The sequence below is a fragment of the Paracoccus sp. Arc7-R13 genome (assembly GCF_004010775.1).
GTDB classification, from domain to species: domain Bacteria; phylum Pseudomonadota; class Alphaproteobacteria; order Rhodobacterales; family Rhodobacteraceae; genus Paracoccus; species Paracoccus marcusii.
This window is the reverse complement of the sequence record NZ_CP034810.1, coordinates 2,293,024-2,403,862: the sequence shown is the minus strand read 5'-3', so window position 1 is coordinate 2,403,862 and position 110,839 is coordinate 2,293,024. Positions and strand designations below refer to the sequence as shown.

111 protein-coding genes, 1 tRNA gene and 1 riboswitch (2 of these 113 running past the window's edge) are annotated in these 110,839 nt (G+C 67.6%); of the genes, 56 read left to right on the top strand and 56 right to left on the bottom strand.

Translation table 11 applies throughout. From position 1 onward, the window contains the following. Together EOJ32_RS11980 and EOJ32_RS11975 are read right to left on the bottom strand one after the other, a co-directional pair. A protein-coding gene (locus tag EOJ32_RS11980; protein WP_240542426.1) for a sulfatase crosses the window boundary here: on the bottom strand, positions 1-616 show its 5' portion. The gene continues 962 nt to the left of window position 1, outside the view; only the first 616 of its 1,578 coding nucleotides appear in the window; it begins with the start codon at positions 614-616; its stop codon lies off the left edge, out of view. Beyond that, positions 613-1,356 (bottom strand): CDP-alcohol phosphatidyltransferase family protein, encoded by a 744-nt coding sequence (locus EOJ32_RS11975; RefSeq protein ID WP_240542425.1) that lies wholly within the window; start codon positions 1,354-1,356, stop codon positions 613-615. The genes EOJ32_RS11980 and EOJ32_RS11975 overlap by 4 nt, the downstream gene beginning before the upstream one ends. A 102-nt stretch (positions 1,357-1,458) precedes the next feature. On the opposite strand from EOJ32_RS11975, the gene EOJ32_RS11970 reads away from it, so the two are divergent. The 7 genes from EOJ32_RS11970 (at position 1,459) to EOJ32_RS11940 (ending at position 10,619) form a co-directional block, all read left to right on the top strand. Beyond that, positions 1,459-2,007 carry a cytochrome b gene (locus EOJ32_RS11970; RefSeq protein ID WP_127898700.1) on the top strand — a complete coding sequence of 183 codons (549 nt, stop codon included), beginning with the start codon at positions 1,459-1,461 and terminating at the stop codon, positions 2,005-2,007. Between the two features lie 163 nt (positions 2,008-2,170). After that, the gene (locus tag EOJ32_RS11965) at positions 2,171-5,236 is read left to right on the top strand and encodes a response regulator (RefSeq protein WP_240542424.1); all 3,066 of its coding nucleotides are present in this window, start codon (positions 2,171-2,173) and stop codon (positions 5,234-5,236) included. Further along, positions 5,233-6,096, top strand: coding sequence for a protein-glutamate O-methyltransferase CheR (locus tag EOJ32_RS11960; protein ID WP_127898699.1), 864 nt, complete (start codon positions 5,233-5,235; stop codon positions 6,094-6,096). Before EOJ32_RS11965 ends, EOJ32_RS11960 begins: the two co-directional genes overlap by 4 nt. Next, on the top strand, positions 6,086-7,915 hold the full coding sequence (locus EOJ32_RS11955; RefSeq protein WP_127898698.1) for a response regulator: 1,830 nt from the start codon (positions 6,086-6,088) through the stop codon (positions 7,913-7,915). Before EOJ32_RS11960 ends, EOJ32_RS11955 begins: the two co-directional genes overlap by 11 nt. A gap of 201 nt (positions 7,916-8,116) precedes the next feature. Further along, on the top strand, positions 8,117-9,151 hold the full coding sequence (locus tag EOJ32_RS11950; RefSeq protein WP_164871438.1) for an ATP-binding cassette domain-containing protein: 1,035 nt from the start codon (positions 8,117-8,119) through the stop codon (positions 9,149-9,151). Next, positions 9,141-9,815, top strand: coding sequence for a methionine ABC transporter permease (locus EOJ32_RS11945; protein ID WP_045981317.1), 675 nt, complete (start codon positions 9,141-9,143; stop codon positions 9,813-9,815). The genes EOJ32_RS11950 and EOJ32_RS11945 overlap by 11 nt, the downstream gene beginning before the upstream one ends. Positions 9,816-9,845: 30 nt before the next feature. Next, positions 9,846-10,619 (top strand): MetQ/NlpA family ABC transporter substrate-binding protein, encoded by a 774-nt coding sequence (locus EOJ32_RS11940; protein WP_127898696.1) that lies wholly within the window; start codon positions 9,846-9,848, stop codon positions 10,617-10,619. On the opposite strand, the gene EOJ32_RS11935 is transcribed toward EOJ32_RS11940, so the two are convergent. Genes EOJ32_RS11935 through thiD form a run of 10 tightly spaced genes read right to left on the bottom strand, consistent with a single transcriptional unit; the run spans position 10,606 to position 17,936 of the window. Continuing rightward, positions 10,606-11,373: an ABC transporter permease gene (locus EOJ32_RS11935; RefSeq protein WP_045981315.1), complete on the bottom strand. Its 768-nt coding sequence runs from the start codon at positions 11,371-11,373 to the stop codon at positions 10,606-10,608. The two genes, EOJ32_RS11940 and EOJ32_RS11935, sit on opposite strands and share 14 nt — an antisense overlap. Next, the gene (locus EOJ32_RS11930; RefSeq protein ID WP_052714602.1) at positions 11,361-12,056 is read right to left on the bottom strand and encodes an ATP-binding cassette domain-containing protein; all 696 of its coding nucleotides are present in this window, start codon (positions 12,054-12,056) and stop codon (positions 11,361-11,363) included. Before EOJ32_RS11930 ends, EOJ32_RS11935 begins: the two co-directional genes overlap by 13 nt. After that, positions 12,053-12,730, bottom strand: a complete 678-nt coding sequence (locus EOJ32_RS11925) for a TenA family protein (protein ID WP_127898695.1) — start codon at positions 12,728-12,730, stop codon at positions 12,053-12,055. Before EOJ32_RS11925 ends, EOJ32_RS11930 begins: the two co-directional genes overlap by 4 nt. Continuing rightward, positions 12,727-13,659 carry an ABC transporter substrate-binding protein gene (locus EOJ32_RS11920; protein ID WP_127898694.1) on the bottom strand — a complete coding sequence of 311 codons (933 nt, stop codon included), beginning with the start codon at positions 13,657-13,659 and terminating at the stop codon, positions 12,727-12,729. The genes EOJ32_RS11925 and EOJ32_RS11920 overlap by 4 nt, the downstream gene beginning before the upstream one ends. After that, the gene (locus EOJ32_RS11915; RefSeq protein WP_127898693.1) at positions 13,656-14,627 is read right to left on the bottom strand and encodes a HesA/MoeB/ThiF family protein; all 972 of its coding nucleotides are present in this window, start codon (positions 14,625-14,627) and stop codon (positions 13,656-13,658) included. Before EOJ32_RS11915 ends, EOJ32_RS11920 begins: the two co-directional genes overlap by 4 nt. Next, positions 14,624-15,220: a thiamine phosphate synthase gene (locus EOJ32_RS11910; protein ID WP_127898692.1), complete on the bottom strand. Its 597-nt coding sequence runs from the start codon at positions 15,218-15,220 to the stop codon at positions 14,624-14,626. Before EOJ32_RS11910 ends, EOJ32_RS11915 begins: the two co-directional genes overlap by 4 nt. Further along, positions 15,217-15,978, bottom strand: coding sequence for a thiazole synthase (locus EOJ32_RS11905; protein WP_127898691.1), 762 nt, complete (start codon positions 15,976-15,978; stop codon positions 15,217-15,219). Before EOJ32_RS11905 ends, EOJ32_RS11910 begins: the two co-directional genes overlap by 4 nt. A gap of 3 nt (positions 15,979-15,981) precedes the next feature. After that, complete coding sequence (thiS, locus tag EOJ32_RS11900; protein ID WP_045999002.1) at positions 15,982-16,179, bottom strand: sulfur carrier protein ThiS; 198 nt, start codon at positions 16,177-16,179, stop codon at positions 15,982-15,984. Next, positions 16,169-17,128: an FAD-dependent oxidoreductase gene (locus tag EOJ32_RS11895; RefSeq protein WP_127898690.1), complete on the bottom strand. Its 960-nt coding sequence runs from the start codon at positions 17,126-17,128 to the stop codon at positions 16,169-16,171. Before EOJ32_RS11895 ends, thiS begins: the two co-directional genes overlap by 11 nt. Next, the gene (thiD, locus tag EOJ32_RS11890; RefSeq protein WP_127899383.1) at positions 17,121-17,936 is read right to left on the bottom strand and encodes a bifunctional hydroxymethylpyrimidine kinase/phosphomethylpyrimidine kinase; all 816 of its coding nucleotides are present in this window, start codon (positions 17,934-17,936) and stop codon (positions 17,121-17,123) included. The genes EOJ32_RS11895 and thiD overlap by 8 nt, the downstream gene beginning before the upstream one ends. 58 nt (positions 17,937-17,994) lie before the next feature. Next, positions 17,995-18,095: riboswitch (TPP riboswitch) on the bottom strand. A gap of 94 nt (positions 18,096-18,189) precedes the next feature. Here thiD and EOJ32_RS11885 point away from each other — a divergent pair. The 8 genes from EOJ32_RS11885 to EOJ32_RS11850 all read left to right on the top strand — a co-directional run bounded on the left by EOJ32_RS11885 (position 18,190) and on the right by EOJ32_RS11850 (position 27,198). Next, positions 18,190-18,666: an acyl-CoA thioesterase gene (locus tag EOJ32_RS11885; RefSeq protein WP_127898689.1), complete on the top strand. Its 477-nt coding sequence runs from the start codon at positions 18,190-18,192 to the stop codon at positions 18,664-18,666. Between the two features lie 147 nt (positions 18,667-18,813). Further along, positions 18,814-20,721 carry a DEAD/DEAH box helicase gene (locus EOJ32_RS11880; protein ID WP_127898688.1) on the top strand — a complete coding sequence of 636 codons (1,908 nt, stop codon included), beginning with the start codon at positions 18,814-18,816 and terminating at the stop codon, positions 20,719-20,721. Between the two features lie 222 nt (positions 20,722-20,943). After that, positions 20,944-22,047, top strand: a complete 1,104-nt coding sequence (locus EOJ32_RS11875; RefSeq protein ID WP_045981305.1) for an ABC transporter ATP-binding protein — start codon at positions 20,944-20,946, stop codon at positions 22,045-22,047. 25 nt (positions 22,048-22,072) lie between these two features. After that, positions 22,073-23,143 carry an ABC transporter substrate-binding protein gene (locus EOJ32_RS11870; RefSeq protein ID WP_045981304.1) on the top strand — a complete coding sequence of 357 codons (1,071 nt, stop codon included), beginning with the start codon at positions 22,073-22,075 and terminating at the stop codon, positions 23,141-23,143. 105 nt (positions 23,144-23,248) lie between these two features. Further along, a complete protein-coding gene (locus EOJ32_RS11865) occupies positions 23,249-24,325 on the top strand; it encodes an ABC transporter substrate-binding protein (protein WP_127898687.1) in 1,077 nt (358 codons plus the stop codon). Between the two features lie 59 nt (positions 24,326-24,384). Then, complete coding sequence (locus tag EOJ32_RS11860) at positions 24,385-25,686, top strand: ABC transporter permease (protein WP_127898686.1); 1,302 nt, start codon at positions 24,385-24,387, stop codon at positions 25,684-25,686. Between the two features lie 4 nt (positions 25,687-25,690). Continuing rightward, positions 25,691-26,641 carry an ABC transporter permease gene (locus EOJ32_RS11855; RefSeq protein WP_045981301.1) on the top strand — a complete coding sequence of 317 codons (951 nt, stop codon included), beginning with the start codon at positions 25,691-25,693 and terminating at the stop codon, positions 26,639-26,641. Then, positions 26,638-27,198, top strand: coding sequence for a hemerythrin domain-containing protein (locus tag EOJ32_RS11850; protein WP_127898685.1), 561 nt, complete (start codon positions 26,638-26,640; stop codon positions 27,196-27,198). The genes EOJ32_RS11855 and EOJ32_RS11850 overlap by 4 nt, the downstream gene beginning before the upstream one ends. Before the next feature lie 86 nt (positions 27,199-27,284). Here the strand turns inward: EOJ32_RS11850 and EOJ32_RS11845 are convergent, their stop codons facing one another. From EOJ32_RS11845 to EOJ32_RS11800, 10 genes are all read right to left on the bottom strand, one after another. Then, positions 27,285-28,229, bottom strand: a complete 945-nt coding sequence (locus EOJ32_RS11845) for an AEC family transporter (RefSeq protein WP_127898684.1) — start codon at positions 28,227-28,229, stop codon at positions 27,285-27,287. Further along, positions 28,226-29,032, bottom strand: a complete 807-nt coding sequence (locus EOJ32_RS11840; RefSeq protein ID WP_127898683.1) for an MBL fold metallo-hydrolase — start codon at positions 29,030-29,032, stop codon at positions 28,226-28,228. Before EOJ32_RS11840 ends, EOJ32_RS11845 begins: the two co-directional genes overlap by 4 nt. Then, a complete protein-coding gene (locus tag EOJ32_RS11835) occupies positions 29,029-29,823 on the bottom strand; it encodes a TatD family hydrolase (RefSeq protein WP_127898682.1) in 795 nt (264 codons plus the stop codon). Before EOJ32_RS11835 ends, EOJ32_RS11840 begins: the two co-directional genes overlap by 4 nt. A 3-nt stretch (positions 29,824-29,826) precedes the next feature. Next, on the bottom strand, positions 29,827-30,936 hold the full coding sequence (locus tag EOJ32_RS11830) for a DNA polymerase III subunit delta' (RefSeq protein ID WP_127898681.1): 1,110 nt from the start codon (positions 30,934-30,936) through the stop codon (positions 29,827-29,829). Next, positions 30,933-31,529, bottom strand: coding sequence for a dTMP kinase (gene tmk, locus EOJ32_RS11825; RefSeq protein ID WP_127898680.1), 597 nt, complete (start codon positions 31,527-31,529; stop codon positions 30,933-30,935). Before tmk ends, EOJ32_RS11830 begins: the two co-directional genes overlap by 4 nt. Further along, positions 31,529-32,683: a D-alanyl-D-alanine carboxypeptidase family protein gene (locus EOJ32_RS11820; protein ID WP_127898679.1), complete on the bottom strand. Its 1,155-nt coding sequence runs from the start codon at positions 32,681-32,683 to the stop codon at positions 31,529-31,531. The genes tmk and EOJ32_RS11820 overlap by 1 nt, the downstream gene beginning before the upstream one ends. An 88-nt stretch (positions 32,684-32,771) precedes the next feature. Next, positions 32,772-33,344, bottom strand: coding sequence for a thymidine kinase (locus tag EOJ32_RS11815; RefSeq protein WP_127898678.1), 573 nt, complete (start codon positions 33,342-33,344; stop codon positions 32,772-32,774). 111 nt (positions 33,345-33,455) lie between these two features. Beyond that, positions 33,456-34,697: a DEAD/DEAH box helicase gene (locus tag EOJ32_RS11810; RefSeq protein WP_045981350.1), complete on the bottom strand. Its 1,242-nt coding sequence runs from the start codon at positions 34,695-34,697 to the stop codon at positions 33,456-33,458. 386 nt (positions 34,698-35,083) lie between these two features. Beyond that, entirely contained in the window at positions 35,084-35,533 is a 450-nt protein-coding gene (dtd, locus tag EOJ32_RS11805; RefSeq protein WP_127898677.1) for a D-aminoacyl-tRNA deacylase, read from the bottom strand. A 7-nt stretch (positions 35,534-35,540) separates the two neighbouring features. Next, a complete protein-coding gene (locus EOJ32_RS11800) occupies positions 35,541-35,768 on the bottom strand; it encodes a hypothetical protein (RefSeq protein ID WP_045981291.1) in 228 nt (75 codons plus the stop codon). Between the two features lie 111 nt (positions 35,769-35,879). Between EOJ32_RS11800 and EOJ32_RS11795 the strand changes: the two genes are divergently transcribed. Then, complete coding sequence (locus tag EOJ32_RS11795; protein WP_042248738.1) at positions 35,880-36,131, top strand: DUF2312 domain-containing protein; 252 nt, start codon at positions 35,880-35,882, stop codon at positions 36,129-36,131. A 30-nt stretch (positions 36,132-36,161) separates the two neighbouring features. On the opposite strand, the gene EOJ32_RS11790 is transcribed toward EOJ32_RS11795, so the two are convergent. Further along, positions 36,162-37,037, bottom strand: a complete 876-nt coding sequence (locus EOJ32_RS11790) for a hypothetical protein (protein ID WP_045981290.1) — start codon at positions 37,035-37,037, stop codon at positions 36,162-36,164. A 229-nt stretch (positions 37,038-37,266) separates the two neighbouring features. Between EOJ32_RS11790 and EOJ32_RS11785 the strand changes: the two genes are divergently transcribed. From EOJ32_RS11785 to EOJ32_RS11750, 8 genes are all read left to right on the top strand, one after another. Next, positions 37,267-38,859 (top strand): iron ABC transporter permease, encoded by a 1,593-nt coding sequence (locus EOJ32_RS11785; protein ID WP_240542547.1) that lies wholly within the window; start codon positions 37,267-37,269, stop codon positions 38,857-38,859. A gap of 30 nt (positions 38,860-38,889) precedes the next feature. Next, positions 38,890-38,964 (top strand) — tRNA-Thr (locus EOJ32_RS11780). A gap of 155 nt (positions 38,965-39,119) precedes the next feature. Next, positions 39,120-39,326: a cold-shock protein gene (locus tag EOJ32_RS11775; protein WP_042248736.1), complete on the top strand. Its 207-nt coding sequence runs from the start codon at positions 39,120-39,122 to the stop codon at positions 39,324-39,326. A 100-nt stretch (positions 39,327-39,426) separates the two neighbouring features. Continuing rightward, on the top strand, positions 39,427-40,242 hold the full coding sequence (locus EOJ32_RS11770; RefSeq protein WP_127898675.1) for a TIGR00282 family metallophosphoesterase: 816 nt from the start codon (positions 39,427-39,429) through the stop codon (positions 40,240-40,242). 102 nt (positions 40,243-40,344) lie between these two features. Then, positions 40,345-42,129: an SLC13 family permease gene (locus tag EOJ32_RS11765; protein ID WP_045999020.1), complete on the top strand. Its 1,785-nt coding sequence runs from the start codon at positions 40,345-40,347 to the stop codon at positions 42,127-42,129. A 122-nt stretch (positions 42,130-42,251) separates the two neighbouring features. Beyond that, complete coding sequence (locus EOJ32_RS11760; protein WP_045981287.1) at positions 42,252-42,479, top strand: hypothetical protein; 228 nt, start codon at positions 42,252-42,254, stop codon at positions 42,477-42,479. Between the two features lie 124 nt (positions 42,480-42,603). After that, positions 42,604-43,347: a YebC/PmpR family DNA-binding transcriptional regulator gene (locus tag EOJ32_RS11755; RefSeq protein WP_045981286.1), complete on the top strand. Its 744-nt coding sequence runs from the start codon at positions 42,604-42,606 to the stop codon at positions 43,345-43,347. 97 nt (positions 43,348-43,444) lie between these two features. Beyond that, complete coding sequence (locus EOJ32_RS11750) at positions 43,445-44,353, top strand: DMT family transporter (protein WP_240542546.1); 909 nt, start codon at positions 43,445-43,447, stop codon at positions 44,351-44,353. Position 44,354: 1 nt separating this feature from the next. On the opposite strand, the gene EOJ32_RS11745 is transcribed toward EOJ32_RS11750, so the two are convergent. After that, positions 44,355-45,551 (bottom strand): heparan-alpha-glucosaminide N-acetyltransferase domain-containing protein, encoded by a 1,197-nt coding sequence (locus EOJ32_RS11745; RefSeq protein WP_127898674.1) that lies wholly within the window; start codon positions 45,549-45,551, stop codon positions 44,355-44,357. A gap of 116 nt (positions 45,552-45,667) precedes the next feature. Between EOJ32_RS11745 and EOJ32_RS11740 the strand changes: the two genes are divergently transcribed. Next, on the top strand, positions 45,668-45,997 hold the full coding sequence (locus EOJ32_RS11740) for a DUF3140 domain-containing protein (RefSeq protein WP_045981284.1): 330 nt from the start codon (positions 45,668-45,670) through the stop codon (positions 45,995-45,997). Between the two features lie 16 nt (positions 45,998-46,013). On the opposite strand, the gene EOJ32_RS11735 is transcribed toward EOJ32_RS11740, so the two are convergent. Together EOJ32_RS11735 and puuE are read right to left on the bottom strand one after the other, a co-directional pair. Beyond that, positions 46,014-46,790: a bifunctional allantoicase/(S)-ureidoglycine aminohydrolase gene (locus EOJ32_RS11735; protein ID WP_045981347.1), complete on the bottom strand. Its 777-nt coding sequence runs from the start codon at positions 46,788-46,790 to the stop codon at positions 46,014-46,016. 119 nt (positions 46,791-46,909) lie between these two features. Beyond that, positions 46,910-48,316, bottom strand: a complete 1,407-nt coding sequence (puuE, locus tag EOJ32_RS11730) for an allantoinase PuuE (RefSeq protein WP_127898673.1) — start codon at positions 48,314-48,316, stop codon at positions 46,910-46,912. Between the two features lie 218 nt (positions 48,317-48,534). On the opposite strand from puuE, the gene EOJ32_RS11725 reads away from it, so the two are divergent. Then, a complete protein-coding gene (locus tag EOJ32_RS11725; protein WP_127898672.1) occupies positions 48,535-49,836 on the top strand; it encodes an NCS2 family permease in 1,302 nt (433 codons plus the stop codon). Between the two features lie 7 nt (positions 49,837-49,843). Here EOJ32_RS11725 and bhcR read toward each other — a convergent pair whose 3' ends face one another. Next, on the bottom strand, positions 49,844-50,644 hold the full coding sequence (gene bhcR, locus EOJ32_RS11720; RefSeq protein WP_127898671.1) for an HTH-type transcriptional regulator BhcR: 801 nt from the start codon (positions 50,642-50,644) through the stop codon (positions 49,844-49,846). Positions 50,645-50,912: 268 nt separating this feature from the next. On the opposite strand from bhcR, the gene EOJ32_RS11715 reads away from it, so the two are divergent. The 12 genes from EOJ32_RS11715 (at position 50,913) to EOJ32_RS11660 (ending at position 65,765) form a co-directional block, all read left to right on the top strand. Then, positions 50,913-52,391 (top strand): nucleobase:cation symporter-2 family protein, encoded by a 1,479-nt coding sequence (locus EOJ32_RS11715; protein ID WP_045999026.1) that lies wholly within the window; start codon positions 50,913-50,915, stop codon positions 52,389-52,391. A 107-nt stretch (positions 52,392-52,498) separates the two neighbouring features. Further along, the gene (gene uraH, locus EOJ32_RS11710) at positions 52,499-52,849 is read left to right on the top strand and encodes a hydroxyisourate hydrolase (RefSeq protein WP_045981279.1); all 351 of its coding nucleotides are present in this window, start codon (positions 52,499-52,501) and stop codon (positions 52,847-52,849) included. 1 nt (position 52,850) lies between these two features. Then, on the top strand, positions 52,851-54,104 hold the full coding sequence (locus EOJ32_RS11705; RefSeq protein ID WP_371705489.1) for a urate hydroxylase PuuD: 1,254 nt from the start codon (positions 52,851-52,853) through the stop codon (positions 54,102-54,104). 296 nt (positions 54,105-54,400) lie between these two features. Then, positions 54,401-55,849, top strand: coding sequence for a xanthine dehydrogenase small subunit (gene xdhA / locus EOJ32_RS11700; RefSeq protein WP_127898670.1), 1,449 nt, complete (start codon positions 54,401-54,403; stop codon positions 55,847-55,849). 3 nt (positions 55,850-55,852) lie between these two features. Next, positions 55,853-58,162: a xanthine dehydrogenase molybdopterin binding subunit gene (gene xdhB / locus EOJ32_RS11695; protein ID WP_127898669.1), complete on the top strand. Its 2,310-nt coding sequence runs from the start codon at positions 55,853-55,855 to the stop codon at positions 58,160-58,162. Further along, the gene (gene xdhC, locus EOJ32_RS11690) at positions 58,159-58,890 is read left to right on the top strand and encodes a xanthine dehydrogenase accessory protein XdhC (RefSeq protein WP_127898668.1); all 732 of its coding nucleotides are present in this window, start codon (positions 58,159-58,161) and stop codon (positions 58,888-58,890) included. The genes xdhB and xdhC overlap by 4 nt, the downstream gene beginning before the upstream one ends. Continuing rightward, complete coding sequence (gene guaD / locus EOJ32_RS11685; RefSeq protein ID WP_127898667.1) at positions 58,878-60,158, top strand: guanine deaminase; 1,281 nt, start codon at positions 58,878-58,880, stop codon at positions 60,156-60,158. The genes xdhC and guaD overlap by 13 nt, the downstream gene beginning before the upstream one ends. 481 nt (positions 60,159-60,639) lie before the next feature. Further along, positions 60,640-62,415 (top strand): potassium transporter Kup, encoded by a 1,776-nt coding sequence (locus tag EOJ32_RS11680; protein ID WP_240542423.1) that lies wholly within the window; start codon positions 60,640-60,642, stop codon positions 62,413-62,415. Positions 62,416-62,513: 98 nt separating this feature from the next. Then, on the top strand, positions 62,514-63,725 hold the full coding sequence (locus EOJ32_RS11675; RefSeq protein WP_240542422.1) for an acyl-CoA dehydrogenase family protein: 1,212 nt from the start codon (positions 62,514-62,516) through the stop codon (positions 63,723-63,725). After that, the gene (locus tag EOJ32_RS11670) at positions 63,722-64,729 is read left to right on the top strand and encodes a phosphotransferase family protein (RefSeq protein WP_127898666.1); all 1,008 of its coding nucleotides are present in this window, start codon (positions 63,722-63,724) and stop codon (positions 64,727-64,729) included. Before EOJ32_RS11675 ends, EOJ32_RS11670 begins: the two co-directional genes overlap by 4 nt. Next, positions 64,726-65,007 (top strand): hypothetical protein, encoded by a 282-nt coding sequence (locus EOJ32_RS11665; RefSeq protein WP_127898665.1) that lies wholly within the window; start codon positions 64,726-64,728, stop codon positions 65,005-65,007. The genes EOJ32_RS11670 and EOJ32_RS11665 overlap by 4 nt, the downstream gene beginning before the upstream one ends. Then, positions 65,004-65,765, top strand: coding sequence for an SDR family NAD(P)-dependent oxidoreductase (locus EOJ32_RS11660; RefSeq protein WP_240542421.1), 762 nt, complete (start codon positions 65,004-65,006; stop codon positions 65,763-65,765). Before EOJ32_RS11665 ends, EOJ32_RS11660 begins: the two co-directional genes overlap by 4 nt. 42 nt (positions 65,766-65,807) lie before the next feature. Here EOJ32_RS11660 and EOJ32_RS11655 read toward each other — a convergent pair whose 3' ends face one another. Continuing rightward, positions 65,808-66,515 carry a gamma-glutamylcyclotransferase gene (locus tag EOJ32_RS11655; RefSeq protein WP_052714600.1) on the bottom strand — a complete coding sequence of 236 codons (708 nt, stop codon included), beginning with the start codon at positions 66,513-66,515 and terminating at the stop codon, positions 65,808-65,810. Between the two features lie 212 nt (positions 66,516-66,727). Between EOJ32_RS11655 and trpB the strand changes: the two genes are divergently transcribed. Beyond that, on the top strand, positions 66,728-67,954 hold the full coding sequence (trpB, locus tag EOJ32_RS11650) for a tryptophan synthase subunit beta (protein ID WP_127898664.1): 1,227 nt from the start codon (positions 66,728-66,730) through the stop codon (positions 67,952-67,954). On the opposite strand, the gene EOJ32_RS11645 is transcribed toward trpB, so the two are convergent. Genes EOJ32_RS11645 through pth form a run of 4 tightly spaced genes read right to left on the bottom strand, consistent with a single transcriptional unit; the run spans position 67,955 to position 70,657 of the window. Then, positions 67,955-68,554 (bottom strand): DUF4893 domain-containing protein, encoded by a 600-nt coding sequence (locus EOJ32_RS11645; protein ID WP_164871436.1) that lies wholly within the window; start codon positions 68,552-68,554, stop codon positions 67,955-67,957. Further along, positions 68,544-68,918 (bottom strand): DUF2237 family protein, encoded by a 375-nt coding sequence (locus EOJ32_RS11640; protein ID WP_045999036.1) that lies wholly within the window; start codon positions 68,916-68,918, stop codon positions 68,544-68,546. Before EOJ32_RS11640 ends, EOJ32_RS11645 begins: the two co-directional genes overlap by 11 nt. Positions 68,919-68,966: 48 nt before the next feature. Further along, entirely contained in the window at positions 68,967-69,965 is a 999-nt protein-coding gene (locus EOJ32_RS11635) for a DUF2332 domain-containing protein (RefSeq protein WP_127898662.1), read from the bottom strand. Next, a complete protein-coding gene (gene pth, locus EOJ32_RS11630; RefSeq protein ID WP_127899377.1) occupies positions 69,962-70,657 on the bottom strand; it encodes an aminoacyl-tRNA hydrolase in 696 nt (231 codons plus the stop codon). The genes EOJ32_RS11635 and pth overlap by 4 nt, the downstream gene beginning before the upstream one ends. A 155-nt stretch (positions 70,658-70,812) precedes the next feature. Here pth and EOJ32_RS11625 point away from each other — a divergent pair, with 155 nt between their 5' ends. The 5 genes from EOJ32_RS11625 (at position 70,813) to EOJ32_RS11605 (ending at position 74,155) form a co-directional block, all read left to right on the top strand. Then, positions 70,813-71,445, top strand: a complete 633-nt coding sequence (locus tag EOJ32_RS11625; RefSeq protein WP_045981267.1) for an ATP-dependent Clp protease proteolytic subunit — start codon at positions 70,813-70,815, stop codon at positions 71,443-71,445. Positions 71,446-71,606: 161 nt separating this feature from the next. Further along, positions 71,607-72,872 carry an ATP-dependent Clp protease ATP-binding subunit ClpX gene (clpX, locus tag EOJ32_RS11620; protein ID WP_045981266.1) on the top strand — a complete coding sequence of 422 codons (1,266 nt, stop codon included), beginning with the start codon at positions 71,607-71,609 and terminating at the stop codon, positions 72,870-72,872. A gap of 83 nt (positions 72,873-72,955) precedes the next feature. After that, on the top strand, positions 72,956-73,330 hold the full coding sequence (locus EOJ32_RS11615) for an NADH:ubiquinone oxidoreductase subunit NDUFA12 (RefSeq protein ID WP_045981265.1): 375 nt from the start codon (positions 72,956-72,958) through the stop codon (positions 73,328-73,330). 1 nt (position 73,331) lies between these two features. Next, the gene (locus tag EOJ32_RS11610; RefSeq protein ID WP_127898661.1) at positions 73,332-73,808 is read left to right on the top strand and encodes an outer membrane lipid asymmetry maintenance protein MlaD; all 477 of its coding nucleotides are present in this window, start codon (positions 73,332-73,334) and stop codon (positions 73,806-73,808) included. A gap of 26 nt (positions 73,809-73,834) precedes the next feature. After that, positions 73,835-74,155, top strand: a complete 321-nt coding sequence (locus EOJ32_RS11605; protein ID WP_240542420.1) for a DUF2155 domain-containing protein — start codon at positions 73,835-73,837, stop codon at positions 74,153-74,155. Here EOJ32_RS11605 and aat read toward each other — a convergent pair. The 6 genes from aat to hisA all read right to left on the bottom strand — a co-directional run bounded on the left by aat (position 74,146) and on the right by hisA (position 78,624). Next, positions 74,146-74,763, bottom strand: coding sequence for a leucyl/phenylalanyl-tRNA--protein transferase (aat, locus tag EOJ32_RS11600; protein ID WP_127898660.1), 618 nt, complete (start codon positions 74,761-74,763; stop codon positions 74,146-74,148). The genes EOJ32_RS11605 and aat overlap by 10 nt on opposite strands. Before the next feature lie 7 nt (positions 74,764-74,770). Then, on the bottom strand, positions 74,771-76,117 hold the full coding sequence (gene accC / locus EOJ32_RS11595; protein ID WP_045981261.1) for an acetyl-CoA carboxylase biotin carboxylase subunit: 1,347 nt from the start codon (positions 76,115-76,117) through the stop codon (positions 74,771-74,773). 4 nt (positions 76,118-76,121) lie between these two features. Then, positions 76,122-76,640, bottom strand: coding sequence for an acetyl-CoA carboxylase biotin carboxyl carrier protein (gene accB, locus EOJ32_RS11590; RefSeq protein ID WP_045981260.1), 519 nt, complete (start codon positions 76,638-76,640; stop codon positions 76,122-76,124). 107 nt (positions 76,641-76,747) lie between these two features. Continuing rightward, positions 76,748-77,065, bottom strand: coding sequence for a phosphoribosyl-ATP diphosphatase (locus EOJ32_RS11585; RefSeq protein ID WP_045981259.1), 318 nt, complete (start codon positions 77,063-77,065; stop codon positions 76,748-76,750). Beyond that, positions 77,062-77,823 (bottom strand): imidazole glycerol phosphate synthase subunit HisF, encoded by a 762-nt coding sequence (gene hisF / locus EOJ32_RS11580; RefSeq protein WP_127898659.1) that lies wholly within the window; start codon positions 77,821-77,823, stop codon positions 77,062-77,064. The genes EOJ32_RS11585 and hisF overlap by 4 nt, the downstream gene beginning before the upstream one ends. A gap of 84 nt (positions 77,824-77,907) precedes the next feature. Then, a complete protein-coding gene (gene hisA, locus EOJ32_RS11575; protein ID WP_127898658.1) occupies positions 77,908-78,624 on the bottom strand; it encodes a 1-(5-phosphoribosyl)-5-[(5-phosphoribosylamino)methylideneamino]imidazole-4-carboxamide isomerase in 717 nt (238 codons plus the stop codon). Positions 78,625-78,759: 135 nt separating this feature from the next. Here hisA and EOJ32_RS11570 point away from each other — a divergent pair, with 135 nt between their 5' ends. Both EOJ32_RS11570 and EOJ32_RS11565 read left to right on the top strand, forming a co-directional pair. Beyond that, on the top strand, positions 78,760-79,143 hold the full coding sequence (locus EOJ32_RS11570; RefSeq protein WP_127898657.1) for a DUF2147 domain-containing protein: 384 nt from the start codon (positions 78,760-78,762) through the stop codon (positions 79,141-79,143). An 86-nt stretch (positions 79,144-79,229) separates the two neighbouring features. Further along, positions 79,230-80,045, top strand: a complete 816-nt coding sequence (locus tag EOJ32_RS11565) for an alpha/beta fold hydrolase (protein WP_127898656.1) — start codon at positions 79,230-79,232, stop codon at positions 80,043-80,045. 36 nt (positions 80,046-80,081) lie between these two features. Here EOJ32_RS11565 and EOJ32_RS11560 read toward each other — a convergent pair whose 3' ends face one another. The 3 genes from EOJ32_RS11560 to EOJ32_RS11550 all read right to left on the bottom strand — a co-directional run bounded on the left by EOJ32_RS11560 (position 80,082) and on the right by EOJ32_RS11550 (position 83,259). After that, complete coding sequence (locus EOJ32_RS11560; RefSeq protein ID WP_127898655.1) at positions 80,082-81,257, bottom strand: NAD-dependent epimerase/dehydratase family protein; 1,176 nt, start codon at positions 81,255-81,257, stop codon at positions 80,082-80,084. Between the two features lie 113 nt (positions 81,258-81,370). Beyond that, on the bottom strand, positions 81,371-82,039 hold the full coding sequence (locus EOJ32_RS11555; RefSeq protein ID WP_045981253.1) for an ABC transporter ATP-binding protein: 669 nt from the start codon (positions 82,037-82,039) through the stop codon (positions 81,371-81,373). Then, complete coding sequence (locus EOJ32_RS11550; protein ID WP_240542419.1) at positions 82,036-83,259, bottom strand: sugar transporter; 1,224 nt, start codon at positions 83,257-83,259, stop codon at positions 82,036-82,038. Before EOJ32_RS11550 ends, EOJ32_RS11555 begins: the two co-directional genes overlap by 4 nt. Positions 83,260-83,573: 314 nt before the next feature. Here EOJ32_RS11550 and EOJ32_RS20430 point away from each other — a divergent pair, with 314 nt between their 5' ends. Both EOJ32_RS20430 and EOJ32_RS11545 read left to right on the top strand, forming a co-directional pair. Then, a complete protein-coding gene (locus EOJ32_RS20430; protein ID WP_240542418.1) occupies positions 83,574-83,813 on the top strand; it encodes a hypothetical protein in 240 nt (79 codons plus the stop codon). Further along, the gene (locus EOJ32_RS11545) at positions 83,804-84,451 is read left to right on the top strand and encodes an ABC transporter permease (RefSeq protein WP_240542417.1); all 648 of its coding nucleotides are present in this window, start codon (positions 83,804-83,806) and stop codon (positions 84,449-84,451) included. The genes EOJ32_RS20430 and EOJ32_RS11545 overlap by 10 nt, the downstream gene beginning before the upstream one ends. Here the strand turns inward: EOJ32_RS11545 and choV are convergent. Genes choV through choX form a run of 3 tightly spaced genes read right to left on the bottom strand, consistent with a single transcriptional unit; the run spans position 84,448 to position 87,294 of the window. Next, a complete protein-coding gene (gene choV, locus EOJ32_RS11540; RefSeq protein ID WP_127898653.1) occupies positions 84,448-85,452 on the bottom strand; it encodes a choline ABC transporter ATP-binding protein in 1,005 nt (334 codons plus the stop codon). The two genes, EOJ32_RS11545 and choV, sit on opposite strands and share 4 nt — an antisense overlap. Beyond that, positions 85,449-86,297 (bottom strand): choline ABC transporter permease subunit, encoded by an 849-nt coding sequence (choW, locus tag EOJ32_RS11535; protein WP_045981250.1) that lies wholly within the window; start codon positions 86,295-86,297, stop codon positions 85,449-85,451. The genes choV and choW overlap by 4 nt, the downstream gene beginning before the upstream one ends. Before the next feature lie 55 nt (positions 86,298-86,352). Beyond that, positions 86,353-87,294: a choline ABC transporter substrate-binding protein gene (choX, locus tag EOJ32_RS11530; protein WP_127898652.1), complete on the bottom strand. Its 942-nt coding sequence runs from the start codon at positions 87,292-87,294 to the stop codon at positions 86,353-86,355. Positions 87,295-87,381: 87 nt separating this feature from the next. On the opposite strand from choX, the gene betI reads away from it, so the two are divergent. The 3 genes from betI to betA are packed head-to-tail and all read left to right on the top strand — an operon-like array spanning position 87,382 to position 91,005. Continuing rightward, on the top strand, positions 87,382-87,948 hold the full coding sequence (gene betI, locus EOJ32_RS11525; protein ID WP_045981248.1) for a transcriptional regulator BetI: 567 nt from the start codon (positions 87,382-87,384) through the stop codon (positions 87,946-87,948). Next, positions 87,945-89,390 (top strand): betaine-aldehyde dehydrogenase, encoded by a 1,446-nt coding sequence (betB, locus tag EOJ32_RS11520; RefSeq protein ID WP_127898651.1) that lies wholly within the window; start codon positions 87,945-87,947, stop codon positions 89,388-89,390. Before betI ends, betB begins: the two co-directional genes overlap by 4 nt. Further along, positions 89,377-91,005 carry a choline dehydrogenase gene (betA, locus tag EOJ32_RS11515; protein WP_127898650.1) on the top strand — a complete coding sequence of 543 codons (1,629 nt, stop codon included), beginning with the start codon at positions 89,377-89,379 and terminating at the stop codon, positions 91,003-91,005. The genes betB and betA overlap by 14 nt, the downstream gene beginning before the upstream one ends. Before the next feature lie 33 nt (positions 91,006-91,038). Here betA and metH read toward each other — a convergent pair whose 3' ends face one another. The 4 genes from metH to EOJ32_RS20150 all read right to left on the bottom strand — a co-directional run bounded on the left by metH (position 91,039) and on the right by EOJ32_RS20150 (position 95,465). Further along, positions 91,039-93,756 (bottom strand): methionine synthase, encoded by a 2,718-nt coding sequence (metH, locus tag EOJ32_RS11510; RefSeq protein WP_127898649.1) that lies wholly within the window; start codon positions 93,754-93,756, stop codon positions 91,039-91,041. Beyond that, entirely contained in the window at positions 93,749-94,786 is a 1,038-nt protein-coding gene (locus EOJ32_RS11505) for a homocysteine S-methyltransferase family protein (protein WP_164871435.1), read from the bottom strand. The genes metH and EOJ32_RS11505 overlap by 8 nt, the downstream gene beginning before the upstream one ends. A 96-nt stretch (positions 94,787-94,882) precedes the next feature. Beyond that, on the bottom strand, positions 94,883-95,335 hold the full coding sequence (locus EOJ32_RS11500; RefSeq protein WP_127898647.1) for an Lrp/AsnC family transcriptional regulator: 453 nt from the start codon (positions 95,333-95,335) through the stop codon (positions 94,883-94,885). Continuing rightward, a complete protein-coding gene (locus EOJ32_RS20150) occupies positions 95,322-95,465 on the bottom strand; it encodes a hypothetical protein (protein WP_164871434.1) in 144 nt (47 codons plus the stop codon). The genes EOJ32_RS11500 and EOJ32_RS20150 overlap by 14 nt, the downstream gene beginning before the upstream one ends. Here EOJ32_RS20150 and hppD point away from each other — a divergent pair. Together hppD and EOJ32_RS11490 are read left to right on the top strand one after the other, a co-directional pair. Beyond that, a complete protein-coding gene (gene hppD / locus EOJ32_RS11495; RefSeq protein ID WP_127898646.1) occupies positions 95,464-96,576 on the top strand; it encodes a 4-hydroxyphenylpyruvate dioxygenase in 1,113 nt (370 codons plus the stop codon). The genes EOJ32_RS20150 and hppD overlap by 2 nt on opposite strands. A 37-nt stretch (positions 96,577-96,613) precedes the next feature. Further along, a complete protein-coding gene (locus tag EOJ32_RS11490; RefSeq protein WP_240542416.1) occupies positions 96,614-96,973 on the top strand; it encodes a Rieske 2Fe-2S domain-containing protein in 360 nt (119 codons plus the stop codon). 29 nt (positions 96,974-97,002) lie between these two features. On the opposite strand, the gene EOJ32_RS11485 is transcribed toward EOJ32_RS11490, so the two are convergent. The 6 genes from EOJ32_RS11485 to EOJ32_RS11460 form a co-directional block, all read right to left on the bottom strand. Next, positions 97,003-98,040, bottom strand: coding sequence for an ABC transporter substrate-binding protein (locus EOJ32_RS11485; protein ID WP_045981241.1), 1,038 nt, complete (start codon positions 98,038-98,040; stop codon positions 97,003-97,005). A 95-nt stretch (positions 98,041-98,135) separates the two neighbouring features. Continuing rightward, positions 98,136-98,879 (bottom strand): SDR family NAD(P)-dependent oxidoreductase, encoded by a 744-nt coding sequence (locus tag EOJ32_RS11480; protein WP_127898645.1) that lies wholly within the window; start codon positions 98,877-98,879, stop codon positions 98,136-98,138. A gap of 58 nt (positions 98,880-98,937) precedes the next feature. After that, positions 98,938-99,822, bottom strand: a complete 885-nt coding sequence (ppk2, locus tag EOJ32_RS11475; protein ID WP_127898644.1) for a polyphosphate kinase 2 — start codon at positions 99,820-99,822, stop codon at positions 98,938-98,940. A gap of 4 nt (positions 99,823-99,826) precedes the next feature. Next, positions 99,827-100,753, bottom strand: coding sequence for a homoserine O-succinyltransferase (metA, locus tag EOJ32_RS11470; RefSeq protein ID WP_045981238.1), 927 nt, complete (start codon positions 100,751-100,753; stop codon positions 99,827-99,829). A gap of 1 nt (position 100,754) precedes the next feature. Then, positions 100,755-101,618, bottom strand: a complete 864-nt coding sequence (locus tag EOJ32_RS11465) for an ATPase (protein ID WP_127898643.1) — start codon at positions 101,616-101,618, stop codon at positions 100,755-100,757. A 307-nt stretch (positions 101,619-101,925) separates the two neighbouring features. Next, entirely contained in the window at positions 101,926-103,083 is a 1,158-nt protein-coding gene (locus tag EOJ32_RS11460; protein WP_045981236.1) for an outer membrane protein transport protein, read from the bottom strand. A gap of 211 nt (positions 103,084-103,294) precedes the next feature. Here EOJ32_RS11460 and guaB point away from each other — a divergent pair, with 211 nt between their 5' ends. After that, positions 103,295-104,743 (top strand): IMP dehydrogenase, encoded by a 1,449-nt coding sequence (gene guaB, locus EOJ32_RS11455; RefSeq protein ID WP_045981235.1) that lies wholly within the window; start codon positions 103,295-103,297, stop codon positions 104,741-104,743. An 88-nt stretch (positions 104,744-104,831) separates the two neighbouring features. Here guaB and katG read toward each other — a convergent pair whose 3' ends face one another. Next, entirely contained in the window at positions 104,832-107,018 is a 2,187-nt protein-coding gene (katG, locus tag EOJ32_RS11450) for a catalase/peroxidase HPI (protein WP_127899374.1), read from the bottom strand. A 250-nt stretch (positions 107,019-107,268) separates the two neighbouring features. Here katG and EOJ32_RS11445 point away from each other — a divergent pair, with 250 nt between their 5' ends. Together EOJ32_RS11445 and EOJ32_RS11440 are read left to right on the top strand one after the other, a co-directional pair. Further along, positions 107,269-108,417, top strand: coding sequence for an RsmB/NOP family class I SAM-dependent RNA methyltransferase (locus tag EOJ32_RS11445; protein WP_127898642.1), 1,149 nt, complete (start codon positions 107,269-107,271; stop codon positions 108,415-108,417). A 63-nt stretch (positions 108,418-108,480) separates the two neighbouring features. Beyond that, positions 108,481-110,595: an ATP-binding protein gene (locus EOJ32_RS11440; protein WP_127898641.1), complete on the top strand. Its 2,115-nt coding sequence runs from the start codon at positions 108,481-108,483 to the stop codon at positions 110,593-110,595. Between the two features lie 8 nt (positions 110,596-110,603). On the opposite strand, the gene EOJ32_RS11435 is transcribed toward EOJ32_RS11440, so the two are convergent. Continuing rightward, positions 110,604-110,839, bottom strand: the 3' end of a protein-coding gene (locus tag EOJ32_RS11435; RefSeq protein WP_127898640.1) for a sulfotransferase family 2 domain-containing protein. The gene runs 352 nt beyond the window's last position; only the last 236 of its 588 coding nucleotides appear in the window; its start codon lies beyond the right edge, outside the window; it ends in the stop codon at positions 110,604-110,606.

The following is a 110,839-nucleotide window of genomic DNA, read 5'->3' as shown; positions in this document are numbered from 1 at the left end:
GATCCTGCAGCCCGGCCAGCGTATCCTGGCGCGCCTGTTCGTTGAACTGGCGCAATTCTGTCACGGTGCGTGCCGACAGCTGCGCGCGGTCGATGGCATAGGCGGCCGTCGGGGGCGGCATTACCGCCAGCAGTGCGATCCCCGCGACAGAGGCTGCCAGACCGGCGATCCGCAACCAGGCGGCACGCGGGGCCCGGCGCATCAGCACGCCCATCGCCCACCATGTGCCTGCAACGATAAGCAACGTGGCCAGAAGCGCGGCCAGAACTGCACCCGCCGCCTGCCAGGGGCCCAAGCTGCCGGCGATCAGCCGGACGGATGCATCGATCAGAGGCAGGTCCGCGACCGGATTGAACCTGCGGCCCAGGCTTTCCAGCATCGCCAAGTCCGCGACCTTCAGCACGGTGACCAGCGTCAGCGCCAGGGTCGCCGCCACGCGCAGCAGCCGCCCCGCGACCGTCCGGCCCGCGGCCAGCGCCAGCAGGATCACCACTGCCAGCTCCGGCGCCGGGCGTGCCAGCGCGGCCCAGGCCAGCTGCTCGGGATGCGCGGGCAGCGCCAGCAGGACGTGCAGCAGCAGGATGGCGGCAAGGACCGACAAGGGCCGGGGGGTCACCGATGGCCCCGCAACCACAGCACGTCGCGGCCAAAGGACCAGATCAGCGCCGCTGCCGCGATCCGCGCCAGGGTGATTGCCAAATCGTCCGACAGGACCGGCACCTGAAGCGCGATCAGCGTCGCAAGCTGCAGCACGCAGACGGCCTTGCGGGCATAGCTGACCGGCAGCGGCGCCATGATCCACGGCCAGACCAGCCCCGCCCCGATGAACAGATAGCGCATGACGCCAAGGGCCAGGATCTCTGGTCCGACGGGGCTGCCGGCCAGGGCGTGCAGCGCAAGGATCAGGGCCAGCGCGGCGTCGACCTCCATGTCAAAACGGGCGCCGAAATCGGAACATAGGCCGCTGCGCCGCGCCAGCCAGCCATCCACCCCGTCCAACGTCAGTGATATGGTTGCGATCGCCGCCACTGCCCAGCCCGCCGCGACCCCGCCGACCAGGGGCGCGATCAACGCCGTCGTCAGCGCCATGCGCATCAGCGTCACCGCGTTGCACGACCCCAGCCTGGCATGCGGATAATGCCTGCGCATCGCAACGCAGACCAGCGCGGCCCCCGCCAGATAGACGACGCCCGCGACCAGGGCACCCGTGCCCTGGCCCAGGACTATCACGCCGATGCCCAGGTTCAGGGCCAGCCCCGCGGGAATGGCCAGGATCAACCCCTCGGGCAGGCGGCGGCCTGCGGCGGGGGCCGGTCTGACGGTGGGATCGGCAAGGTCGGGGCGGGAAATCTGCATCGGGTGAACATATGACAGGGGCATGACGCGTCAAGCTGACTTCTGAACAGGCTTGCCTCAGCACGATCCCGGGCTATCCTGTCGCGACAGGAGGGCTGCGTCATGGATCATCGACCCGCAGGCTATGGCACCACGGCGCGGATGCTGCACTGGCTGGTCGCGGCGCTGATCCTGGCGATGATCCCGGTGGGTCTGCTGATGGTGCAGGACGGGCTGGACCGCGGCCTGGGCGACGCGCTGTACCTGTTTCACAAGAACGTGGGCAGCCTGCTGATCGTCATCATCGCGCTGCGGCTGGTCTGGCGGCTGACGCATCCGCCCGCGCCGCTGCCCGCGACCATGCCAGACTGGCAGCAGCGGGTGGCGGGGTTGTCTCATCTGGCGCTGTACGGGCTGATGATCGTGATGCCGCTGTCGGGTTACGTCCGCGTGCGCGCGGGCGGCTTTCCGATCGAGGGGCTGGATGCGCTTGGCCTGCCGACGCTGGTCCCCCGGTCAAAGCCCCTGGCCGACGCCGCCAGCAGCCTGCACGAACTGGCGGCGTGGGCGCTGATGGCGGTGTTGGCCCTGCATGTCGGCGCGGCGCTGCACCATGCGCTGATCCGGCGCGACGGGGTCTGGGCGCGGATGTGGCCGCCGCGGGCGCGCTGAGCCCTCGACAGGACCGTCCGGTTTGGATATGGCCATGCGGCGCGAATGACGGGGACCGTCGGGTCGCACCGGATTATCAAATATTGATCACAGGCGGTTGAACGAAAGGTCCTGTCGCGGCGTTCGACGGTGACGTCGAAAATGCCGCCGACCAGGAGAGATCGTGACCAAGACCCAAGACCTGACGATTCTGGTCGTCATCGCAGCGGCACTTGCCGGCGTGTTCACCCTTGATCTGATGGTGCCGTTGGGGACGGCGGTCTGGCTAATCTATATCCTGCCGTTGAGCCTTGCGGTCTTCGCGCGCTGGCCCGCGTTGCCAGTGGCCACGGCTGTGCTGGTCTGCGTGGCGATGGCGCTGGCGTTCCAGAAGGACAACACCGGCATCGATCCGACCGTGGCGGCCGTGAACCGCGGCTTGGCCGGGATCGTGTATCTGTGCCTGGGATTTCTGGGGCGAAGGCTGATCGTCACCCGCGGCAAGCTGCTGGACACCGACTGGATCACCGGCACCCAGGTCGCGGTGTCCCGTGCCGTCCAAGGCGACCTGACCGCAGAAAAGCTGGCCCGCCAGGTCCTGCAGGTGCTGGCCGACCGGATCGGCGCGCGGGCCGCCGTCGCCTATGCCCGCAATGGACATGGCCACCTGCGGCTGGCGCAATGGGGCACCGACGGCGACGCCCTGGCGGAACGTGTGGCGGATGACGAAGGCCATCTGGGCCGCGCCGTCACCGAAGGTCGCATCCTGCAGATGTCCCTGGCGCCGGACCAGGCGCTGGGCTGGGCGACGGGACTGGCGCGGGGGCGCACGGCGCATGCGCTGATCGTGCCGATGCGGGACGGGCAGCTGATCAACGGCGTGCTGGAGTTCGGGCTGGATGCCGCCCCGCCGCCTCGCGTGATCGACCTGTTCGAGCGTATCGGAGACAAGCTGGGCATCGCGCTGCGATCCGCCCAGTATCGCCAACAGCTGCAGGAGTTGCTGGAGGAGACCCGCCGTCAGGCCGAGGAGTTGCGCGCCCATACCGAGGAGCTTGCGGCGTCCAACGAGGAGCTGGAGGAGCAGACCCGCGCCCTGCAGGACAGCCAGCGCCGGTTGGAGGCACAGCAATCAGAGCTGGAAGAACAGAACGCCCAGCTTGAAAGCCAGACCCAGGAGCTGGAGGAGCAGCGCGATGCTCTGGCCCGGTCGCGCCGGATGCTGGAGGATCAGGCGCAGGAGCTGGCACAGGAGAGCCGCTACAAGTCCGAATTCGTCGCCAACATGTCGCACGAGCTGCGCACGCCGCTGAACGCGCTGCTGATCATGTCGCGGCTGCTGTCAGACAACCGCGGCCGCAACCTGTCCGAGGAGCAGGTCCGTTGGGCCGAGACGATCGAGGCATCGGGCAAGGATCTACTGGCGCTGATTAACGACATCCTGGACCTGTCCAAGATCGAATCCGGCAAGATGGACGTGTCGCGCGACACGGTCGAGCCGCAGGTGCTGGCCGACAAGCTGGTGCGCGCCTTCGAGGCGCAGGCCCGCGACAAGGGGCTGACCCTGTCGGCGCAGGTCGATCCCAAGGTCGCGGCGTTCTCCTCCGACCGGCAGCGTCTGGAACAGGTGCTGCGGAACTTCATCTCGAACGCGCTGAAATTCACCGAACGGGGGCAGGTGGTGCTGCATATTTCCCCGGCGGCGCAGGGGATCGCGCTGTCGGTGCAGGACAGCGGCATCGGCATCGACGCCAGCCAGCAGGAGACCGTGTTCGAGGCGTTCCGGCAGGCGGACGGCACCATCTCCCGCCGCTTCGGCGGAACGGGGCTGGGCCTGTCGATCTGCCGTGAACTGGCCGATCTGCTGGGCGGGCGCATCACGCTGACCAGCGCGCCCGGCAAGGGCAGCACCTTCACGCTGATCCTGCCCGCCGCCCCGGCGCTGCAATCGCCGGCACCTGCGCGGCGGTCCTTGCCCGCGCCCACGATGCCCGAACCCGCGCCGATGATGCTGGACGCCCTGCCGGGGGTCGAGGACGATCGCGCGGAGATCGGCGCCGGCGACCGGGTGATGCTGGTGGTTGAGGACGATCCGGCATTCGCCCGCATCCTCTACAGTCTGGCGCAGGAGCTGGGCTTCCGCTGCGTCTGCGTGGGCCGAGCGGATGACGCGGTGCGTGCGGCGCGCCATTTCCTGCCGCAGGCGATCGTGATGGATGTGGGCCTGCCCGACCATTCGGGCCTGTCCGCGCTGGACCGGCTGAAGCGCGACACGACCACGCGCCATATCCCGGTGCACATGGTCTCGGCCGACGATTACACCAAGGAGGCGCTGGCACAGGGCGCCATCAGCTATATGATGAAGCCGGTGCGGCGCGACGACTTGGCCACGGCGATCCGCAATCTGGAGACCCGCCTGGAACAGTGCCTGCGCCGCGTGCTGATCGTCGAGGATGATCCCGCGCAGATGCTGGGGCTCAAGGCGCTGCTGACCAGCGACGGGGTCGAGACGGTCGGCGCCGGTACCGCCGCCGAGGCACTGCAGATCTGCCGCAGCCAGACGGTCGACTGCATCGTGCTGGACATGACGCTGCCGGATGCATCGGGGTTCGAGGTGCTGGAGCAGCTGGACGGGGACGGCACGGCGTCCTTCCCGCCGGTCATCGTCTATACTGCGCGCGCCTTGTCCGAGGCCGAGGAGCAGCGCCTGCGCCGCTATTCGAAATCGATCATCATCAAGGGTGCAAAATCGCCTGAACGCCTGATCAACGAGGTCACGCTGTTCCTGCATCAGGTCGTGTCCGATTTGCCGCAGAAACAGCGCGACATGCTGGCCGCGTCGCTGAACCGCGATGCGCAGCTGGAGGGGCGCCGCATCCTGGTGGTCGAGGACGACATCCGCAACGTCTATGCCCTGACCGGCGTGTTCGAGCCGCATGGCGCGACCGTGCAGATCGCCCGGAACGGCCGCGAGGCGCTGGAGGCCCTGGGCCGCATCAACGACGGTGCCGCGCCCAAGATCGACCTGGTGCTGATGGACGTGATGATGCCCGAGATGGACGGCCTGACCGCCACGCGCGAGATTCGCAAGATCGACCGCTGGAAGGGCCTGCCCATCATCATGCTGACCGCCAAGGCGATGGCCGAGGATCAGAACCAGTGCCTGGCGGCGGGGGCGAACGATTATCTGCCCAAGCCCCTGGATGTCGACAAGCTACTGTCGCTGACCCGGGTCTGGATGCCGCGATGAGCGTCGATCCCGTCCCCCTGCGCGCGGCCGACGCGATCGAGCTGGACCTGTTCCTGGAGGCGCTGAACCGGCGCCACCATTACGACTTCAGGTCCTATTCGCGCGCATCGCTGGCCCGTCGCGCCGAACTGGCGCGCGAAAGGCTTGGATGCGCGACCCTGTCCGAGGTGCAGGGCCGCCTGCTGCACGATCCCGCGGTTCTGCCCGACATCATCGACGCGATGACCGTGCAGGTCAGCGAGCTGTTTCGCGATCCGGCCTATTACCTTGCACTGCGCCGCGAGGTGATCCCGCATCTGCGGACCTTCCCCTCGCTCAAGGTCTGGGTGGCGGGCTGTGCCGATGGCGAGGAGCTGTATTCGCTGGCCATCCTGTTCCGCGAGGAGGGGCTGTTCGACCGCACGATGTTCTATGCGACCGAGATCAACCGCCGCGCCCTGGCCCGGGCCGAGGCCGGCATCTATGACATCGATCGCCTGCCGGTCTTCTCGCAGAACTATCAGCGGGCGGGGGGGCTGGGGTCGCTGTCGGATTACTATACCGCCGCCTATGGGCGCGCGGCCTTTGACCGGGACCTGCGATCGCGTACGGTGTTCACCGAGCACAACCTGGCCACCGACCAGGTCTTTTCCGAGGTCCAGCTGGTGTCGTGCCGGAACGTGCTGATCTATTTCGACGGGACGCTGCAGGACCGCGCCGTGGGCCTGTTCGCCGAGGCGCTGGCGCGGGGCGGCTTTCTTGGCCTCGGCTCTCACGAGACGTTGCGCTTTTCCACCCATGCCGCGTCCTTCGCGGCCTTTGCCGAACCGGACCGGATCTGGCGCCGGAATGCCGACCAGGAGACTATTCATGCCCGATAGACCCATCCGTTTCCTGATCGTCGACGACATCGCGGAAAACATCATGGCGCTGGAGGCGCTGCTGCGGCGCGACGGGCTGGTTGTCGACACCGCGCGGTCCGCGACCGAAGCGCTGGAACTGATGCTGCAGCATGATTACGCGCTGGCCTTCCTTGACGTGCAGATGCCCGGCACCGACGGCTATGAGCTGGCGGAACTGATGCGGTCCACCGAACGCACCCGCGGCGTGCCCATCATCTTCGTCACCGCCGCCGAGATGGACGAGGCCCGCCGGTTCCGCGGGTACGAGGCGGGGGCGGTCGACTATATCTTCAAGCCCATCGATCCGGTGGTGCTGAAATCCAAGGCCGAGGTGTTCTTCCGCATCGGCCGCCAGGCCAAGGACCTGCAGCGCCAGCGCGACGAGATGCAGGACATCGCGCTGCACCGCGACCGCGCGATGGCGCAGCTGAAGGCCCATGCCGACAATTCGCCGCTGGCCTTCGTCACGCTGGACCGGAACCTGTGCGTGCGCAGCTGGTCCAAGGGGGCCGAACGCATGTTCGGGCGGCCCGCGGGCGACATGCTGGGCATGACCGCCACCGCGGCGGGCTGGCTGGACGAACAGGGGGCCGCGCTGCTGACCGGCTGGCTGGACAGCCAGCAGGATGGCGTGCCGCGCTTCTCGGCCGAGATCAGCCTGGATCACGCCGATATCGGCCCGATCTGCTGCGAGGTCTATGGATCGGTCCTGTCCGAGGGCCTGAACCGCCAGTCGCTGTCGCTGCAGGTCCAAGACATCACCGAACGAAAGCAGTCCGAGGAGGTCCGCGCCCTGCTGATCGGAGAGCTGAACCACCGCATCAAGAACACCCTGGCCAACGTCCAGGCCATCGCCCGCCAAAGCCTGCGTCAATCCGGCAGCCTGCCCGAGTTCGAGACCAGCTTTGGCGGACGCCTGCAGGCGCTGGCCCGCGCCCATTCGATCCTGTCGGATGCGACTTGGGCCAGCGCGCCGCTGGATCAGCTGATCGACGACCAGATCAGTTCGGGTACGCTGGACGGCGACCGGCTGCGCCGCGACGGCCCACCGGTGGAACTGGCCCCCGACACCATGCTGCGCCTTGCGCTGACGCTGCACGAACTGGGCACGAATGCGGCGAAATACGGTGCGTTGTCGGTTCCGGGCGGGATCGTGCACATCGCCTGGCGCCTTGAGGGGCAGCGCCTGGTCCTGACCTGGCGCGAGACGGGCGGCCCGGCCGTCACCGCGCCGTCGCGCATGGGCTTCGGTATGACGCTGATCGGGGCGGCCGGCGGCGGCGATGCGGCCGCGGTCAGCGCCGACTGGAACCCCGACGGGGTCGTCTGGACCATCCGCCTGACAGACGGCGTGACCCGGCTGGCAGGCCAGGCAGCCACCGCCGAGGCGCTGGTCGGCCAACCCGTCATCCGCGCATCGACGCTGGAGGGCGCGCGCGTCCTGCTGGTCGAGGACGAGCCGCTGGTCGCGCTGGACCTGCGCTATGAGCTGGAGGATGCCGGAGCCACCGTCACCGGCGTCGCCCGCAGCGTCCCCGAGGCGATGGCCGCTGCCCGAAACGGGCCCATCGACCTGGCCCTGCTGGACGGCAACCTGAAGGGAGAGCCGGTGGACGAGGTCGCGGCCCTTTTCGACAGCCTGTCGGTGCCGTTCTGCTTCGTGTCGGGCTATGGCCGCGAGAACCTGCCGCAGGGGTTCGACCATGCGCCGCTGATCGAAAAGCCGTTCCGCCCCGACACTCTGCGCACGATCCTGACCGCGCTTCTGGCGCGCGGGGTGCCAGACGCCGCTGAATAAGGACGCCGTCCTGCCCGATGCGCGTCCCGACCGCTGCGGTCCGTGCGCATCGGCTGGGGCAGGGCCTGCGTTCCGGCAGGCTGTGCGGCGCGCGAACGACCGTTCCGTGCATGATCACGGTGCGGCTGCGGCACGGCTTGCGCCCGGCGGCCGTTTCGGGCAGGACCGCGCCCTGACTTTTGGCAAGCATGCAGGATGCGGATGACCGGCGCGGCGATAACCTTCGAAGGGCTGGGCAAGTCCTTTCCCAAGGCGGGCGGCCAGGTGACGGCGCTGGCCGACATCACCCTATCGGTCCCTGAGGGCGGCATCACCGGCATCATCGGCCGTTCCGGCGCGGGCAAATCCACGTTGCTGCGCATGGTGAACGGGCTGGAGCGGCCGACAACGGGCCGCGTCACCGTCTCTGGTCGCGACGTGGGCACCGCCACCGGGTCAGCGCTGCGCGCAATCCGGCGCGATGTCGGCATGATCTTCCAGCACTTCAACCTGCTGGCCTCGCGCACGGTGCGGGGCAACATTGCCTTGCCGCTGGAGGTCGCGGGCACGCCGCGCGGCCAGATCCGCGCCCGCGTCGACCAGCTGATCGAGCAGGTGGGCCTTGGCGCGCTGGCCGACCGCTATCCGGCGGAACTGTCGGGCGGGCAGAAGCAGCGCGTGGGCATCGCGCGCGCCCTGGCCACCGGCCCCAAGGTCCTCCTGTCGGACGAGGCGACCAGTGCGCTGGACCCCGAGACCACGCAGACCGTCCTGGACCTGCTGGCGCAGATCAACCGCGACCTGGGCGTCAGCGTCCTGCTGATCACGCATGAGATGGCCGTGCTGCGCGACATCGCCAGCCACATGGCGGTGATCGAGGCGGGCCGCATCGTCGAGGCCGGTCCGACCTACGACATCTTCGCGCGCCCCCAGCACCCGACGACCCGGCGCTTCCTGTCCGGTGTCACGGGCGCCACGCTGCCGGCCTTCGTCGCGGCGCGGCTGCAGACCGATCCGCCGGGCGATCAGGTGATCCGCGTGACCTTTGCGGGTTTGCATGCGACCGACCCGATGCTGGCGCGTCTGGCGACCGATCTGGGCATCAGCGCCAACATCCTGGGCGGCACCATCGAGGAGATCGGCACGCGCCCCTTCGGCAACCTGCTGATCTCGGTCCCCCAGGACCGCGGCGATCAGGCCCGCGCCTTCCTTGAGCAACACGGTCTGACCACGGAGGTGCTGGGCCATGTCCGCTAACCTGATCCCGATCCTCTGGGACGCGACGCTGCAGACGCTCTACATGGTCGCCATCTCGGCGATCCTGGGTACGTTGGGCGGGCTGCCTCTGGGCGTGTTCCTGGCCTGCTCTCAGCGGGGCGAACTGCTGAGCGCGCCGTGGATCAACAAGGTGCTGGGGCTGGTGGTGAACGCAACGCGTTCGGTCCCGTTCATCATCCTGGTCGTGGCGATCATCCCCTTCACCCGCGCCGTGGTCGGCACGTCGATCGGCACGGACGCGGCCATCGTGCCGCTGACGCTGGCCGCAATCCCCTTCATCGCGCGGCTGGTCGAGAACGCCATCCGCGAGGTCGATGCCGGCCTGATCGAGGCCGCGCGCGCCATGGGTGCGACGCCGTTCCAGATCATCCGCAAGGTGCTGATCCCTGAGGCGCTGCCCGGCATCACCCTGGGCCTGACCCTGGCCGTGGTCAGCCTGATCGGCTATTCCGCGATGGTCGGCGCGGTCGGCGGGCAGGGCCTGGGCGATCTGGGCATCCGCTATGGATACCAGCGCTTCATGCCCGAGGTCATGGCCGCCGTCGTCGTCATCCTGATCGTGCTGGTGCAGCTGGTCCAGTCGCTTGGCGAATGGATCGCGGCCCGCGTCGACCGCCGCGCGCCCCGCAACCGCGGCGCCTGAATTTCCCGCAGACAAGAAAGGACGAATCCCATGCTGCGTCTGACAACCTTCGTATCCGCCATCGCCCTCTCCACCGCCGCCATGGCCGAAGACATCAAGGTCGGCGTGTCCCCCGGCGAACATGGCGAGATCATGGAGAAGGTGGCCGAGGTCGCCGAACCCCTGGGCCTGACCATCGAGGTCGTCGAGTTCTCCGACTACGTCGTGCCGAACCAGGCGCTGGCGGATGGCGATCTGGACGCCAACAGCTTCCAGCACCGCCCCTATCTGGAGAACCAGATGAAGGACCGCGGCTTCGAGCTGGTCGAGGTCGGCACCACCATCACCACGCCGATGGGGATCTATTCCGACAAGGTCGAGGACATCGCCGACCTGCCCGAGGGCGCGCAGGTCGCGACCCCGAACGATCCGACCAATGGCGGCCGCGCGCTGCTGATCCTGCAGGATCTGGGCCTGATCACCCTGGCCGAGGGCACGGGCCTGGTCCCCAGCCCGCTGGATGTCAGCGACAACCCCAAGGGTCTGCAGTTCCTGGAGCTGGACGCGGCGCAGCTGCCCCGCGCGCTGGCCGATGCCGACATCGCGGTGATCAACACCAACTATGCGCTGGCCTCGGGCCTGTCCCCGCGCGAGGATGCCATCGCCATGGAAAAGGCCGACAGCCCCTATGTGAACATCCTGGTCGTCCAGCAGGGCCGCGAGGCAGAGCCTTGGGTCAAAACCATGGTCGAGGCCTATCAGTCGCCCGAGGTCAAGGCCTTCATCGACGAGAAATACGACGGGGCCGTCATCACCTCGTGGTGATCGCCGTAGTGATTGCTTGGGGCCGTCCTTCGGGGCGGCCCCTTTCCGTCAGACGCTGGACCGCGCCCGCCGCGGCGAACAGCGCCAGCCCCATCGCCGTCAGCACGGCCAGGGCCGCAAACATCAGGTCGGTCTGACCCCGCCCGTTCGCCATCAGCATCACATGGCCCAGGCCCCGGCTGGAGCCGACCCATTCGCCCACGATCACCGCCAGCGGCGCCTGCACCGCCGCCAGCCGCAGCCCCGACCCAAGCGCGGGCAGGGCGGCGGGCAGCTGGATCAGCGTCAAGCGCCGCAAAGGCCGGGCGCCCATCGACCGCGCCAGATCGTCCAGCGCGGCGGGCGGGCGCATCAGCGCGTCGAACAGCACCGATGCCACCGGGAAATAGACCACCAGCGCCACCATCACGACCTTGCTGGGCGCGCCGTAGCCCAGCCACAGCGTCAGGATCGGGGCCAGCGCAAAGACCGGCACCGCCTGCGCCGCGATCAGCATCGGTCGCAGCAGCCACCGCGCCGCGGGCGACAGCGCCAGATTGACCGCCGTCCCGACCCCAAGCGCCACCCCCAGGGCCAGCCCCGCCGTCAGATTGGCCAGCGTAAAACGCGCATTCACCGCCAGCATCGCGGCGTGATCCATCAATGCCTGCGCCACCCGCGCCGGTCCGGGCAGGATGAAGGGCGGCACGTTGCTGGCCCAGACCACGCCCTGCCAGACCGACAGCGCGACCAGGACGGCGATCAGGCCGCGCATGGCATCAGGCTGCGAAACAGCGCGGCTTGGGCCGCCAGAACCTGCGGGTCGTCCAGCGCGCGCGGCGTGGGCGTCGCGGGCAGGGCCAGCGGGCGGGTTCCCCGGGCATCCAGCAGGAAGGCCGCGTGGCAGAGGCGCGCGGCCTCCAGCGGGTCGTGGGTGATCAGGATGACGGTTAGCCCGGCCAGGTGCCGCGCCGCCAGATCCTGCATCTGCGCCCGCGTGGCGGCGTCCAGCGCCGAAAAGGGCTCGTCCAGAACGACGACCGGGCGATCCTCGATCAGGGTGCGGGCCAGGGCCACGCGCTGACGCTGGCCGCCCGACAGCTGGGCGGGGCGGCGCGCCTCCAGCCCTGCCAGACCCAGATCGGCCAGCAGGGCGCGGGCGCGGGCGCGGTCGGGCGCCTTCCCGCGTAGCCGCGCGCCGATGGTGGCATTGGCCAGCGCATCGGCCCAGGGCAGCAGCTGATCCTGCTGCCCCATCAGCGTGACCGGGCCCGCGACATCCGCCGCCCCGGCCAGACGCGCGGCCACGGGCAGGCCCGCCACGATCCGACCCAAGGTCGACTTGCCCACTCCCGACGGCCCCATCAGCGCCGTCCAGCGCCCCGGAGGACAGTCCAGCGCCAGATCCGGCAGCAGCACCCGCCCGTCCAGGATCAGATCGCCCGTGATGCGGATCATGTCCGGTCCAGCCCCATCTGCCAGAACCCGACCTCCAGCTGGGTGGCCTGGGTGAAATGGCGCGCCAGCGTCTGCGCGCGGGGCAGGGCGGGCCAGTCTGGGCCCAACCGCGCCTCCAGCGCCGCGTCGATCAGCGCGCCGACATCATGGCAGACGCGCTGATAATCGGCGCCGCCATAGGTCGCGGTCCATTCGCCATAGGGGCCGCCGCTGTCCGCATGCGCCAGCCCGATCTGGCCATAGCCGAAGACGCAAGGCGCCAGCGCCGCCAGCAGGTCCAGCATGTCGCCCGCATAGCCGGTGGCCTGCACAAAGCGCGTATAGGCCATGTTCGCGGGCGATTCCGGGGTGTCCTGCAGCATCGCCTCGGTGATGCCCTCGCGGCCGCAGATCGCGACATGCAGCGGCATCTCTCCGTTCAGCAGGCCGTGGGCGATGGAGGAGGCCAGCGCCATCTCCGACATCCGGTCCGACTTGGCAAAGACCAGCGCCCAGGACCGCGCGAAATGCAGCAGGAACACGTAATCCTGCCGCAGATAGTGCAGGAAGCTGTCGCGGGGCAGGCTGCCCGCCGCCAGCTGCCGGACGAAGGCATGGTGCACATAGGCGTCCCAGTGATGCCCCGCCGCGTCCCGCCACAGCGCGAAGGCGCGGCCATAGTCGGGCGCACTCATGGTGCGGTCACGTCGATGGCCAGATCGGACAGCGACTGCCCGCCCGGCGTGGCGCCCTGGTCGGCCAGGAACGCCTCGAAGCGCAGATAGCGGCCCGCGTCCAGTGCCGCGGGGCGCCCGGCAAAGCGGGGCCAGGTGTCGGCCCATGCGGCCTCGTTCAGGGGGGTGCGCAGTTCGGCCGCGGTCTCCGCGAAGATCCGCCATGCCGCGTCGGGGTCGTTCTTGATGAAGGCCGTCGCACGTTCCGTGGCCTCCAGGAAGGCCGCGACGGCGGCGCGGTCCATGCGGGCGGGATCGGCCAGATAGATCAGCTCGTCATAGGCGGGGATGCCGTGATCCTCGGGGTTCAGGCAGCGGCCCTCGAACCCCTCCAGCCGCAGCTGGTTCAGCTCGAAGTTGCGAAAGGCGCCGATGACGCCGTCCACCTGTCCCGACATCAGCGCAGGCGCGATGGACCAGCCGATGTTGATCTGTTCGACATCATCGGGGGCCAGCCCGCCATCGGTCAGCATGGCGTCCAGCATCACCTCCTGCACGCCCGCCACGGCAAAGCCCACCTTTCGGCCGGACAGGTCGGCGGGGGTCGCGATGCCGCTGTCGGCCAGCACAACCAGGCAGGTCAGCGGCGTCTCGACCAGCGTGCCAACGCGGGTCACCGGCAGGCCCTGATGGCGCGACAGATGCAGCTGCGGCTGATAGCTGACGGCCAGATCGACGCGCCCGGCGGCGACCATGCGCGGCGGATCGTTCGGGTCGGACGGGGCCACGGTCTGAACCGCCAGCCCGGCATCCGCGAAATAGCCCAGTTCCTGAGCCAGCACGATGGGGGCGTGGTCGGGGTTCACGAACCAGTCCAGCATCACCGTCAGGCGGGTTTCGGCATGGGCGGGCAGGGCCAGCACGGCCAGCGCCAGGGTCAGCGTCTTCATGGGCGTCCTTTCAGGTCGTCATCGGTCAGGGCCAGCAGGGCGATGGGCCCCGGCCAGCGTGATTGCAGCACCCGCCCGGCATTGTGCGCGCGCAGGCCGGTGCGACAGGCCAGCACCACCCGCGGGGCGGGGCCGGGGTCCAGATGCGCAATGCGGTCTGGGGGCAGGTGGCGGGCGCCGGCGATGGGCGCGGCCTCGGTCCGCAGGTCGATCAGCAGGTCGCCGGGGGCGATCTGGGCGTGGGCGATGAAGGGCAGGGGATCGGCGGGTTCGGGCGCGGTGTCGAAGCGGAACCCGCCCATCCGCCAGCCGCCTGCGTCCCAGCTGATCAGCCGCCCCAAGGGCCGAGGGTCCAGGCCCAGCAGCACGGCCAGCGCCATCTGCGCCTGCAGCGCTCCGATCATGCCGACGACGGGGCCCAGCACGCCCGCACTGGCACAGTTGGCGGCCTGCGCCGGCAGATCGGGAAAGATCGCGCGCAGGCTGGGCGCCCCGCCGCAGCAGCCCGCGGCATAGCCCGACAGGCCAAGCGCAGAGGCGGTAATTATCGGCCTGCCCGCCGCCATGCAGGCATCCGACAGCGTCAGGCTGACCGCAAAGCTGTCGGCGCAATCCAGCGTCACGTCGGCTGCCTGCACCAGATCGCCCGCGTTGGCCGGGGTCAGCCATTCCACACGCGGCACCACCTGACAGTCGGGGTTAAGCACCGCCAATGCGGCCGCCGCGGCCTGGGCCTTGGGTCGGCCCACCTGGTCCATGCGGTACAGGGGCTGGCGGTGCAGGTTCGTCTCCTCCACGAGGTCGGGATCGACCAGCGTGATCCGACCCACTCCCGCGGCGGCCAGGTATTGCAGCGCGGGGCAGCCGAGCCCGCCTGCGCCCACGACCAGCACGTGGGCCTGCGCCAGCCGATCCTGGCCCGCGGCGCCGATGCCCGGAAGCACCATCTGGCGGGCATAGCGGTTCATGCCGTCACCGCCAGCCAGTCGCCGATCCGCGCCTCGGGGTCGGGGTTCAGCGTGATGTCGGTCACGGCCGATACGATGTCCGCCCCCGCCGCCAGCGCCTGCGCACCGCGATCGGGGGTCAGCCCGCCGATCGCGACCAACGGAATGTCGCCCACCAGCGCCTTCCATTCGGTGACCCGGTTCAGGCCCTGTTCATGCCAGCGCATCTGTTTCAGGATCGTGGGCCAGACGGGCCCAAGGGCCACATAATCGGGGGCCAGCGCCAGCGCACGGTCCAGTTCCGCCCGGTCATGGGTCGAGACGCCAAGCCGCAGCCCGGCGCGGCGGATGGCGGGCAGGTCGGCGTCGTCCAGATCCTCCTGCCCCAGGTGCAGCCAGTCGGCGCCCAGATCGATCGCCGCCTGCCAGTGGTCGTTGACGACCAGCGTCGCGCCATGTGCGCGCGTCAGGCGCAGCCCGCGGTCAATCTGGTCGAGGACGTCGGCGGGGTCGCGGTCCTTCAGCCGCAACTGGACCAGCCGGACGCCCAGGGGCAGAACGCGGTCCAGCCACGCGGCATCATCGAAGATCGGATAGAAGCGCGGCTGCGTCACAGCCAGGCCCTCCCGATCAGGGGGGTGGAGGGCGCACCCATGTCGCGCACCCCCATGGGATCGGCGTCGCGCGCCAAGGCGCCCGCTTGCACCGCCAGCGCAAAGGCGCGGGCCATCGCGACCGGGTCGCCCGCCTGCGCCACCGCGCTGTTCAGAAGGACCGCGTCGAACCCCATCTCCATCGCCTCCGCCGCATGGCTGGGCAGGCCAAGGCCCGCGTCGATCACCATCGGCACGTCGGGAAAGGCCGCGCGCAGCATGCGCAGCCCGTGGCGGTTGTTCAGCCCAAGGCCAGACCCGATGGGCGCGCCCCAGGGCATCAGCACCCGGCACCCCGCATCCAGCAGGCGGGCGGCCAGAACCTGATCCTCGGTCGTATAGGGAAACACCTCGAAGCCCTCGGCGCAGAGCGTCGTCGCGGCCTCCAGCAGGCCAAAGGGGTCGGGCTGCAGCGTGTCGGCATGGCCGATCACCTCCAGCTTGATCCAGTCGGTCTCAAAGACTTCGCGCGCCATGCGGGCCGTGGTCACGGCCTCTCGCGCGCTGTGACAGCCGGCGGTGTTGGGCAGCACGCGCACGCCCATGTCTCGGATCAGCGACCAGAAGGCCTGGCCCTGGCCGGCCTCGCGGCGCAGCGACACGGTCGCCACGCCCGCACCGCTGGCGCGGAACGCCTCCTGCAGGACCGACGGGGACGGGTATTGGGCGGTGCCCAGCATCAGCGCGTTGGGCAGGGTGACGCCATAGAAATCACGCATCGCCTATCCTCCCTGCATGGGTGCCAGGACCTCCAGCCGGTCACCGTCGCGCAGCGCCTGCGTCGGGCGGGACGCAGCGGGCAGGAAATCACCGTTCAGCGCCGTGGCCACGCGGGCCTCGCCCCAGCCCAGTTCGGACAGCGCGTCGGCCACGGTGGTGGCGGCGATGTCGCGGGGGGTTCCGTTGACCTCAATCCTCATGGACCAGTTCTCCCTTGGTTTCGGTGATCATGTAATCGGCCGCCTGGCGCGCCAGCGCGGGGGCCATCAGGTATCCGTGACGGAACAGCCCGTTCAGGTGCAGCACCCGCCCTCGGACGGTCACGCGCGGGATGTTGTCCGGAAATGCCGGGCGCAGATCGGCGCCCATCTCGACGATGGCGCTCTCTGCAAAGCGGGGGTCCAGCGCATAGGCCGCCGACAGCAGTTCCAGCACCGACCGGGCGGTAGGGCGCGCACGGGATGCGCTTTCGATCTGGGTCGCGCCCAGCATGAACAGGCCGCCCGCGCGCGGCACGATGTACAGCGGATGACGCGGATGCAGCAGGCGGACCGGCCGCGTCAGGGCGATGTCGGGCGCGTGCAGAACGACCATCTCGCCGCGCACGCCGCGGAGGTCGGGCAGGGCGGCCGACAGTCCGCGGGCATCGATCACCGGGCCTGCGACGTCGCCGGGCTCGGCGGTCGCGCATTCGATGCCGATGCCGCGCGCGGCCAGCCACGCGACCAGGTCGGCCAAGGCACGTCGGGGGTCCAGATGCGCCTCGGTTGGAAAGATCAGGCCGGGCCGGGGCTGCAGGTCTGGTTCCAGATCGGCGCTGTCGCAGGGGTGATGCGCCGTGGCACGGCGCGCAAAGCGGGCCAGTTCCGCCCGGTCGCGGTCCAGCGCCAGGACCAGCGTGCCGCGCCGCGTGACGGGCGTGATGGCGGACCAGGCATCGGCGGCCTCTGCGCCAAGGCGGGTGATCACGGGGTCGGCGGTCACGCCCTCGCACTGCGGGGCCAGCATGCCGCCGGCCCACCATGAGCAGCCGTGTGGGCCAGGCGCGCCGTTGCGGTCCAGGATGCGCGGGATCAGGCCGCGCCGCACCAGCACATGGGCCGCGAACAGCCCGGCCACGCCCGCGCCGATGATGGTGACATCAGCCATGCGACCAGACCGCATGGAAATGATGCACCGGCCCGTGCCCCGACCCCACGCACAGATCGTCCGCCGCCGCGATCGCGCGTTGCAGATAGCGGTGTGCGACCCCCACCGCCTGCTCCAGCGGCAGGCCGTGTGCCAGGCCTGCGGCGATGGCCGCCGACAGCGTGCAGCCGGTGCCATGCGTGTTGCGGGTGGACAGGCGTCGGGCGCTGAAGGGCGTCGCCCCCTGCGCGGTCACCAGAAGGTCGGTGCAGATCGCGCCGTCGCCATGCCCACCCTTCATCAGCACGGCCCCCGCGCCCATGGCGCGCAGCGCAGCACCCTGTTCGGCCATCTGGGCCGGGGTGGTGGCCGGGGCACAACCCAACAGGCAGGCGGCCTCGGGCAGGTTCGGGGTCAGCAGCGTCGCGCATGCCAGCAGGGCACGCAGCGCGTCGGTGGCATCGGGCGGCAGCAAGCGGTCGCCCGATTTCGCCACCATCACCGGGTCCAGCACGATGGGCAGGCCGCAGCCGTCCAGACCCCCAGCCACCGTGGCGATGGCCTGAGCCCCGCCCAGCATGCCCAGCTTGACCGCCCGGACGTCCAGATCGTCCAGAACGGCACGCATCTGCCCTGCGATCATCGCGTGGCTAGCGGGTTCGACCAAAGCCACGGTGCGGGTGTTCTGCGCCGTCAGCGCGGTCACCACGCTGGCGCCATAGCAGCCAAGGGCCGAAAAGGTCTTCAGATCCGCCTGAATGCCGGCGCCGCCGCCCGAATCGGACCCGGCGATGGTCAGGGCAATGGGTGCTGTCACGTCGTCCCCCATATTGTGGCGGGTCGTGACCGGGCAAAGGGGTGGGGACACAGAGCGGGCCGATGGCCGCGCGGATATCTACACCGTTCCCTCCGCCGGTATGACCCGGATCAGGTTCGATGGGTTGGCTGTCGCCTCTCAGCCCCTGACGGGACACCCCAACGGTTTGCCCCCCAAGGCTAGGCGCGGCGGGCGCGGGGCGCAAGGGGGGCTTTTCGCGCCCGCGCGATTGTCGCAGGATGGCGGGGCAGCGGATGGGGGACAGATGGACAGGCGCGGGCTGGAGATGACGGTGCTGATGTCGCCGGACATGGCGAATTTCAGCGGCAAGGTTCATGGCGGCGCGCTTTTGGCCTGCCTAGATCGGGTAGCCTATGCCTGCGCGTCGCGCTGGTCTGGAGAATATGCGGTGACCCTGTCCGTCGACCAGGTGACCTTCAAGGAGGCCATCCACGTGGGAGAGCTGGTGACCTTTCGCGCGCGGGTGAACCATACCGGCCGCACATCGATGGAGGTCGGCATCCGGGTCGAGGCCGAGAACATCCGCCGTGGCACCCGCAGGCATACCAATTCCTGCTATTTCACCATGGTCGCGGTCGACGAACGCGGCCATCCTGTGCCGGTCCCCAAGCCCGAGCTTGAGGACGACATCGACCGCCAGCGCTGGCGGTCGGCCGAGGTCAGGCGGGCCATGCGGCGAGAGATCGCGGCCCGCCAGGAGGCCGCGTCGAACACCCCCTGATTGGGCGTGGACTTTGCGATCCAAACCGCGTAGGGAACCGCCTTTGGCCCTGCTAGTCCGGGGCGGCGGGTGCAGGGTGGGCCGGTCGCAGCGACGATAGGTGCCGCTCATCGGGTCGCTCACGGCCCCCGCATTTTGGCGAATCACATGACTGAACTGAATTTCCCCGCGCCGCTTCAGGCGGCGTTGGCCGACAAGGGCTATGAGACGTTGACTGCCGTGCAGTCGGCGGTGCTGGCGCCCGAGGCCGCGGGCCGCGACGTGCTGGTCTCGGCCCAGACCGGGTCGGGCAAGACCGTGGCCTTTGGCCTGGCGATGGGCGCGGACCTTCTGGACGGCGACCGCATCATCGCGGGCGAGCTGCCGCTGGCCCTGGCCATCGCGCCCACGCGCGAACTGGCGCTGCAGGTCGCACGCGAGCTGGAATGGCTTTATGCCGGGACCGGCGCGCAGATCGCGACCTGCGTCGGCGGTATGGACTATCGCAACGAAAAACGCGCCCTGCAGCGCGGCGCGCAGATCGTGGTCGGCACGCCCGGCCGCCTGCGCGACCATATCGACCGCGGCAGCCTGGACCTGTCGGACCTGCGCGCGGCCGTGCTGGACGAGGCCGACGAGATGCTGGACCTGGGCTTCCGCGAGGACCTGGAGTTCATCCTGGGCGCCGCCCCGGTCGAGCGCCGCACGCTGATGTTCTCGGCCACGGTGCCGTCGGCGATCGAGAAGCTGGCCCGTGATTTCCAGCGCGACGCCCTGCGCATCGCCGCCATGGGCGAGGCGCGCCAGCATGGCGACATCGCCTATCGCGCCTATACCGTGACCGCGCGCGACCGCGAGCCCGCGATCTTCAACCTGCTGCGCATCCACGAGGCGCAGACCGCCATCGTCTTCTGCAAGACGCGGGCCAACGTGAACCACCTGCTGGCGCGCATGTCGAACCGGGGCTTCAAATGCGTGGCCCTGTCGGGCGAGCTGTCCCAGCAGGAGCGGACCCACGCCCTGCAGGCGCTGCGTGACGGGCGCGCCCGCGTCTGCATCGCCACCGACGTGGCCGCGCGTGGCATCGACCTGCCGGGGCTGGAGCTGGTGATCCACGCGGACCTGCCGACCAACCCCGACACGATGCTGCACCGGTCGGGCCGCACCGGGCGCGCGGGCTCCAAGGGCGTGTCCGCGCTGATCGTGCCGTCGGCCGATTATCGTCGGGCACAGCGTCTGCTGCAGAACGCCAAGGTCTCGGCCGAATGGCTTGACGCGCCGACCGCGGACGAGGTGCGGGCGCGCGATGATCAGCGCATGCTGGACCATCCCGGCCTGCATGAACCCGTGGGCGACGACGCCGCCCTGGCCGCGCAGCTGCTGGAGCAGTTCAGCGCCGAACAGGTCGCCGCCGCCTTCCTGCGCCTGTGGCGCGAAGGCCGCCCCGCCGCCGAGGAACTGTCCGAGGCGCATGCGCCCCCCGCACCGATGGCCCCCCGTGCGCAGCGCGAATTTGGCCCCTCGGTCTGGTTCACGCTGTCGGTCGGTCATTCCGGTCGGGCCGAGGCGCGCTGGCTGCTGCCCAAGGTCTGCGATGCGGGCGGGATCACCCGCGACAGCATCGGTGCGATCCGCGTCAAGCAGGACCTGTCCTATATCCAGATCGCGTCGGAAGTCGCCGCCAAGTTCGGCGATTTCATCGAGATCACCCCGGAGGTCACCATGCGCCGCATGGACGGCGCCCCCGACCTGGACGCGCCGATCGAGCGGGCGCCCCGCGCCCCGCGCACCGACAACCGTTCCGAGGGTCGCAAGCCCGCGCCGCGTGCCAAGCACACCGCGTCGGACGAGGGTCACCACGCCCGCGTCAAGTCCGCCCGCGGCGGCTGGCTGCCCGATGATGCCCCCGCCGAACCGCGCGAGACCGGACCGCATGCGGCCGTGAAGTCGTGGAAGAAGAAGTCGTCGGCCGACGCTGGCAAGGGCCCCAAGCCGGCCTGGGCCAAGTCCAGGCCCGCCGGCGACAAGGCGGGCGCCCCCAAGGCGCATCGCAAGGGACCCAAGCGGCCCGCCTGACCGACAACTGCCCGCGGGGCCCAGCAACTGCCTGACAAACAGGCAGTGGGCCCTGCACGCTCTGCACTCCACATGGCCCTCGCGCCCGAAGCTCCCTTGCGGGGTTTCGGGCGCGACGCGTTCGGGGCATGGAATGTCGCAATTGATATTGCCAGTCGGGCAGGGCGACGCTTAACCTGATCCTTGCGCTGAATAACCAACGACATAACAGGGAGAGCGCTTTTGCTGGACGACCGCCACGGCGACGCATTCGTCGCCTTCGAGCATGTGCAAAAAAGCTATGATGGACAGACACTTGTCGTCAAAGACTTGAATCTGTCGATCGGACGGGGTGAATTTCTAACGATGCTGGGGCCGTCCGGTTCCGGCAAGACGACCTGCCTGATGATGCTGGCGGGCTTCGAGACCGCGACGAACGGAGAGATCCGTCTTGGCGGGCGTCCGATCAACCAGGTGCCGCCGCACAAGCGCGGGATCGGCATGGTGTTCCAGAACTATGCCTTGTTCCCGCACATGACCGTCGGAGAGAACCTGTCCTTTCCGCTGGAGGTCCGCGGGATGGGCAAGGACGAACGCCAGACACGCATCGCCCGCGCGCTGGACATGGTGCAGATGGGCAAGTTCGCGAACCGGCGTCCGGCGCAGCTGTCCGGCGGACAGCAACAGCGGATCGCCCTGGCCCGCGCCCTGGTGTTCGACCCCGAACTGGTGCTGATGGACGAGCCGCTTGGCGCCTTGGACAAGCAGCTTCGCGAGCATATGCAGTTCGAGATCAAGCACCTGCACGAGAAACTTGGAATCACCGTCGTCTATGTGACCCATGACCAGGGCGAGGCCCTGACCATGTCGGACCGCATCGCGGTCTTCAACGACGGGCGCATCCAGCAGCTGGCCCCGCCGTCCGACCTTTACGAGCGCCCCGAGAACAGCTTCGTCGCAAGCTTCATCGGAGAGAACAACGCCCTGGCCGGCACGATCGAGCAGCTGGACGGAGACAAGGCGCTGGTGCGGCTGGACGGGGGCGGGGTGATCGACGCCACCGCCGTGAACATCCGCGAGAGGGGTCAGCGCACGACCGTGTCGATCCGCCCCGAACGGGTCGAGTTCAAGCCCGAGATGATGTCCCAGGGCGCCCACACGATCGAGGCGCAGGTGATGGAGGTCATCTATATGGGCGACATCCTGCGCGCCCGGCTGAAGGTCGCCGGCAGCGACAATTTCGTCATGAAGATGCGCAACACGATCGGCCAGACCCGTCTGGACCCCGGCCAGGTCATCCGCATCGGCTGGCATCCCCAGGATGCCCGCGCGCTGGACCCGATCTGATCCCTTTTCCCAACCGGAGACTTCGATGAAGCGTTTTCTTGCACTCAGCACCGCGATGGGCCTGGTCGCCGGGCCGGCCCTGGCCGATGTGAACCTGCTGTCCTGGGGCGGCGCCTATGGCAACAGCCACCTTGAGGCATATGCCAAGCCGTTCACGGCGGAAACGGGCATCAATGTCGTCATGTCGGACGCCGACAACCCCGCGACCCCGATCAAGGCGCAGGTCGAGGCAGGCAATGTCAGCGTCGATGTCGCATCGGTCGAATATGCCGATGCGGTGCGCCTGTGCGACGAGGGCGCGCTGGAGATGATCGACCCCGCCATCCTGCTGCCGGCCGAGGACGGGACGGCCGCGGCCGACGATTTCATCGACGGCGCGGTGACCGAATGCTTCGTGGCGACCGACGTCTATTCGATGGTCCTGGCGTTCAACGAGACCGCGTTCCCGGAGGCCAAGCCCGCGACCCCCGCCGATTTCTTCGATCTGGAAGCGTTTCCGGGCAAGCGGACCATGCGCAAGGGCGCCAAGTTCAACCTTGAGCTGGCGCTGATGGCCGATGGCGTGCCCGCCGCCGAGGTCTATGACGTGCTGTCCACCCCGGAGGGCGTGGACCGCGCTTTTGCCAAGCTGGACACGATCAAGTCCGAGGTGATCTGGTGGGAGGCAGGCGCCCAGCCCCCGCAGCTGCTTGCCGATGGCGAGGTCAGCATGGCCTATGCCTTCAACGGCCGCATCTTCAACGCGGCGCAGGCCGACGGCCAGCCCTTCGAGATCATCTGGGACGCCCAGATCTATGAGATGGAGGGCTGGGTCGTGCCGAAGGGCGCGCCGAACCTGGAGCAGGCGATGGAATTCGTGGCCTGGACCACCGCGCCCGCGCCCCAGGCCCGCGCCGCCGAATTCATCAGCTATGGTCCGCCGCGCCGGTCCGCCGCCGCGATGGTCGGCAACATCGAGGGCACCGAGGAGCCGATGGGTCCGAACCTGCCCACCTTCGATGCGAACATGGCCGGGGCGCTGGCATCGGACCTGGATTTCTGGGTCGACCGCGACGCCGAGCTGATCGAGCGTTTCAACAGCTGGCTGGCCAGCTGATCCAGTTCGGACCGGGAGGGTTCGTCCCGCCCGGTCTGCGCCCCGCCAACGGGGCCAATGACAACGGGCAAAAATGCCCGAGACCAACCAACCGGGAGAACCAACGTGAAATCCACCCTGATCCTTTCGACCGCCCTGTGCGGCGTGGCCTTCGGCGCGATGGCGCAAGAGGTCAACGTCGTGTCCTGGGGCGGCGCCTACGAGGTCAGCCAGGTCGAGGCCTATAACAAGCCCTTCACCGCTGAGACCGGCATCACCGTCAACATGATCGCCGCCGACAACCCCGCGACGCCGCTGCGCGCGCAGGTCGAGGCCGGCAACGTCACGGGCGACGTCTTCGACGTCGAGGTCAGCGACGCGATCCGCCTGTGCGACGAGGGTGCGCTGGTCGAGATCGACCCCGCCGACCTGCCCAGTGCGCCCAACGGCACCGCTGCGGCAGATGATTTCGTGCCCGGCGCGCTGCAGGATTGCGCGGTCGCCAACATCGTCTGGGGCACGGTCATTTCGTTCAACACGACCAAGTTCGAGGGAGAGACCCCCAGCACGGCGGCCGATTTCTTCGACACCGAGACCTTCCCGGGCAAGCGCGGCCTGCCCAAGAACCCCAAGCGCACCCTGTATCTGGCACTGATCGCCGACGGCGTGCCCGCGGCCGAGGTCTATGACGTGCTGTCCACCCCCGAGGGCGTGGACCGCGCCTTTGCTAAGCTGGACACGATCAAGGCCGACACCGTCTGGTGGGAGGCCGGCGCCCAGCCCGTGCAGTTGCTGGCTGACGGAGAGGTCAGCATGACCACCGTCTATAACGGTCGCGCCTTTGACGCGATGGTGGCCGAAAAGCAGCCCTTCGAGATCATCTGGGACGGCCAGTACCTGGACATGGACATGTTCGTGATCCCGGTCGATGCGCCCAACCCGGACGCGGCGATGGAATACCTGAAATTCGCGACCGACACGCAGCGTCTGGCCGATCAGGCGAAATACATCGCCTATGGCCCGGCGCGGAAATCGTCGAACGAACTGGTCGGGCTGTACCAGGACGGCGTGACCGAGATGGCGCCGCACATGCCGACCAGTCCCGAGGCGCTGGCCAATGCGGTGACGGACGATCCGGAATTCTGGGCCGACCATTCCGCGGAACTGACCGAACGCTTCAACAGCTGGCTGGCCGCGTCCTGAACTGACACCCTGCCGCCCCCGCATCCGGGGGCGGCGGACCTGACTGCCCGGGGGACGACATGGCCGACGCCGCACTTGATCCACATGCCGCCATCGCCACCACCGCATCCGGTGTGGGGTCTGGCACGCTGACGACCGCCGACGGAATGCCGCTGGCCCGCGCCCTGGCGCACAGCCAGCGCCGGGCGCGACGGCGGGCCTTTCTGCTGGTTCTGCCGCTGTTGGCCTTCATCCTGATTACCTTTGTGGTGCCGATCGGGCAGATGCTGGCGCGGTCGTTCCACAATGACGGCTTTTCCGCGAACATGCCGCAGGTCTCGGCCTGGTTCGCATCGATGGAGCCCGGCACCGCGCCCGACGACGCGGCCTGGACCGCATTGGCCCAGGACCTGATCGCCAGCGCCGATGCGCGCAGCATCGGGGTGGTGGGCACGCGGATCAATTATGACATGCCGGGGACGCGGTCGCTGTTCACCGCGACCGGGCGCCAGGTCCGTCGCGGGCTGGAGCCGCCCTATCAACAGGCCCTGCTGGAGATCAACGAGGACTGGGGCGACCCGCGCCTGTGGTCCGTCATGCGATCGGCATCGACGCCGGTCACGGCGAACTTCTATCTGGCAGCGGTCGACCGCACCCGGGACGAGGCCGGCAACATCCAGCAGGTCGCGGAACAGCAGCGGATCTATCTGACCCTGTTCTGGCGCACCTTCTGGCTGTCGGCGGTGATCACCGGCCTGACCTTCATCCTGGGCTTTCCCATCGCGCATCTGCTGGCAACGCTGCCCATGCGCAAGTCGAACCTGCTGATGATCCTGGTGCTGCTGCCGTTCTGGACGTCGCTTCTGGTGCGCACGACATCCTGGATGGTGCTGCTGCAGCAGCAGGGCGTGGTGAACGACATCCTGGTCTGGCTGGGCGTGATCGGCGGCGGGCAGCGGTTGCAGATGATCTATAACCAGACCGGAACGATTATCGCGATGACGCATATCCTGCTGCCCTTCATGATCCTGCCGCTGTATTCGGTGATGCGGACCATCAACCCCGCCTATGTCCGTGCGGCGCGCAGCCTGGGCGCGACAAGCTGGACCGCGTTCCGCCGGGTCTATTTCCCGCAGACCCTGCCGGGCCTGGGGGCGGGGGCGATGCTGGTCTTCATCCTGGCGGTCGGATACTACATCACGCCCGCGCTGGTCGGCGGATCGTCGGGGCAGCTGATCTCGAACATGATCGCACAGCACATGACCGGCACGCTGAACTGGTCGATGGCGGCGGCGCTGGCGGCCCTGCTGCTGGGGTCGGTGCTGATCCTCTATTGGCTCTACGACCGCCTTGTCGGCGTCGACAACCTGAAACTGGGGTAAGCGAATGGCTGTTCCGACCTATGCAAGCCCGCTGGAGCGTGTCTGGCACTATACCTACCTGACGGTCTGCGCGCTGATCTTCGTGTTCCTGATCGCGCCGATCATCGTGATCATCCCGCTGTCGTTCAACGCCGAGCCCTATTTCACTTTCACCGACCGGATGCTGTCGCTCGACCCCGACGGCTACAGCATGCGGTGGTATTCCAGCCTGCTGACCTTCGGGATGCAGAACCCGGATTCGACGGGCTGGGCCTTCTGGTCGGATGCCTGGGCGAATGCGAAATGGGTGCAGGCGGCCAAGAACTCGATCATCATCGGCGTGTGTTCGACCATCGTGGCGACGGTTCTGGGGACGCTGGCGGCCCTGGGCCTGTCACGGCCCGAGATGCCGTTCCGCCGGGCGATCATGGCGATCCTGATCTCTCCGATGATCGTGCCGCTGATCATCACGGCGACGGGGATGTTCTTCTTCTACTCGAACCCCTGCGAACTGCTGGCGCTGGTCGGGCTGTCGCCGGAATGCGGGCGGCTGGCGGGAACCTATCTGGGGGTGATCCTGGCCCATGCGACCCTGGGTATTCCCTTCGTGATCATCACCGTCACCGCGACACTGGTGGGGTTCGATCAGTCGCTGAACCGCGCGGCGGCCAGCCTGGGGGCCAATCCGCGCACGACCTTCTTCAAGGTGACGATGCCGCTGATCCTGCCAGGCGTGGTGTCGGGTGCGTTGTTCGCCTTCGTCACGTCGTTCGACGAGGTCGTCGCGGTGCTGTTCATTGCCGGTCCCGATCAGCAGACCATTCCGCGCCAGATGTGGAACGGCATTCGCGAACAGATCAGCCCGGCCATCCTGGCGGTGGCGACGCTGCTGGTGATCTTCTCGATCGCGCTGCTGACCACGGTGGAACTGCTGCGCCGGCGGTCCGAGCGTATCCGGGGCGTCACGCCCCGATGACGCCCGAAGAGCTGGAGGACGAGGGCGCGCGTCCTGCGCCCCCGTCCTATCCCGCCATCACGCGGGCCGAGCGCGCACATGGCCGGCGCCTGGCCGCCATCCACGACATGTACCGGGCCGAACTGGACGGCGTGCAGCGGCTGCTGGTTCAGGTCCGGGCCGCGCAGGCCGATCCGGCCCTGGTCGCACCGGCGGTGGCCGGGACGGCGTTGGCGCGCAACATGGCGCAGTTCGGCACTGCCTGCGGCCGCGACTGCGCGCTTTTGCAGAACCACCACGACATCGAGGAGCAGTGGATGTTTCCGGTCCTTGCGGAGCGCGGCGGGTCGGCACTGGCGCCGGTGATCCGGCGGCTGAAGGCCGAGCATGAGGTGATCCACAGGCTGATCGGCGCGTTGCACGAGGCGGCACAGGCACTTGTCGCGGATCGGGGGGCAGCGGCGCTCGATCTGTGTGCGGAGCGGTTCGCGGCGCTGGACCGGGCGATCCGGTCGCATTTTGGGTACGAGGAGCGGGCGCTGGAGGAGCCTTTGGGGGCGCTTCGCGTACCGATCTGAGGCAGGTTGCGTCCCGCGACGGCGGGGGGCCGGCCCCCCGCACCCCCCGCCGGAGGGCCTGCGGCCCCCCGGACCCCCGCGACACCTCAGGGCAGCAACGCCAGCCACATCCAGATCGTCAGCGTGGACAGCGCCGTGGCGATCAGCACGCTGGAGGCTGCGACACGCTTGGCCACGCCGTAGACATTGGCGAACAGATAGGCGTTCACGCCCGGGGCCATCGACGCCGTCAGCACGGCCGAGCGCATGCCGTCTCGGTCGAGATCCAGCGCCCAGGCCGTGCCGAAGGTGATCGCCGGATGCAGGATCAGCGATGCGGCGCAGCACAAGGCGATGGTCGCCATGTCGCCTTCGGGGCGATAGCGATAGAGGACGCCACCCAGGCCGAACAGCGCAGCGGGCAAGGCGGCGCGCGCGATCATGTCGGCGGCGTCCCAGAACCCCTGCGGCAGGGCCAGCCCCGCCTGCGACAGCAGGTTCACCGAAAGGCCCGCGATGATGCCTATGACCAGCGAGGTGCGCAGCACCCCCGTCAGCGCACGCAGGGCCACGCGCCCGACCGACAGGCCGCTGCCGCGGGCGCGGGTGAACTCCATCACCGTGATCCCGAAGGTGTAGAGCATCGGCGAATGGATCGCGATGATCGCCCAGTTCCCGGCCAGCGCATCCGGGCCGTAGGCGCGTTCCGTGATCGGTACGCCCAAGAGCAGCGTGTTCGAGAAAAGGCACACGAACCCGATCGCCACGCAGTCCGCGGGCGGCCTGCCGAACAGGAACCGGGCGCCCCCCCAACCCGCCGCAAAGGCCGCGAAGGCGCCGGCATAGAAGGGGATCAGCAGCTGGGCGCGAAACTCGGTGCCCAGGTCCAGGCGCGCCATCGACACGAAGAGCAGCGTGGGCACGGCGAAGTTCTGCGCGAAATTCATCAGCCCGTCGACACCGCTGGCCGAAAACCAGCCCCGCCACGCCACCAGATAGCCAAAGCCCACGATCAGGAAGACGGGCAGGATGATCGTGAACAGCGCCGTCATGTCGCGGCGGGCACGGTGATCTGCATGCCGTCGAAGGCGGGCTCGACATGGTCCGGGGTCTGGGCTGCGACCGCGGCATAGTCCATGTCGATATGCATGTTCGTCAGCACTGCGCGGGGGCTGCGCGCGCGGGCGATCCAGTCCAGCGACAGGGCCAGGTGGGCATGGCTGGGATGGGGTTCATGGCGCAGGGCGTCGATGACGAAGACTGGCGCGTCCGTAATTAGCGGCCAGACGGCGTCGGGAATGTCCGAGACGTCGGGCAGATAGACCAGACCGCCGATGCGGAAGCCCAGGGCGGTGATCTCTCCGTGCTGGACGCGGAACGGGGTCAGCGTCACTGGGCCGCCGGGGCCGTCGATGGTGATCGGGCCGTCGATCGCATGCAGCGCGCAGATCGGCGGATAGAGGCTGCCCTCGGGCGTCTCGAATACATAGCCGAAGCGGGTCGTCAGCGCTTCGGCCGTGGGCTGATCGGCCCAGACCGGCAGGATGCGGCGCGCGTTGAAGACCAGTTGGCGCAGGTCGTCGATGCCGTGGACATGATCGGCATGGGCATGGGTATAGACCACGGCGTCCAGCCTCGCCACGCCCGCGTCCAGCATCTGCGGGACCAGGTCGGGGCCGGTGTCGATCAGCACCTGGGTGGTGCCGTCCGGCCCGTCGCGTTCGACCAGCAGCGAACAGCGGCGGCGGCGGTTTCGCGGGTTTTCCGGGTCGCAGGCGCCCCATCGGTTGCCAAGGCGCGGCACCCCGCCGGACGATCCGCAGCCCAGGATCGTGGCGCGGATCGTGTCGCTCATCGGGCGGCCTTCCAGAACAGGCGTTCGAAATTGGCCTCGGTCCGCGCGGCGAAATCGGGCAGGGACAGGCCGAACAGGTCTGCACCCACCGCGGCGGTATGGGCGACATAGGCGGGTTCGTTCCGGCGCCCGCGGTGCGGGGGCGGGGCCAGATAGGGGCTGTCGGTCTCGACCAGGATGCGGTCCAGCGGCGCGGCCTTGAAGATGTCGCGCAGATCGGACGACCGCGGAAAGGCCGCGATGCCCGACATCGACAGATAGAACCCCAGGTCCAGCGCCGCCTGCGCCAGCGCGGGGGTCGAGCTGAAGCAGTGCATGACGCAGGCATATTCGCCGGCGCGGTGTTCCTCCGCCAGGATGCGAGCCATGTCGTCATCGGCGTCGCGGGCGTGAATGATCAAGGGCAGGCGCGTCCGCCGCGCGGCTTCGATATGAATACGCAGGCTGTCCTGTTGCGCCTGCGCGCTTTCGGCGGTGTAGTGGTAATCCAGCCCGGTCTCGCCGATGGCCACGAATTTCGGGTGATCGGCCAAGGCTACCAGTTGATCGACGGTGGCCATCGGTTCGTCCGCGACGCTCATCGGGTGGGTGCCGGCGGCGTAGAAGACGCCGTCATGGGCCTCGGTCAGGGCGCGCACGGCGGGTTCCTGGCGCAGGCGGGTGCAGATGGTGACCATCCGCCCGACGCCCGCGGCACGGGCACGATCGATCAGGGCTGCGTGTTCGCCGTCGAAATCGGGAAAATCCAGGTGGCAATGGCTGTCGGTCAGCCGGAGGGCCGCATCGGTCATCGGTCAGGCCTTGGTCAGGGACGCTTGCGCGGGCGGCAGCTGCGCCAGTTCCAGCACCATATCCATGACCAGCGCGGCAGGGTCAAGGTTGACCGCCCGTCCCGTGCGGGCACGCGCCGACAGGCGGGCCTGCGCCTCGGCCCAGATGCGGGCGGCGTGGTCGTCGGGTGACAGCCGCGCCATCAAAGCCCCTTCGCCGCGCGCGGCCTGGGGCAGCGGCGCGCCCACCAGCCCCGCCCGCGCCAGCCGGGTAACGAAGCGGTCCAGCACGGTGATGGTCAGATCGAACGGGTCGCCATCGGCGCCCGCGCGCCCCGCCGCGCCATCAGCGAATTTGGATGCCGCCAGCCGGTCCAGCCGGGGCAGGGTGGCGAACAGGTCGACCAGGTCCTGATAGCGGTCAAGACCCCCCTGGCCGGCCAGCCGCAGCGCCTCTCCGACCGATCCGTCGGACAGGGCCGACAGCGCCTCGGCATCCTCGTTCAGGCCCATGTCGGACAGGATCGCCGACATCTGTCGCGGTGGCAGCGGCGACAGGCGCAGCGTGCGGCAGCGTGACCGGATCGTGGGCAGCAGGCGTGCGGGCTGATGCGCAATCAGCAGGATCAGCGCATCCGACGGCGGCTCCTCCAGCACCTTCAGAAGGGCGTTGGCGGCGGGGATGTTCATCTCGTCGGCGGCATCGATGATCGCCACGCGGCGACCGCCTTCGGCAGCCGAGAGGTGGAAGAAGGACAGCAGCTTGCGGATCTCGTCCACGGTGATCTCGGCGCGCAGGCGGCTGGTCTTGTCGTCCCAGGGGCGGCGGATCAGGGCCAGGCGGGGCTCGGACAGGGCGGCGATGCGGCGGGCCTCGGGCGTGTCGGGGTCGACGGCCAGATCGGCCCGCCCGGTCTCGGCCAGCAGCCAGCGCGCGATGGCCCAGGCCAGCGTCGCCTTTCCGACCCCGCGCGGCCCGGTCAGCAGCCAGGCGTGATGCAGCCGGTCGCCCTGCGCGGCCTGCAGGAACGCCGCCGCAGCCGCGTCCTGGCCGATCACGCGCGTCGCGTGACGCGGATGGGGTGCGCCCGGAACCCGGTCGGGTTCGGGGATGTCGGCTGCCTCGGTCTTCACAACGCGGCCATGATGCGGGCGGACACGTCCGCGGCGCTGCCTCTGCCGTCGATCAGCCGGACGCGGTCGGGATATTCGGCGGCCAGCGCGCGAAAGCCCGTGGCCAGCCGCTGCTGGAAGGCCAGCCCCAGGCTTTCAAAGCGGTCCTCGGCCCCGCCGCGCGCAGTGCCGCGGGCAAGCCCCGTTTCTGGGTCGATGTCGATGACGAATGTCCGGTCCGGCTCGACCCCGATCATCAGCGCGTGCAGCCGGTCCACCATGTCCCGCAGGTCGCCCCGCGCCGCACCCTGATAGACGCGGGTGCTGTCGGCGAACCGGTCGGTCACGACGACCTGCCCGGCCTGCAGCGCGGGTCGGATCGTGCGTTCCAGATGATCGCGCCGGGCGGCGGTGAACAGCAGGCATTCCGTCTCGGGCGACCAGCGTTCGCCCGACCCCTCGACCAGCAGGCGGCGGATCTCCTCGGCGCCGGGGCTGCCGCCGGGCTCTCGGGTCAGCACGACCTCGCGGCCCTGCGCCCGCAGCGCGTCGGCCAGCAGGCGGGACTGGGTGGACTTGCCGCAGCCGTCGATTCCTTCCAGGCTGATCAGCATCAGCCGGTGACGGCGGTGATGGCACGCTGGCCAAGCTGCATCACGGCCCCCTTCATGCGGCCCACCAGCCCGGCTTCGGGGACGTCCTGCGTGGCGATCAGGGGCGTGACGGTGTCGCGCGTGCCGGGGATGGTCACCACCAACTGGCCAAGGCGGTCCCCTCGCGCGATGGGCGCGGGGACGGGGGAATCGTAGACCACCTCGACCTTGACCTGGTCCTGGACGCCGGCGGGAACCAGGACGTTGACGCCGTTCTGGGTGGTCAGGCCGACCCTCGACACGGTGCCCAGCCAGACGGGGGCCTGCGCCACGTCCTCTCCGGCGGGGACCAGGGTGCGCATGCTGAATTCGCGGAATGCCCAGTTGACCAGGCGTTCGGATTCCTCGGCCCGGGCACGGTCGCTTGTCAGGCCGGTGATGACGAAGATGATGCGACGCCCGTCCTGGATGGCCGACCCGACCAGGCCGTATCCGGCCTCCTGGGTGTGGCCTGTCTTCAGCCCGTCGGCGGTCCATTCGCCCGTGCCGATGGACAGCAGCGGGTTGCGGTTGCCTGCATTCGACGGCACGCGGCCCTTGTAGTTGAACGAGGTCATGGCGAAGTTCGGATAGAGATCCGGGAATTCCGTGATGATGTAGGTGGCCAGCAGACCCAGATCCTCCATCGACATGCGATGTCCCGGGTCGGGCCAGCCGGAGGCATTCGTCAGCGTCGTGTGTGTCAGTCCCAGCTGCGCCGCGCGTTCGTTCATCTGGCGGGCAAAGGCCTCTTCGGTCCCGGCCAGGCCCTCGGCCACGACGACGCAGGCGTCGTTGCCGGAATTGATGATGATGCCGTGGATCAGATCCTCGACCGAGGGGCGGTCGGCTGGTTCCACGAACATCTTGGACCCGCCCATGCGCCAGGCCTTCTCGGACACCGGAAAGGTCGTGTCCATGCTCACGCGCCCATCGCGCAGCGCCTCGAACAGCATGGTTAGGGTCATCAGCTTGGACATCGAGGCCGGGGGAAGCGGCGTCTCGGCGTTCTTCTCCATCAGCACGGTGCCGGTCTGGACGTCATAGACCCACGCGGCCGATGCTGTCGTGTCAAAGGCCCTGGCGGGGGCCGTCATGGCCAGCACGGCCGCCACCCAGATCAGGAATCCGCGCATGATAAGTCCCCCTAGGTTGTTTTCCATGATGGTTACATCAACCCAATCCGCCCCGCAACGCGCCATGGCCGGGGCGGGGCAATCGTGATCAGTTTCCCGTGGCCTCGCGCCAGTGCCTGCGGCAGAGCGAGACATAGGTCTCGTTCCCGCCAACCTGCACCTGCGCGCCCTCGGTGATCGCCTGTCCCGCCTCGTTGCGGCGGATGACCATGGTGGCCTTCTTGCCGCAGTGACAGATGGTGCGCACCTCGCGCATGTCGTCGGCCAGCGCCAGCAGGGCAGCGGATCCCGGAAACAGCATGCCCCGGAAATCGACTCGCAGCCCATAGCACATGACCGGAATGCCCAGGTCGTCGGCCACGCGGGCCAGCTGCCAGACCTGGTCCGCGGTCAGGAACTGCGCCTCGTCGACGAACACGCAGGCGGGGCGTGGCGCAGTCTGCGCCACCAGCGTCAGCAGGTCGGACGCGCTGTCAAAGGACAGCGCCTCGTCGGCGATGCCGATCCGGCTGGCGATGCGCCCCTTGCCGGCGCGGTCGTCCAGCGCCGCGGTCAGCAGCAGCGTCTCCATCCCGCGTTCGCGATAGTTGTAGGACGCCTGAAGCAGCAGCGTGCTCTTGCCCGCGTTCATCGTCGAATAGTTGAAATACAGCTTTGCCATGGTGCCCGGCCCATACCCGCGCGCATCACGCGCGACAAGCGAAAGCCGCCGGAGATTGCGCCCCGGCGGCCTGTTCGTTGTCCAGATACAGATTCCGCCTTGCGGCAGGGATCAGGCGGTGCGGCTCTTGGGCGCGCGCGACGGGCGGCGTGCCGGACGCTTGTGGGCGCCCCCGTCCATCGGCTTGCCACGTCCGCGCTGTGCGCCGCCGGCAGGACCCGCCGCTGCGGCCGCGGCAGCCGAGGGCACGTCGCCGCCGATCACCGGAATGGCGTTCTTCATCGCCTTCTCGATGGCGCGCAGCTCTCCCAATTCGGCAGGCGAGCAGAAGGCCACGGCGCGACCGTCACGGCCCGCACGCGCCGTCCGGCCGATGCGGTGGACATAGTTCTCGGGGACGTTCGGCAGGTCGTAGTTGTAGACATGCGCGACCTCGGGGATGTCCAGGCCGCGGGCGGCCACGTCGGTGGCGACCAGCACCTTGGTCTCTCCCTTGCGGAAGGCCTCCAGCGCACGCTCGCGCTGGCCCTGGCTCTTGTTGCCGTGGATCGCGGCGACCGCGAAGCCCCACTTTTCCAGCAGCTTGGCCAGCTTTTCGCAGCCGTGCTTGGTGCGGCCGAAGACCATCGCCAGCTCGTTGGTGTGCTTGGACATGTATTCGGCCAGCAGCGTGGCCTTGTCGCCCTGGCTGACGAAGTGGACACCCTGCTCGATCTTCTTGGCGGCCTGGCCCGGCGGGTTGACGGCGACCTTGACCGGGTTGGTCAGGTAGGTATCCGACAGTTCCGACATCAGCTTGGGCATGGTGGCCGAGAACATCAGCGTCTGGCGTTCACGTGGCAGCATCCGCGCGATCTTGCGCAGCGTGTGGATGAAGCCGATGTCCAGCATCTGGTCAGCCTCGTCCAGCACCAGATAGGTGGTGGCCTCCAGGCTGATCGCGCGACGCTCGATCAGGTCCATCAGGCGGCCAGGCGTCGCGATCAGAACGTCCACGCCGCGCGACAGCCGCTCGGTCTGGGTGTTGATCGAGGCGCCGCCCACGACGCGGAACGACCGGATCGGCGTCCCCTCGGCATAGGCGTCGATGTTCGTCGCGATCTGGGTGGCCAGTTCGCGGGTCGGTGCCAAAATCAGCGCGCGGCAGGTCTTGGGGTCGGGCTTCTTCCCATAGTTGATCAGGCGGGTCAGCATCGGCAGGCCGAAGGCCGCCGTCTTGCCGGTGCCGGTCTGGGCCAGGCCCAGCACGTCGCGGCCCTGCACGATGGCAGGGATGCCCTGTTCCTGGATCGGGGTGGGCGTGGTCAGGCCCATCGCGATGATGTTGGCGTTGATGCGATGGTCGATCCCCATATCCGCAAAGGGACCGGTGATGACGGGTTCGCGGGCGGGGGCGCGGCGGCCTTCGTTGGCCTGGATCGGCGGGCGGGCGGGGGTGGACTTGCCGCCACGGTTGGGGCGGCGGCGGGTGTTGTTCTGTTCCATCAGGATCTTTCGTCCCTTCCGTCCCCCGTATCGGACGCAAAGGCAGGGGCCCCGCGCAGGGCGCGGCCAGTGGCAGGGGTGCAGGCGCGATACGAGGATGCCTGCTGCCTCCCCGCGTGAATGGGAAACTGGATTGGGTGTCGGCGTCATCGGGCAGGGGCCCAAGGCTGCTCACGCGGCAGCGGACGGCGATGGGGGTCAGATGGGCGGAAATGACGTGAAAGTCAAGCCCCGTCAGGCACGGCCCTGGATGGTCAGGCGCGGTCGGCGCTGTCCATCCAGATCGTCACCGGCCCGTCATTGACCAAAGCCACCTGCATGTCCGCGCCAAAGCGCCCGGTTTCGGTGGCGACCCCCAGGTCGCGCAGCGCCTGAGCGAAGCGTTCGTACAGGCGCCGGCCATCGTCGGGCGCGGCGGCCGAGGAGAAGCCGGGGCGGTTGCCGCTGCGGGTGTCGGCGGCCAAGGTGAACTGGCTGACGACCAGCGCCGTGCCGCCCGTGTCCAGCACCGACCGGTTCATCCGCCCCTGATCGTCGCGGAAGATGCGCAACCGCGCTACCCGCCCGGCCAGCGCCGCGGCGGTCGCGTCGTCGTCGCCCTGCATGGCGCAGGCCAGGATCAGCAGGCCCGGCCCCGTCTGCCCCACGATCTGGGCGTCGACGGTGACGCGGGCTTCGGTGACGCGCTGGATCAGGACCCTCATCGTCGGGTCACCGGGCCAGCACGATGCCGATCACGACCATCATCAGGCCGATGACCGATGCCGCCAGCGCACCCATGTTCACGGCCAGCACGCCGCGCATCTTCTCGCGCAGCGCCGCGTCGTCCAAGCCCCGCGCGCGGGCGCGGCTGACGGTCCAGATGCACCAGACAAGGGCGCCCAGCCCGATCAGGGTCAGGGCCGCGCCGCTCCAGATGATCCAGTCGAACAGGGTCATGGTCGTCTCCTTGCGCAAAGCGGGGTTTCGCGACCGTCCCCTAGCGGCGATTGCACCCCGCAACAAGACCGCCTAACACCCGGTGCAAACGCGCAAGAAGGGACGAATCCGATGCAGGACGATCAAGCCTATGGGGTGGCCGCGGACGAGCTGCGCCAGTTCATCGAACAGTTCGAGCAGCTTGAGGCCGAAAAGAAGGACATCGCCGAACGCCAGAAAGAGGTGATGGCCGAGGCCAAGGCCCGCGGATACGACACCAAGGTGATGAAGCAGATCATCGCCCTGCGCCGCCGCGACAAGGACGACATCGCCGAGGAAGAGGCGATCCTGGATATGTACAAGGCTGCCCTGGGCATGGTCTGACGCACCCGTCCCGGGGCCGCCCGCGCGGCCCTAGGGCAGGATGAACTCGACGCCCGGCAGGACCGCAATCTCGGCCACGTCGGCGCGATAGTTTTCGGTCACCTGATCGACCAGCTCCTGCGTCCAGCCCGGCAGGTCGACGGTCTGCTCCAGCACCTCGGGCAGGGCATGGGCGGCCAGGACGTCGGAATAGATCTGGCGGCGCTGCGCGACATTGGTCTGGTCGCGGCCCGCCATTGCGGCGCGCAGTTTCTCCATCCCGGATGGGCCCAGCAGGTCGAACATGTAGGGCATGTTTCCCGCCAGCGGCACGCCGTCGGGCAATGCGCCGATCAGCCGCACCACCTCGGGCCAGATCAGCGGCACATCCTCGTGGCACCACAGGACCAGGCGGCGGCCCTGAACCGATCGGACCAGCTTCTGGATGGCCAGCCGCCAGCGCAGCTGCAGCGGGTGGTTGCCCTGCATCAGGTCGTCATAGCCGCCGCCGCTGAACTGGGGCAGGACCTCGGCCAGCAGGGTGGCTGGATTGCGCATCGCCAAAAAGAACTCGGTCCGCGCCGACGGGAACAGCCGCGACAGCGCGGCCGCGCGCATGCCGATCTGCGGATAGAGCCCGTCGCGCCCCACGGCCCGGCCCGGCGCACCCATGAAGGTCGAGGTGGACATCACGATCCGCTTTGGATCGTCGCTTTCCAGCATCGCGTCCATCATGATCTGTTCCATCTCGGGCGTGGCCGTGCCGCCGTTCAGCGATGCCAGCGCCTCGTCGAACAGCCCACGGTGGCGGTTCGGGGTGACCACCTCGGTGCCGATGCCCTGCAGGGCGGCGCGGTTGTTCAGCAGCGTCTTGAGCAGGCGGTCGCGGTCGGTGCCGTGCACCCCCAGGTGGAAAACCATCTGCATCTGAACTGTCCCGTCTTTTCTTGGCCTTGCGGCGGGCAAGCCCACCCTGGTTGTGGCGCGCAGATTAACCGTCCGGCGTGGACAGTCAAACCGCTTTGGCATATCGCCCTTGGGCATGACCCGGACAGCCCCAGAACCGACCCGCAGCCGCCGTCACGATCATGCCCTGCGCCAGGGGGGCGGACGCGGATGGTCGGTCGCCGCGGTCCTGGTCGCGGGGCTGGTGCTGATGCCGGTCCTTTCGGTCGTCTGGCTGGCGCTGAACCCCACCGACAACATCTGGCCGCATCTGCTGTCCAGCGTCATGCCCCGCTATTTCGGCAATACGGTCGCGCTTGCAATGGGGACGGGACTGCTTGCCGCGGCGATGGGCACCGGGGCGGCCTGGCTGGTCAGCATGTACGACTTTCCGGGCCGTGGCGTGCTGCAGTGGCTGCTGCTGCTGCCGCTGGCGGTGCCCGCCTATATCGGCGCCTATGCGCTGGCCGATTTCCTGGATTATTCCGGCCCGGTCCAGATCGCCCTGCGCGGCTGGTTCGGGTGGGAGACGGCCCGCGACTACTGGTTCCCCCGCATCCGCTCGCTGGAGGCGGCGATCGTGGTGCTGGCCTCCGCCCTCTATCCCTATGTCTATCTGTTGACGCGCGCCGCGCTGCACGAACAGTCGGGCAGCGCATACGAGGTCGCGCGCGCCCTGGGCACCGGCCCCTGGGGCCTGTTCGCCCGCGTTGGCCTGCCGCTGGCGCGCCCGGCCATCGTAGCGGGATCGGCCATCGCGATGATGGAGGCGGTCGCCGATTACGGCGTCGTCAGCTATTTCGGGGTCCAGACCCTGAACACCGGCATCTTCACCACCTGGCTGGAGCGTCGGAACGCCGGCGGTGCCGCCCAGATCGCCTGCGCGATGCTGGCCATCATCGTGCTTCTGTCGCTGTGGGAACGCTTTGCCCGCCGCAACGCGCGCTATCACCAAAGCGCCCGGCAGCCGCGTCCGATCCAGCGTCAGCGCCTGCGTGCCCTGCCGGGGGTCCTGGCGACGATGGCCTGCACGCTGCCTTTCGCGATGGGGTTCGTCCTGCCGGTGGGGGTGATCGCGACCTATGCGCTGGCCTATCCGCAGGGTTGGGTGTCGCCGGGGCTGGTGCGGGCCGCGTGGCACACGGTGTCATTAGGCGGGATCGCCGCGGTGCTGACGGTGCTGATGGCGCTGATCATGGTCTATGGGACGCGCCTGTCGGGGCGGGCGCTGCCGCGCCTGCTGATGCCGGTCACCACCATCGGCTATGCCGCGCCGGGGGCGGTGCTGGCGGTGGGCCTGCTGATCCCGCTGGCCGCGCTGGACCACTGGGTCGCGGATGGCTGGCTGGCGGTGACGGGCACCGATCCGGGGCTGATCCTGACGGGCACGGGCACGGCCATCGTGCTGGCCTATCTGGTCCGTTTCTTCGCGATCGGGCAGGGGGCGATCGATGCGGCCTTCACGCGGGTGCCGCCCTCGCTGCCGATGGCGGCGCGGTCGCTGGGGCGCGACAATGCCGGGGTCCTGCGCGCGGTCTATCTGCCGATGATGCGCGGGTCGGTGGGGGCGGCGCTGCTGCTGGTCTTCGTCGATTGCGTCAAGGAACTGCCCGCAACGCTGCTGCTGCGCCCGTTCAACTTCGAGACGCTGGCCACCCGCACCCACGAACGCGCCAGCCTGGAGGATCTGGGCAACGCCGCGCCCGCGGCACTGCTGGTGATGGCCGTAGGGCTGGCCGCGGTCGCGCTTCTGGCGCGCACCAACCTGGGCGGTGCCAGACGCACGAAGCCGCCGCTTGCGTAACATCGGGCGGCTTGGTAATCGGACGACGATGCCGGCTTAGCTCAGTGGTAGAGCGTCTGATTTGTAATCAGGGGGTCGGGGGTTCAAATCCCTCAGCCGGCACCAAGTTTCCCTTGCATTAAGGCCCTGTCCGCCCTATCTAGACATGGCTACGTTAAATTCTCTGCATCCTGTCTGCTTCTGCCTTCAGTCTGCTTTGTTAATCTGACGGCCAAGCCACCGCATACTGCGGGTGGAACACTAAGACAGGAGATCTCACGATGGCCAACGGCACCGTGAAGTGGTTCAACAGCACCAAAGGGTTCGGCTTCATTCAACCGGAAGGCGGCCGCCAGGACGTTTTCCTGCACATCTCGGCTCTCGAGCGCGCGGGCCTGTCGGCTCCGGCCGACGGCCAGAAGGTGACGTTCGAGCTGGAGCGTGGCCGTGACGGTCGCGAATCGGCAACGAACGTTCAGTTCGTCTGATCCGACGCCTTACGGCGACGATATGAAAGGGCTGCCGCAAGGCAGCCCTTTTTGCATGTGCGCGCTTGAGGCCGCACGCAGATTGGCATAGCAGACCCCCATGAAAATTCTGTTTCTTGGCGATGTGATGGGCCGTTCGGGCCGTCGGGCGATCACCGAACGGCTGGCGGGGCTGCGCGCCCGGCTGAAGGCCGATCTTGTCGTGGTCAATTCGGAGAACGCAAGCGGCGGGCGGGGCCTGACCGCGGGTCACGCGCAGCTGCTGCTGGAGGCGGGGGCCGATTGCCTGACGCTTGGCGACCATGCCTTTGATCAAAAGGACATGCTGGCCTTCATCGACCGCGAACCGCGGATCGTGCGCCCTCTGAACTTCGCGCGCGAGGCGCCGGGCCGCGGTCACACGATCATCAGCGACCAGCGCGGGCGCAAGGCGCTGATCGTGCAGGCCTTGGGCCAAGTGTTCATGTCGCGTCCCTATGACGATCCGTTCTCGGCACTGGACGGCGTGCTGCGCGCCCATCCGCCGGGCGGCATGGTGCAGGGCGCCCTGGTCGACATCCACGCCGAGGCGACCAGCGAGAAGATGGCCGTGGGTCATTTCTGCGACGGGCGCGCCAGCCTGGTGGTGGGCACCCACACCCACGTCCCCACGGCCGATGCACAGGTGCTGCCGCGCGGAACGGCCTATCTGACCGATGCGGGGATGTGCGGCGACTATGACAGCGTGATCGGCATGGACAAGGCGGAGCCGCTGCGCCGCTTCATCACCGGCATGGTCCGCGACCGCTTCGTGCCCGCCGAAGGCGAGGCGACGCTGTCCGGCGTGCTGGTCGAGACGGACGACCGCACGGGGCAGGCGCGCAGCGTCCAGCCGGTGCGCGACGGCGGTCGGCTGGCGGCCACGCATCCGGCCTGACCCACCGGCACCGTTTCAACTTTCGCTTGCGGCAGCGCAGAAAACTGCTCTACACCCCGATGTCGGGGCCGCATCCGGGCCGTGTGACGAGACAGGATCTTCATGCTTGGCTTTGAACTGACCGGCACGACCGCTTCCGTTGCCATGCTGATCATCGTCAGCATCACCTTTGTCCTCTTCATCCGCGAAAAGCACCCGCCCGAGGTCATCGCCATCGCCTCGGCGGCGACGATGATGGTGCTGGGGCTGCTGCCGGTCGAGGATGCGGCGGGGGTGCTGTCAAATGCCGCGCCCTGGACGATCGCCTTCATGTACCTGCTGATGGGCGGCCTGATGCGGACGGGGGCGCTGGACCTGATGTCCAGCATCGTGTCGGCCCGCGCTGACACCAATCCGATGCTGGCGGTGGCCAGCCTGTTCGGCTTCGTGATCGTTGCATCGGCGGTAATGAACAACACGCCGGTCGTCGCGGTGATGATCCCGATCTGCATCCAGCTGGCGCTGCGGCTTGGAACAACGCCGTCCAAATTGTTGATGCCACTTAGCTATTTCACGTTGATGGGGGGCATGATCTCGTTGATCGGCACCTCGACCAACCTGCTGGTCGACGGGGTGGCGCGCGAACGCGGGATGGAGCCCTTCACGATCTTCGAGATCGCCCCGGTGGGCATCGCCATCACCCTTGCCGGGATCGCCTATTTCCTGCTGATCGGGCGCAAGCTTCTGCCCGAACGCACCTCGCTGGCCGGCTTCCTGGGGTCGCGCCGCGAGATGAAGTACTTCACCGAGGTCGCGATCCCCGAGGATTCGTCCCTGGTCGGCCAGACCGTGACCGAGGTGGCGCTGTTCAAGCGCGACGCGGTGCGCCTGATCGACGTGCTGCGGGGCGACGCGTCGCTGCGCCGCAACCTGCCCGAGGTCGTGCTGGCCCCCGGCGACCGCGTCGTCCTGCGGTCGGAGATGTCCGACCTGCTGGAGATGCTGGACAACAAGAACCTGCAGATGCTGGACAAACTGGGCTCGGTCGCGACCGAGACGGTCGAGGTTCTGATCTCGCCGGGCTGCCATCTGATCGGTCGCCGCCTTGGCGACCTGCGCCTGCGCCGCCGCTATGGCATCTATGTCCTGGCGGCGCACCGGCGGAACCAGAACATCGGTCGCCAGCTGGACGACCTGGTGGTGCGCGTGGGCGACACCCTGCTGCTGGAGGGCGCGCCCGAGGATATCGGCCGCCTGGCCACCGACATGGAGATGGTCGACGTCTCGCGCCCCTCGGCGCGGGCCTATCGGCGCAATCGCGCCCCCATCGCGATCATCTGCCTGCTGGCCGTGGTGACGCTGGCGGCCCTGAACGTCGCCCCGATCCTGGCGCTGTCCTTCCTGGCGGCGGCGGTGATCCTCATCACCCGCTGCGTCGACGCCGAAGAGGCGTTCTCTTTCGTGGACGGCCGCCTGATGGCGATGATCTTCGCCATGCTGGCCGTGGGCGAGGCGCTGGAACATACGGGGACGGTAAACCTGATCGTCGACTTCCTGGCGCCGCACCTGATGGACCTGCCGCCGTTCCTGACCCTGATCGCGGTCTATTTCCTAGGCCTGATCCTGACCGAGGTCCTGTCGAACAACGCGGTCGCCGTCCTGCTGACGCCCATTGCCATCGCGCTGGCCACGACCCTTGGCCACGACCCACGACCCTATGTCGTGGCCGTCATGTTCGCGGCAACCGTCGCCTTTGCGACGCCCATCGGCTATCAGACACATATGATGGTTTATGGACCGGGGGGGTATCGGTTCTCTGACTTCGTCAAGGTGGGCGTGCCGCTGGACATCATCTGCGGCATCGTGGCGTGCCTGATCATCCCCATCCTGTGGCCGCTGGTTCCTTGACGCCTTGCGTTTGCCGCGACTGCAATGCTGCCATGCAGCATCGGCGGTTGCGATCGGGGGGCAAAACCCCGATCTAGGGCGCAGGGGAGGAAACGACTTTGTCCTATGCAAGGAGTTTCCACATGGCGACCATCGCTTCTGTCGATCACAAATCCACCGGTTTCTCGGCCGGCTCGCTGTTGGCGCCGTTCCGTGCCGTGGGCCGCTTCATGATCGCTTTGGCCGAGGCAAGCCCGCAGATGCGCGCGCTGAACCGCCTGAGCCAGATGTCGGATGCCGAACTGTCCGCCAAGGGCCTGACCCGCGACGGCGAAGTCCGCCGCATCCTGGGCGGTTCCGCCGCGCTGTAAGGCGCGCCCGATCACCGGACGACCACCGCGCGGCCCCCTGGGGCCGCGTTTCGCATTGCGATGGGGGTGCCCGCTGGACTAGAAGCGGGCCATATTCCAGTTTCCGCACGAAGGACGACCCGACATGGCAGGGCATTCCAAATGGGCCAACATCCAGCACCGCAAGGGCCGGCAGGACAAGCTGCGGTCCAAGCTGTTCTCCAAGCTGGCGAAAGAGATCACCGTGGCCGCCAAGATGGGCGACCCCGATCCTGAAAAGAACCCGCGCCTGCGCCTGGCCGTCAAGGAGGCCAAGTCGAAATCCGTCCCCAAGGACGTGATCGACCGCGCCATCAAGAAATCGCAGGGCGGCGACGCCGAGACCTATGACGAGATCCGCTATGAGGGTTACGGCCCGAACGGGATCGCGCTGGTGGTCGAGGCGATGACGGACAACCGCAACCGCACCGCGTCGAACGTGCGCAGCTATTTCACCAAGTCGGGCGGCGACATGGGCCAGACCGGTTCGGTCAGCTTCATGTTCGACCGGGTCGGAGAGATCGTCTATCCCGCATCCGCTGGCGATGCCGATACGGTCATGCTGGCCGCGCTGGAGGCCGGGGCCGACGACGTCGAATCCGACGAGGAGGGCCACTGGATCTATTGCGCCGACACCGCGCTGAACGAGGTGTCCAGCGCATTGGAGGCGTCCTTGGGCGAATCCGACACCGCCAAGCTGATCTGGAAGCCGCAGGCGCCCACCGAGGTCACCGACCTTGAGACCGCGCAAAAGCTGATGCGCCTGATCGACACGCTGGAGGATGACGACGACGTCCAGACCGTCACCGGCAATTTCGACATCTCGGAAGAGATCGCGGCGCAACTGTAATCGCCGTCGATCGCGCGGGCGGGCCGTTCCCATCGGGGGCGGCCCGTCTTGCGTTTTGCGCCTTGCGCGCCGCCGGGAAAGGCGGCAATTGCAGATCATGCAGATGCAAAGCGAGACACGCCGCGACCTGATCGGCATCGGATGGATGCTGGCGACAGGGCTGTGCTTTGTCGCGGTCAACACCATCGTGCGCGGGCTGGACGGCGCGCTGCCCGCGGCACAGGCGGCGTTCATCCGCTTTCTGTTCGGATTGGTGTTTCTGGCCCCGGTCATCACCAGCGCCTTGCGGGGCGGGTTTTCGCGGGGGATCTGGGGGCTGTTCGCGCTGCGTGGGGCGCTGCACGTGGTGGCGGTGGTCGCTTGGTTCTATGCGATGTCGCGCATCACCGTGGCCGAGGTGACGGCCATCGGCTTTCTGAACCCCATCATCGTGACGATCTGCGCCGCGCTGTTTTTGGGTGAAAAGCTGGCCTCGCGGCGGATCGCGGCGGTGGCGGTGGCGCTTATGGGCGCGCTGGTCGTACTGCGGCCGGGGTTGCGGGAGCTGGACCCCGGGCATCTGAGCCAGGTTCTGGCCGCTGTCGCCTTCGGTCTGTCCTATCTGATCGCGAAGCAGCTGTCGGATCGCGTGCCCGCGGCGGTGGTCGTGGCGATGATGTCGCTGACGGTATCGGTCGGTCTGGCACCGCTGGCCATCGCGCAGTGGGTGCCGCCGACGATGGGCCAGCTGGGCTGGCTGGCGCTGGTCGCGGTCTTTGCGACGCTTGGCCATTACACGATGACGCGGGCCTTTGCGGCGGCGCCGCTGACGGTCACGCAGCCGGTGACGTTCCTGCAGCTGATCTGGGCCAGCCTGGTCGGCGTGCTGGTCTTTCATGAGCCGCTGGACCCGTGGGTGATCCTGGGCGGCGGTCTGATGATCGGGGCGATCAGCTATATCACCTGGCGCGAGGCGCGCATCCGCGCCCGCACCGTCACGCCACCGGTCAGCGCCACCAAGGTTTGAGCTAGGCCGCGCGCAGTCGGCCCATCCCCCATAGCAGCCGTTCGGCCAGCCAGTCGGCGGGCCATCTGAGCCGCGTCAGCGTGGTCGCCACCGTCGTCGAGCGGCGCGCGGCGCGGTCGAAACCAAGGCTCATCACGCATAGCGCGGCCAGCAGGGCGGCGGTCCATCCCACTGCCCCGGTCACGTCGGTGGGCTGGGGGGCGACCAGATACAGCAGGACATTGCCCCAGGCGAAGGTGAACATGCTGGTGCGGCCAAAGAAGGTGGCTTGGGACCATGCCCCGATGCTTCCGACTTTTCGGATGTCGATCATCCAGACGAAGAACAGCGTCATCAGCGTGGCCGACAGGATGCCAGTTGCGAAATAGAGCGGATTGCTGTCCCGGCGCAGGCTGCCATCCGCCAAGCCGTCGATCACGTCGACGCTGACGAACAGCCCGCCGATCAGCGCGACCCCCGCGCCCCCGACCAGCAGCGCACGCACCCGGCGGCCAAAGCCCGGATCGGCCAAGGGGTCTGTCGATCCCGCCGGCGACCGGCCGGTCAGATAGCGGCCCAGGCATTGTCCGGCGATGACCAGCGTCAGTCCGTGCAGCACGGACGGACCTGCAAGCGGCAGGTCGCCGAAACCGGTCAGAAACTGCACGAGGCTGGCCACGGGGGTGGGCGCGCCCAGATCGTTCTGGACGTCCGGAAGGCCGCTGAGCAGGGGCCACGCCGCGTGACAAGCCAGCGCGGCGACCGCCAGCGGCAGCAGCCCGGTCCGCGCCCGGATCCACAACAGGATCGGCGCAATGGCGAGGACGATGGCATAGAACTTCAGAATTTCCGTATAGGGTGAATTTCCCATGAACAGGATCGTCGCGGTGCTGTAGGGCACCGAGTAGCCGTCATCGGTCAAGGTCAATGTCAGGATCGTCAGCGCATAGAGAACCCAGCACTGGAACGCCCGCGACAGAAGCCGCATGGCAACCCCATGGCGCGCCTGACGCGTGGTCCAGCGTGGGCGATAGACCACCTCCAGCATCGTGCCGAACAGCAGGATGAAGGTCGGTGTGGCGATCTGGAAGGCAAATCCCGCAACGCGGGTCAGCGGTTCGGACATGTGGGCGTAAAGGCCCACATCCGCAAAGACATGCGACGACATCGCCAGCACGATCGCCAGGCTTCGCGCCGCATCAAGGCCAATGATCCGCATCTGTTTACCACGTTAATAATTTGCATTCTGTGCAACGCGGGGTCATAGCAGAATGCCGCCCGATTGGAACCGCGCATTGGCGCCAAGAGTTTTTCCGCCGATCGCAGGAGGATTCAATGGCATCGCATGAACAGGTTTGGGACGACTGGCAGAAGCTGGTGAACATGACGCCGTCCCAGCTGAAGGATTGGCTGGACACTGACGACAGCAAGTCGGTGGGCGACACCGGCGGGCAGGGCGAAAGCACCGGCCACAAGTCAGGCCGCCACATCCTGCGCATCAAGGACAAGAAGAAGGCCGACCTGACCGACGACGACTGGTCGCACATGGCCAAGGTCGCGGGCTACATCAAGCGCCACTTGGCACAGGGTGGCCCCGAAAAGGACAAGGAACACAGCGACTGGCGCTATTCCCTGATGAACTGGGGCCACGATCCGCTGAAGTGATCGCGGCCCCGGCGAATTAGCGGTTCGGCCACAGCGTCGCGTGTCGGTTCACGTCCTTGTACAGCAGATAGCGGAACGGCCCCGGACCGCCGGCGTAGCAGGCTTGCGGGCAGAAGGCGCGCAGCCACATGTAATCGCCCGGACCTACCTCGACCCAGTCCCGGTTCAGGCGATAGACGGCCTTTCCTTCCAGCACGAACAGGCCGTGTTCCATCACGTGCGTTTCCGCGAAGGGGATCGAGCCGCCGGGTTTGAACGTCACGACAGTGATGTGCATGTCATGGCGCAGATCGGCCGGGTCCATGAAGCGCGTGGTGCCCCATGCCCCGTCCGTGTCGGGCATCATGGACGGGGCGATGTCTTGTTCCTGCACCACGATAGGGTCGGGCTTGTCCGTGCCGGCAAAGGGCTGCCAGCGCTTGCGCCACCAGTGAAAGCCCGCGGGGCCTGCGGTGCGGTTCCGGACCCGCCACGGCGTGCCAGCCGGGATATAGGCAAAGCCGCCCGGCGACAGCAAATGCTCGGTCCCGTCGATCACGACCTGCATGTCGCCGCCGGTGACGAAGATCGCGTGCTGGACCTCGGGGTCGTCGTCAGGCGTGTCGCTGCCGCCGCCTTCGGCCAGTTCGACGATGTACTGGCTGAAGGTTTCCGCAAATCCGGTCAGCGGGCGGGCCAACATCCAGAACCGCATCCCCTGCCAGCCGGGCAGATAGCTGGTGACGATGTCGCGCATCACGGTGCGGGGGATAACGGCATAGGCCTCGGTGAAGATGGCGGTGTCGGTGGTCATCCCCGTCTGGGGCGGCAGGCCCGCCACGGGGCCGGCATAGCGGATGCGCGGCGCGGTGGCATCATCGGTGGGAAGCTGGGCGATGTCGCCGGTGGGGGCGCCCGCGGGGCCGGTCTGGGTCATTTCAGGATCTCTTTCAGGCGAAGGGTGGCGATGCGGGTGACCTGCGCCTCGGCTGTGGCGCGTTCGGTGGCGGTGTCGTTGTCGACGCGGGCCTGCATGGCGGACAGGATGCCCGCCTTGTCGTGGTCACGAACCGCGATGATGAACGGAAAGCCGTGCTTGGCGACATAGGCGTCGTTCAGGCGTGTGAATTCGGCCCGTTCCGCATCGGTCAGCGCGTCCAGACCGGCGCTGGCCTGTTCGGCGGTGCTGTCGGCGGTCAGACGCTTGGCCTGCGCCAGCTTGCCCGCCAGATCGGGGTGGGCCCGCAGCACGCCCAGTCGTTCGTCGTCGCCTGACGCGCGGAACATCTGTGCCATGCGTCCGGCAAGGCCGCCGGGCGTGTCGTGGACGGCACCCATCTCGGCATCCCAGACGCGTTCGGCGATGAAGGGCGAATGTTCATAGACGCCGCCGAACCGTGCGACAAAGGCGGCGCGGTCCATCTGCGACGGGCGCGTGCGGCGCTGGAACGGATGTTCGGCCGTCCAATGGCGGGCGATGTCCAGGCGGCTGGCGAACCAGACGCCCTCATGGCTGCGGGCGTGCTCCAGGAACCGCTGGATCGCCATCGCCCGACCGGGGCGCCCAGCCAGGCGGCAGTGCAGGCCGATGGACATCATCTTGGGCGCGCCGGCGGCCCCTTCGGCATAGAGGATGTCGAAGCTGTCGCGCAGATAGTCGAAGAAATCAGTTCCCGTGCCGAACCCCTGACCGCTGGAAAAGCGCATGTCATTGGCGTCCATCGTATAGGGCACCATCAGCTGCGGCCGGTCGTTGTGGACGTGCCAATAGGGCAGTTCGTCCGCGATGGTGTCGGCCAGATAGGCGAACCCGCCTTCCTCGCAGCCCAAGGCCACCGTGTTCATCGACGTGCGCCCCTGATAGAAACCGTGCGGGCGTTCGCCGGTGATGGCGGTGTGCAGGGCCACGGCCTGGGCGATGTGGTCGGCCTCGACCTCGCGCGGGACGTTGCGATAGTCGATCCATTTCAGGCCATGGGTCGCGATCTCCCACCCGGCCTCCTGCATGGCGGCAACCTGTTCGGGGCTGCGCTCCAGCGCGGTGGCGACGCCATAGACGGTGATCGGCAGGTCGCAAAGCATGCGGTGCATCCGCCAGAAGCCCGACCGCGCGCCATAGTCATAGATCGATTCCATGTTCCAGTGCCGCTGGCCGGGCCAGGGCTGGGCGCCGATGATCTCGGACAGGAACGCCTCCGAGGCGGGATCGCCATGCTCGATGCTGTTCTCTCCGCCTTCCTCATAGTTGAGGACGATCTGGACCGCGATGCGGGCACCGCCCGGCCAGCGGGGATTGGGGGTGGTCCGGCCATATCCGGTCAGGTCTCGGCTGTAGCGCATCTCTCTCCCCTTGTGCCTGTCGTTGCGTCAGCAAAGCGCGGCGGCCGCGTAAGGACAAGCGGTCAGGGGCGGAATTCTGTATCAAGGAATGCGCGACAATGGTCGGGTCTTTCAAAATCGCGTTGAAAGACTTACGCGCCGGGGACAATTGCGGCATGAGGCCGCGCCGCCCACTGTCCGGCCCAACGGCGGACGGGGGGTCCGCCAAGGGGGGACGCATGGAACGCTATTTTGGACTTGCCGAAAAAGGCAGCAGCGTCAGGACGGAGGTGATCGCCGGGATCACCACCTTCCTGACGATGGCATATATCATCTTCGTCAATCCGGACATCCTGTCCACAACCGGCATGGACCGCGACGCGGTCTTCGTCGCGACCTGCCTTGCCGCGGCGCTGGGCTCGCTGATCATGGGGATGTGGGCCAACTGGCCTATCGGCATGGCGCCGGGCATGGGGCTGAACGCCTTCTTCGCCTTCACCGTCGTGGGCGTCATGGGCTTTACCTGGCAGCAGGCGCTGGGCGCGGTGTTCATCAGCGGGATGATCTTCCTGTTCCTGTCGCTGACGGGCATCCGGCGCTGGCTGATCGCGGGCATCCCCGCGTCGATGCGCAGCGCCATCGCGGCGGGCATCGGGCTGTTCCTGGCGATCATTGCGCTGCAGTCGTCGGGCATCGTGGTGGGCAACCCCGCGACGCTGGTCGCGCTGGGCGATCTGACCGCCACGGGCACGCTGCTGACGATCTGCGGGTTCTTCCTGATCGTGACGCTGGATGCGCTGCGCGTCACGGGGGCGATCCTGATCGGCATCCTGGTGGTGACAGTCGCGGCGATCGTTCTTGGCGTAAGCCAGTTTTCGGGCGTCATGTCCATGCCGCCGTCGATCGCGCCGACCTTCCTGCAGATGGACCTGATGGGCGCGCTGACCTTCGGCATCTTCCAGGTCGTTCTGGTCATGGTCCTGGTCGAGGTCTTCGACGCCACCGGCACGCTGATCGGCGTGGCCAAGCGCGCAGGCCTGCTGACCGAGGGGCCGACCCACAAGAACAAGAACCTGGGCCGTGCGCTGATGGCGGATTCGACCGCGATCACGGCCGGTGCGCTGCTGGGCACGTCCTCGACGACCGCCTATGTGGAGAGCGCGTCAGGCGTGCAGGCGGGGGGCCGGACCGGCCTGACCACGGTGGTCGTGGGCCTGCTGTTCCTGGCCGCGATGTTCTTTGCGCCGCTGGCCGGGTCGGTGCCCGCCTATGCGACCGCGCCGGCGCTTCTGTATGTCGCGACGCTGATGGTGCGCGAGCTGGCCGAGGTCAGCTGGGACGACGTGACCGAGGCCGCGCCTTCGGTGCTGACCGCCATCGCCATGCCGCTGACCTATTCCATCGCCAACGGCCTGGCCTTCGGCTTCATCAGCTATGCCGTGATCAAGCTGCTGACCGGCCGCGCGCGCGAGGTGCATGCCGCAACCTGGATCATCGCGGCCCTGTTCGTGGCAAAGTTCGCGCTGTTCGGCGCGCACTGACCCCCGGTCAGCGGGTCGGGCCGCCCAGGGCATCGGACAGGTTGGCCGCCGCGGCGGCCACCACCGCGCCCAGGGTCTTGACGTATTCGGCCCCGATGCGGTGCGTGGGGCCGCTGACGCTGATCCCGGCGATCGCCTCTCCGGACAGATCGAAGACGGGGGCCGCGATGCAGCGCATGCCCCGGCTGCGTTCCTCGTCGTCGAAGGAAAAGCCGCGGTGCCGGATGCGGGCCAGGTCCGCCTCCAGCGCCGCGGGGTCGGTCAGCGTTGTGTCGGTGAACCGCGCCAGGGGACCCAGTGCCGCGACGCTGTCGGGCCGGAACGCCAGCAGCGCCTTGCCGATCCCCGATGCATGCAGGGGCGACCGGGTGCCGGGGGGGAAGAACGCGCGGATCGTCTCGGAGGTCTCGACCTGGGACAGGAACAGCACGCTGTCGCCCTGCAAGATGCCCAGGTTCGCGGTCTCGCCGGTATGTTCCATCAGCGCGCGCATGATCGGGCGGGCGCGTTCCACAAGGCCCGACCGGCGCATGAAGGCCGACCCCAGGCGGAACGCCTGCGGCCCGATGTTCCAGGCCTGCGTCGCGGGGTCGCTTTCGGCCATGCCGCGCGCGGCCAGCGTGTGCAGCACCCGGTGCACGGTCGAGGGCGGCTGCGCCGATCGGTCCGCCACCTCGGACAAGGTCAGGCCGGGATGGGCCGCCAGCAGGTCCAGAAGGTCCAGCGCCCGGTCCAGCGACTGCACGGTGCCCGGCGCGTCGGGCAGGGTCTTGCGGGGGCGCCCCCGCTTACGGGTCGGGTCGGCCATTATGCGTCCCTTGTTAATGCTGCCTTTAGATGCGGGCGAAAATGACGCCTCGCAAGCCAAAAAGCCAACGCTTAGAAAACATTTCCATTTTCGGTCGCCGCGGGTTCCCGGCACGGGCTGGGCAGGGGCGGATTCGGTGCCGGGATTTCGGGCAGCCGGGGGTAGGGTGCCGACGTCGCCCTGAAAATCCGTTTCGGGAAAATGACGGGCCAAGCTAGGTCTGGGTCAGTCGCGCAACCACGACGCGACATCAGAAGGGGAGCCCGCCATGACAGACAGCCTTTCCCGGACCCAGGTCCATCCCGTCGACCAGATGCTGCCCACGGGGCGATTGATCACGCTGGGGTTCCAGCACGTGCTGGTCATGTATGCGGGCGCCATCGCGGTGCCGCTGATCGTGGGCCGCGCCCTGCAGCTGCCGCCCGAGGAGGTGGCCTTCCTGATCTCGGCCGACCTGTTCGTCTGCGGACTGGCGACCCTGATCCAAAGCCTGGGCATGACCCAGTATTTCGGCATCCGCCTGCCGGTGATGATGGGCGTGACCTTTGCGGCCGTTGGGCCGATGGTCGCCATCGCGGGCCAGACGCCGGGCACCGACGGGGCGCGCGCGCTGTTCGGGGCGATCATCGCGGCGGGCCTCATCGCCATCCTGCTGGCGCCGTTGATCGGGCGGGTCCTGCGGTTCTTTCCGCCCGTCGTCACCGGCACGGTCATCCTGGCCATCGGCATCAGCCTGATGCCCATCGGGATCAACTGGATCTTCGGCCTGCCGGTCGGTCCGACCGCGCCGATGCTTGTCGATCCCGCGCAGCAGGCCTGGCTGGACGGCGCCATCGCCGCGGGCGGCGTGCCCGAGGGGCTGCGCCTGGCGCCCGCCATGCCGAACCCCGCCTATGCTTCGGGGACGAACATCCTGATCGCGGTGCTGGTGCTGGGCACGATCCTGCTGGTGTCGCGGTTCGCCCGCGGCTTCATGGCCAACATCGCCGTGCTGCTGGGCATCGCCGTGGGCGGCGTCGCTGCGGCGGCGATGGGGCTGATGCAGTTCGACAAGGTCGGAGAGGCCGCCTGGTTCGCCGTCATCAAGCCTTTCCATTTCGGCCTGCCGACCTTTGACCCGGTGATGATCGTCACGATGGTCCTGGTGATGATCGTGGTGATGATCGAATCGACGGGCATGTTCCTGGCGCTGTCGGATATGTGCCGCCGTCCGATCAATTCGCGCGGCCTGGCCGCGGGCCTGCGTGCCGACGGTCTGGGCACGATGCTGGGCGGCATCTTCAACACCTTCCCCTATACCTCGTTCTCGCAGAACGTCGGGCTGGTGGGGGTCACGGGCATCCGGTCGCGGTTCGTCTGCGTGGCGGGCGGCATCATCATGATCGTGCTGGGCCTGATCCCCAAGATGGGCGCCCTGGTCGAAAGCCTGCCGACCACCGTCCTGGGCGGGGCCGGGCTGGTGATGTTCGGGATGGTCGCCGCCACCGGCATCCGCATCCTGAGCCGTGTCGATTTCACCGCCAACCGCCACAATCTGTTCGTCGTGGCCATCAGCATCGGCATGGCGATGATCCCGCTGGTCGCCCCGAACTTCAAGCAGTGGCTGCCCCATGCGATCCATCCGCTGATCCATTCGGGCATCCTGCTGGCCGCGGTCAGCGCGGTGGCGCTGAACTGGTTCTACAACGGTGCAGCCCCCGCGGACGAGGCTGAACTGGCCGAGGCCGGTCGGCTGGCCGATCACTGAGGGTCGATTATGCACGGTTTCTTAAGACTGCCTTGTCCATCAAGCCCCTGCCGCCCTTGGGCAAATCGGGTATCACGGCGCAGGAACCATCAAGACGGGGGGATTTCATGTCGGGTTTTCTGACAACGCATGTTCTGGACACGGCGCGCGGGCTGCCCGCGCGCGGGATGCAGGTGGTGCTGTTCCGGCTGTCGCCCGCGCGCGAGGAGATCGCGCGCATGGTGACCAATGACGACGGGCGCACCGATGCGCATATCCTGCCGGCGGGCGATTTCGCCACCGGCACCTACGAGCTGGAATTCCACGCCGGCGCCTGGATGGACGCGTCGGGCGTGGCGCCCGAAAGCCCCCGCTTTCTGGACGTGATCCCGATCCGCTTCGGCATGTCGCAGAACGACCATTACCACGTGCCGCTGCTGGTCTCTCCGTTCGGCTATTCCACCTATCGGGGCAGCTGAGATGATCCCGGAAATCGCCATCCTGTGGGAGTTCCTCTCCTTTGCCGTCCGCTGGCTGCACGTGATCACCGCCATCGCGTGGATCGGGTCGTCGTTCTACTTCATCGCGCTGGACCTGGGCCTGCAGAAGGCACCCGACCTTCCCAAGGGCGCGCATGGCGAGGAATGGCAGGTCCACGGCGGGGGGTTCTATCACATCCGCAAGTACCTGGTCGCGCCCGAGCGCATGCCCGAGCATCTGACCTGGTTCAAATGGGAAAGCTATGCGACCTGGCTGTCTGGGGCCGCGCTGCTGATGGTCACCTATTGGGCCGGCGCCAACCTGTACCTGATCGAGCCGGCCAAGGCCGACCTGGCGATCTGGCAGGCGATCCTGATTTCGGGCGGGTCGCTGGCGGTGGGCTGGCTGATCTATGACGGGCTGTGCAAGTCGCCCCTGGGCAACCGTCCCACGGTACTGATGCTGCTGCTGTTCGCGGCGCTGGTGGCGATGGGCTGGGCCTATGACCAGATCTTCACGGGCCGCGCGGCGCTGCTGCATCTGGGCGCCTTCACCGCGACGATCATGACCGCGAACGTGTTCCTGATCATCATGCCGAACCAGCGCATCGTGGTCGCCGACCTGAAGGCCGGGCGCCCCGCCGACCCGAAATACGGCAAGATCGCCAAGCTGCGGTCGACGCACAACAACTACCTGACGCTGCCGGTCATCTTCCTGATGCTGTCGAACCACTACCCGCTGGCCTTCGCCAGCCAGTACAACTGGTTGATCGCGGCGCTGATCTTCCTGATGGGTGTGACCATCCGGCACTTCTTCAACACCATGCACGCCCGCAAGGGATACCAGTGGTGGACCTGGGCGGTCACGACGATGCTGTTCATCGGGGTGATGTGGCTGGCGTCGATCGGCGTGAACCAGGACAGCTATGACGAGGCGATGGCTCGGCCCCTGACCCCGGTCGAGACGCGCTTCGCCGAGGCCGATGGGTTCGAGGATGCCAGCCAGGCCGTCATCGGCCGCTGTTCGATGTGCCATGCGCGCGAACCGGTCTGGGACGGCATCCGCACCGCGCCCAAGGGCGTCCTGCTGGAGACGCCCGCCGACATCGCCCGCGCCGCGCATCAGGTCTATGTCCAGGCGGGACTGACCGACGCGATGCCCCCTGCGAACATCACCGGGATGGAGGACGCCGAACGCGACGCGATCCTGCGCTGGTTCCGCGAGGTCGGACCCCTGGGGGTCGCGGGCCTGTAGGACCGTCCCTCGCTGAACGACAACGGCCCGCGCAACGGCGGGACACGGGGGCGCAGTCCCCCGGGCGCGGCGGTCCCCCTCGATGGGGGGCCGCCGCGCCTTTCTGCGCCCCCGGCGAGGTCCGGCCACCGCTGGAAATGGCTGCCGAAGATTGTCGCAGATGGCGCGGCTTTCGCGCCTGACGCCATGTGACGGTGGCCCGCTTTCAACGGAACGTGTAAAGTCTTCTAGATCACAGCCGATTTCGAAACGCACCGCCAGGCCGTAGACTTGGACCAAGGCAAGGAAAGGCTATCATGACCCAGCTGCGGTTTCTTCTGAACGACACCGAGATCGCCCTGACAGAGGTCGGCGCTTCGGACACGCTGCTGGATCATCTGCGCCTTGCGCGCCGGATGACCGGCACCAAGGAGGGCTGCGCCGAGGGCGATTGCGGCGCCTGCACGGTGCTTGCGGGACGCCTGACCGCCGCAGGGCTGGTCTATGAGCCGGTGAACGCCTGCATCCGGCTGCTGGCCTCGTGCCATGCCACCCATATCGTTACGATCGAGCATCTGCGCGGCCCCGATGGCGGTCTGCACCCGGTCCAGGCCGCGATGGTCGACCATCACGGCAGCCAGTGCGGCTTCTGCACGCCGGGCATCGTGATGGCGCTCTACGGGCTATGGATGACCAATCCCGATGCCGATGCCGCCGAGATCGAGACCGCGCTGCAGGGCAACATCTGCCGCTGCACGGGCTATGCGCCGATCATCCGCGCGGCCTTGGCCGCGGGCGCGGCCGGAGGGCAGGCCCAGGACGCGCTGTCCCGCGAACGCGACGCGGTGGCCGCGCGCCTGGCCGGGATGCGTGGCGCACGGGTTTCACTTGCGCGCGGAGCGGACCGGGCACTGGTCCCCGCCGATACCGACGATCTGGCCCAGCTGTTGCTGGACGAACCCAAGGCGACGCTGGTCGCGGGCGCCACCGATGTCGGGTTGTGGGTCACGAAGTTCATGCGCGACATCAGCCCGGCCATCTTCATCGGTCACCTGATGAAGGACATCACGGTCGAGGACGGCATGATCCGCCTGGGTGCCGGCGTGACCTACAGCGAGGCCGCGCCCCTGATCGCCCGCCATGTTCCGCAGGCCGCCGAGTACTGGTCGCGCATCGGCGGCTGGCAGGTGCGCAATGCCGGCACCATCGGGGCGAACATCGCCAACGGCTCTCCGATCGGGGATACGCCGCCCTTGCTGATCGCGCTGGACGCGCGGATCGTCCTGCGTCGGGGCGACACGCGCCGCGAACTGCCGCTGGAGGATTTCTTCATCGACTACGGCAAGCAGGACCGCCAGCAAGGCGAGTTCGTCGAGGAGGTCCTGATCCCCATGCAGCCCCAAGCGCGCATCGCGGCCTACAAGGTCAGCAAGCGGCGCGACAGCGATATCACCTCTGTCGCGGCGGGGTTCTGCATCGACGTTGCGGACGGCATGATCACCCGTGCGCGGCTGGCCTTCGGCGGCATGGCCGGAACGCCCAAGCGCGCCCGCCGTGCCGAGGCCGCGCTGCAGGGGCAGCCCTTCGCGGCGGCAAGCTTCGATGCCGCCGCCCGCGCGATCGCGGAGGATTTCCAGCCGCTGTCCGACATGCGCGCCAGCGCGGAATACCGCGCGACCGTCGCACGCAACCTGATCCGGCGGTTCTGGCTGGAGCAATCCGAACCCGGCCTGCCCGTGCGGCTGCGCCAGAGCGAAGGAGTCTAGGCCATGAAGGACGACACCGCGACCATCACGGGCCAGGCCCATCAGGACACCGCCCATGACAGCGCCGCCAAGCATGTCACCGGCCGTGCCGAATACACCGACGATCTGGTCGAGCCCACCGGCACGATCCACGCCTATCTGGGCCTGTCGTCCTGCGCCCATGGCCGCATCACGGGCATGGATTTCACCGACACGCTGGCGCAGCCGGGCGTGCTGGGCATCCTGACGGCGGCCGACCTGCCGGGCGTCAACGACGTGTCGCCCAACGGCAAGAACGACGACCCGATCTTTGCCGAAGGCGTGGTGCAGTTCTGGGGCCAGCCGGTCTTTGCGGTCATCGCCGAAACGCGCGACCAGGCGCGCCGCGCGGCGCACAAGGCGCGGATCGACTATGACGTGCTGCCCCACGCGCTGGACCCGATCGCGGCGCGCGACGCGGGCATGGGCTATGTGACCGACCCCCTGACCCTCAAGCGCGGCGATGCGCCTGCGGCGATGGCCGCCGCGCCGCGCCGGATCGAGGGTCGCTTTGCCATCGGCGGGCAGGACCATTTCTATCTGGAGGGCCAGATCGCGATGGCCGTGCCGGGCGAGGATGACGAGGTCGTTCTGCACGTCTCGACCCAGCACCCGTCCGAGGTGCAGCACATGGTGGCCCACGTCCTGGGGGTGCCCAGCAACGCGGTTGTGGTGAACGTGCGGCGCATGGGCGGCGGTTTCGGCGGCAAGGAAACGCAGATGAACCTGTTCGCCTGCGTCGCGGCCGTCGCGGCCAAGCGCTGGAACCGGACGGTCAAGATCCGCCCCGACCGGGACGACGACATGATCGCCACGGGCAAGCGGCACGATTTCGTGGTGGATTACGCCGTGGGCTTTGACGATGACGGCCGCATCCGGTCGGTGGAGGGCGATTTCTATGCCCGCTGCGGATTTTCGGCGGACCTGTCGGGGCCGGTGACGGACCGGGCGCTGTTTCACGCCGACAACGCCTATTTCTATCCGGACGTCCGCATCAGCAGCCACCCGATGAAGACGAACACCGTCAGCAACACCGCCTTTCGCGGCTTCGGCGGCCCCCAGGGCGCCATCGTGGCCGAACGCATGGTCGAGGAGATCGCCTATGCCTTGGGCATGGACCCGCTGGAGGTACGCAAGCGCAACCTGTACCAGAACGGCCAGCTGACGCCCTATCACCAGACGGTGCAGGACCAGATCCTGCCGCGCATCTTCGATGAGCTGGAGGCCAGCAGCGATTATCACGCCCGCAGGCAGGCAGTGCTGGACTGGAACGCCAAGGGTGGGGTGATCCGCAAGGGCATCGCGCTGACCCCGGTCAAGTTCGGCATCAGCTTCACCGCGACCTGGTTCAACCAGGCAGGGGCGCTGATCCATGTCTATTCCGACGGCTCGATCCACCTGAATCACGGCGGGACCGAGATGGGGCAGGGTCTGAACACCAAGGTGGCCCAGGTGGTCGCCGAGGCGTTCCAGTGTGACCTGAGCCGCATCAAGATCACCAAGACCACCACGGAAAAGGTGCCGAACACCTCGGCCACGGCGGCGTCCTCGGGGACCGACCTGAACGGCATGGCGGCGCTGGATGCGGCGGAACAGATCAAGGCGCGCCTAGTGACCTTCGTGGCCGAAAAATGGCAGGTCGCCCCCGACCAAGTGGCCTTCGTGCCGGGTCACGTACGGGCTGGCGATCAGATGATCCCCTTTGCCCAGGTGATCCGCGCGGCCTACATGGCGCGCATCCAGCTGTCTGCGGCAGGCTTCTACAAGACGCCCAAGATCCACTGGGACCGGACGACGGGGCAGGGGCGGCCGTTCTACTATTTCGCCTATGGCGCCGCGGTGGCCGAGGTGTCGGTGGACACGCTGACCGGCGAATACGTCATCGACCGCGCCGACGTCCTGCACGACGTGGGCCGCAGCCTGAACCCGGTGCTGGATCGCGGTCAGGTCGAGGGCGCGTTCGTCCAGGGTGCCGGCTGGCTGACGACCGAGGAATTGTGGTGGGATGCCAAGGGCCGCCTGCGCACCCATGCGCCGTCGACCTACAAAGTGCCCCTTGCCAGCGACAGCCCGCGCATCTTCAACGTCGCGCTGGCCGACTGGTCCGAGGCCAGCGAGCGGACCATCAAGCGGTCCAAGGCCGTCGGAGAACCGCCCTTCGTCCTGGGCATCAGCGTGTTCGAGGCGATCAACATGGCCGTGGCCTCGGTCGCCGACTATCGCACGCCCGCGCGTCTGGATGCGCCCGCCACGCCCGAACGCGTGCTGATGGCGGTCGAGCGGCTGCGCGGATGATCCGCGTCCGCGTCACCCGGGCCCTGGGCTCGACCCCGCGAGAGGCGGGGGCCGAGATGTTCGTGACCCCCGACCGGGTCACCGGCACCATCGGCGGTGGACAGCTGGAATACATGGCGATCGACCGCGCGCGGCAGATGCTGGCGCGGGACGAGGCCGATGCCATCATGGACGTGCCGTTGGGCCCCCAGATTGGCCAGTGCTGCGGCGGGCGGGTGGTGCTGACGCTGGACCGCCACGGCCCCGCGCCGCAGGATCACGCCGACGCGCTGATCTTTGGCGCGGGCCATGTCGGGCGCGCCCTGGCCCGGGCGCTGGAACCGCTGCCTGTCAACGCCCTGCTGATCGACAGCCGGCCGGAGGAGCTGGCGCAGGCCAGCGGCCCGACCCTGCTGACCCCCTTGCCGGAGGCGCAGATCCGCGCAGCCCGGCCCGGCACGTCCGTGGTGATCGTGACCCACGATCACGCACTGGATTTCCTGCTGGCGGCCGAGGCGCTTGCCCGCACCGACCTGGCCTATGTCGGGATGATCGGCAGCGCCACCAAGCGGGCCCAGTTCGAACGCTTCGCCGCCTCGCGCGGGATCGACGCCGCAGGCCTGACCTGTCCCATCGGGGCGGGCTTCTCGCGCGACAAGCGCCCCGAAATCATCGCCGCCTTCACCGCCGCCGAACTGATGGCGCGCCTCACCTCTTCTTCTTTGAAAAAATACCCATGCAACAGCTGATCCGGGGCCGCGTCCTCGACTTTCATGCCGATCCCCAGGACACGGCCGACAATCATCGCTTCTGGGAAGACGGGGCCATCCTGGTCGATGACGGGCGCATCGTCGCCGTCGGCGATCATGCCGAACTGACCCGCGACGGGTTGGAGGAGATCGACCACCGCCCGCATCTGATCCTGGCGGGATTCATCGACCCGCATATCCATTTTCCCCAGTTGCAGGTCATTGCCAGCTGGGGTGCGCAGCTGCTGGACTGGCTGAACACCTATACCTTCCCGGCCGAGGCGGAATTCGCCGACCCCGCGCATGCCACCCGCATGGCGGGGCTGTTTCTGGACCAGCTGACCGCGCATGGCACGACGACCGCCGTTGCCTTCTGCTCCAGCCACAAGGCCAGCGCCGAGGCGCTGTTCTCTGCCGCCCATGATCGCGACATGGCCATGATCGCGGGCAAGGTGATGATGGACCGCAATGCGCCGGCCGCCGTGCTGGACACGCCGCAGCAGGGCCATGACGACAGCGCCGCGCTGATCCAGGAGTGGCACGGCAAGGGCCGGCAGCGCTATGCGATCACGCCGCGCTTTGCGATCACGTCCTCCCCCGAACAGATGGAAGCGGCCGGCGCGCTGGCCCGCGCCCATCCCGACTGCCACGTGCAGACGCATCTGTCGGAAAACGTCGACGAAATCGAATACACCCTGTCGCTCTATCCCAAGGCGCGCGACTATCTGGACATCTACGAGGGCTACGGCCTGCTGTCCGACAAGCTGCTGCTGGGCCATTCTATCCATCTGGAACCCCGCGAAATCGCCCGGATGGCAGAAAGCGGCAGCCATGCGGTGTTCTGCCCGACCTCGAACCTGTTCCTGGGGTCGGGGCTGTTCGACGCCGACGGGCTGCGCGCCGCGGGCATCGTCAGCGGCATCGCGACGGATGTGGGCGGCGGCACAAGCTGGTCGATGCTGCAGACCCTGGCTGAGGGCTACAAGATCCTGCAGATGCGCGGGCAGAAGCTGCATCCGCTGGCGGCGTTCCACTGGGCCACGCGCGGCAACGCGCTGACCCTGGGCATGGAGGCCGAGATCGGCACCCTGGCCCCCGGCAGCGCCGCCGACCTGGTGGTCCTCGACGCCCGTGCCACCCCCGCCATGGCGTTGCGGATGGAAAAGGCTGAGACCCTCGCCCAGGAGCTGTTTGTCCTGCAGATCATGGGCGACGACCGCGCGGTGGCCCAGACCTATGTCGCCGGTCGCCCGCAGAAGGCGGATTGATGCACCTCTGGCAGCCGGGCGACGTCCGGCTCCACCTGCACGCGTCGCGCCGGGACAGGCGTGATTCGGCCCCGTAACGATGTGACCCAACGACAGATCGAACCTGCCACCCGATCCGGCTTGGCAGAATCGTGCCGTTCTGATTGAACGATGGGCAGGCGGCACGCATGGTGCCGGTCTTGCCGGGCTAGGGTTTGACGTGATCGCCTTCGTGGATGTCAGATGAACGCGGGCCGTTCTTCTCAATGCGACGCGTGCCTGCTAGAGGCGGCAGCGCCTGCAGGCCACGGCGCTGCCAAGAGAGTTGTCGACACATGAGCGATCACGTCACCCCCGACGGTCCGGCGCAACCTGCCGCCGCATCGGCGCACCTGTCCGATCTTCCCACCGCGGGGCAGCATGGTTCCAGCAACCTGGGCGGGCTGGTCCTGGGGCGATCGGGGTCGTCTATGGCGACATCGGAACCTCTCCGATCTATGCGATGCGCGAATCGCTGCATGCCGCGTCGCGCGACGGGCTGTCGCCGGATGATGTGGTGGGGGTGATCTCGCTGCTGATCTGGACGCTGATCTCGATCGTCAGCTTCAAGTACGTCGCCCTGATCATGCGCGCCGACAACCGGGGCGAGGGCGGCACGCTGAGCCTGGTGACCCTGATCCAGCAGGCACTGGGCAAGCGGCCCGTCTGGCTGATGGTGCTGGGAATGATCGGCATATCGCTGTTCTTCGGGGACGCGATCATCACACCCGCCATGTCGGTCCTGTCCGCGGTCGAGGGGCTGACCATCGTGGCCCCCGCCTTCGGCCCCTACGTGGTGCCCGTCACGCTGGCCATCATCACCGGGCTGTTCATCGTCCAGCGGTGGGGCACGGGGGCGGTGTCGATCCTGTTCGGGCCGATCATGGTCACCTGGTTCGTCGTCATGGCGGTGATGGGGCTGTCCCATATCGGCGACGACTGGTCGATCCTGCGCGCGCTCAGCCCCGTGCATGCCGGGGCGTTCCTGGTCACGAACAAGCTGGCCTCGTTGATCGTCTTGGGATCGGTCTTCCTGGCCGTCACCGGAGGAGAGGCGCTTTATGCCGACATGGGCCATTTCGGGCGTCGCCCGATCCGCATGGCCTGGGTGCTGCTGGTCTGGCCCGCCCTGACCCTCAGCTATCTGGGGCAGGGGGCAATGATCCTGGCCCATCCCGACCGGGTGACGAACCCGTTCTTCCTGATGGCGCCGCCCTGGGCGCTGCTGCCCCTGGTGATCCTGGCGACGATGGCCACGGTCATCGCCAGCCAGGCGGTCATCTCGGGCGCGTTTTCGATGATCAAGCAGGCGGTGCGCATGAACCTGCTGCCCCGGCTGGAGATCCTGCACACCTCCGAGACCCAGGAGGGGCAGATCTACCTGCCCAAGATCAACGCGATTCTGGCCATCGGCGTGGTCGTGCTGGTGGTGGTGTTCGGGTCGTCCTCGGACTTGGCCGCGGCGTACGGCATCGCGGTGACGGGGGACATGGTCATCACCACCATCCTCGCCTCGGTCGTGTTCCTGCGGGTCTGGCGCTGGCCCCTGATGCTGGTCGCCGTGGTGGTCACGCCGCTGCTGGCGCTCGAACTGCTGTTCCTGGGATCGAACGCGATCAAGATCCCGAACGGGGGCTGGGTGCCGATCATGATGGCCGCCGTGATGATCGTGCTGATGTGGACCTGGATCCGCGGCACCCGTCACGTCCAGGCCCAGGCCCGGCGCAGCGCCACCCCCACGGCCGCGCTGATCGAGATGCTGGCCCGCTCTGACCGGCTGGTCGAGGTGCCCGGCACCGCCGTCTTCCTGACCGCGGAACCCGACATCGCGCCGGCCGCGCTGTTGCACAACCTCAAGCACAACTATGTCCTGCACGAGACGAACATCATCGTCTGCGTGACCGTGGCGACGCGCCCCTATGTCGCCGACAACGACCGCCTGACGGTGACGCGCCTGTCCGACCGCTTCATCCGCATCGACATGTGTTTCGGCTACATGGAGGAGACGAACCTGCCCAAGGCGCTGACCCTGGCCCGCAAGGAAGGCGTGCGCTTCGACATCATGTCGACGTCCTTCTTCCTCAGCCGCCGCACGTTCCGCCCCGGCAAGACGCGCGAACTGCCCGCCTGGCAGGAGACGCTGTTCGTGTCCCTGTCCAAATCCGCTGCGAACGCCACCGACTTCTATCGTCTACCCAGCAGCCGCGTGATCGTCCTGGGTCAGCAACTGCTGATCTGACGCGGCGCCGGGTCTGGATCGCCCGTCATCGACATCGCGCGGAGGCTGGTGGATGGTGGGCCCCGGCAGGACGCGGATGGCGCGAGGAGAGGACTGACATGATCGATTTCACCTTGGACCCCCGGTTGGAGGACATCCGCCGCCGTACCCGTGATTTCGTCGACACCCATATCCTGCCGGTCGAGGCCGACCGCGCCAACTGGGACGATCATGACAACATCGCCGACGCGCCCCTGCAGGCGCTGCGCGCGCTTGCGCGCGCGGCGGGGCTGTGGTGCCCGCAGGTGCCGCAGGCCCTGGGGGGCATGGGCCTGCCCGTCACCGGCCGCGCGGTGATGTACGAGGAGGCGAACCGCTCGATCTTCGGGCCCGCGGTCTTCAACTGCGCGGCCCCCGATGACGGGAACATGGACATCCTGGCCCGCGTGGGCACCCCCGATCAGCAGGCGCGCTGGCTGGCGCCGCTGGTCGCGGGTGAGGTGCGGTCCAGCTTCGTGATGACCGAACCCGCGCCGGGTGGCGGGTCCGACCCCGGCATGATCGGCACGACCGCCGTGCGCGACGGCGATGTCTGGCGCGTCACCGGCCGCAAGTGGTTCATCACCGGGGCCGAGGGGGCGGCGCATTTCATCCTGATCGCGCGCACCGACCCGAATCCCGACGAACGCCGCCGCCATCTGACCGCCTTCCTGTTCCACCGCGACCAGCCCGGCTGGAAGATCCTGCGCCGCATCGCCATCATGGGCCCCGAGGAGCATGGCGGCCATTGCGAACTGGAGTTCGACGGGCTGGAGATCCCCGACGAGAACCGCCTGATGGGCGTGGGCGACGGGCTGAAGGTCACGCAGATCCGGCTTGGCACCGCGCGGCTGACCCATTGCATGCGCTGGCTGGGTCTGGCCAAGCGCGCAATGGCCGAGGCGCAGGCCTATGTCGACGCGCGCGAGGGCTTCGGCATCCGGCTGGCCGACCGGGAATCGGTGCGGCTGATGCTGGGCGGCGTGACGCTGAACATTCAGATCGGGCGGCTGCTGACGATGAATGCGGCTTGGGCGCTGGACCACGGCAGCCATGCCCGCAAGGAGGTTTCGATGGCAAAGCTGCATGTCGCCGACACGCTGCATCAGGCCGCCGACGTGGCGATCCAGCTGAACGGCGCGCGGGGATACAGCCGCGACACGGTGCTGGAATGGATCTATCGCTATGCCCGGCAGGCGCGGCTGGTCGATGGCGCCTCCGAGGTGCACCGGATGGTGCTGGCCGATGCCTATGCACGGGAAGGGGACGACTTCTGGGGCTGGGGCGCATGAGCCTGACGGATAACGCCGCGCTTGACGCCTGGCTGGCGATGACGCTGGACCTGCCCGGCGCGCGGGTCACCGCCGCGGACAAGCTGTCTGGCGGCGCGATCCAGGAGAACTGGGCGGTGACGGTCACGGCGGACGGGATGTTGCGCCGCCTGGTGATCCGGCGCGACGCCCCCGCGACCATCGCCGCCAGCCGGTCTCGGGCAGAGGAATATGCGATCATCGCCGCGGCCCACCGCACGGGTGTGCGCGTGCCCGAACCCCTAGGCTTCTGCGATGACCCAACGGTCATCGGCGCGCCCTTCGCGGCGATGGCCTGGGTGGGCGGCACCGGCTATGGCCCCAAGGTCGTGCGCGACACGACGCTTGGCGGCGACCGCGAGGCCTTGGGCCGCGACCTGGGCCGCCAGCTGGCGCTGATCCACAGGATCGATCCCGACCCGGCGCTGGCAAGGGTCCTGGGGCCGCGCCCCGCCGATCCGGCCCTGCAGGCGGTGGCGGGGCTGCGCGGCTGGCTGGATGCGCGGCCCGCGCCGCGACCGGGCCTGGAATGGGCGCTGCGTTGGGCCGAACGCCACGCGCCGGCGCCCGACAGGGTGACCCTGACACATCAGGATTTCCGCACCGGCAATTTCCTGGTCGATGCCGATGGGCTGACGGCCGTTCTGGACTGGGAATTCGCCGCCTGGTCGGACCCGGCCTGCGATCTGGGGTGGTTCTGCGCGGAATGCTGGCGGTTTTCGCGCCCCGATCTGGAGGGTGGCGGCATCGCCAGCCGTGCGGCCGTCCTGTCGGGCTATGCCGCCGCCAGGGACACGGTCCCCGACCCCGACCGTGTGCGGTGGTGGGAGGTCATGGCCCATATCCGATGGGCCGTGATCGCCCTGCAGCAGGGCGACCGCCACGACAGCGGGGCCGAACGTTCGCTGCACCTGGCGCTGACCGGGCGCATCGCCGACACGCTGGAATACCGCCTGTTGCAGATGACCGCGCCGGAGGCCGCATGAGCGACGCACTGGACCTGATCGCGGAGGCCGAGGCGACCCTGCGCCGGGACATCGCCCCTGGCGGGCCGGATGCCCGATACCACGCGCTGCTGGCGGCCAATGCGCTGGCCATGGCGCAGCGAGAGCTGGCCCGCCCGTCGCAGGACGTGACCGCCGATGTGGCCGCGATCCGGGCGGGGGCGCATGACCATGACGCCGACCTGCATGCCCGCCTGCTGGCGGCCGCCCGGCTGCGCGCCTGGATCGCCGACCCCACCACCGCCGAGGAGCCCGCATGAGCATGGATCGTTTCCGCCTGGACGGGCGCGTGGCGCTGGTGACCGGGGCATCGGGCGCGCTTGGCGCGGAATTCGCGCGAACGCTGGCCGGTGCGGGGGCGCGCGTCGTGCTGGCCGCGCGGCGCGTCGATGCGATGCGGGCCCTGGCCGACAGCCTGTCTGACGCCCATTCCATCGCGCTGGACGTAACCGACCCGGGCAGCGTCGCCCGCGCCGTGGCCGATGCCGAGGCCTGGGCCGGCGCTCCGGTAGACCTGCTGGTCAACAACAGCGGCATCGCCATTCCCGGTGCGTCGCTGGAACAGTCCGACCAGGACTGGGCGCGGGTGATGGGCGTCAACCTGGACGGGGCACGGCGGATGTCGGTGGCGGTGGCCGCAAGGCTGGTCGAGGCGGGGCGGCCCGGCGCTATCGTCAATGTCGCCTCGATCCTGGGGCTGCGGCAGGGCGCGGGGGTCTCCGCCTATGCCACGTCCAAGGCCGCACTGATCCAGCTGACCAAACAGCACGCCCTGGAATGGGCGCGCCACGGCATCCGCGTGAACGCATTGGCCCCCGGCTATGTCGAGACCGACATCAACCGCGATTTCTTTGCCACCGACCATGGCCAGGCCCAGATCCGCCGCATTCCACAGCGGCGGTTGGGGCAGGCCGGCGATCTGGCCGGGCCGCTGCTGCTGCTGGCCTCGGACGCGGGGGCGTTCATGACCGGATCGGTCCTAGTGGCCGATGGCGGCCACCTGCTGTCGCCGCTGTAGACGCGATCCCCACGCCCACCGGTGCAAGGGGCGCGGAATGGGCTAGCGGCCAGTCGGGGGCACAAAGCCCGCCTCGGCCTCGATCCGTTCGGCGACCAGGTGCTGCAGCGTCCAGATGTAATCGTCCTCGATGCCCCATTCGGCCAGTCCGCGCGCGGTGCGCAGCAGATATTCGGCGCCCGAGCCCGCAGCGCCAGCAGCCGTCGCCAACAGCCGCGCCTGCTCCTCGACCGGAAGGCGCGCCACGGGGGCGTCGACCGGATCGGCATAGAAGGTCAGCGCGGATTCGACCCCGCGATCGGTGCGCACCTGGATCCAGCAGGCATTCGCGGCCAGCTCGTGCGCGACCAGTTCGCGGCGCAGGATGGCGCGCATGGATTCGACCTCGGTCCCTTCGGCGATGTCCAGCACCAGCCCCTCGCAGGTTCCGCCCGATGCCAGCGCGAGCATCAGGCCAGGCCGTTCGGGCGTTCCGCGGAAATGGTCCAGCGTCAGCGAAAAATCGCGGTGCCAGCCGATCGCCGTGGCGCGGCGGCGATCCTGCACCGCAAAGCCCGGGTTCCAGATCAACGACCCATAGGCGAAGATCGGTATCGGGCCCGTCCGCCCCTGCGTCAGCCGCAGGGCCAGCGCGTCCAGGTCGCCATCCTCCAGCATCCGCCAGGCGGGGTTGTAAAGCAGCCCCTCGGCGGGGGCGACGCTGGCGACGTGGTGATCGCTCAGCGACAGGGTGCGGGCCTTGGGCATCATCCCTCCGATGTGGCGTGTCGGGCGCAGGTTTTGACCGTCATCCGCCGGGCGTCAACCGCCAAACCTGTCCGCGTCACGACGTCGCGCGCAAATCGGGCGGTTTCGCGGGCCGCCTGCCTGCACGGGCTTCACCCTGCGCGCGATGGCGGCTAGAACGGGGGCAAGGGGCATTCCGGTTGCCCAGACACGCAAATAACCCAAAGGCGCATCCCATGGCCGACGATCTGCTGAACAGCTTTACCTCCGGCCCCGACGAACAAGGGCGCTTTGGCATCTATGGCGGCCGCTTCGTGTCCGAGACGCTGATGCCGCTGATCCTGGATCTGGAGGCGGAATACGAACGCGCCAAGACCGACCCGTCCTTCTGGGCGCAGATGGACGACCTGTGGACGCATTACGTCGGCCGGCCCAGCCCGCTCTATTTCGCGGAACGCATGACCCAGCACCTGGGCGGCGCCAAGATCTACATGAAGCGCGACGAGCTGAACCACACCGGCGCGCACAAGATCAACAATGTGCTGGGCCAGATCCTGCTGGCGATCCGCATGGGCAAGACGCGCATCATCGCGGAAACCGGCGCGGGCCAGCACGGGGTCGCGACGGCCACCGTCTGCGCGCGGTTCGGCTTGAAATGCGTGGTCTACATGGGCGCGCATGACGTCGAACGCCAGTCGCCCAACGTCTTCCGCATGCGCCTGCTGGGGGCCGAGGTGATCCCGGTCACGTCGGGGCGCGGCACGCTGAAGGACGCGATGAACGACGCGCTGCGCGATTGGGTAACCAACGTGCGGGACACGTTCTATTGCATCGGCACGGTCGCAGGGCCACACCCCTATCCGGCGATGGTGCGCGATTTCCAGTCGATCATCGGCAAGGAGGTCCGCGAGCAGATCATGCCGCGCGAGGGGCGCTTCCCCGACACGATCATCGCGGCCATCGGCGGCGGGTCGAACGCGATGGGCCTGTTCTATCCGTTCCTGAACGACAAGGACGTCCGCATCATCGGCGTCGAGGCCGGGGGCAAGGGCGTCGATGACCGGATGGAGCATTGCGCCAGCCTGTCGGGCGGCCGCGCCGGCGTCCTGCACGGGAACCGCACCTATCTGCTGCAGGACGATGACGGCCAGATCCTGGAGGGTCATTCGATCAGCGCGGGCTTGGACTATCCGGGCATCGGGCCGGAACACGCTTGGCTGAAGGATATCGGCCGCGCCGAATATGTCAGCATCACGGACGACGAGGCGCTTGGCGCGTTCCAGCTGTGCTGCGCGCTGGAAGGCATCATTCCCGCGCTGGAGCCCAGCCATGCGCTGGCGCATGTCATCAAGATCGCGCCGGACCTGCCCGCCGACCACATCATCGTGATGAACATGTGCGGTCGTGGCGACAAGGACATCTTCACCGTCGCCAAGCACCTGGGCCAGGACCTGAAGACCTGATCAGCGCGTCAGCAGCAGGATGTTCAGGTCCGCTTCCAGCATCGGCAGGGGCATCAGGATGCGCGCCTGCGTCGGGCTGACGACCTCGACCATGCCGACCTCGGGGACGCGCTGCGGCGTGGCCGCGGGGTCGATGCTGTCGGGCAGGTCGGCATAGGGCAGGGCGGTATCGCCGGCGATGTAGCCTGTGCCCAGATAGACCTGTGCCCCGTCCAGATCGCCGATCATGCCCTGCATCCGCTGTGAGCCGCTCAGTTTCACGAACCCGCCGTCGGTGTCGATGCGACAGCGGAACGGCTGATAGACGACCAGAGGCAACCCGCCACCCAGCTTCAGCATCCGGCACGACCAGTCGCCTTGCAGCAGGGTCGCGGCCTGATCGGCGGGCAGGGGGCGGCCTGCCAGGCCTTGCACCATAACGGCCAGATCGTCCGAGGTTCCCTGCGCAAGTGCGCCCCTCAGCGTGCGTCCGGCCACCGCATCGACCTGCTCCAGCCGGATGCGGTCGTCGGCGCGGATGATGGGTGCCAGGTCGGGGCCGAAGGCCGCGGCGGGTGTCGCGGCCAGTGCCGCGATCAGGATCGCCGTCCTAGTCCGCATCGGTCCCGGCATGGCGCTTCAACAGCTCCAGCGGCACGATCTCCAACGCGCGTTTGTGCGTGGATTCCAGCACCACGGTCGGCGCGGCGAATTCCTGCGCCGCCTGCAGAAAGCGGCTGGCGCACAGGCACCAGCGCTGGCCGGCCTTCAGCCCCGCAAAGCCGTATTCCGGCCGCGGGGTCGTCAGGTCATTGCCCAGATAGCGGGACATCGCCAGGAATTCGTCGGTCAGGATCACGCAGACCGTGTGGCTGCCCCGGTCCTCGGGCCCGGTGTCGCAGCAGCCGTTGCGAAAGAATCCGGTCATCGGCTTGGTCGAACAGGGCTGCAAGACGCCGCCCAGCACATTGATCGAAGCGTCCATGGGGTCTCCTTTGCGCCCAGCCTAGGCGCAGCCGGGCGCCGGGGAAAGTCACAACTGCTTCGGCTGCCAGTCGATCCAGCGCCCATGAAAATCCGTGCGGCCAAGCGACCAGTCGTGCCGGGTGCCGTCCCACAACGTCAGGTCCAGCGCCGCGCCCTCGCCGCCATCGGCCTCCATCCGCAGATGGGCCACGGGGGCCGACGAGGTCGCGGTCCGGCCTGCGTGGGACAGTGCGTCGGAGCAGGCCTGCGCCGTCGTGGGCGGAAAATACTGGGCCGCGACGGTGTGATAGACCAGCGTCAGCCGGTCCGGGACCGGCTTGGCCAAGCGGTCGGCCAGCCAGGCGCCCGCATCGCCACGGTCGACCTGCGGCGGGTCGCGCCGGGCCAGGTCCAGCGCCGCCCGCAGGCGCGCCATGCGGTCATGCTGATCGGCCCAGCAATAGGCCATCAGCCGCAGCCCGTCACGATCCGGGTCCAGCGGGTTCAGGTCGACCCCGCGACGGCTGGCAACCGTCACCGACCCCTGCGGCATCGCGCCCCGCCATTCGGGTGTCAGCACCACGCCGGTTTCCCCCGCACCCAGGTGATAGCGGTCGAAATTCAGGTTCAATCCGGCCGACGCCCCCAGATCCAGCAGCCGCAGCGGCAGGGGTGACAGCGCGCTGAGGAACCGTGCCGCGCCGATCAGGGCCGCGGACCGGGCGACCTCGTTCGTCTGCGGGGGGCTGTCCAGCCATGACAGAATGGTTTCCGCATGATCGTCCAGCACGCGGCGCAGCAGGGTTGGGTCCACAACGCCGCCGTCATAAGCGCGTGCAAGGTCAGGGGCCTGCCCGGTCAACACCAGCGCATGCAGCGCCCCGCACAGGCGCAGGGGCAGCGAATCCGCCGCAGTGGACGGATCGCCCGTCCAGCCCAGCACGCGGTCCGCGACCGGTCCGTCGGCCAGAACCCGGGGCAGGGTCCGACACAGTTGTGCCGTCAGCGGTGAGCCAAGCGCGGCACAGGCGCGGGCCTGATGGGCAAAGGCCGCGGCGACCGTCACTTGAACCGGTCGCTCAGCGCGCGCAGGCGGTCGGTCAGGGTGACGGGCTGGGGCGCGGGGTCCGGTTTCGGTGCCGGTGGAGGTGCGGGTTTCGGGGCCGGGGCCTCGGTCCCGCTGTTGCGTGCCGGTGCGGTGCGGTTCGCCACCGCGTTCTGGAACCGGCCGCCATCGCCGGCCGCCAGCGCCGGGGCGCCGTCCGAGATGCCGCGCAACAGGTCGTCCAGCCAGTCCTGCTCTGCCTTGGCAAAGTCAGACAGAACATAGGACGCGACCTTGTCCTTGTGCCCCGGATGCCCGATGCCAAGCCGCACCCGTCCGTATTCCGCGCCGATATGCTGGTGGATCGAGCGCAGCCCGTTGTGGCCTGCATGCCCGCCGCCCTGCTTGACGCGGCACTTGCCGGGCGCCAGGTCCAGTTCGTCATGCAGCACGATGACGTCGGCGGGCGTCAGCTTCAAATAGCGCGCGGCCTCTCCGACGGACTGGCCGGACAGGTTCATGAAGGTCTGCGGTTTCAGCAGCGTGACGCGCATGTCGCCAAGGCGGCCATCGGCGGCCATGCCCTGAAACCGGGCGCGCCACGGCGTAAAATCGTGGTCCGCGGCGATCCGGTCCAAGGCCAGGAACCCGATGTTGTGACGATTGGCCGCATATTTCGCGCCGGGATTGCCCAGCCCCACGATCAGCTTCACGGCTGCCTCCTGTCCGCCCGCCGGGGGCGATTTGCGTTCCATCCCTTGCGGCTGTCCTTGCCCGTTACTAAGACTCTGTCAACACTTCGCGGGTAAGACAGGGACAAGTGCCCGGTCGAATCGCGGGGACAGGGGCGAACAGGCAAGGACAGAAGATGAGCGATCCGGCAGAATTCTACATGAACACCCTGGTGCCGATGGTGGTCGAACAGACCTCGCGCGGGGAACGGGCCTATGACATCTTCTCGCGTCTGCTGAAGGAGCGCATCATCTTCGTGTCGGGTCCCGTCCATGACGGGATGTCGACGCTGATCTGCGCGCAGTTGCTGTTCCTCGAGGCGGAGAACCCGTCCAAGGATATCAGCATGTATATCAACAGCCCCGGCGGTGTCGTGACCTCGGGACTGTCGATCTATGACACCATGCAGTACATCAAGCCGCGCGTTTCGACGCTGGTGGTGGGGCAGGCGGCCAGCATGGGTTCGCTGCTTCTGGCGGCCGGAGAGCCGGGTCTGCGCTATTCGCTGCCGAACAGCCGGGTGATGGTCCACCAGCCATCGGGCGGATACCAGGGCCAGGCCACCGACATCCTGATCCACGCGCGCGAAACCGAAAAGCTGAAGCGTCGCCTGAACGAGATCTATGTCCATCACACCGGCAAATCCCTGACCGAGGTCGAGGAGGCGCTGGAGCGCGATCGTTTCATGACCGCGGACGAGGCAAAGGACTGGGGCCTGATCGACGAGGTCGTGGCCCCGCGCGGCAAGGCCGTCCCGGAGAAGAAATAGCTTTGATGGGGATTGTGACGGGCCGGACTGGCCCGTAACATGGCGTGAATGACCCGCGGCGGCCGATCAGCCGCGGAAACCCGAAGATGCGGCGCGCGGAAACCCGATCCCGCCGTCGCCCGCCCCGCGTCCTTGCGGGACGGCAGTCAAGGAAATGGACGATGGCGAACCAGTCCGGCAGCGACAGCAAGAACACGCTCTATTGCAGCTTCTGCGGCAAGAGCCAGCACGAGGTCCGCAAGCTGATTGCGGGACCGACCGTGTTCATCTGCGACGAATGCGTCGAACTGTGCATGGACATCATCCGCGAAGAGACCAAGACCAGCGGTCTGAAGTCCGGCGACGGCGTGCCCACCCCGCGGGAAATCTGCGGTGTGCTGGATGATTACGTCATCGGGCAGGAGCATGCCAAGCGCGTGCTGTCCGTGGCCGTGCACAACCATTATAAGCGTCTGAACCACGGCTCCAAGACCGACATCGAGCTGGCCAAGTCGAACATCCTGCTGATCGGGCCGACCGGCTGCGGCAAGACGCTGCTGGCGCAGACCTTGGCGCGCATTCTGGACGTGCCCTTCACGATGGCGGACGCGACCACGCTGACCGAGGCGGGATATGTCGGTGAGGATGTCGAGAACATCATCCTGAAGCTGCTGCAGTCGTCCGAATACAACGTCGAACGGGCACAGCGCGGCATCGTCTATATCGACGAGGTCGACAAGATCACCCGCAAGTCGGACAACCCGTCCATCACCCGTGACGTGTCCGGCGAGGGCGTGCAGCAGGCCTTGCTGAAGATCATGGAGGGTACGGTCGCCTCGGTTCCCCCGCAGGGCGGGCGCAAGCATCCCCAGCAGGAGTTCCTGCAGGTCGACACGACCAACATCCTGTTCATCTGCGGCGGCGCCTTTGCCGGTCTGGACCGCATCATCGCGCAGCGCAACAAGGGCACGGCGATGGGCTTTGGCGCTTCGGTCAAGGAGACGGGCGATCAGGGCGTCGGCGAGCTGTTCAAGGAACTGGAGCCCGAGGATCTGCTGAAGTTCGGCCTGATCCCGGAATTCGTCGGCCGTCTGCCGGTCATCGCGACCCTGACCGACCTGGACGAAGAGGCGCTGATCATCATCCTGACCAAGCCGAAGAACGCCTTGGTCAAGCAGTACCAGCGCTTGTTCGACCTGGAGGGCGTTCAGCTGACCTTCACCGACGACGCGTTGACCGCCATCGCCAAGCGCGCGATCAAGCGCAAGACCGGTGCCCGCGGCCTGCGGTCGATCATGGAGGAGATCCTGCTGGACACCATGTTCGAACTGCCCGGACTGGACAGCGTTCAGGAGGTCGTGGTCAACGACGAGGCCGTGGACAACCCCACCGCCAAGCCCCTGCTGATCCATGTCGATCCCAAGAAGGAAACCGCCTCGGCCGGGTAATCGGGGCATCCGCGCAAGGCTGGACCTTGCGCGGAAACTGGGGCATATCCCAAGGGCAAAACTGATCGTTGAGGGTCCTGCCGATGTCGTTCCTGCTGCGCTTTCTGACCTGGTGGAACAGCCAGACGCTGAACACTCAGTTCTGGACCTGGCGCAACGGCGTGAAGGTCGGCGAGGACGCGGCCGGAAACATCTTCTACAAGACCAAGGACGGCAAGCGCCGTTGGGTCATCTATAAATCCGAATCCGAGGCCAGTCAGATTTCGCCCGAATGGCACGGCTGGCTGCACCACACCTGGAACGAGGCGCCGACCGAACTGGCCGTCCCGCGCAAGGCGTGGGAACAGCCGCACCAGGCCAACCTGACCGGCACGCCGGGCGCCTATGTGCCGGCCGGGTCGCTGTATCGCGCGGCACCTGCGGTGCGCAGTGATTATGACGCGTGGCGCCCGGAATAGCATGTCCGCCGACATCGCCCATGGGACCGAGGCGCGTGCCGAACTGATCGCGGGTGGCGTCGTCCTTGCGGTCGCCGCGGGTTTTCTTGCTTGGGCGGCGCAGGGGCAGTGGGGCGGCGGATCGGGTTATCCGCTGATCGCATCTTTTCCGGATGTCGACGGGGTCGCGGTCGGGACAGAGGTCCGTTTGGCCGGTGTTCGTATCGGCCGCGTCAGTGAGGTTCGGTTGAACCCGCAGACCTATCTGGCCGATGCGGTCATGACGATCCCAGCCGACATTGTGCTGCCTACGGACAGCGCCGCGCTCATTCAGTCCGACGGCCTTCTGGGCGGCGCGTACATTCAGCTGCAGCCCGGCGGCGCGATGGACAATCTTGCCCCCGGGGACGAGATCGAGGATGTGCAGGGTGCGGTCAGTTTGCTGCAGCTGATGCTGAAATTCGTCGACAGCCAATCGGCCGATGAGTCCGTGCCATGATTCGCGCCGCGCTTTGCCTGATGCTGATGGCAACACCCTTGGCCGCGCAGGACACCGTGCGCGCACAGGGCGCGATGCTGCGGGGTCTGGACAAGGTGTCGGGGCGGACGACGGACCTGCCGCTTCAGATCGGTCAGGCCGTCCGTTACGGGCGGTTGGAGATTAGGCTGGGCGAATGCCGCTATCCTGCAGGCGATCCCAGCTCTGACGCCTTCGCGCAGCTGACCATCACCGACCTGCGGCAGAACGCGACGGTCTTTAGCGGCTGGATGATCGCCAGCTCGCCCGCGCTGTCGGCGCTGGATGACGCGCGCTACGATGTCTGGGTCATGTCCTGTCAGGGCTGAGCGGCCAGCATCTCTGCTGAGAGCAGTGGCGCCGCACGGATGTCGGCCTTGCGGCGGAGAGCCGCGGTCAGCCGCGTGTGATAGGTCTTGCGCGGAATTTCGATCCCACCCATCCGGGCCAGATGCGGCGTCAGGAACTGCGTGTCGAACAAGGTGAAGCCGCATCGCTTCAGGTGCGTCGACAGCCACCACAGCGCCATCCGCGATCCGTTCTCGCGGGCCGAAACCATGGATTCGCCGAAGAACGCCCCCCCAAGGGTCACGCCGAACAGACCGCCCGCGAAGGCCCCGTCATGGCGGATCTCGATGGCGTGCGCATGGCCCGCGCCGTGCAGCGCCTGGTACAGGTCCGCCAGCGGAGCGTTGATCCACGTCGTTTCGCGGTCGGCACAGGCGGCGACCACGGTTGCGAAATCGCCGTCCAGATGCGCGGACCATCCACCACGCCGCAGGTCTCGCCGCAGAGAGCGCGCGACATGGACGCCCCCCACCGGCAGGACCCCCCGCATCGGGGGGTCGAACCAGTACAGGCGGTCGTCATCCGCGCTTTCGGCCATCGGAAAGACGCCGCGCGCATAACCGGTCAGCAACTGCGCAGGCGTCAGCATCGGGCCCTTACGCGTAGTGCCGGGCCAGCCAGCGTTCCAGCCAGTGGATCGAGTAGTTCCCCGACTGGATGTCCGGTTCCGCCAGCAGATCGCGGAACAGCGGCACGGTCGTGTCGACCCCGTCCACGATCAGTTCGCCCAAGGCGCGCGACAGACGGGCCAGCGCCTCGTCCCGGTCCCGACCGTGAACGATCAGCTTGCCGATCAGGCTGTCGTAATAGGGCGGGATCGAATAGCCCTGATACAGCGCCGAATCCATCCGCACGCCCAGACCGCCAGGGGCGTGATACTGGGTGATCTTGCCGGGGCAGGGAGAGAAGCTGGGCACCTTCTCGGCGTTGATCCGCACCTCGATCGAATGGCCGTTGATCACAAGGTCCTCCTGGTGGAACTCCATCGGCAGGCCGGCGGCGACGCGGATCTGCTGGCGCACCAGGTCGACCCCGAAGATCGCCTCGGTCACCGGATGTTCCACCTGCAGGCGGGTGTTCATCTCGATGAAGTAGAACTCTCCGTCCTCGAACAGGAATTCGATCGTGCCGGCGCCGGAATAGCCGATCTTGGCGACGGCATCGGCGCAGACCTTTCCGATCCGGGCGCGCTGTTCGGCGGTGATGGCGGGGCCGGGGGCCTCCTCCAGCACCTTCTGGTGGCGGCGCTGCAGCGAGCAGTCGCGTTCGCCCAGATGCACGGCGCGGCCCTTGCCGTCACCGAAGACCTGGATCTCGATGTGGCGTGGACGCTGGAGGTATTTCTCCAGATAGACGTCGGGGTTGCCGAAGGCTGCCTTGGCCTCGGACCGCGCGGTGCGGAAGGCGACCTCAAGGCCCGCCTCGTTCTCGGCGACCTTCATGCCGCGACCGCCGCCGCCCGCCGTGGCCTTGATGATGACCGGATAGCCGATCTGGGCAGCGACCGCCTTGGCCTGTTCCACGTCGTTCACGCCACCGTCGCTGCCGGGCACGCAGGGGACGCCAAGCGCCTTCATCGTGTCCTTGGCGGTGATCTTGTCGCCCATGATGCGGATGTGTTCGGCACGCGGACCGATGAAGGTGATGCCGTGATCTTCCAGCATCTGCACGAAACCCGCATTCTCGGACAGGAAGCCGTAGCCCGGGTGGATCGCCTGCGCACCCGTGATCTCGCAAGCCGAAATCAGGGCTGGCATCGACAGATAGGACTGCGCCGAGGACGGCGGACCGATGCAGACCGATTCGTCTGCCATGCGGACATGCATCGCATCGGCGTCGGCGGTCGAATGGACCGCGACCGATGCGATGCCCATCTCGCGGCAGGCGCGGATCACGCGCAGCGCGATCTCGCCCCGGTTGGCGATGAGGATCTTGTCGAACATGGGCTTACTCGACGATCATCAGGGGGGTGCCGAATTCGACCGGATTGCCGTCATCGACCAGGATGCGACGCACCGTGCCCGCGCGGGGCGCGGGGATGTGGTTCATCGTCTTCATGGCCTCGACGATCATCAGCGTGTCGCCCTCGGCCACGGTCTGACCGACGGTGACGAAGGCCGCGGCGCCGGGTTCAGCCGACAGATAGGCGGTGCCCACCATGGGCGATGTCACGGCGCCGGGCAGGCTGGCCGGATCGGCGCTGGCCGCGGCCGAGGCGGGCGCAGTGGCCGCGGCGGGCGCCGGGGCGGATGCCTGCGGTGCCGGGGCGGAGGGCGCCGCGGGGCTCTGGGCATAGACGACCTGCTTGCCCTGCTTGGTCAGGCTGACCGTCAGGCGGTCATGCTCGCCGTATTCGCGCTTGACCTGGATCTCGTTCAGCTCGCTGGAGTTCAGCAGCTCGGCCAGCGAGCGGATGAAGGCCACGTCGCCCTCGTGATGCTTGTCGTGGTGGGAATCGTTGCTCATGCCATCCTCTGACGTGTTCTGGTCGGGCCGCGTCCACGCGCGGCGATTGCAGGGCTTATAGCCCCTGTGCCTGCCCAAGGGGAAGGGTCCCGTCGCGCTTTGCGCGCTCAGGCGCCGGGGCGCGCGGCCTTTTCTGCCAGGCCAGAGGTGCCTTCGCGCCGCGTCAGCTCCGCCTCGACGTCCTCCAGCGTGATGTCGCGCGCGGCCAGCATGACCAGCAGGTGGAACATCACGTCTGCAGCCTCGGCGGTCAGGCGGGCGCGGTCGCCCTTGACCGCCTCGATGATCGCCTCGACGGCCTCCTCGCCGAACTTCTCCGCACATTTCTCGGGGCCCTTGGCCAGCAGTCTGGCGGTCCAGCTGCTGTCGGGGTCGGCGGTCTTGCGGTCCTGGACGGTCGCAGCCAGGCGGTGCAGGGCGGTCATGTCAGCCTCATGGGAATGCCGGCGGCGGCCATGTGGGCCTTGGCCTCGGCGATGGTATGCGTGCCGAAATGGAAGATGCTGGCGGCCAGAACGGCGCTGGCATGACCTTCGGTCACGCCCTCGACCAGATGGTCCAGCGTGCCGACGCCGCCGGATGCGATGACCGGAACGTTCACCGCATCGGCGATGGCCCGCGTCAGCGGCAGGTTGAACCCCGACCGCGTCCCGTCCCGGTCCATCGAGGTCAGCAGGATCTCTCCCGCGCCCTTGGCTTCGACCAGTCGCGCGAACTCCACCGCGTCGATACCGGTGGGCTTGCGGCCGCCATGGGTGAAGATCTCCCACCGGCCGTCTTCCACGGTCTTTGCGTCGATCGCCACGACGATGCACTGGCTGCCGAACCGGTCGGCGGCAGCGGCCACCACATCCGGGTCGGCCACGGCCGCGGAGTTGAAGCTGACCTTGTCGGCCCCAGCCAGCAGCAGCGCCCGTACGTCGTTGTGCGTGCGCACGCCACCGCCCACGGTCAGCGGGACAAAGCATTGTTCCGCCGTCCGGGTCACCAGATCGAACATGGTGCCGCGATTTTCATGGGTGGCATGAATGTCCAGAAAACAGATCTCGTCCGCGCCGGCGGCATCATAGGCACGTGCGGCTTCGACCGGGTCGCCGGCATCGACCAGGTCGACGAAGTTCACGCCCTTGACCACGCGCCCGTCGGCGACGTCCAGGCAGGGAATGATCCGGGTCTTGAGCATCGTCGGGGCCTTTGGCTGGGGCTGGTAAGCCCTGGGTTCTAGCGCAGCGGCGGGGGCGGGACCAGTGGTCCGCGCCCGCCCGTGTCAGGCCAGCGCGGCCAGCGCCTGGCGCAGGTCCAGCGCACCGTCGTAAAGCGCGCGCCCCGAGATCGCGCCCGCGATCACCTTGGTGTCGTGAAGCGCCTTCAGGTCGGCCAGCGACGAGACTCCACCGGATGCGATCACGGGAATCGTGACGGCGCGGGCCAGCGCCTCGGTCGCGTGGATGTTGGGGCCGCCCATCGCACCGTCACGGTCGATGTCCGTATAGATGATTGCGGCGACGCCCACGTCCTGGAACCGGCGGGCCAGGTCGGTGGCGTTCACGTCGGTTTCCGTGGCCCAGCCCCGCGTCGCGACCTTGCCTGCGCGGGCGTCGATACCGACCGCGATGCGGCCGGGAAAGGCGTCGGCGGCCTCGCGTACCAGGTCGGGATTCTCGACCGCGACGGTGCCCAGGATCACCCGGGTCAGGCCGCGGTCCAGCCAGGATTCGATCGTCGCCATGTCACGGATGCCGCCGCCCAGCTGGGTGGGGATGTCGGTGGCCGCAAGGATCGCCTCGACCGCCGCGGCATTCACGGGCTTGCCCTCGAAGGCGCCGTTCAGGTCGACCAGGTGCAGCCATTCGGCACCCGCATCCTGGAACGCACGGGCCTGAGCCGCGGGATCGGTGCCGAAGACGGTCGCGGCCTCCATGTCGCCGCGCAGCAGGCGCACGCAGTTGCCGTCCTTCAGGTCGATGGCGGGATAGAGGATCATGGCGGCACGCTCCGGTCTCAAGGGTTGCGCCCCCTTTGCCACGGGGCGGGCGGGAACGGCAAGGGACCTGACGTCATGCTTGCTCGGACGGGGGCAGCCCGCGCAATCTGGTCGCACCCTGAGGAGGAGGGACCCATGCGTCACATCATTCTGGCTGCCACGTTCGCGCTGGCTGCAGGGGCGGCCAGCGCTGACCCGATCGAAGGGGTCTGGCAGACCCAGCCCGACGAGGGTGCGTTCGCCCATGTCACCGTCTCGCCCTGCGGCGGCGCATTCTGCGGCACGATCACCCGGACCTATCGCGACACGGCCGAATACCAGTCGCCCAACCTGGGCCGCCAGATCGTCATCGACATGGCACCCCAGGGCGGTGGCAACTATGCGGGTCGCGTCTGGCGGCCGTCCAACGACAAGATCTATGCCGGCAAGGCCTCGGTCGCGGGCGACCGGATGAGCCTGTCGGGCTGCATCGCCGGTGGCCTGCTGTGCAGCAGCCAGACCTGGGTGCGGGTGAAGTAGCACCGACAGAACAGTGATCGGGGCCGGGCGAACCTGCCGCGGCCCCGACGCGTTCCCTGGGCGAAACAGCAACCAAGGAACGCACCATGCCGATGATTTCCGCGAATGATGGCACGCAGCTTTACGTCAAGGACTGGGGGCAGGGCCGCCCGGTCGTCCTGATCCATGGCTGGCCGCTGACCGCAGACAGCTGGGAGACGCAGGCCCTGGGCCTGGCCGAGGCGGGCTATCGCGTCGTCAGCTATGACCGCCGCGGATTCGGCCGGTCCGAACAGCCTTGGAACGGCTATGATTACGACACGCTGTCGGACGATCTGGCCGCGGTGATCGACGAGCTGGAACTGACCGACGCGGCGATCATCGGATTTTCCATGGGCGGCGGAGAGGTCGCCCGCTATGTCTCGCGCCACGGCGCAAAGGGGGCCAGCCGGTTGGGGTTCATCTCGTCTGTCGCGCCGGGGCTGCTGAAATCCGACGCCAATCCCGACGGTGCCCCGGCCGACCTGTTCGAGGGGATGCGCGACGGGCTGCGCAAGGACCGTCCGGCCTTCCTGCAGGATTTCGCCAAGCAGTTCTATGGCCAAGGCCTTCTGGGCGGCGTCAGTCAGGCCGTTCTGGACTGGACGCAGGGCATGGCGATGATGGCCAGCCCGCGCGCCACGATCGAATGCGTGACAGCGTTCGGGCTGACCGATTTCACCGCGGACGTGGCGCAGATCAACCTGCCCACGCTGATCGTGCATGGCACGGCAGACAAGATCGTGCCCATCGCCGCCACCGCGCATCGGATGGCCAAGATGGTCCCGAGCGCAAAACTGATCGAATACGACAACGCCCCGCACGGGCTGGCCGCCACGCATGGCGAGCGGCTGCTGGACGACCTCAAGGCGTTTCTGGCCTGATCGGGGGCAGGGGGCGGACCGTCCGCCCCCTGTCGCCTATTCTGCCGCCTGCGCCGCGCGCCACTCAGACACGCAGGGGATCTTGTCGCGGTCGCAGCGGTCGGAGTATTTGCGGGCGATGTCACGGACCTCTGACAGCAGACCCTCGGCCAGGGTAATCGGCTGCAGGCCCAACCCCAGAAAGCTGTCGTTGACGACATGCAGGTCGTTCTCGTCAGCCTCGTTGCGAGGGTTCTTCTGGAACGCGACCTCGGTCCCCGTGCGGTCCGAGATCATCTGCGCCAGGTCGCGGACGCGGTGCGTCTCGGTCATCTGGTTCAGGATCTGCACCCGGTCGCCGCGTTTGGGCGGGTTTGCAATGGCCAGTTCGATGCAGCGGCAGGTGTCCTGAATGTGGATGAAGGCGCGCGTCTGGCCGCCCGTTCCGTGCACGGTCATCGGATAGCCGATGGCCGCCTGCATCAGGAACCGGTTCAGCACCGTCCCATAGTCGCCATCATAATCGAAGCGGTTGATCAACCGTTCGTCCATCTGCGTTTCGGCCGTCTGCGTGCCCCAGACGATGCCCTGATGCAGGTCGGTGATCCTCAGGCCGTCGTTCTTGTTGTAGTAGAAGAAGAACAGCGCATCCTGGGTCTTGGTCATGTGATAGATGCTGCCCGGATTGGCCGGGTACAGAATCTGCTGGTCATGGGGTCCCTGCGCGGTCTGCACGGTCACGTCCAGATAACCTTCGGGGATCTTCATGCCGGCGGTGCCGTAGCCATAGACGCCCATCGTGCCAAGGTGCACCAGATGGATGTCCTGACCTGATTCGACGATCGCGGCCAGTACGTCATGCGTCGCGTTCAGGTTGTTGTTGACGGTGTACCGCTTGTGTCGGGCCGATTTCATGGAATAGGGCGCCGCGCGCTGTTCGGCGAAATGCACGATCGCATCGGGCCGTTCACGCTCCAACAGCGCCAGCAGCCGGTCGTAATCCTGACCGACGGTCAGATCCTCTGTCCGGATGTGGTTGCCGGTCACCTCGGCCCAGGCACGGACGCGCTCGCCCAAGGGGCGGATCGGCGTCAGGGAGGCGACCTCAAGCTCCACATCGATCTTGCGGCGCGAGAGGTTGTCGACGATCACGACGTCGTGACCGCGGGCGGACAGGTGCAGGGCCGTGGGCCAGCCGCAGAAACCGTCTCCGCCCAGAACGATGATCTTCATGATATGCCTTGCCGAATGATGCGCTGAATTCATTCAAATCAATATCCATGCGCGCATGCAAGCGCCACCCCCGCAGGGGTTGCGTCATCCGGATGTCATGAAACCGGCGGCAATCAGCCTGTCTGGGCCTGCTGCATGTTGACCATATGCGCCGCGATGGCGTCTTCCAGGTCGGGATAGAAGGTCAGCTTGCCCTGTTCCAGAACCGCCCCTGCGTGACAGGTCTCGCGCAGCATTCCCATCGAATGCGCGACCACGATGGCCCCGGCATTCGACATGCGTTCGTTGAAGACGCGGTTGGACTTGGTGCGGAAGGCCGCGTCTCCCACGGCCGAGACCTCGTCGACCAAGTAGGTGTCGAAGGGCACCGCCATCGACAGGCCAAAGGCCAGGCGGGACCGCATCCCCGAGGAATAGGTGCGGATCGGCAGCTTGAAGTGATCACCCAGTTCGGCGAAATCCTGGACAAAGTACAGCAGCTCCTCGGTGTCCACGCCATAGATGCGCGCGACAAAGCGGCAGTTCTGCTCTCCCGTCAGCTCTCCGCTGAACGAACCGGCAAAGCCCACCGGCCAGCTGATCGTCCCCGTGGACAGCACCTTGCCCGACGACGGCAGCATGGCCCCCGAGATCATCCGCAGCAGCGACGACTTGCCCGCGCCGTTGCGTCCCAGCAGCGCGACCGACACGCCGGACGGAAAGATCGCGGTGATGTCGTCGGCCACCACCTTGTGCTTGCCGTTCAGCGTGTAGGTCTTGCAGAGGTTCTGCAGATAGATCATCGCCGGTCGCGCAGGCTGTAGAAGATCAGGCTGCCGATCACCCACAGCACCGTCAGGAACCCTGCGATCATCAGCAGCAGCTTGGCGCGTTCGGGGAACTCGGCCTCCTGTGCAAGCGTCGGGCGGATGTACGGCGCCAGGTAACGCGACTGGCGCACGGCCTCGGCCCGCGCGGTCTCGAAGCCGGCAAGGGCCGCGGTATAGGTGGCCTCGGCGAACTGCCGGTCGACGGTCAGGATCTCGAACTGGCCCACGACATCGGACAGGGCCTCCTCGCCGCCGGTCGACCCGAACTTTTGCCGCTCGGCCTCGATCTGGTCGCGGATGACTTGGATGCGCAGTTCGGCCTGGCCGATCCGCGGGTCCTCGGGCTGCGCGTTCGCCTGCAGCAGGCCCAGGCCGACCAGCTGTTCGGCCAGTTGCTGCTGCAGCGATGTGACGACGCCGATCTGACCCTGCACGTCGGCCACCGGGTCCACCAGCTGATAGCGGTTGCGGAACTCGGTCACCTTCTGGCGGGCCTCGCGCAGGCGATCCTGCGCCCGATCCAGCTCGTCGCGGGCATAGCGCAGGGCATCCTCGCGGGCGATGTCGTTCAGGCGGTTGATCAGGATGCCGCCCTCTTCCAGGATCGCGTTGGCGATGGTCTGGGCGTCCACAGGGTCGAAGGCCAGGATGCGCAGGTCGATCATCCCGGAATCGTAATGGATGCGGACCTTCCGCTCCCATTCCTCGACCAGGTCCTCCAGCGACGGCCCGCCGTTGAAGCCGAAGATCGGATCGCCCGGCGCCTTGGACCAGACCTCGCGCAGGTCGATACGGGCATTGACCCGTTCGACCAGGTCACGGCTCTGGATGAACTTGTAGAGGATGTCGGTGTCGCTGGTCGAACTGGACGTGACCCCCACCAGAGACCCCAGCCCACCCAGAACGTCCGCCGGGCTGGGCGCGGATTCGCTGCGGACCGAGAAGCCGACATAGGACGCGTACTGGTCCGATGCGCGCGTATAGATGTACACGGCGCTGAGGAGGACAGGAATGATCACCATCAGGACAAAGCTGATGGCCATGCCGTAATGGCGCCGATGCAGGCGCGCCGGACCGGCCGGGGGCAGAACGGGCTGCTGCATCGCGGCCTGGATGCGGGCCTGCATCTGCGGATTGTGCTGGCCGGGGCGGATCACCTGCTGGCCTGCGCCCTGACCGGGGCGATGGACCATCTGGCCACCCTGCTGGCCCTGCGGGCGGGGCTGACCTGCGCCCGGTCCCTGGGGCCGCAGCGGTTGACCCTGTCCTGCCTGACCCTGGGTTGCCCCCTGACCCTGTGCGGGGCCCTGGGGGCCTTCCTGCGGTGCGGTGGCACCGGGGGGCGTGTTCCTGTGGGGACCGGAGTTGGAATCCTGGGCGGACATGCGCTTACCCCGCCTGCCTTGTTGATCTTGCTGGCGCCGTCATACATAAGCGCGCAGAACAGTTCCAGCACCGATCCGTTGCCAGGATCGTGAGCAGCGCAAACGCGCCCCCGGCGCCATCCGTGATCCGCATGTCCCAGTCCACCACGCCCCGACACGGCCCGCCCGCCGCCCCCCTGCCGCAGCGCAAGACCGCGGCGCAGGGCCCGCGCGTCCTCAAGGAGGTGCGAAAGCACCGCAGCTTCGCCAGCCTGCGCGCCATCACGGCGCTGATCCTGCGCGAGGTCCAGACCAGCAACGGTCGCGCCTCGGGGGGTATTTCTGGGCGGTCGCGGAACCTGCGGGCGGGATCATGCTGCTGACGCTGATCTTCTCGGTCACCTTCGCGCTGCCGCCGATCGGGACAAGCTTTGCGATGTTCTATGCCACCGGGATGGTGCCGTTCCTGGGATACATGGACATCTCGAACAAGGTCGCGTCCTCTGTGCGCTATTCGATGGCGCTTCTCAGCTATCCGGCGGTAACCTTCATGGACGCGCTGCTGGCACGGATCGCCTTCAACGCGATCACCCAGGTTATGGTGGCCACAGTGATCTTCACGGCGATCATGATGACGTCGGAGACCCGGACCGACCCGCAGATGGACCTGATCGCGATCGGCCTGGCGATGATGATCCTGACGGGTGCCGCCATCGGCGTCATGAACTGCTTCCTGTTCGAGGCGGTCAGTTGGTGGCAGCCCCTGTGGGCAATCTTCATGAAGCCGTTCTTCCTGCTCTCGTGCATCTTCTTCATGTTCGACGATGTGCCCCAGCCCTATCAGGACTGGCTGTGGTGGAACCCGCTGATCCATGTCATCGGACAGATGCGGCGGTCGTTCTATCCGCAATATGCCGGCGAATACGTCAGCTATACCTATGTCTTCGGGCTTGGCCTGGGGCTGTTCGCCTTGGGGTTAGCGCTGCTGGTCCGGTACCACCGCGACCTGCAGAACAGCTAGCCCCGCGGGTCGATCAGGCGCGCCAGGACCGCGGCCTGCGTGATGCGCCCGCCGCCCTGAACGGACAGGGCCGTGCGATCCGCCAAGAGGCCCATGACCGCGCGCACCGGCATGTCGCGGGGCACGGGCTCTCCCTCGGCGGTGCCGGGTTCGGCAACGTCTTCGGCTGTCAGCACGCCAAGCGGGTTCATGTGCGCCACGAAATCGGCGACATAATCGTTGATCGGATTGGCGATGATCTCTCTGGCCGTTCCGATCTGCACGATGCGTCCGCCCTCCATCAACGCGATGCGGTTGCCCAGCTTGAAGGCCTCGTCCAGGTCATGGCTGACGAAGATGATGGTCCGCCCGGTCTTGGCTTGCAGCTCCAGCAGTTCGTCCTGCAGCCGGGCGCGGATCAGCGGGTCCAGCGCACTGAACGGTTCGTCCATCAGCAGGATCGGCGCCTCGGTCGCAAAGGCGCGGGCCAGGCCGACGCGCTGCTGCATGCCGCCGGACAGCTCTCCGACCTTGCGGTCGGCCCATTCCGACAAGCCCACGGTCGCCAGATGGCCTTCGATCTTGCTGCGCCGTTCGGCCTGCGACATGCCCGCCAGTTCCAGCCCAAGGCCGACATTGTCGCGCACCGTGCGCCATGGCAGCAGGCCGAAGGCCTGGAACACCATCGCTACGTCGCGCAGGCGGATGTCGCGCAGCGCCCGGCTGCCGGCTGCGGTCACGCTGACCATCTGACCGCCGCGCTTGATGCGGACCTCGCCACGGCAGACGGGGTTCAACGCGTTCACCGCCCGCAGCAGCGTGGACTTGCCCGACCCCGACAGGCCCATCAGGACCAGGATCTCTCCATCGGCCACCGACAGGCTGCAATCGTGGACGCCCAGCACCTGCCCGGTTTCGGTCTTGATGGGGCCGCGGTCCAGACCCTCGTCCATCAGGGGCAGGGCGCGGTCGGGGTGGTCGCCGAAGACGATGCAGACCCGGTCGAATTCGACGGCGTTCATTTGCGGCCCTCCATGCGCAGCATCCGGTCCAGCAGGATGGCGACGACGACGATCACCATGCCCGATTCGAAGCCCAGTGCGGTGTTGACACTGTTCAGTGCCCGCACGACCGGCACCCCCAGGCCCGATGCACCGACCAGCGCGGCGATGACGACCATCGACAGCGACAGCATGATGGTCTGGTTCAGCCCGGCCATGATCTGGGGCAGGGCGCTTGGCAGTTCCACCTTCCACAGCAGCTGGCGGGGGGTGGCGCCGAACGCGGTCGCGGCCTCGACCAGTGCAGGCGGGGTCGTGGCGATGCCCAGTTGCGTCAGCCTGATCGGCGCGGGCAGCACGAAGATCACGGTGGCCAGCAGGCCCGGCACCATGCCGATGCCAAAGAACACGATGGCCGGGATCAGATAGACGAATGTCGGCAGCGTCTGCATCAAGTCCAGAACCGGGCGCATCCAGGCGTACAGCCGGGGCCGGTGCGCGCAGGCGATGCCGATGGGCACGCCCACCGCCATGCAGACGATGCAGGCCGACAGCACCAGCGTCAGCGACTGCAGCATTTCGGACCAGTAGCCCTGGTTCAGCACGAACAGCAGCCCGAACATCACCAGCAGGCAGGTGCCCAACCGCCGCTGCAGCGCCCAGGTCAGCGCCACGGCCAGCGCGATGAACAGGAACGGGTTCGGCGCCTCCAGCCCCGTCAGGATGGCGTCGATCAGCGCCTCCATCCCGGTCGAGATCGCATCAAACAGCCCGGCCGCATTGGCGTTCAGCCAGTCAAAGACCGTCTTTGCGGTCCGTCCCACGGGGATCTTGGTGTCGGTGACCCAATCGGTCAGCTGTTCCATGCCTGCACCCTCTATGACGTTGGGGGCCCCGGCGGCACAGCGCCGGGGCGGGGGGTCATTGCGCCAGCGCCTCGGTCAGCGCGGTCTGGGGGTCGTTGCCGTCGGCGGTGGTCACGTCGACCAGCCAGGGGGTGGCCGCGTCCGGGTTGGCCGCCAGCCAGTCGCGGGCGGCGTCCATCGGATCCTGACCGTCGTTCAGGATCGCGCCCATGACCTCGTTCTCCATGGTCAGGGTGAACTCAAGGTTGGTCAGGAACTTGCCCACGTTCGGACATTCCGCGACATAGCCCGCGCGGGTGTTGGTGCGAACCTCGGCGCCGCCAAGATCGGGGCCGAAGATCTCATCCCCACCGGTCAGATAGGTCATCTCGAACTGGGCGTTCATGGGGTGGGGCTCCCATCCCAGGAAGATCACCGGCTGATCGCTGTTGGTCGCGCGCTGGACCTGGGCCAGCATGCCCTGTTCGCTGGATTCGACGACCTCGAAGGTGCCCAGGTCGAACTTGTCCATCGCCACCATCTCAAGCAGCAGGCGGTTGCCGTCGTTGCCCGGCTCGATGCCATAGATCTTGCCGTCCAGCGCCTCGCTCTGCGCGGCGATGTCTGCGAAATCGGCGATCCCCAGGTCGGCACCGGCCTTGTTTGTGGCCAGCGTGTACTTCGCGCCGGTCAGGTTGGTGCGCACCGTGTCGACCATGCCCGCGTCGCGATAGGGGGCGATGTCGGCCTCCATCGTGGGCATCCAGTTGCCCAGGAACACGTCCACGTCGTCCGTGGACAGCGCCGTATAGGTCACCGGGACCGAGAGGATGCGTGTCTCGGTCTCGTATCCCAGGGCCTGCAGGACCGTCGACGCAATGGCCGTGGTCGCGGTGATGTCGGACCAGCCCACGTCGGAAAACACCACCTCTCGGCAGCTGTCGGGCTCCTGCGCGGCGGCGGGCAGCGCCAGCGCGGGCGTCATCGCAAGGACCGCGAGGATGCGGGAAAGGGTCATGATGGGCTCCCTGTTCTTGATTGTTCAGTCAATTAACGTTACATGGAAACGGCAACGCAACAGAAATCTTCCGCCGCAGGTGCAATCATGCCTAAACTCGGGGCCGAGCCTATCCGAAAAGCAGCGCTGATCAATGCCGCGATCTTCGAGGTGGGGCGCGCGGGGTCGCTGGACGTCACCGTCGCACAGATCGCCAAGCGTGCCGGCATGTCGCCGGCGTTGGCCCACCATTACTTTGGATCCAAGGACCAGATCTTCCTGGCGGCGATGCGGTATATCCTGCGCAGCTATGGGCAATCGGTCCATGACCGCCTGCCGGGGCGGGGTGCACGGGGGCGGTTGGATGCGATCATCCACGCCAGCTTTGCGCCCCAGAACTTTCAGCGGGAGACGGTCAGTGCGTGGCTCAATTTTTACGCACTTGCGCTGAACTCTCCCGAGGCCGCGCGCCTGTTGCGGGTCTATCACCGCCGGCTGCATTCGAACCTGATCGTGGCGCTGCGCGGCCTGACCGACCACCCCGAGCGCACCGCCGAGACATTGGGTGCGCTGATCGACGGCGTCTATCTGCGCGCGGTCCTGACCCCCGGTCCGACCGATGCCGACGTGGCGCTGAACACCATCATGACCTATCTGAAGGAGGCCCTTGCATGAGCCTTTCCGCACAACCCACCGCATCCCTGTTCATCGGCGGCAAGTCGGTCGAAGGGCAGGGTGCCGACCTGCCCGTCCGCTATGCGTTGACCGGCGAGACCATCGCGACGCTGAAGGAGGCATCGACCGACCAGGTGGCCCAGGCCTGCGCCGCCGCCAAGGCCGCCCAGCCCGCATGGGCCGCGATGGCGCCCGTCGAGCGGGGCCGCATTCTCGGCCGCGCGGCCGCGATCATCCTTGAGCGCAACGACGAACTGGCGCGCCTTGAGACCCTGGACACCGGCAAGCCGATCCAGGAGACGTTGGTGGCGGACTGGCCGTCGGGTGCCGCGGCACTGGAATATTTCGCGGGTCTGGCGGCGACGCTGACGGGCCAGATGATCCCCCTAGGGGCGGACTGGGCCTATACCCGCCGCGAGGCCCTGGGTGTCTGTGCAGGCATCGGGGCCTGGAACTATCCCAGCCAGATCGCCTGCTGGAAAGCCGCGCCGGCCTTGGTCATGGGCAACACCATGGTCTTCAAACCCTCCGAGGAAACGCCGCTAGGGGCCCTGAAACTGGCGGAAATCTTCATCGAGGCAGGGATGCCTCCGGGCGTGTTCAACGTGGTGCAGGGCCGGGGCGATGTCGGTGCCGCGCTGGTCACCGACCCCAACGTGGCCAAGGTGTCCCTGACCGGTTCGGTGCCCACCGGCCGCCGCGTCTATGCGGCCGCCGCGGAAGGAATGCGGCATGTCACGATGGAGCTGGGCGGCAAGTCGCCCCTGATCGTCTTCGATGACGCGAACCTTGAGGACGCGGTCAGCGCCGCGATCCTGGCGAACTTCTACAGCTCGGGGCAGATCTGCTCCAACGGAACGCGCGTCTTCCTGCAGGAGGGTATCAAGGAGGACTTCCTGGCCCGCCTGGCGGAGCGTGTGAAGGCCGTCCGCATGGGCGATCCGCTGGACCCGGACACCAATCACGGCCCGATCATCAATGCGGCCCAGGCCGACAAGATCCGCGCCGCCATCCGCGCCGGGCGTGACGCCGGGGCCCGGCTGGTCTGTGGCGGAGAGGGCGAGGGGCCGTTCATCCCGCCCACGGTCTTTGCCGATGCCACCGACGACATGACCATCGCGACGGACGAGATCTTCGGGCCCGTCCTGACTGCTCTCAGCTTTGCCGACGAGGACGAGGTGATCGCCCGTGCCAACGGCACCGGCTTTGGCCTGGCCGCGGGGGTCTTTACCCAGGACCTGTCCCGCGCCCATCGCGTGGTCGCTGCGCTGGAGGCCGGCACCTGCTGGATCAACACCTACAACCTGACGCCGGTCGAGATGCCCTTTGGCGGCGTCAAGCTGTCCGGTCTGGGCCGCGAGAACTCCGCCGCCGCGATCGAGCATTATAGCCAGCTGAAATCCGTCTATGTGGGCATGGGAGGCGTCGATGCACCCTACTGATCTTCCGAAAGCCGCCAAGGACGCGGATTATGTCATCATCGGCGCGGGCAGCGCCGGCTGTGCCCTGGCCTATCGCCTGACCGAGGCGGGACGCACCGTCACGCTGATCGAGTTCGGCGGCAGCGATGTCGGCCCCTTCATCCAGATGCCGGGCGCGCTGTCCTATCCGATGAACATGAGCCGTTATGACTGGGGCTTTGCCAGCCAACCGGAACCGCATCTGGGCGGGCGCAAGCTGGCGACGCCGCGCGGCAAGGTCATCGGCGGATCGTCGTCGATCAACGGCATGGTCTTCGTGCGCGGCAACCCCAAGGATTTCCAGCATTGGGCCGACAGCGGCGCCGCGGGCTGGGACTATGCGGGCGTCCTGCCGTATTTCAAGCGGATGGAGACCTGGCACGGCGGCATGTCGCCGGTGCGCGGCACCAGCGGGCCACTGCACATCACCCGCGGCAAGCGCAAGAACCCGTTGTTCAACACCTTCATCGAGGCGGGTCACCAGGCAGGATGGCCACGCACGGACGATTACAACGGCACCCAGCAGGAGGGTTTCGGCCCGATGGAGGCCACCATCTGGAAGGGCCGCCGCTGGTCCGCCGCCAATGCCTATCTGCGTCCCGCGAAAAAGACCGGCCTGCTGACCGTCGTGCGCGGTCTGGCGAACCGCATCCTGTTTCAAGGTAAGCGCGCCTATGGCGTTGAAATCGAACGCAACGGCAAGGTCGAGGCCGTTCTGGCGAACCGCGAGGTCATCATCTCGGCCAGCACCATCAACACGCCCAAGCTGCTGATGCTGTCGGGCATCGGGCCTGCGGATCACCTGCGCCAGCATGGCATCACGCCACTTGCGGATCGTCCCGGCGTCGGGGGCAACCTACAGGACCATCTTGAGATCTACATGCAGTACAAGTCGCTGAAGCCGGTGACGCTGTATACCTATTACAACCTGCTGGGCAAAGGCCGCGTGGGTGTCGAATGGCTGCTGCAGAAGACCGGCCTTGGCGCATCGAACCAGTTTGAGAGCTGCGGTTTCATCCGATCGTCGGATGCCAAGGACTATCCCGACATCCAGTATCACTTCCTGCCGTTGGCGGTCCGTTATGACGGGAAATCGGCGGCCAAGGGTCACGGGTTCCAGGCCCATGTGGGGCCGATGCGGTCGAAATCGCGCGGCACCATCCGGCTGGCATCGGGCGATCCGTCCGTGGCGCCCGAGATCCGCTTCAACTACATGTCCCAACCCGAGGATTGGGAGGAGTTTCGGGCATGCGTCCGCCATACGCGCCGCATCTTTGACGCCCCCGCGTTCAAGGAATACCGCGGCGACGAGATCCAGCCCGGCGATTCCGTGCAGACCGATGAACAGATCGACGCGTTCATCCGCGAACATGCGGAATCGGCCTATCATCCCTGCGGCACCGCCCGCATGGGTGCCGCCAGCGATCCCGACGCGGTCGTGGACCCCGAACTGCGCGTGATCGGGGTCGAGGGCTTGCGCGTCGCGGACAGCTCGATCTTTCCACGCATCACCAACGGCAACCTGAACGGCCCGTCGATCATGACGGGCGAAAAGGCCGCCGATCACATCCTGGGCCGCCAGATGCTGCGCGCCTGACAAAGAAAGGCCCGCAGCGATGCGGGCCGTTCCCTATGCCGCGTCGGCCTCTGCCTGACGCTTGGTGTAGTTGAGGACCGGGGCCAGCCAACGTTCGGCCTCGTCCAGGGTCCAGCCCTTGCGCGCAGCGTAATCGCGGGCCTGATCCTCCTCGATCTTGGCGACGCCGAAGTAATAGCTGTCGGGATGGCTGATATAGAGGCCCGAAACCGACGATCCCGGCCACATCGCCATGCTTTCCGTCAGTGTCACGCCGGTCGCAGCTTCCGCGTCCAGCAATTTGAAAAGCGTCAGCTTTTCGGTGTGGTCGGGTTGGGCCGGATAGCCCGGCGCGGGACGGATGCCGGTATAGGGTTCGGCCGCAAGTTCCTCGGGTGCAAAGCCCTCGTCCTTGGCATAGCCCCAATAGTCGCGCCGCACGCGTTCGTGCAGCAACTCGGCCATCGCCTCGGCGATGCGGTCGGCCAGCGCCTTGACCATGATCGCGCCGTAGTCGTCGTTGGCGCGTTCATAGCGTGCGGCGATCTCTGCCTCTTCGGGGCCTGCCGTGACGACGAAACCACCGACATGGTCGGGGATGCCTTCGGGTGCCACGAAGTCGGACAGGGCCACGTTGGGCCGGTCGCCACGCTTGGTGACCTGCTGGCGCAGCGTGTGAAGCATGGCCTGCGTCTCCGACCGATCGTCGCCGGTGAACAGGCGGATGTCGTCGCCGACCGCGTTCGCGGGCCAGAAACCGACCACGGCGCGCGGCTTGAACCATTGGCCGTCGATGATCCGGGCCAGCATCTCCTGCGCCTCGGCGAACAGCTGGCGGGCGGCCTCGCCCTGCTTTTCGTCGTCAAGGATGCGCGGATAGACGCCCTTCAGCTCCCAGGTCTGGAAGAACGGCGTCCAGTCGATATAGCGTGCGATCTGGGCCAGGTCCCAATCCTCGATCACCCGCGCGCCGGTGAAGGTCGGTGCGGTGGGCACATAGCCGCTCCAGTCGATCTTCAGCGCATTGTCGCGCGCCTTGGCCAGCGGCAGGCGCGATTTCGATGCCTCGGACCGCTCGTGCCGGTCGGCGACGGCGGCATAGTCGGCCCGGATCTCGTCGACATAGGCGGCCTTGCGGTCGGTCGACAGCAGGTTGGAGGCGACGCCCACGGCCCGGCTGGCGTCGGTCACATAGACCGCCTGGCCGCGCGTGTAGCGGGGCGAGATCTTGACCGCCGTGTGGATCTTGGATGTCGTGGCGCCACCGATCAGCAGGGGAATGTCCATCCCCTCGCGCTCCATCTCGGAGGCCAGGTGCACCATCTCGTCCAGGGACGGGGTGATCAGGCCGGACAGGCCGATGATGTCCACGTTCTCGTCGCGGGCGACCTGCAGGATCTTCTGCGCCGGGACCATCACGCCCAGGTCGATGACCTCGAAGTTGTTGCAAGCCAGCACGACGCCGACGATGTTCTTGCCGATGTCATGGACGTCGCCCTTGACGGTCGCCATCAGGATCTTGCCCGCGGTCTCGCGTTCTGTCCCGCCGGACAGGCGCTTTTCCTCCTCCATGTAGGGCAGAAGGACGGCCACGGCCTGCTTCATCACGCGGGCGGATTTCACCACCTGCGGCAGAAACATCTTGCCCGCGCCGAACAGGTCGCCCACCACGTTCATCCCCGCCATCAGCGGGCCTTCAATCACGTGCAGCGGACGTTCGGCGGCCTGCCGGGCTTCCTCGGTGTCGGCTTCGATATATTCGGTGATGCCGTTGACCAGCGCATGTTCCAGCCGCTTGTCCAGCGGCCATTCGCGCCAGGACAGATCCTTTTCGCGCTTGGCCCCCTGACCGTCGCCGCGGAACCGCTCGGCGATCTCCAGCAGGCGTTCGGTGCCGTCGGGGCGGCGGTTCAGGACGACATCCTCGCAGGCCTCGCGCAGATCGGGGTCGATCTGGTCATAGACGGCCAGCTGGCCCGCATTGACGATGCCCATGTCCATCCCCGCCTTGATGGCATGGTACAGGAACACGGCATGCATCGCCTCGCGCACCGGTTCGTTGCCGCGGAAGCTGAAGGACAGGTTCGACACGCCGCCCGACACATGCGCATGTGGCAGGTTCTGGCGGATCCATCGCGTCGCCTCGATGAAGTCGACGCCGTAGTTGTTGTGCTCCTCGATGCCCGTCGCCACGGCGAAGATGTTCGGGTCGAAGATGATGTCCTCGGGCGGAAAGCCGACCTCGTTCACCAGGATGTCGTAGGCGCGCTGGCAGATCTCAATCTTGCGGGCGGCGGTGTCGGCCTGGCCCTGCTCGTCGAAGGCCATGACCACGACCGCCGCGCCATAGGCCAGGCACAGTCGCGCCTGATGGCGGAACTGCTCCTCGCCCTCCTTCATGCTGATCGAGTTGACGACCGGCTTGCCCTGCACGCATTGCAGGCCCGCCTCGATCACCTCCCATTTGGAACTGTCGATCATGATCGGCACGCGGGCGATGTCGGGTTCGGCCGCCAGCAGGTTCAGGTATTCGACCATCGCGGCCTTTGAATCGATCAGGCCCTCGTCCATGTTGATGTCGATGATCTGGGCGCCGTTCTCGACCTGATCGCGGGCGACCTCCAGTGCGGTGGCATAGTCGCGCTCCTTGATCAGCTTTCGGAAACGCGCGGAGCCGGTGACGTTGGTGCGTTCGCCAACGTTCACGAAGGGGATGTCGGGCGTCAGGACAAAGGGCTCCAGCCCCGACAGGCGCAGGTAACGATCAGGCATAGGCGGGCATCTTTCTGGGGGCGAAGGGGGCCACGGCATCGGCGATGGCGCGGATATGATCGGGCGTGGTGCCGCAGCAGCCGCCAACCACGTTGACCAGCCCCGCGCGCGCGAATTCGGCGACCTGCGGGGCGGTGTCATGGGGGCCTTCGTCATACTGGCCGAAGGCGTTGGGCAGGCCGGCATTGGGATAGGCACAGATCAGCGTGTCGGCCACGCCCGACAGCTCAACCAGATGCGGCCGCATGGCCGAGGCGCCAAGCGCGCAGTTCAGGCCGATGGTCCAGGGGTTCGCATGGCGGACCGAATGCCAGAACGCAGTCGGCGTCTGGCCCGACAGGGTGCGCCCCGACGCGTCGGTGATCGTGCCCGAGATCATCATGGGAAGACGCTGGCCGTGTTCCTCCATCGCCTGGATGCAGGCAAAGATCGCGGCCTTGGCGTTCAGCGTGTCGAAGATCGTCTCGATCAGCAGGATGTCGGCACCGCCGGCGATCAGACCCTTGGCCTGCTGCAGATAGGCGGCGCGCAGGTCCTCGAACGTCACGGCGCGGTATCCGGGGTCGTTGACGTCCGGGCTCATCGAGGCTGTGCGGTTTGTCGGCCCGATGGCGCCTGCGACGAAACGGGCCCGCCCGTCTTGGGCCGTCGCGCGGTCCAGGGCACGGCGGACGACGCAGGCGCCCTCGACGTTCAAGTCGTGGACGGCCTCGCCCAGACCATAATCGGCCTGCGCAATGGTGGTCGCGGAAAATGTATTCGTCTCGACGATATCGGCGCCGGCCATCGCATAGCGGTAATGGATCTCCTCGACCGCCTCGGGCTGGGTCAGGATCAGCAGGTCGTTGTTGCCCTGCTGGGGGTGATCGGTGTGATGGCGGCAGACATGACCGGACCCGTGGCCCGTATAGTCGTCCTCTCCTAGGCCAAGGGCCTGGATCTGCGTGCCCATCGCGCCGTCCAGGATCAGGATGCGTTCGGATGCGGCCTTGTTCAGGGCCGCAAAGGCGGGGGATGGGGGCAGGGACATGGGATCAGGCCTTTCGGTTTCAGCCCGTGATATAGGCGTTCCGCGTCCCATCGGCAAATTCATAGTATTCGACAAGATCATGAGCGCGGCGCATGGTCAGACCGGAACGCCGCCTTCGTCCTTGAGCGTCTTCAGAACGATTTCGGAGCGGACCTGCGCCACCTGCGGGTGTGGCAGCAGGTGGCGATGGACGAAGTCGGCAAAGGCTTCCAAGTCGCGGGCGCGCACGTCCAGAACGTAATCGGCATCGCCGGACACCGAGAAAGCCTGCCGGATCATCGGCTGTGCCGCCACGAAGCGGGCGAATTCGTCCTCGCGCCCTTGGCCATGGCCGCGCAGGTTGACGCGGATCACCGCCCGGAACCCGTGCCCCAGTTTAGCGGCCGACAGCCGCGCGGCATAGCCCTCGATCACGCCGGCCTCCTCCAGGGCCGCGCGCCTGCGCGAGATCTGGCTGGCGGACAGCCCCACGACCTGTGCCAAAGCGGCGTTGCTGAGGGCCCCGTCGCGCTGCAGGGCAGCCAGGATTGCACTTTCAAACCGGTCCATGCATCACCCGTGCGTCATTCGCGCCATCGATGCGCGTTTCGTGCAATTTTGACCGCTTGGCGATCCTCTTTGCAAGCACATTGCAGCGGCCCGCGCGCATCATGGTGGCAACATGCAGGAGGAATGCCATGGGACCCTTTCCCCACGATGCCCCCAAGGCCAAGATCAGTGCCGCCAACCCCGCGGGAACGGACGGGTTCGAGTTTGTCGAATACGCCCATCCGGACCCGGCCGTGCTGGACCGCATCTTCCGGCAGATGGGGTTCGCCCCCGTGGCGACCCACAAGACCAAGGCGATCACGCTCTATCGCCAGGGCGACATCAACTATCTGCTGAATGCCGAGGCGGACAGCCATGCAGCCGGCTTTGTCGCGGAACACGGCCCCTGCGCGCCGGCCATGGCGTGGCGGGTGGTGGACGCGCAGGTCGCCCTGAAGCGCGCGCTGGAGCTTGGCGCCACCGAATATACCGGCCCTGGCAAGTCGATCGAGGCACCGGCTGTCCTGGGGATCGGCGGGTCGCTTTTGTATTTCATCGACCGCTATGGGGACGCGGGCAGTGCCTATGACGCGGATTACGATTGGATCGGCGAGACAGACCCGCGCCCCGAAGGGTTCGGCTTCTTCTATCTGGATCACCTGACCCACAACGTGATCCGCGGCAACATGGACACGTGGTACAAGTTCTATCACGACACGTTCAACTTCCGCGAGATCCGCTTCTTCGACATCAAGGGCAAGCAGACCGGTCTGGTCAGCCGCGCCCTGACATCGCCCTGCGGCAAGATCCGCATCCCGATCAACGAGAGCACCGACGATCACAGCCAGATCGAGGAATATCTGCGCGAGTACAAGGGCGAGGGCATCCAGCACATCGCCATCGCCTCGAACGACATCTATGCCGGAACCGACCGCATTGCCGAGGCCGGGATGGAGTTCATGCCGGGCCCCCCCGACACCTATTACGAGATGTCGCACCGCCGCGTGAAGGACCATGACGAACCGCTGGACCGCATGAAGGCGCGCGGCATCCTGATCGACGGCGAAGGCGTCGTGGGTGGCGGAGAGACACGCATCCTGCTGCAGATCTTCTCGAAGACGGTGATCGGGCCGATCTTCTTCGAGTTCATCCAGCGCAAGGGCGACGACGGGTTCGGAGAGGGCAATTTCCGCGCCCTGTTCGAGTCCATCGAGGAAGACCAGATCCGGCGCGGCGTTCTCGACGCCACCCCGGCCGAGTAGGGAGGAGCGGCGCGGCGGCGGGGAGGCCGCCGCGCCGATGATCATGGCCTGGACCGATTACAGCAGCGCCCCGGCGCCCGGAACGCGCGTCTGCGCGGCGACCCGGATCACCGGCGTCCATCCGCTGACCGTCACGACCGACCGAGGGTCGTTCCCGATGATCGTGCTGCGCGACGGCGACGTGCTGCGTGCCTATGTGAACGCCTGTCCGCATCATTACCTGCCGCTGGATTACCGCGGCGATACGCTGCTTTCGGCGGATGGGTTGCGGCTGCTGTGCACCGCACATGGCGCAAGCTTCGACAAGTCGACCGGCAGCGTCGTGGCCGGTGCGGAATGCGGGCTGGATGCGGTCCCGATCATGCAGCAGGGCGACCACATCGTGATCGCCCCCTGACAGGTTTCATGCGCGGTCCCTGACCGGAATCAGAAGCCGGCCTTGATCTTCTCGAACTCGGCCAACTGGCGCTGACGCAGTTCGGGGTCATTCGGGGTCTGGGCCAGGACGGGTGCGTCGATCTCGGCCAGACCTTCGGCGACGGCGGGTTCGTCGGCGATGGTCGCCATGGCCGCGGCCGAGGTATGGCCATAACCGATCGTGTCCAGCAGCGCCTTGGCGGCCGACGGTTCCAGCCAGGCGTTGATGAAGTCATAGGCCTTGTCTTCGCTGCCCGGACCGTCCTTGACGTTCACGTAGCCGCAGAAGAAGGTCGACGACCCTTCGGCCGGCTCACGCTGAAAGCCCACCGGATAGTTGTCGGCCTGCAGATAGACGACACCGTCGTTCCACGACCAGGCCACGTCAACAGCACCCGACGCCATCAGCTGTGCCTGCTCGGACGGGTCGGCCCAGTAGGCCGCGACATTGACATGCGCCTCGCGCAGCCAGGCGGCGGCGGCCTGGAACTGTTCGTCGGTCACCTCGGACCAGTCGGTCACGCCGGTCGCCAGATAGGCCAGCGCCCAGACATCATCCGAACTGTCGGGCAGCGAGGTGCGGCCCTGATATTTTGGGTTGGTGAAGACGCCAAGGCTGGCCACGTCCTCGGCAGGCACGGTTTCGGTGTTATAGGCGATGGCGGTGGCGCCCCAGTCGGTGGGGATGAACCACACGCCCTGATCGTCGCGGAACACCTCGCTGTCCAGGAACCGCTCCTCGATCTGCTCGAAGTTCGGGATGCGCGACGTGTCCCAGGGCTCGATCAGGCCGGCATCGCGGTACTTGCCGACCATCTGGCTGCAGGGATGGATCACGTCCGCCTTGAAACCCGACGCGACCTTCTGGAACGCTTCGTCGTCATCGCCGTAGAAGGCATAGGTCGGGCTGTCGCCATGCTTGTCCACATAGGCCTGAAAGATCGAAGGCTCCTCGAACCCGGCCCAATCGAAAACCGTCAGTTCGCGGTCGGCGGCATAGGCGGGCAGGGCCGCCGCGGCCAGGATGGTGGTGGTCAGCAAGCGCATGAAAACTGGCCTCTCTGTTGTCGGATTTGCGACAACGCTAAGGCGGGCTGCGGGCGCACGCAAGGGTTTCGCGCGCCCGTGATGGGCCTGTGTGCCTAGCGCATCCGCAACGCGCCGTCGACGCGGATCGTCTCTCCGTTCAGATAGTCGTTCTGGACGATGAAGGCGCAGGTCCGCGCGAATTCGGTCGGATCGCCAAGCCGCTTGGGATAGGTCACCTCGGCCGCCAGGCTGTCCTGCACGTCCGCGGGCAGGCCCTTGAGCATGGGCGTGCCAAAGATGCCGGGTGCGATGGCGCAGACCCGGATGCCTTGTCCCGCCAGATCGCGCGCCAGCGGCAGCGTCATGCCCGCGATGCCGGCCTTGGAGGCGGCATAGGCGGCCTGGCCCTTCTGCCCGTCAAAGGCGGCGATGGACGCGGTGTTCACGATCACGCCGTTCTGGGCACGCCCGTTCGCGGCCATGCGTTCGGCGGCCAGGCGCAGCACGTTGAAGCTGCCGATCAGGTTGACCTCGATCGTGCGGCGAAAGCTGTCCAGCCGGTGCGGACCGTCGCGGCCCAGGGTCTTTTCGCCCACCACCACGCCCGCGCAGTTCACGCAGACATCGATGCCCCCCATCCGCGCCACGGCGTGATCCAGCGCCGCCGTCACGCTGGCCTCGTCGGTGACGTCGGTCACGGCATAATGCGCGCCGATGGCGGATGCGGCTTCGGCCCCCGCCGGGTCGCGGTCCAGCACGGTGACCTGCGCCCCCATGTCGCGGAAATGCGCCGCGGTGGCGGCGCCCAGGCCCGATGCGCCCCCGGTCACGACGGCGCGGCAGTTTGACAGATCCATGATCCCCTCCCAGGATGTTCCGGTCGGGTTCTGGCACGTGGGCGCGCGCGCGCCAAGATCAGTCGCGCAGCAGTTCCGGCCCGCCGGCGATCAGGGGGTCGCGCGTTCCGATGGCCGCCGGATCCTTGCCCGCGTAATCGACCGCGCCCAGAATGGTTTGGATCGCGGCGATCCGGGCGCGGCGCTTGTCGTCCGACCGGATCACGGTCCAGGGCGCGATCGGCGAATGGGACGCCGCCAGCGTGTCGCGGATCGCCACGGTATAGTCGTCCCACCGGGCCAGCCCGTCCACGTCGATGCCGCTCAGCTTCCACTGCTTCAACGGGTCCCTTTCGCGGTCCAAGAAACGCCGCAGCTGTTCGGCGCGGCCCACGTTGAGCCACAGCTTGACCAGGATGATCCCGTCGTCGACCAGCATCTGTTCGAACCCCGGCAGCTGGCGAAAGAACGCCGCGCGCTGCGTGTCGGTCGAAAAGCCGAAGACCCGTTCGACCACGCCGCGGTTGTACCAGCTGCGGTCGAACAGGGCGATCTCTCCGGCGCCGGGCAGCCAGTCGACATAGCGCTGGAAATACCACTGGCCCGCCTCGCGCTCGTTCGGCTTGGGCAGGGCCACGATGCTGGCCGACCGGGGGTTCAGGTTTTCGCGCACGCGCTCGATCGTGCCGCCCTTGCCGGCGGCGTCGCGCCCCTCGAACAGGACCACCAGCCGCTTTCCGCTGTCGATCACGTCATGCATCATGCGAACCAGCTGCATCTGCAATGCAGCCATCTGCGGTTCGTATTCGGCCTTGGGCATCTCTGCGCTGTAGGGGAAGTCCGGGTCCAGGATGTCCTTGGACGACGCCTTCTGAACCGCCTTGCGGATCGGCGCGGGGGCCTCGTCCTGCAGATAGGCGGTGATCTTGCCCACCAGGGGCAGGTCCGGCAGTTCGGCGCCCATGTGCTCAGCCCTCTCCGATGCGCGACATGTCGTACCATGTCGTCTGATAGATCTCGTTGATCCAGTTACCGTAGAGCAGGTGCGCATGGCTGCGCCAGCGGTTCGCGGGCGCCCGCGTCGGGTCGTCGCCGGGATAATAGTTGGCGGGCACGTTCACCGGTTTCCCCGCCGCGACGTCCCGGTCGTATTCCTCCTTGAGGGTGGTGCTGTCATATTCGAAATGGTTGAAGACATAGAGGGCGCGGTGCCCCGGATCGGCCAGCAGGCAGGGCCCGACATCGGCGCTGGCCAGCAGGGTGGTCAGCGCCGGGCGGGCGTCCACGTCGTCCTGACGCACCTCGGTCCAGCGGCTGACCGGGACCAGCACCTCGTCCGAGAACCCGCGCAGATAGGGCGAGGCCGGCGCCAGATTGGTGTGCCGGAAACAGCCGAACGCCTTGGCCGGCAGGGGATGCTTGGGCAGGCCATGGAAATGCGCCGCCATCGCCATGCCGCCCCAGCAGACCCCGAAGGTCGAATGCACATGGGTCTGCGTCCAGGCAAAGACGCGGGTCAGTTCGTCCCAATAGGTCACGTCCTCGAACGGCAGATGCTCGATCGGAGCGCCGGTGATGACCAGGCCGTCGAACTTCTCTCCGCTGGCCTCGACGTCGCGGAACGGTCGATAGAAGCTTTCCATGTGGTCGGCGGCGGTGTTCCGGCTCTCATGGTCCGACATGCGGATCAGCTGAAAGTCGATCTGCAGCGGCGTGGCGCCGATCAGCCGGGCGAACTGGTTCTCGGTCTGGATCTTCTTGGGCATCAGGTTCAGCAGCGCGATGCGCAGGGGACGGATGTCCTGGGTCGCGGCGCGGCCCGGCGACATGACCATCACCCCTTCTTGGGACAGGATGCGATAGGCGGGCAGGCTTTCGTTCAACGTGATGGGCATGTCAGCTATCCTTGCGCGCGATGGCGGTCGCGATCAGGTCGGTGAAATCGTCAGGGGTGCGGATCTGCGCCACCTCCTCGGCCAGGATGGTGACGCCGCGCCGGGCCATCGCCTCATAGCGCGGCTGGCGATGGGCCAGCGCCCGGGCATAGGTCCAGCGGATGAAGTCATCGGGATTCACCTGGTCCGCCTCCAGGCCCTTTTCCACGCGATAGGCGATCCAGGCGCGTTCCAGGAACTGCGGCTGGTAATACATCGGCTTCGGCGCGCGGTCGAAGCGGCGGACCAGTTCGGCGGTATGCGCGTCGCTGCCCTTGATCCAGACCAGCAGCAGGTCGCGCGACAGAGCGGTCAGGACCCGGTCGTCGGGATTGTCCGGATCCACGACCTCGCAGATCGAGCCGCCGCTGTCGCAGACGAAATGCGGCGTGCCATAGATGTCGCCGGCGCGGTCCATGAAATGGCGGGTGTCCAGAAGCGAGGCGATCTCGGCCCTGCGATGCTGGTCCTGGCGCTGGCAATAGGCGTCGAAGGGCAGCCCCCCGCGCGACGGGCTGCCGGGCTTGCCCAGATAGGTGGACAGCGGTGCCAGGTTGTCGAAGGTGATGTTGCTGGCGATATGTACGCTGTCAGACATCAGCAGTTCGCGCAGAAACGGCACCTTCATCGCCTCGCGCTTGAAGTTGTCGGCGATGTATTCACCCATGTAGCGCGTGCCGATCCGGTAATCGACGCTGTAGTGGAACCAGTCGCCCGTGTCCCGCAGCATCGAGGCCAGATAGGTCTTGCCCAGGCCGGACATGCCGAACAGCACGACCCGCTTGCCCGCGGCGGCCCGCCATTCATCCGCGCTGCCATAGATCATCCAATGCCCTTTCCCTGCTCGGCCCCTAGGTAATCGCATGCATGCGGCATGGAAAGAGGCCGACCGCACGGGCGTACCACGCCGCGTCGCGCAGGACCCTCTGCGTCCCGCGCAGGCCGGGGGGCCAGCCCCCCGGACCCCCCGCCGTCGCGGCATTCCGCCAGTTCGTTGCGCATCGTCGGCCTGGCCCCCGCGCAGGGGCGTTTGGACGATGTCGCCGCCCACCACTACAGGGCTGACGTCCAACGAAAAACGGCCCTGTCGCGGAGACAGGGCCGATCGGTGATGAAGAACGGTCAGGCGGCGATCAGAAGCTGTAGCCGATGCGGATGCCGATCCCCAGCAGATCGCTGTCTTCCATCTGTGCACGGGGTTCGCCGCCGGTCTGGGGACGCGCGTCGCCCAGCTTGGAGTAGTTGATCCCCGTGGTGATCTTCATGTTGTCCATGGTGTAGACGGCGGCCAATGTCAGCCCGAGGCGCCCGTTGGTCGGCGCCAGAGGCGAGACCAGATCGTCGTTCTCGGGCTCGTAGACCAGCGCTGCGGAGCCGGACCATGTCTCGTTGAACTTGCGGCCGACGCCGAGCGTATAGGTCGTCGTGTCCTCCAGCGACACGAGGCCGTCCGTGACGTTGAAGCCCAGCGGATCCGTCGCGGTGGGTGCGCGGGAGAAGATGCGCGGGTTCACGGTGAACTCCGACCAGTTGACCCAGCGGATGCTGCCGAAGACCAGCGTGTCCGCAGCGACGCCGGTCTGCGCTTCGAGGGTCAGCGATTCCGGGGTGTCGACGGTCGTGGTGGAACGTCCCAGGATGGTGCCGTTCACGCTCTCGACCGTGTCGAACTGATGTTCGACCTTGGAGTTGTAGGTCAGCGAGACACGACCCGCGATGTCCGGAATCTCATAGGCTGCACCGACCACGAAGCCGACGCCCCAGTCCTGGTCCAGCTGCACGTTGTAGCCGCTGATCGGACCATAGGCCGCGCCGCTCAGCGTCACTTCGGCATCGGCGCGCGAGCCGCGCAGGCCGCCATGGAAGGACAGGTTATTGGGCAGCTTGTAGCGCATCAGGGCGGTGACGGTCGTCGAATCGACGCGCGCGCGGGTGCCGCCCAGCAGGAACGATCCCCCGTCGGCGGCAGGGGTGTAGGTCACGTCCGCGCCGAAGGGCTGTTCGATGATCAATGCGGCCGACAGCGCGTCGTTGAACTGGTGCTTGTAGCCCAGGCCAACGAACCCATAGCCGTTTGCCACGTCACCCGTATCACGCTGCGGGATCGGTGCGCCCACGGGGGGGCTGTCCGGGCCTTCGACGGTCGGGTCGGCGCCGCCGAAGCTGAGTTCCGCGTAATTGCCCTGTTCGAACAGGATGTTCAGTGACTGGGGCGCGCGTTCGATCCCCCCGGCCAGCAATGGCGCGGTTCCCGCCAGCAGCGCGGCCATGCTCGTGATTGCGAATTTCATGTCATCCTCCCTCGGTCGGGCGAACCGCCCCCGGAACCCACCGTAGCGCACGAACGTTATCGATCAATTACCCAAACACGCTGACGTGACGTCCGCGTCATGTCTGCCCGTATGCCGTGTCGTCCGTGCAACGCCTGCGTGCGGGCTGGACAAAGCGGACAGGGCGTGAAAGGGGAAACTGCCAAACGAGATTGCCGCAAGGACACCCCCCATGCAGATTCGTGAGGCCCTCACATTCGACGACGTTCTTCTGGTTCCGGCAGCATCGACGGTGCTTCCCTCGACCGCTGACGTGACAACCCATGTCACCCGGTCGATCCGGATGAACATTCCGCTGCTGTCATCCGCCATGGACACGGTCACCGAAAGCCGCATGGCCATCGCGATGGCGCAGGCCGGCGGCATGGGCGTGATCCACCGCAACCTTACGACCGAGCAGCAGGCCGACGAGGTCCGCCGCGTCAAGCGGTTCGAGAGCGGCATCGTCTACAACCCGATCACCCTGACGCCGGACCAGACCCTGGCCGATGCCAAGGCGCTGCAGGACCGATACAACGTCACCGGTTTTCCGGTCGTCGATGCGGACGGGCGCGTGCTGGGGATCGTGACCAACCGCGACATGCGGTTCGCCAGCGACATGCGCACCCCGGTGCGAGCCATGATGTCGTCGGACAACCTGGCCATCCTGCGCGAACCGGCCGACCGGGCCGAGGCGATCAGCCTGATGAAGGCGCGCCGGATCGAAAAGCTGCTGGTCACCGACGGGTCGGGCAAGCTGACCGGCCTTCTGACGCTGAAGGATACCGAAAAGGCCGTGCTGAACCCGCAGGCCTGCAAGGACGACCTGGGTCGCCTGCGCGTGGCCGCAGCCTCCACCGTGGGCGACGAGGGCTTCGAGCGCAGCTGCGCGTTGATCGAGGCCGGCGTGGACATGGTCGTGATCGACACGGCCCACGGCCATTCCGCAGGCGTCGCGCGCGCGGTCGAACGGGTCAAGGCGTTCCGCGAGGGCGTGCAGGTGGTTGCCGGCAACGTCGCCACGACCGAGGCCACGCGCGCGCTGATCGGCGCGGGCGCGGACGCGGTCAAGGTCGGCATCGGGCCGGGCTCGATCTGCACCACGCGGATCGTGGCGGGCGTGGGCGTGCCGCAACTGACCGCGATCATGGATGCCGTGGCCGGTGCGGGCGACATCCCGATCATCGCTGACGGCGGGATCAAGTTCAGCGGCGATTTCGCCAAGGCCATCGCCGCGGGCGCCAGCTGCGCCATGGTCGGCAGCGCGATCGCCGGCACCGACGAAAGCCCCGGAGAGGTGATCCTGTACCAGGGCCGCAGCTTCAAGTCCTATCGCGGAATGGGCTCGCTGGGCGCGATGGCGCGCGGATCGGCCGACCGCTATTTCCAGAAGGACGCGGCCAGCGACAAGCTGGTCCCCGAGGGGATCGAGGGGCAGGTGCCCTACAAGGGGACGGCCAACGCCGTGGTGCACCAGCTGGTCGGCGGCCTGCGCGCCGCGATGGGCTATACCGGCTGCGCCACCGTCGCCGAGATGCGCACCAACTGCCAGTTCGTCCGCATCACCGGGGCAGGGCTGAAGGAAAGCCACGTCCACGACGTGCAGATCACGCGCGAAAGCCCGAACTACCGTCTGGGCTGAACATCGGCATCACAGCGAAAAGGCGGCCCCCGCAAGGGGGCCGCCTTTGTCATGGTCGGTCGGGGCGCACGGATGCGCCCCTGCCGGATCAGGCCGCGATGTCGAAGCGGTCGGCGTTCATCACCTTGACCCAGGCGGCGACGAAATCACGGACGAACTTCTCGGCGTTGTCGTCCTGAGCATAGACCTCGGCATAGCTGCGCAGGATCGAGTTCGAGCCCACGGTCACGTCCACGCGCGACGCCTGCCAGCGGACGGCGTCAGTCTTGCGGTCGCGGATCTCATAGACCTCGGCGTCGCCTTGGGCCTTGGTCCAGCGGTTGGCCATGTCCGTCAGGTTGACGAAGAAGTCCTGCGTCAGCGCGCCTTCACGGTCGGTCAGCACACCCAGCTTGGACCCGCCATGGTTGGCACCGATCACCCGCAGCCCGCCCAGAAGGACGGTCATCTCGGCCGCGGTCAGGCCCAGCAGCTGCGCACGATCCAGCAGCAGCTCCTCGGCGTTGACGGCGAAATCGGCCTTCAGCCAGTTGCGGAACCCGTCATGCACCGGCTCCAGCGCGTCGAAGGATGCCGCGTCGGTCTGCTCATCGGTCGCGTCGCCGCGGCCGGGGGCAAAGGGCACGGTAATCGCGTGGCCCGCCGCCTGCGCGGCCTTCTCGATGCCGACATTTCCGGCCAGCACGATGACATCGGCCAAGGGTACGCCGGCCTCATCGGCGATGGGCTGCAGGACGGACAGGACGCGGGCCAGGCGCGCGGGTTCGTTGCCGGCCCAGTCCTTCTGCGGGGCCAGACGGATGCGGGCGCCGTTGGCACCGCCGCGCAGGTCGGACCCGCGGAAGGTCCGCGCGCTGTCCCAGGCCGTCGCCACCATCTCGGCCACGGTCAGTTCGGTCGCCGCGATCCGCGCCTTGAGGCCCTCGACGTCGTAATCGGTCCGGCCGGCGGGAACCGGGTCCTGCCAGATCAGGTCCTCGGACGGCACGTCGGGGCCGACATAGCGTGCCTTGGGACCCATGTCGCGGTGGGTCAGCTTGAACCAGGCGCGGGCGAAGGCGTCGTCGAAGCTGGCCGGATCGGCGATGAACTTCTCGCAGATGGCGCGATAGACGGGGTCCACCTTCATCGCCATGTCCGCGTCGGTCATGATCGGCATGGTCCGGATCGACGGATCCTCGACATCGGCGGGCATGTCCTCGGGCTTGATGTCCACGGGCTCCCACTGCCAGGCGCCTGCGGGCGACTTGCGCAGCTCCCACTCATGGCCGAACAGCATGTCGAAATAGCCCATGTCCCACTTGGTGGGGTTGCTGGTCCAGGCGCCCTCGATGCCGCTGACCATCTGGTCGCGGCCGATGCCGCGGCGGCCTTCCTGCGCGTTCCAGCCCAGGCCCTGCTCGTGCAGCGCCGCGCCTTCGGGCTCGGCCCCCATGTTCTCGGCCCGGCCGTTGCCGTGGCTCTTGCCGATGGTGTGGCCGCCAGCGGTCAGGGCGACGGTCTCCTCGTCGTTCATGGCCATCCGGGCAAAGGTCTCGCGGATGTGCTGGGCGGTGGCTGCCGGGTCGGGTTGACCGTTCACGCCCTCGGGGTTCACGTAGATCAGGCCCATCTGCACGGCGGCCAGCGGGTTCTCCATCGTGTCGGGCTTGGTCACGTCCGCATAGCGGCTTTCAGACCCCTCCAGGAACTCCTTTTCGGCGCCCCAGTAGATGTCCTTCTCGGGATGCCAGATGTCCTCGCGGCCAAAGGCGAAGCCGAAGGTCTTCAGACCCGCCTGCTCATAGGCGATGGTCCCGGCCAGCACGATCAGGTCGGCCCAGCTGATCTTGTTGCCGTACTTCTTTTTGATCGGCCACAGCAGGCGGCGACCCTTGTCGGTGTTGTTGTTGTCGGGCCAGCTGTTCAGCGGCGCGAAACGCTGGTTGCCGGTGCCCGCACCGCCCCGACCGTCGCCAAGGCGATAGGACCCCGCCGCGTGCCAGGTGACGCGCGCGAACATGCCGACATAGCTGCCCCAGTCGGCGGGCCACCACTCCTGGCTGTCGGTCATCAGGGCGCGGATGTCGTTCTTCAGCGCCTCGACGTCCAGCGACTTCAGCTGTTCGCGATAGTTGAAATCGGGGCCAAGCGGATTCGTCTTGCGGTCATGCTGGTGCAGGATGTCGAAGTTCAGCGCACTGGGCCACCAGTCGGTGTTCGACGCTGCGGTCGAGGTATGGCTGCCATGCATCATCGGGCATTTGCCGGCGCTGTTCATCGGGTTGCCGTCCATCATCATCTCCATCTTGCGGGCCATGCGGGCGATCCGGCGGCATGCCGCGGACCGGTCGCATCGCGGGCGATTCGTCATGGCCGGACAGTAGCTTGGTCAACGCATCAGGTAAATTTCGATTATCTGATCGACACCGTCAGGAATGCTGATGGGGCTGGCCCGGTCCCGTGTCATCATGATAGGCAAATGACCTGACAGATCAGCCAAGGGCACCCATGACCCATCACACCCTTTTCGGACGGGCGACATCGTGACGCCCGCCGCCCGCATCAGCGCCGCCATCACCGTTCTGGACCAGATCCTTGCCGGCAGCCCCGCGGAACAGGTGCTGTTGCGCTGGTCGCGTGCCAGCCGCTTTGCGGGGTCGGGCGACAGGGCCGCTCTGCGCGATCTGGTCTTCGGTGCCCTGCGGCAGCGCGACAGTCTTGCCGCCTTGGGCGGTGGTCTGACGGGGCGGGGCCTGATGATCGGCCATGTCCGCCAATCCGGTCCGTCGCTGGACGCGATCTTCACCGGAGAAGGCCACGCACCGGCCCCCCTGACGGGGGCCGAGGCCGCCGTGGTTCCCCCCGACCCGCTGCCCGACGACCTGCCCGACTGGTTGCGCCCGGCCTGGCGGCAGGCCCTGGGCGATCAGGCCGATGCCGTGGCGCTGGCCATGACGCAGCGTGCGCCGGTCTGGCTGCGCGTGAACGGGTCGCGCGCGACGCCCGAGCAGGCGGCGGCGGTGCTGGCCGCCGACGGGATCACGGTCGAGGCCGCGCCCCAGCTTGCATCGGCCCTGCGGGTCGTGACGGGCGACCGCCTGGTCGCGCGGTCCAGCGCCTATCTGGACGGCCTGGTCGAGCTGCAGGACCTGTCGCCGCAGATGGCCTGCGCGCGGCTGCCATTGGCGCCCGGCCTGCGGGTCCTGGACTATTGCGCGGGGGGCGGCGGCAAGGCGCTGGCCCTGGCCGCGCGGCAGCCGGGCATTCAGGTGTCCGCCCATGACGTGGCCCCGGCCCGCATGGCCGATCTGCCCGCCCGTGCCGCCCGCGCGGGGGCCAAGGTCCAGATCCAGACGCAGCCGCGCGGAACGTTCGACCTGGTGGTCGCCGACGTTCCCTGTTCAGGATCAGGGACATGGCGGCGGACGCCCGACGCGAAATGGCGTCTAACCGCGGCGCAGTTGAGGGACCTCGTAGCGCTGCAGGCCCGCATCCTGGATCAGGTGGCGGCACTGGTCGCGCCCGGCGGTCTGCTGGCCTACATGACCTGTTCCGTTCTTGAGGCCGAGAACGGCGATCAGGTGGACGCGTTCCTGTCGCGCCATCCCGGTTTCCAGCGCGTCGACCAGCACGCATGGACACCCCTGACCGGGGGCGACGGGTTCTTTCTGGCCCAGCTGCGACAGGGTTAACGCAAATTTAAACAAAGCCACGCTACCCTGGGCAGGATCGGACGGAACAAGGGACGATTCGCGATGGCGCATCTTGACGAACAGGCGGGCCTGCCGCGCGGGGCGCTGGCGGCGCTGCCGCTGCTGCTGGCGCCGATGGTGCTGGGGGCGGCCGTGCTGATGGCGCGACCGGGCGCCGCGACCGGGACGGCGGCCGTGCTTGCCTCGACGGTCGCGGTGGCGTGGTACCTGCTGGGGGGCGCGGTCGCCGTGGGCCATCTGGCGCGCGGACTATCGGCCCGCAAGGCCCTGCGCGCCATCAGGGGAGAGGTGGCGACCGCCGCCGACCCGATCTGGATGTGCGATGCCCGCGGCCAGGTGCTGTTCCAGAACGAGGCCGCCCGGACCGAGTTCGAGGACCTGACCGGTCGCCCTGTCCTGTCGCTGATCGCGCGCCTGCGGGCCGATGCCGAAGGGCAGCTGGCCGACCTGACCGCCCGTGCGCTGCGGGTGGGCAATGCCGATCTGGAACTGGCCGAGGGAGAGATCCTGTCGCTGTCCTGCCTGCCCGACGCGCCGCTGCAGATCTGGTCGCTGCACCGCGCCGGGGTCCAGCCTGACGGGTTCGAGCTGGCCCTGGCGATGGAGGAGGACCAGCCCCCCGCCGATGATTTCGACGCCATTCCCGTCGCGCTGCTGCGTCTGGCGACTGATGGCCGCATCTGCCGCGCCAATGCCGCCGCGCGTCACCTGCTGGACGGCATGCTGGCGGACGAGGGCCAGAACCTGGCCGAACTGCTGGAAGGGCCGGGGCGCCCGTTGGCAGACTGGCTTTCCGACATGTGCGCCGGGCGCGCCACCAACGGAACGGAAATGCTGCGCCTGCGCCACCCCGACAGCCGCCAAGGAGAGATGCGCGACCGCTATTTCCAGCTGTCGCTGGCGCGCGACCCGGCCGAGGCTGGCCGCATGATCGCCGTGCTGACCGATGCCAGCGCCCTCAAGACGCTGGAGGCGCAGTTCGTGCAAAGCCAGAAGATGCAGGCCATCGGCCAACTGGCAGGCGGCGTCGCGCATGATTTCAACAACCTGCTGACCGCGATCAGCGGACATTGCGACCTGCTGATGCTCAAGCGCGACAAGGGCGATCCGGATTATGCCGACCTGGACCAGATCAGCCAGAACGCCAACCGCGCGGCGGCGCTGGTCGGACAGCTGCTGGCGTTCTCGCGCAAGCAGACGCTGCGGCTGGAGACGCTGGACCTGCGAGACACGCTGGCCGACCTGACCCACCTGCTGAACCGGCTGGTGGGGGAACGGGTGGGCCTGACCATCACCTACGATCCGGCGCTGCGCGCCATCCGCGCCGACAAGCGGCAACTGGAGCAGGTCATCATGAACCTTGTCGTCAACGCCCGCGATGCCATGCCGCAAGGAGGCGACATCACCGTGCGCACCGAAAACCTTCACCTGTCCGAGGCGATGACCCGCGACCAGGTCACGCTGTCCAAGGGCGACTATGTCCGCATCATCGTGCGCGACCACGGCTGCGGCATCGCGCCGGATAATCTTGGCAAGATCTTCGAGCCGTTCTTCACCACCAAGCGCACGGGCGAGGGGACGGGGCTGGGCCTGTCGACGGCCTATGGCATCGTCAAGCAGACCGGCGGTTTCATCTTCTGTGACAGCGTGCTGAGCGAAGGGACGACCTTCTCGCTCTATTTCCCGGCCCATGCCCGCGCCCAGATCGCGGCGGTTCCAGCCGCGCGTCCCGCACCCCGGCCCACCCCGCAGCTGCAGACCGGCCCCAAGGCGACCGTGCTGCTGGTCGAGGACGAGGCGCCGGTCCGCGCGTTTGCCGCGCGTGCCCTGAAGCTGAAGGGGTATGACGTCCTCGAGGCCGGATCGGGAGAGGCCGCGCTGAGCCTTCTGGAAGGGCGCGACGGTCCGGTCGACATTTTCGTCACCGATGTCGTGATGCCCGGCATGGACGGCCCCACCTGGGTCCGCGAGGGGCGGCGGATCCTGCCTTCCGCCAAGGTCATCTTCATGTCCGGATATACCGAGGACATTTTTGTGGACGGACAGGTGCCCATTGCAGACGCATCGTTCTTGGCCAAGCCGTTCACGCTGACCGAGCTGACGCAGATGGTCGAGATGCAGCTGACGCGCCCCTCGGGCAGCGACCGGCTGCATTGACGCGCAGATCAGCCGCGGCTGTGCAAGGACGCGTAGACGTCCAGTTCGCGGGCCATGGCGTGGCGCAGCTGCGCCTCGGCCGGTTCGGGCAGATGGACGTCGACACTGGGCGGCACGTTGATGCGCGGCAGCTCGATCGCGCAATCAAGACGCGTCTCCAGGAAATCCACGAAGCTGGCGATGTCCTCGTAGCGGAAGATGCAGTCGACGCGATGATCGCCGTCCGTCAGAAACGCGCTCTGGC

Bases quoted from the DNA above. Each gene is read 5' to 3' on its own strand.
- guaD (WP_127898667.1), top strand. From the start codon at position 58,878: ATGCAACAGCTGATCCGGGGCCGCGTCCTCGACTTTCATGCCGATCCC.
- katG (WP_127899374.1), bottom strand. From the start codon at position 107,018: ATGGACGGCAACCCGATGAACAGCGCCGGCAAATGCCCGATGATGCAT.
- EOJ32_RS11655 (WP_052714600.1), bottom strand. From the start codon at position 66,515: ATGATGCCCAAGGCCCGCACCCTGTCGCTGAGCGATCACCACGTCGCC.
- metA (WP_045981238.1), bottom strand. From the start codon at position 100,753: ATGCCCATCACGTTGAACGAAAGCCTGCCCGCCTATCGCATCCTGTCC.
- EOJ32_RS11750 (WP_240542546.1), top strand. From the start codon at position 43,445: ATGCAGATGCAAAGCGAGACACGCCGCGACCTGATCGGCATCGGATGG.
- accB (WP_045981260.1), bottom strand. From the start codon at position 76,640: ATGAGCAACGATTCCCACCACGACAAGCATCACGAGGGCGACGTGGCC.
- EOJ32_RS11490 (WP_240542416.1), top strand. From the start codon at position 96,614: ATGATCATGGCCTGGACCGATTACAGCAGCGCCCCGGCGCCCGGAACG.
- metH (WP_127898649.1), bottom strand. From the start codon at position 93,756: ATGCCTGATCGTTACCTGCGCCTGTCGGGGCTGGAGCCCTTTGTCCTG.
- EOJ32_RS11570 (WP_127898657.1), top strand. From the start codon at position 78,760: ATGCGTCACATCATTCTGGCTGCCACGTTCGCGCTGGCTGCAGGGGCG.
- EOJ32_RS11775 (WP_042248736.1), top strand. From the start codon at position 39,120: ATGGCCAACGGCACCGTGAAGTGGTTCAACAGCACCAAAGGGTTCGGC.
- EOJ32_RS11970 (WP_127898700.1), top strand. From the start codon at position 1,459: ATGGATCATCGACCCGCAGGCTATGGCACCACGGCGCGGATGCTGCAC.
- EOJ32_RS11935 (WP_045981315.1), bottom strand. From the start codon at position 11,373: ATGCGCGGCCTGATCGCCGTCCTGGTCGCGCTGTCGGTCTGGCAGGGC.
- EOJ32_RS11950 (WP_164871438.1), top strand. From the start codon at position 8,117: ATGACCGGCGCGGCGATAACCTTCGAAGGGCTGGGCAAGTCCTTTCCC.
- bhcR (WP_127898671.1), bottom strand. From the start codon at position 50,644: ATGGCCGACCCGACCCGTAAGCGGGGGCGCCCCCGCAAGACCCTGCCC.
- EOJ32_RS20150 (WP_164871434.1), bottom strand. From the start codon at position 95,465: ATGGCATTCCTCCTGCATGTTGCCACCATGATGCGCGCGGGCCGCTGC.
- EOJ32_RS11645 (WP_164871436.1), bottom strand. From the start codon at position 68,554: ATGCGGACTAGGACGGCGATCCTGATCGCGGCACTGGCCGCGACACCC.
- EOJ32_RS11765 (WP_045999020.1), top strand. From the start codon at position 40,345: ATGCTTGGCTTTGAACTGACCGGCACGACCGCTTCCGTTGCCATGCTG.
- xdhB (WP_127898669.1), top strand. From the start codon at position 55,853: ATGAAGGACGACACCGCGACCATCACGGGCCAGGCCCATCAGGACACC.
- clpX (WP_045981266.1), top strand. From the start codon at position 71,607: ATGGCGAACCAGTCCGGCAGCGACAGCAAGAACACGCTCTATTGCAGC.
- choX (WP_127898652.1), bottom strand. From the start codon at position 87,294: ATGACCCTTTCCCGCATCCTCGCGGTCCTTGCGATGACGCCCGCGCTG.
- EOJ32_RS11955 (WP_127898698.1), top strand. From the start codon at position 6,086: ATGCCCGATAGACCCATCCGTTTCCTGATCGTCGACGACATCGCGGAA.
- EOJ32_RS11665 (WP_127898665.1), top strand. From the start codon at position 64,726: ATGAGCGACGCACTGGACCTGATCGCGGAGGCCGAGGCGACCCTGCGC.
- EOJ32_RS11560 (WP_127898655.1), bottom strand. From the start codon at position 81,257: ATGAAGATCATCGTTCTGGGCGGAGACGGTTTCTGCGGCTGGCCCACG.
- EOJ32_RS11815 (WP_127898678.1), bottom strand. From the start codon at position 33,344: ATGGCAAAGCTGTATTTCAACTATTCGACGATGAACGCGGGCAAGAGC.
- EOJ32_RS11485 (WP_045981241.1), bottom strand. From the start codon at position 98,040: ATGCGCTTGCTGACCACCACCATCCTGGCCGCGGCGGCCCTGCCCGCC.
- EOJ32_RS11810 (WP_045981350.1), bottom strand. From the start codon at position 34,697: ATGGGGATCGACCATCGCATCAACGCCAACATCATCGCGATGGGCCTG.
- betB (WP_127898651.1), top strand. From the start codon at position 87,945: ATGAGCCTTTCCGCACAACCCACCGCATCCCTGTTCATCGGCGGCAAG.
- EOJ32_RS11795 (WP_042248738.1), top strand. From the start codon at position 35,880: ATGCAGGACGATCAAGCCTATGGGGTGGCCGCGGACGAGCTGCGCCAG.
- EOJ32_RS11555 (WP_045981253.1), bottom strand. From the start codon at position 82,039: ATGATCTATCTGCAGAACCTCTGCAAGACCTACACGCTGAACGGCAAG.
- trpB (WP_127898664.1), top strand. From the start codon at position 66,728: ATGGCCGACGATCTGCTGAACAGCTTTACCTCCGGCCCCGACGAACAA.
- EOJ32_RS11860 (WP_127898686.1), top strand. From the start codon at position 24,385: ATGGCCGACGCCGCACTTGATCCACATGCCGCCATCGCCACCACCGCA.
- EOJ32_RS11640 (WP_045999036.1), bottom strand. From the start codon at position 68,918: ATGGACGCTTCGATCAATGTGCTGGGCGGCGTCTTGCAGCCCTGTTCG.
- EOJ32_RS11610 (WP_127898661.1), top strand. From the start codon at position 73,332: ATGTCCGCCGACATCGCCCATGGGACCGAGGCGCGTGCCGAACTGATC.
- EOJ32_RS11675 (WP_240542422.1), top strand. From the start codon at position 62,514: ATGATCGATTTCACCTTGGACCCCCGGTTGGAGGACATCCGCCGCCGT.
- thiD (WP_127899383.1), bottom strand. From the start codon at position 17,936: ATGGGGGACGACGTGACAGCACCCATTGCCCTGACCATCGCCGGGTCC.
- accC (WP_045981261.1), bottom strand. From the start codon at position 76,117: ATGTTCGACAAGATCCTCATCGCCAACCGGGGCGAGATCGCGCTGCGC.
- betA (WP_127898650.1), top strand. From the start codon at position 89,377: ATGCACCCTACTGATCTTCCGAAAGCCGCCAAGGACGCGGATTATGTC.
- hppD (WP_127898646.1), top strand. From the start codon at position 95,464: ATGGGACCCTTTCCCCACGATGCCCCCAAGGCCAAGATCAGTGCCGCC.
- EOJ32_RS11975 (WP_240542425.1), bottom strand. From the start codon at position 1,356: ATGCAGATTTCCCGCCCCGACCTTGCCGATCCCACCGTCAGACCGGCC.
- betI (WP_045981248.1), top strand. From the start codon at position 87,382: ATGCCTAAACTCGGGGCCGAGCCTATCCGAAAAGCAGCGCTGATCAAT.
- EOJ32_RS11800 (WP_045981291.1), bottom strand. From the start codon at position 35,768: ATGACCCTGTTCGACTGGATCATCTGGAGCGGCGCGGCCCTGACCCTG.
- EOJ32_RS11880 (WP_127898688.1), top strand. From the start codon at position 18,814: ATGACTGAACTGAATTTCCCCGCGCCGCTTCAGGCGGCGTTGGCCGAC.
- EOJ32_RS11715 (WP_045999026.1), top strand. From the start codon at position 50,913: ATGACAGACAGCCTTTCCCGGACCCAGGTCCATCCCGTCGACCAGATG.
- EOJ32_RS11870 (WP_045981304.1), top strand. From the start codon at position 22,073: ATGAAGCGTTTTCTTGCACTCAGCACCGCGATGGGCCTGGTCGCCGGG.
- hisA (WP_127898658.1), bottom strand. From the start codon at position 78,624: ATGATCCTCTATCCCGCCATCGACCTGAAGGACGGCAACTGCGTGCGC.
- EOJ32_RS11920 (WP_127898694.1), bottom strand. From the start codon at position 13,659: ATGAAGACGCTGACCCTGGCGCTGGCCGTGCTGGCCCTGCCCGCCCAT.
- aat (WP_127898660.1), bottom strand. From the start codon at position 74,763: ATGCTGACGCCTGCGCAGTTGCTGACCGGTTATGCGCGCGGCGTCTTT.
- xdhC (WP_127898668.1), top strand. From the start codon at position 58,159: ATGATCCGCGTCCGCGTCACCCGGGCCCTGGGCTCGACCCCGCGAGAG.
- EOJ32_RS11680 (WP_240542423.1), top strand. From the start codon at position 60,640: ATGCGCGAATCGCTGCATGCCGCGTCGCGCGACGGGCTGTCGCCGGAT.
- guaB (WP_045981235.1), top strand. From the start codon at position 103,295: ATGCAGATTCGTGAGGCCCTCACATTCGACGACGTTCTTCTGGTTCCG.
- uraH (WP_045981279.1), top strand. From the start codon at position 52,499: ATGTCGGGTTTTCTGACAACGCATGTTCTGGACACGGCGCGCGGGCTG.
- EOJ32_RS11940 (WP_127898696.1), top strand. From the start codon at position 9,846: ATGCTGCGTCTGACAACCTTCGTATCCGCCATCGCCCTCTCCACCGCC.
- EOJ32_RS11605 (WP_240542420.1), top strand. From the start codon at position 73,835: ATGGCAACACCCTTGGCCGCGCAGGACACCGTGCGCGCACAGGGCGCG.
- EOJ32_RS11480 (WP_127898645.1), bottom strand. From the start codon at position 98,879: ATGGATCTGTCAAACTGCCGCGCCGTCGTGACCGGGGGCGCATCGGGC.
- EOJ32_RS11745 (WP_127898674.1), bottom strand. From the start codon at position 45,551: ATGCGGATCATTGGCCTTGATGCGGCGCGAAGCCTGGCGATCGTGCTG.
- EOJ32_RS11660 (WP_240542421.1), top strand. From the start codon at position 65,004: ATGAGCATGGATCGTTTCCGCCTGGACGGGCGCGTGGCGCTGGTGACC.
- EOJ32_RS11465 (WP_127898643.1), bottom strand. From the start codon at position 101,618: ATGATCTATGGCAGCGCGGATGAATGGCGGGCCGCCGCGGGCAAGCGG.
- EOJ32_RS11440 (WP_127898641.1), top strand. From the start codon at position 108,481: ATGGCGCATCTTGACGAACAGGCGGGCCTGCCGCGCGGGGCGCTGGCG.
- EOJ32_RS11855 (WP_045981301.1), top strand. From the start codon at position 25,691: ATGGCTGTTCCGACCTATGCAAGCCCGCTGGAGCGTGTCTGGCACTAT.
- EOJ32_RS11790 (WP_045981290.1), bottom strand. From the start codon at position 37,037: ATGCAGATGGTTTTCCACCTGGGGGTGCACGGCACCGACCGCGACCGC.
- thiS (WP_045999002.1), bottom strand. From the start codon at position 16,179: ATGAGGATTGAGGTCAACGGAACCCCCCGCGACATCGCCGCCACCACC.
- EOJ32_RS11905 (WP_127898691.1), bottom strand. From the start codon at position 15,978: ATGCGTGATTTCTATGGCGTCACCCTGCCCAACGCGCTGATGCTGGGC.
- EOJ32_RS11845 (WP_127898684.1), bottom strand. From the start codon at position 28,229: ATGACGGCGCTGTTCACGATCATCCTGCCCGTCTTCCTGATCGTGGGC.
- EOJ32_RS11545 (WP_240542417.1), top strand. From the start codon at position 83,804: ATGCTGCTGACGCTGATCTTCTCGGTCACCTTCGCGCTGCCGCCGATC.
- EOJ32_RS11705 (WP_371705489.1), top strand. From the start codon at position 52,851: ATGATCCCGGAAATCGCCATCCTGTGGGAGTTCCTCTCCTTTGCCGTC.
- EOJ32_RS11760 (WP_045981287.1), top strand. From the start codon at position 42,252: ATGGCGACCATCGCTTCTGTCGATCACAAATCCACCGGTTTCTCGGCC.
- EOJ32_RS11770 (WP_127898675.1), top strand. From the start codon at position 39,427: ATGAAAATTCTGTTTCTTGGCGATGTGATGGGCCGTTCGGGCCGTCGG.
- EOJ32_RS11930 (WP_052714602.1), bottom strand. From the start codon at position 12,056: ATGATCCGCATCACGGGCGATCTGATCCTGGACGGGCGGGTGCTGCTG.
- EOJ32_RS11460 (WP_045981236.1), bottom strand. From the start codon at position 103,083: ATGAAATTCGCAATCACGAGCATGGCCGCGCTGCTGGCGGGAACCGCG.
- EOJ32_RS11915 (WP_127898693.1), bottom strand. From the start codon at position 14,627: ATGAACCGCTATGCCCGCCAGATGGTGCTTCCGGGCATCGGCGCCGCG.
- EOJ32_RS11505 (WP_164871435.1), bottom strand. From the start codon at position 94,786: ATGTCCCTGCCCCCATCCCCCGCCTTTGCGGCCCTGAACAAGGCCGCA.
- EOJ32_RS11625 (WP_045981267.1), top strand. From the start codon at position 70,813: ATGAGCGATCCGGCAGAATTCTACATGAACACCCTGGTGCCGATGGTG.
- EOJ32_RS11670 (WP_127898666.1), top strand. From the start codon at position 63,722: ATGAGCCTGACGGATAACGCCGCGCTTGACGCCTGGCTGGCGATGACG.
- EOJ32_RS11895 (WP_127898690.1), bottom strand. From the start codon at position 17,128: ATGGCTGATGTCACCATCATCGGCGCGGGCGTGGCCGGGCTGTTCGCG.
- EOJ32_RS11735 (WP_045981347.1), bottom strand. From the start codon at position 46,790: ATGACCACCGACACCGCCATCTTCACCGAGGCCTATGCCGTTATCCCC.
- EOJ32_RS11850 (WP_127898685.1), top strand. From the start codon at position 26,638: ATGACGCCCGAAGAGCTGGAGGACGAGGGCGCGCGTCCTGCGCCCCCG.
- puuE (WP_127898673.1), bottom strand. From the start codon at position 48,316: ATGCGCTACAGCCGAGACCTGACCGGATATGGCCGGACCACCCCCAAT.
- EOJ32_RS11725 (WP_127898672.1), top strand. From the start codon at position 48,535: ATGGAACGCTATTTTGGACTTGCCGAAAAAGGCAGCAGCGTCAGGACG.
- EOJ32_RS11885 (WP_127898689.1), top strand. From the start codon at position 18,190: ATGGACAGGCGCGGGCTGGAGATGACGGTGCTGATGTCGCCGGACATG.
- ppk2 (WP_127898644.1), bottom strand. From the start codon at position 99,822: ATGGGCGCCGAACTGCCGGACCTGCCCCTGGTGGGCAAGATCACCGCC.
- EOJ32_RS11820 (WP_127898679.1), bottom strand. From the start codon at position 32,683: ATGCGCGGATTCCTGATCTGGGTGGCGGCCGTGCTGGCCATGACGGCC.
- EOJ32_RS11740 (WP_045981284.1), top strand. From the start codon at position 45,668: ATGGCATCGCATGAACAGGTTTGGGACGACTGGCAGAAGCTGGTGAAC.
- tmk (WP_127898680.1), bottom strand. From the start codon at position 31,529: ATGCTGATCAGCCTGGAAGGAATCGACGGCTGCGGCAAGTCCACCCAG.
- dtd (WP_127898677.1), bottom strand. From the start codon at position 35,533: ATGAGGGTCCTGATCCAGCGCGTCACCGAAGCCCGCGTCACCGTCGAC.
- EOJ32_RS11550 (WP_240542419.1), bottom strand. From the start codon at position 83,259: ATGGTCCATCGCCCCGGTCAGGGCGCAGGCCAGCAGGTGATCCGCCCC.
- EOJ32_RS11840 (WP_127898683.1), bottom strand. From the start codon at position 29,032: ATGAGCGACACGATCCGCGCCACGATCCTGGGCTGCGGATCGTCCGGC.
- choW (WP_045981250.1), bottom strand. From the start codon at position 86,297: ATGGAACAGCTGACCGATTGGGTCACCGACACCAAGATCCCCGTGGGA.
- EOJ32_RS11615 (WP_045981265.1), top strand. From the start codon at position 72,956: ATGTCGTTCCTGCTGCGCTTTCTGACCTGGTGGAACAGCCAGACGCTG.
- EOJ32_RS11835 (WP_127898682.1), bottom strand. From the start codon at position 29,823: ATGACCGATGCGGCCCTCCGGCTGACCGACAGCCATTGCCACCTGGAT.
- EOJ32_RS11755 (WP_045981286.1), top strand. From the start codon at position 42,604: ATGGCAGGGCATTCCAAATGGGCCAACATCCAGCACCGCAAGGGCCGG.
- EOJ32_RS11585 (WP_045981259.1), bottom strand. From the start codon at position 77,065: ATGACCGCCCTGCACCGCCTGGCTGCGACCGTCCAGGACCGCAAGACC.
- choV (WP_127898653.1), bottom strand. From the start codon at position 85,452: ATGAACGCCGTCGAATTCGACCGGGTCTGCATCGTCTTCGGCGACCAC.
- hisF (WP_127898659.1), bottom strand. From the start codon at position 77,823: ATGCTCAAGACCCGGATCATTCCCTGCCTGGACGTCGCCGACGGGCGC.
- EOJ32_RS11945 (WP_045981317.1), top strand. From the start codon at position 9,141: ATGTCCGCTAACCTGATCCCGATCCTCTGGGACGCGACGCTGCAGACG.
- EOJ32_RS11500 (WP_127898647.1), bottom strand. From the start codon at position 95,335: ATGGACCGGTTTGAAAGTGCAATCCTGGCTGCCCTGCAGCGCGACGGG.
- EOJ32_RS11565 (WP_127898656.1), top strand. From the start codon at position 79,230: ATGCCGATGATTTCCGCGAATGATGGCACGCAGCTTTACGTCAAGGAC.
- EOJ32_RS11925 (WP_127898695.1), bottom strand. From the start codon at position 12,730: ATGAGTGCGCCCGACTATGGCCGCGCCTTCGCGCTGTGGCGGGACGCG.
- EOJ32_RS11785 (WP_240542547.1), top strand. From the start codon at position 37,267: ATGCCGGTCCTTTCGGTCGTCTGGCTGGCGCTGAACCCCACCGACAAC.
- xdhA (WP_127898670.1), top strand. From the start codon at position 54,401: ATGACCCAGCTGCGGTTTCTTCTGAACGACACCGAGATCGCCCTGACA.
- EOJ32_RS11960 (WP_127898699.1), top strand. From the start codon at position 5,233: ATGAGCGTCGATCCCGTCCCCCTGCGCGCGGCCGACGCGATCGAGCTG.